Origin of the sequence: Paraburkholderia sp. BL18I3N2 (assembly GCF_003001875.1) — a bacterium.
GTDB lineage: Bacteria > Pseudomonadota > Gammaproteobacteria > Burkholderiales > Burkholderiaceae > Paraburkholderia > Paraburkholderia phytofirmans.
This window is the reverse complement of sequence record NZ_PVNC01000002.1, coordinates 1-113,485: the sequence shown is the minus strand read 5'-3', so window position 1 is coordinate 113,485 and position 113,485 is coordinate 1. Positions and strand designations below refer to the sequence as shown.

The following is a 113,485-nucleotide window of genomic DNA, read 5'->3' as shown; positions in this document are numbered from 1 at the left end:
GCTCCTGCAGTTCCTCGTAATCGGTCTTGTCGAGATACGACGAGTGCGGGTCGAGGCTCGACACCATGCCCTTGATGGCGGCGGTGAGAAGCTTTTTATCGTCGACCGGCTCGACGTATTCGTGCTTGATTTGCCCGAAGACTTCGGCAAAGAGCCTGAGTTGGTCCAGCGGCAGCGGAGCAACAGCGTTCGACGCTGCGCTGGCGGGTTGCTGGGCTGAAGCCGAGAGTTGCAGGGTGGCAAATACGCCGGTAGCAAGGCCCGCGGCAATCAGGCCGATATTTTTCAGGTTCTTTCGCATAGAGTCTGTTGCGGTCGGAAGCGCGTGGCAGCGTCGATAGAGATGGGGACGGACAAGTATAACTGCACACCCGCCAAGTCAGGGCGCGGCGCAGGCAATCGTGATTCGACAGCACGCGCCGGGCCTGGTTCGTTGGATTGCGCGCACAACGAGGAAGTAATGTGCCGTAACGGACGGATGGCGGCCAGAACGGCGCGCGCGAATGAAGCGAGCCGCGCTGCCCGGCACGTCCTGCCGGTCAGCGCGGCCCGTGGGCCGCCACGCCATGGCGCCGCATTTCTGACGGCAGCATGGCGGCAACATGGCAGATCAGCCAGCCTTGCCTTGTTTGGCAACGGCGGCCTGTGCCTTGGCGATCGCTTCCTGGTCGCCCAGATAGTAGTGCTTGATGGGCTTCAGGTCTTCGTCGAGTTCATAGACGAGCGGCACGCCGTTCGGAATGTTCAGGCCGACGATGTCGTCGTCCGAAATATTGTCGAGGTACTTCACCAGCGCGCGGATCGAGTTGCCGTGCGCGGCGATCACGACCTTGCGGCCCGATTTGATAGCCGGCGCGATCGACTCGTTCCACAGGGGCAGAACGCGCGCGACCGTGTCTTTCAGGCACTCGGTGAGCGGCAGTTGCTCGCGCGGCACCTTGGCGTAACGCGGATCGTTATAGGGCGCGCGGTCGTCCGTCGGCTCCAGCGCCGGCGGCGGCGTGTCGTAGCTGCGGCGCCAGACCAGCACCTGTTCGTCACCGAACTTGGCGGCGGTTTCCGCCTTGTTCAGACCCGACAACGCGCCGTAGTGGCGTTCGTTCAGACGCCACGAATGCACTACCGGCAGGTACATCAGATCCATTTTGTCCTGCACGTGCCACAAGGTGCGGATCGCGCGCTTGAGCACCGACGTGTAGGCGATGTCGAACGTGTAGCCCGATTCCTTCAGCAGCACGCCGGCTTGCTGGGCTTCGTTGTTGCCCTGCTCCGTGAGGTCGACGTCGACCCAGCCCGTGAAGCGGTTTTCCTTGTTCCACGTCGATTCGCCGTGGCGGATGAGAACGAGTTTGTACATGAGGTTGCCGGTCGGTAGTGAGGAAGCGGTAAAGCGCTGCGCGGGGTCCTCTGAAGGAGCGCCGCCATCGCGTCAGACGGTTATTTTATAATGGCTGGATTGCCCTTTTCGATTTCTCTCTTTTTCGGCGGATTTTCCGTGAAGTTTTTCACTGATTACACAAACCTTGTACTGATCGCGATCGTCCTCATCTCCGGTGGGTTGCTGCTGTGGCCGACGATCAGCCGGCGCGGCCGCGGCGGCCTGTCGGCCGCTGAAGCCACGCAACTGATCAACCGGCGCAATGCGGCGGTCATCGATCTGCGTCCGTCCGCCGACTACGCCAAAGGGCATTTGCCCGCGGCACGGCACCTTGAATTTGCAGAGTTGCAGGCGAAAGTCGCGCAACTCGTGAAGAACAAGAGCAACCCGGTGCTGCTGGTATGCCAGACCGGCCAGCAGTCGAACAAGGCAGCGCGTATCGTGCAGGATGCAGGTTACGCGGAAGTCCATGTTCTCGAAGGCGGTGTCGACGCCTGGCAGAAAGCCGGTATGCCGGTTGTGAAACAAGGAGCAGCCAAGTGAACAAAGTGATCATGTACAGCACCCAGGTGTGCCCGTATTGCCAGATGGCCGAACGTCTTTTAAAGTCGCGCGGCGTCGAGCACGTTGAAAAGGTACTGATCGACAAAGACCCGGCCCGTCGTGAGGAAATGATGACCCGGACCGGTCGCCGCACGGTGCCGCAAGTGTTCATCGGCGAGACGCATGTGGGCGGGTACGATGACCTCTCCGCGCTCGATCGCGCGGGCGGTTTGATGCCGCTGCTCGAAGCAACCGCCTGAATTCGCGCGCCCAGGGGCGCATGAACGCGGGTGAACCACAAGCCGGCGCTTCGCCCCCTCAGAGCGGGCGAAGCGCCGCAACGATCTGGCGGCCCATGCAGGCATGGGCCGCCGGTATGCATACCTATCAGGGAATCACTTCATCATGTCCGACGAGAATAACCAGCCGTTCTTCAACATCCAGCGCATCTATCTGAAGGACATGTCGCTCGAGCAGCCGAATTCGCCGGGCATCTTCCTCGAGCAGGAAATGCCCTCGGTCGAAGTCGAAGTCGACGTGAAGGCCGAGCGCCTCGCCGACACCGTGTTCGAGATCCTCGTCACGGGCACGGTCACGGCCAAGGTGTCGGACAAGGTGGCGTTCCTGATCGAAGCCAAGCAAGCCGGCATTTTCGACATCCGCAACATTCCGGCTGAGCAGATCGACCCGCTGGTCGGCATTGCCTGCCCGACCATCCTGTTCCCGTACCTGCGCTCGAACATCGCCGACGCGATCACCCGCGCCGGTTTCCCGCCGATCCACCTCGCCGAGATCAACTTCCAGGCGCTGTACGAGCAACGTCTCGCGCAGATGGGTGGCCAGGACGGCGCGGCGCAGAACGGCGTCACGCACTAAAGTGCCGCAGGCAGTGCCGGCTATGAAGGTTGCTGTCCTCGGCGCCGGCGCATGGGGCACAGCCCTCGCCGGCCATCTGGCCGTCAAGCACGACACGCTGTTGTGGGCGCGCGAGCCCGCGCTCGTTGCCGATCTCTCCGCTTCGCACGAAAACGCCCGCTACCTGGCGGGCGTTGCTTTGCCGCCTTCGCTTCGCTATGAAGCCGATCTCACCGCAGCGCTGAACCATGCGCTCGCCGACGACGCGTTATGCGTCGTGGCGACGCCCGTGGCCGGACTGCGCGGTCTGTTTCGGGCGATGCGCGACGCGGGCAAAGTGCCGGCGCATGTGGTGTGGTTGTGCAAAGGTTTCGAAGCCGATTCGCAGTTGATGCCGCATCAGGTGGTCGCGGCCGAACTGCCGGAACACAAGAGCAACGGTGTGCTCTCGGGTCCGAGCTTCGCGCGCGAAGTCGGCCAGGGGCTGCCGGTCGCGCTGACGATCGCGAGCGCGTCGGCGGCGTGCCGCGAGCGCACGGTCGCCGCGTTTCATCACGGCGCCATGCGCATCTATACCGGCGACGACGTCGTCGGCGTGGAAGTGGGTGGTGCGGTGAAAAACGTGCTCGCCATCGCAACGGGCATCGCCGACGGCCTCGGCCTCGGTCTCAACGCACGTGCGGCGCTGATCACGCGCGGTCTCGCCGAAATGTCGCGCCTCGGCGTGACGCTTGGCGGACGCGCGGAAACGTTCACCGGTTTGACCGGCTTGGGCGATCTGATTCTGACCGCAACCGGCGATCTGTCGCGCAATCGCACGGTGGGTCTGCAGCTTGCTGCGGGCCGCACGCTCGACGATATTCTCGGCGCCCTTGGTCACGTGGCCGAAGGCGTGCGTTGCGCGCAAGCCGTGCTCGCGATCGCTCGCGCGCACGCCATCGAGATGCCGATCACACAAGCGGTCTGCGCCGTGCTGTTCGACGGTGTGGCGCCGCGCGACGCCGTCAGCGCCCTGTTGCGGCGCGACTCCAAAGCTGAGTAAGCCTTTTCTTCAGCCGTTTAGCGCGTAAAAGCGCTGAACGGCTGCCCCCTCTCGCTGTCCACGTTTTATCGACGCTTCGGATCAGTGAGGTTCCCATGCTCAGATTCAATCGTTGCACGCTGGAAGCACGCGTGGTCGACATCACCACGCTCGCCGTGGATGCGATCGTCAACGCCGCGAACACGTCGTTGTTGGGCGGAGGCGGCGTGGACGGCGCGATTCATCGCGCGGCCGGCAAGGAGTTGGTGCGCGAGTGCGAGACGCTCGGCGGCTGCGCGACCGGCGACGCGAAGCTGACCGCCGGCTATCGTTTGCCGGCCAAACACGTGATTCACGCAGTTGGCCCGGTTTGGCGCGGCGGGGCGCATGGCGAGGCCGACTTGCTGGCCTCCTGCTATCAGCGCTCGCTCGAGGTGGCGCGCGAGGCGCAGTGCAAAAGCATTGCGTTTCCCGCGATCAGTTGCGGCATTTACCACTTCCCCGCTGATCAGGCCGTGAGGATTGCGGTCGGCACGGTGCTGGACACGCTGCCGCGCACGCCGCAAATCGAACAAGTGGTATTCGCCTGTTTCGACGACGCCATGTTCGCGCGCTACGAGGCCGAATTGAAACGCCGTCAGGCGCCGCCTTCGAAACCGGTCTGACGCCACGCTTCGAACACCACGATCGCGACGGTATTCGACAGATTCAGGCTGCGGTTGCCCGGCCGCATGGGCAGGCGCACGCGTTGCTGGTTGGCGAACTGGTCGAGCACCGAGTCGGGGAGGCCGCGCGTTTCGGCGCCGAACACGAACCAGTCGCCGGATTGAAACGTGTGCTCGTGAAAGCGGCCCGAGCCGCGCGTGGTGAAGGCGAACATGCGCGCCGGATCCGGCGACTCCTTGGCGATGAACGCCGCCCAATCGGCATGCACGTTCATTTGCGCATATTCGTGATAGTCGAGGCCCGCGCGGCGCAACTTGGCGTCGTCCAGCGGAAAGCCGAGCGGCTCGATCAGATGCAGCCGTGCGCCGGTGTTGGCGCATAGGCGGATCACGTTGCCGGTGTTCGGCGGGATTTCCGGTTCGACGAGGACGACATTGAACATGGTGAACTCAGGTGGAGACTAGTTTTTTGGTGTGCGTAGCGCGACGAAGTTGGTGACGCGCCGCGCACCCGCCGCCTTCAGCGCGCGCGCCAAGGCTTCGAGCGTGGCGCCGGTCGTCATCACATCGTCGACGATGCCGACGTGCAAGCCTCGGACAGACCCGGCGACCTTGAAGGCGCGACCTACATTCAGGCGGCGCGCATCGAGATCGAGTCGGGACTGCGGCGCGGTGTGAATCACCCGATCCAGCAGGGTTCCGTCGCTGCGTAACTTCAGCGCGCGAGCCAGCGGCCTGGCGATCTGCCAGGCCTGGTTATAGCCGCGCTCGGTGAGTCGTTTCCCGGCAAGCGGCACGGGCGCGATCACGTCCGGCCACTCGCCGCAGTCCTGCCAGGAATCTTGTGCAAGACGCGCGAGCCGCTGCGCGAACTCGCGCGCGAGCATCAGGCGGGCGCGAAATTTCAGGCCGACCGCGAGCGTGTCGAGCGGCGCACGGTAGTCGGCGAGGGCGAAGGTCGCGTCGAACGGTGGCGGTTTGCCGATGCAATCCGCGCAGCGGTATTGCATATGCGCAGCCCAGCGCGAACTGGACAGCGGCACCGCGCAGACGGTGCAGCGCATGCGGCTTTCGTTCCAGTAGGCGTCGCCGCAACCGGCGCACAGCGTCGTATGCGACAAATTGCCGCATAACGCGCAAAGATTAGGCAACGCGGCGTGCATCACGCGCGGCCAGGCCGAATGCAAGCCGCTCGCGAAACGCGCGAATCTGCCGGCGGAAAATGATGAAATGGGTCGGAATGGCACGGTGGAACCGCCCGCGAAGGCCTTTCACGCTGAATGGAAAGAAGCGAGCGAGTATACTTCCTGCTTCACGCCAGCACGACACCCATGTCCCCAACTTCCGCTCAAACAGGCCGTCCGGCCTATGATTCCCGGCGCCTCCGGCGGATCTTCGACCGTCGCGCCGCGACTTTCGACGACGTCGCGTTCCTGCCGCGCGAGATCGCGCAACGTATGCGCGAGCGTCTCGACTTCATCAAGGTCACGCCGGCGAGCGTGCTCGACGCCGGCTGCGGCGCGGGCGAAGACATTCCCGCTCTGCGCGAGCGCTTTCCCGAAGCGCCGGTGTTCGGCTCCGATCTGTCGCACGGCATGCTCACGCGCGCGCTGCAACACGATTCCGGCGACACGAGCTGGCGGCGCTTTCTGCCGGCGTCGCTCGGCAAGGCGCTCGGCGCCCGCGGTCCGCGCTTCGCGCAAGCTGACTTTTCGGCGCTGCCGTTCGCGGCGGGCGCCTTCGAATTCATCTGGTCCAATCTGGCGCTCCATTGGCACTCGCGGCCCGATCTCGTGTTTCCCGAGTGGCAGCGCGTGTTGAAAGTCAACGGCCTGCTGATGTTCAGCACGCTTGGCCCCGACTCGCTCAAGGAATTGCGCGGCGCCTACGCCGAAGTCGAGGCCGCCCACGGCGTCGCCTCGCGCAAGCATGTGATCGACTTCGTCGACATGCACGATCTCGGCGACATGTTGGTCGAAAGCGGCTTCGAGATCCCCGTGATGGACCAGGAAGTCCTCATCATTACTTATAAATCGCCGCAGTCTCTGCTCGCCGACGTGCGCCGCTGGGGCGCCTATCCGTTCGAGCGCGAAGCGTCGTCGGGCGCCGCGGCGCGCCGGCTGCACAAGGCTTTGCTCGCGGCCCTCGAAGCCCGCCGGCGCGCCGACGGTACGATCGCGCTGACCTTCGAAGTAATCTACGGACACGCATGGAAAGCCGTGCCGCGCACCACCGCCGAAGGTCACGGCATCGTGCGAATCGAGGACATCGGAAGAGGTTCGTCGAGGAATCGGTGAGGAATCGATGAGGAATCGCCGAGGCGGTAAAAGAGGACATCTGTTATGTCTGAAATTACCGCTTCAAAAGACGCGCAAAAGGTGCGTCAAAACGGCGCGGAGGCTTGTCGCGCCTGGCTTGTGGGCCAATTGAGGCTTGCTTGTGGATGCTATGGATCACGCCTATAATGCGTCAGTTTGTCGCCCGGAGTTCCCACATTTGGGGCGACAGGCCCGAGGCACAGGGCAGCAAGATAAGATAGCGCGGCGGTGATCGAACGGCCGGAATCATGGTCGCGAAGATTGACCGCTGGCGGCGATTGGAGACAATCGGCGGGAGGCAGCGATGGAAGCATCAGATCTGCTGGCGGATTCAGAACCGGTTCTGAAAGACTGGACGATGAAACGCAACTGTTCGATATCGCCGCGGCAGTTCGTGTATTTCTACGTGTCGCTTGCGTTGTTCTCGTTGGCAATTGCTTTCATGCTGGTTCTGGTCGGCGCCTGGCTGGTGTTGCCGTTCACCGGTATCGAATTGCTGGCGGTGGGCATCGCGTTTGCCATATATGCGCGTCATGCTGTGGATTACGAGCGCATCCGGTTGTTTCAGAACCGGCTCGTCATCGAGCAGGTCAGCGCCGAGCAGCTCACGCAGTTCGAGTTCAATCCGCGCTGGGTGCGGATCGAGGTGGGCGCAACACCGCGTGACCGGATCAAACTGGTCTCGCGCGGGCAGACGATCATGATCGGGCAACATCTCGCGCAGTATCGGCGCGCGCAGTTCGCAGGCGAACTGCGCATGTGGCTCACGCGTTGTTAGGCGTGTGAAGCCGCGCGGCGTTCACGGGGAGCGCGAGGCAACCTGCCAGCGGGGTCGAGGGTTTGAATGGAAAATTTGGGTAAGGAAGCTATGAAAACAATCAAGCGAGCCCTCATGGGCGTGCTGGCGATGAGCGGACTGCTTTTCGCCGGTGCGGCCCTGGCAGTGGGCGATGTTCCGGGCGGCCCTGCCGTCAACGAGATCAATCTCCAGCCGCCTGCGACCAAAATCGCTGAGGAGCTCTTCAGCCTCCACATGTTCATGCTGGTTCTTTGCCTGGTCATCTTCGTCGGCGTGTTCGGCGTGATGTTCTATTCGATCTTTGCTCACCGCAAATCGAAAGGCCACAAAGCTTCCAACTTCCACGAAAGCACTACCGTCGAAATCATCTGGACGATCGTGCCGTTCATCATCGTCGTGCTGATGGCGCTGCCCGCCACCAGGACGGTGGTCGCGATGAAAGACACCACGAACGCCGACGTCACCATCAAGGTCACCGGGTACCAGTGGAAATGGGGCTACGACTACGTGAAGGGCCCGGGCGAGGGCATCAACTTCCTGTCCACGCTGGCCACGCCGCGTGCGCAAACCGATGGCCGCGAGCCGATTTCCACCACGTATCTGCAGGAAGTCGACAATCCGCTGGTCGTCCCGGTCGACAAGAAAATCCGCATCATCACCACCGCGAACGACGTGGTTCACTCCTGGTACGTGCCGGCTTTCGGCGTGAAGCAGGACGCGATTCCCGGCTTCGTGCGCGACACGTGGTTCAAGGCTGACAAGGTTGGCACGTTCCGCGGCTTCTGTACCGAGCTGTGCGGCAAGGAGCACGCGTTCATGCCGGTGGTGGTCGAGGTGCTGTCCGCCGACGACTACGCGAAGTGGGTCGACACGCAGAAGAAGAAAATGGCCGCCGGCCAGGACGATCCGAACAAGACCTACACGATGGCCGAACTGATGGAGCGCGGCGGCAAGGTCTACGCAGCGAACTGCGCGGTCTGCCACCAGCCGACCGGCAAGGGCGCGGGCGCATTCCCGGCGCTCGACGGCAGCAAGATCGCCAACGGCGCAATCGCCGAGCACGTCAGCCTGGTGCTGAAGGGCAAGAATGCGATGCCGTCGTGGGCGCCTACGCTGAACGACGTCGAGATCGCTTCGGTGGTCACGTACGAACGTAACTCGTGGGGCAACCACACCGGCGACATTCTCCAGCCGAAGCAAGTGGCCGACGCCCGCAACGGCAAGTTGCCGGAAGGCGGCAACCACCTGGCCGACGCAGGCGCGGCCGCGAGCGGCGCGGCGGCGGCTTCGGGCGGGGCGGCAGCATCCGGCGCCTCGGGCGCGGAAGCGGCAACAGCGTCGGCGCCGGCAGCAGCCGGTTCGGACAGCGCGGCAACGCAAGCGGCACTGCCGGCCAGCATCTACTTCGACACCGGCAAGAGCACGCTGCCGGCCGACGCGAAAGCGGCAGTCGACGCAGCCGCCGCCTACGCAAAAGCACATCCGGACGCGAAATTCACGCTGTCGGGCTTCACCGACGCCACCGGCTCCGCCGACCTCAACGCGAAGCTCGCGAAGAGCCGCGCCGAAGCCGTGCGCGACGCGTTGAAAGCAGCCGGCATTGCCGAAGACCATATTATTTTAAAGAAGCCGGAAACGATCACGGGCGGCAGTGACGCGAAAGAAGCCCGGCGTGTTCAGATCAGCCTGGCTGCCTGACGTGTTCATGGTCAGCACCGCAGTATTCGCTTTAGGAGATTGTCATGTCTAGCATCGGACACGATGTAGTCGCAGGCCACGAACACGTGCACGGCGACCATGCCCACGAAACGCCGCATGGCTGGCGCCGTTGGCTGTTCGCAACCAATCACAAGGACATCGGTACGCTGTATCTGATCTTCTCGTTCACCATGTTCCTCTCCGGGGGCGTGATGGCGCTGATGATCCGTGCCGAACTGTTCGAACCGGGCCTGCAGATCATGCGTCCCGAGTTCTTCAACCAGTTGACCACCATGCACGGCCTGATCATGGTGTTCGGCGCGATCATGCCGGCCTTCGTCGGCTTCGCGAACTGGATGGTGCCGCTGCAGATCGGCGCATCGGACATGGCATTTGCCCGCATGAACAACTTCAGCTTCTGGCTTCTGCCGGTGGCGGCTGTCCTGCTGGTCGGTTCGTTCTTCTCGCCGGGCGGCGCGACCGCTGCGGGCTGGACGCTCTACGCGCCGCTGTCCACGCAGATGGGCCCGGGCATGGACTTCGCGATTTTCGCGGTCCACTTGATGGGTGCTTCGTCGATCATGGGCGGGATCAACATCGTCGTGACGATCCTGAACATGCGCGCACCCGGCCTCACGCTGATGAAGATGCCGATGTTCGTCTGGACGTGGCTGATCACCGCGTACCTGCTGATCGCCGTGATGCCGGTTCTGGCAGGCGCGATCACCATGGTGCTGTTCGACCGCCACTTCGGCACGTCGTTCTTCAACGCGGCAGGCGGCGGCGACCCGGTCATGTACCAGCACATCTTCTGGTTCTTCGGGCACCCCGAGGTGTACATCATGATCTTGCCGGCGTTCGGGATCGTGTCGCAGGTGATTCCGGCGTTCTCGCGCAAGCCGCTGTTCGGCTATAGCTCGATGGTCTACGCTACCTCGTCGATCGCGATTCTGTCGTTCATGGTCTGGGCGCACCACATGTTCGCAACCGGCATGCCGGTAACGGGGCAGCTGTTCTTCATGTACGCGACCATGCTGATCGCCGTGCCGACGGGTGTGAAAGTGTTCAACTGGGTCGCGACGATGTGGCGCGGTTCGCTGAGCTTCGAAACGCCGATGCTGTTTGCCGTGGGCTTCCTGCTGGTGTTCACGTTCGGCGGCTTGTCGGGTCTGATGCTGGCCATGGCGCCGCTCGACATCCAGTACCACGGTACTTACTTTGTGGTGGCTCACTTCCACTACGTGCTGGTGGCAGGTTCGCTGTTCGCGCTGTTCTCCGGGTGGTATTACTGGGCGCCGAAGTGGACCGGCTGGATGTACAACGAAACGCGCGGCAAGATCCACTTCTGGGCGTCGATGTTCTTCTTCAACCTTGCGTTCCTGCCGATGCACTTCGTCGGTCTCGCAGGCATGCCGCGTCGTTATGCTGACTACCCGGCACAGTTCACGGACTGGAACCAGGTCATCTCGATCGGCGCGTTCGGCTTCGGTCTGGCGCAGGTGTACTTCCTGTTCGCGGTTGCGCTGCCGGCCTATCGTGGCGGCGGCGAACTCGAAAAGGCTGGCGACAAGCCTTGGGACGGCGCAACGGGCCTCGAATGGACCGTGCCGAGCCCGGCTCCGTTCCACACGTTCGAAAACCCGCCGACCGTCGAGTAATCGGCGCACGGTGAGATTGCCGGCTCGGGCAGCACAGCAGTTCGTTACCTGAGCCGGCGGTCACGAAAGTCGTGGCGGCATCCGTAGTCACGAAAAGTATCCAGAAAGTCGAGCATGACGCGCAATCCTCAAGAAAGACGTACTCCCGAGCAGATTCGCGCGGACAACCGGCGGATCGGTTTGGTGATGTTCGTGATCGCCGCGATCTTTTTCGCGAGCGTCATCATTCATCAGAAGTGGTTTTCCTGACCAGGTGATTCGAGTCTGTGTGCAGGTTTGTTGAGGATTGAGATGTCGACGCAACCGCCGGCTCAGGCCGACCGCTCTTTCAACCGTTCGATGCTGATCAAGCTGTTCATCGTCGCGTTGATGATGTTCGGTTTCGGTTTCGCGCTGATACCGATGTACCGCGCGATCTGTCAGATCACCGGCATCAACAACCTCGTGCAGCGTGACGCTACGGTGCGCGAGGCGAAGAATACGCAGGTCGATATGAGCCGCACGATTTCGATCGAATTCGATGCGAACGCACGCGGCCCGCTGGGTTTCAAGCCGGAGCAGCGCAGTCTCGACGTGCATCCGGGCGAAGTGACGACGGTGATGTACGAGGTGAGCAACGAACAGGCGCGCACGATTCAGGCGCAAGCCATTCCGAGCTACGCGCCGAAGCAGGCCACCGAGTACTTCAAGAAGATCGAGTGTTTTTGCTTTACGCAGCAAACTTTGACGGCGAATCAGACGAAGCGGATGCCGGTGGTGTTCGTGGTCGATCCGAAGTTGCCGAAGGACGTGAAAACGATCACTTTGTCGTACACGTTCTTCGAGTTGAATACCCCGGCAGCGGCGACGGCCGGAAGCGCAGCGCCCACGGCCGATACGGTAACGGGCGCGGCTAAAAACGTGGCCGCCACGGCAGCCAATCCCGCCTGACGGCTCGCGCCGCGGGCGAAGGAAGAAGAAACGAGATGAGCGATAACGGCGGCAGCCCGCGCAAAAGCAGTTTCGGTCAGTCGATGCGTGCGGTGCTCTGGTCGTTTTTCGGCGTGCGCAAGCGTCGCGATCTGGAGGCGGACGCCACGCAGTTGAACCCGCTGCACGTGATAGCGGCAGCACTGATCTGCGCGGCCATTTTTATCGTGGCGCTGATTCTGATCGTGCGCGCCGTAGTAGGTTGAAGCGCCCGGCGCACGCGTAGAATCGGGCGAAGCAGCGCCCAGAAATTAGAGCGAAGCGGTGCGGTATCGACGCGCCGCCGAAGATACAGCCGGAGATTCCGGAACAACTGGACTGAAGTGGAGAATCAAGAATGAGCGGTCAAAACGAGAGCCCGTACTATTTCGTACCGCATCCGTCGCGGCATCCGATCAGCGCCGCTGCTGGGTTGCTGGTCATGCTCGGATCGCTTGCGGCCTGGATCAACGAACATGACTGGGCGCCGATCGGCGTCGTCGCCGGTTTGTTGTGGCTGCTCTTTACGCTGTGGCACTGGTTCGGCGACGCGATCGCCGAGTCGGAAGGCGGCATGTACGGCAAGAACGTCGACAAGTCGTACCGCTGGAGCATGAGCTGGTTCATCTTCTCCGAAGTGATGTTCTTCGGTGCGTTCTTCGGTGCGCTGTTCTATGCGCGTGAAATCGCGCTACATCAACTGGGCAGCCTCGATTACAAGCTGATCTGGCCGGATTTCTCGGCGGTGTGGCCGAACAACGGTCCGGCGGCGCTGGTCTCGACCTTCAAGTCGATGCAACCGTGGCCGGTGCCGACCATCAACACGGCGCTGCTGCTTTCCTCGGGCGCGACGCTGACGGTCTCGCACCATGCGCTGCGTGAAGATCATCGCAAGAAGGCGATCATCTGGCTGGCCGCAACGCTCGTGCTCGGCGTCTGCTTCCTGTTCCTGCAAGGCTTCGAATATTTCCACGCGTACAACGAGCTGAATCTGACGCTGTCGTCGGGCGTGTATGGTTCGACCTTCTTCCTGTTGACCGGCTTCCACGGCTTCCACGTGTTCCTCGGCGGTACGATGCTGGCAGTCGTGCTGGTGCGTATGATCCGCGGCCACTTCACGGCGGAGCATCACTTCGCGTTCGAAGGCGCGGCCTGGTATTGGCACTTTGTGGACGTCGTGTGGCTCGGGCTGTACGTCGTCGTGTACTGGCTGTAACGCAATCTGGCCTGCGCCGACCGACAACTCGGAATACGTGCAGGCCGTATGCGCCGGATCCTACCGGGCGCGGCGCACGAGCAACAACGCATGAGCAGTACGTAAGACTTAACGCAGCGCCGCCCTCGACCCTGTCAGGGCGGCGTTTTGTTTGGCGGCGTGGAGATTTTTCCGCAGGGCTTAGCGCCCGTAAGGAATACCAGTCGACTGAATCCAGCCCATCCAGTGAGCGAACAGGATGAACAGGAACAGCGAGATCGACAGGCCCACCCGCGTGGCGAGCGACCAGACCATCCGCTTGGTTTTGCCCTTGTCATGCATCATGAAGTACAGCGCCGACACCATGCTGGCGATGATCAGGACGAAGGCGATGGGAACGAGAATGTGCATGGAACCAGCTGAAACCAGGAAGCGCAGAGGCAAGATGTTTATTATCGCACCGCGCGCCTGCGTTTGCCGTGCGTTCCCCGTGACGCCGCGGGCGCCGTCGGAGCGTGCGCGATGAAGTTTCGCCTCGTTCCCGTGCTGCTGATTCTGCTGGTGATCGTGGTGACGGTGCGGCTGGGTTTCTGGCAGCGCGACCGAGCGCATCAGAAGGAAGCGCTCGAAGCGCAGATCACACAGTTCGAGAATGCGCCCGCGCAGCTGGTGAGCGGCGCGCCGGTTCAGTTGAAGGACATCGAGTTTCATCGCGTGAAGGCGCGTGGCAGTTTCGTCGCGGACAAGGTCGTCTACCTCGATAATCGTCCGTATAACGACCAGCCGGGCTTTTACGTCGTGATGCCTTTTAAACTGGCCGACGGCGGCTACGTGCTGGTCAATCGCGGCTGGTTGCCGCGCAATATGAACAATCGCGAAACCATCGCGCCGTACACGACGCCGCAAGGCGAAGTCGAAATCGAAGGTATTGCTCGTGCGGACGCTTCGCGCGCATACGAGTTGGGGCAGGGCGGCTCGGCCGAGCATCAACTGATCCGCCAGAATCTGGACGTCGCCGCGTACGCCGCCGAAACCGGTCTGCCGCTGCAATCGTTCGTGATTCAGCAGTTGAGCGACGACGGCGACAAGCTGGTGCGCGATTGGCCCGCGCCGACTGAAGGCGTCGAGCGCAACTACGGCTACATGTTCCAGTGGTGGGGCATGGCGGCCGCCGCGCTGGTCTTCGGTCTGTACGCCGCGCGGCGTGCGGCGAAGAAAGAGCACGCGCCGGGCGTGTAATGCAGCACATGCCGCTTGTGGCCCAGTTTCGAGCCACAGGCAGTGCAATCATTGAAAGAGGTCCGTAGTGTCGACGCAATCTCCCCGTTCGCCGCAAGCCGGCAAACCCGCAGCGCCTAAAGCCATGCCCGGCCAACCCAACGGTAAAGGTTCGTGGGAGCGCGGCCGCTGGATTCTGCTGCTGTTGGCAATCATCTGTGCCGCCCCGATCGTGGTGTCGTATTTCACGTACTACGTGATCAAACCGTCCGGCGGCAGCACGAGCTACGGCACGCTGGTCGAACCGCAACGACCGATTCCCGACTCGCTCGTCGTCACGGGCGAAGATGGCAAGCCCGTCAAATTCGCCACGCTGCGCGGCCGCTGGCTGATGATTTCCGTCGACAACAGCGCATGCGACAAAGCGTGCGTCACCAAGCTCTATTTCATGCGACAAATCCGCGCAGCTCAGGGCCCGGAACGCGAGCGCGTCGTCGAAGTCTGGCTGCGCACGGATGCGGGCAACGTCGCGGACGTGGTACAAAAGGCCTACCCCGACACCGACATGATGATCGCCGATCCGGCGCAGGTGTCCGCGTGGCTGCCCACGGCCGACGGCACCAAGGTTACCGACCACATCTACATGGTCGATCCGAACGGCAATCTGATGATGCGTTTCCCGAAAGATCCGAACCCCAGCAAGATCAAGGGTGACGTGACCAAGCTGCTCAAATGGTCGAGCATCGGTTGATGCCGCAACATAGGTAAGAGAGATGTTCGTACTGCAACTGGCCCTGATCGGCTTGTGTATCGCGTTGTTGCCGCTGTCCTACGTATGGGTCAAAGCCGACGACAACAAATTCCGCAAGCTGGTCTGGCTCACCACCTTCCTCACGCTCGATCTGGTGATGTTCGGCGGCTTCACGCGGCTAACCGATTCCGGGCTCGGCTGTCCGGACTGGCCGGGTTGTTACGGCACCTCGTCGCCGTTCATCGCGCATGCGGCGATCACGGCCGCTCATCAAGCGATGCCCACCGGGCCGGTCAGCATGACAAAGGCCTGGATCGAAATGATCCACCGTTACTTCGCGATGGCGATCGGCGTGCTGATCATCGCGCAGACGGTGATCGCGTGGACGGCGCGCATCAAGCGGCGTCCACTGCATGTATCGCCGTGGTGGCCGACCTCCTTGTTGCTGCTGATCCTGGTGCAAGGGGCGTTCGGCGCCTGGACCGTGACGATGAAGCTGCAACCGATCATCGTGACCACGCACTTGCTGCTCGGCCTCGCGCTATTGGGCACGCTCGGCTGGCTAGCCGCGCGACAAACGCCGTTGCCTGCCTACGAGCCCGAGGCCGCGCGCTGGCGCGCGGCGGCGATCGCGGGCCTGGTGCTGCTGATCGCGCAGATCGCGTTGGGCGGCTGGGTCAGCACCAACTACGCGGTGCTCGCGTGCACGGATTTCCCGACCTGCAACGGCCAATGGGTCCCGCCGATGGACTTCGCGCACGGCTTCCACCTGTGGCGCGCGCTCGGCATGACCGGCGACGGCGACATGATCACGCAGGATGCGCTGGTGGCAATTCATTGGACACACCGCACGTTCGCCGTCGTCGTGGTCGCGTATCTGGCGTGGTTCGCGCTGAAATTGCGCCGCTTCGAGTCGCTGCGGCGCCCCGCAAACGGCGTGCTGCTGGTGGTGCTGATCCAGTTCATCACCGGGCTGTCGAACATCGTTCTGCAATGGCCGTTACCCATTGCGGTCGCGCACAACGGTGGGGCAGCGATCCTGTTGCTCCTGCTCGTTATGTTAAACTTTCGAATCGCTTATAGCCGTCCCGGCCGCGCCGTGCTCCCTGCGCGCGAAGCCGCGCCAGCGTGACTCCACATGGACAGCACAACACTCTCCCAAACGCCCGGTAGCCGGGTCTCCCAGTACATCGCCCTGACGAAGCCGCGCGTCACGCAACTCGCCGTGTTCTGCGCCGTCATCGGCATGTTCCTGTCGACGCCCGGCATGGTGCCTTGGACTCCGCTGATCGGCGGCACCGTCGGCATCTGGTTGCTGGCCGGCGCGGCGTTCGCCATCAATTGCCTCGTCGAGCAGAAAATCGACGCCAAGATGCGCCGCACTTCGTGGCGGCCGTCCGCGCGCGGTGAAATCACCACCGCGCAGATTCTGTTGTTCTCGGCCGTGCTCGGCGGCCTTGGCATGTGGACGCTCTACACGTTCGCCAATCCGCTCACCATGTGGCTCACGCTGGCCACGTTCGTGGGCTACGCCGTCATCTATACGCTGCTGCTCAAGCCTGCCACGCCGCAGAACATCGTGATCGGCGGCGCCTCGGGCGCCATGCCGCCGGCGCTCGGCTGGGCTGCGGTCACCGGCCACGTGCCGGGCGACGCGTGGATCCTGGTGCTGATCATCTTCGTATGGACGCCGCCGCATTTCTGGGCGCTCGCGCTGTATCGCCGCAAAGATTACGAAAACGCCGGCCTGCCGATGCTGCCGAACACACACGGCGAGAAGTACACGCGCCTGCATATTCTGCTGTACACGGTGATCCTGTTCGCGGTCACCATGATGCCGTTCATCTCCGGCATGAGCGGCGTGGTGTATCTCGCGGCGGCCGTGCTGCTGGGTGCCGTGTTTCTTGCCTATGCGTGGAAGATCTATCGCGAGTACTCGGACGATCTGGCGCGCAAGACCTTCCGTTATTCGATCGTCTATCTCTCGCTGCTGTTTGCCGCGCTGCTGATCGACCACTATGCGCGCGTCCTGATCGGCGCGTAATACCATGCTCAATAACCGCTTCGCGCGCACGGCGCGTGCTGCTGTGATCGCTTGCGCGCTCGGTGGCGCGTTGCTGATTGCAGGCTGCGGCAAGCAGCCGCCGGCGTTCCAGAATCTCGACATCACCGGCAATACCCAGTTCGGCAGCGACTTCTCGCTGCCCGATACGGCCGGCCATGTCCGCACTCTGGCGGACTACAAGGGCAAGGTAGTGGTGCTGTTCTTTGGCTACACGCATTGCCCGGACGTTTGCCCGACCACGATGGCCGAGCTCTCGCAAGCGTTGCAGCAACTCGGCCCGCAAGACGCGAAGCGCGTGCAGGTGCTGTTCGTCACCGTCGATCCGGACCGCGATACCCCGGCTCTGCTTGCGCAATACGTGCCGGCGTTCAACCCGACATTCGTCGGCCTGCGTCCGGCCGATCAGGCGCAACTCACCAGGATCACGAAGGACTTCCGCGTCTACTACGCGAAGGTGCCGGGCAAGACGCCTGACAGCTACACGATGGACCACACGGCGGCGAGTTATGTGTTCGATACGGACGGCAAGCTGCGTCTGTTCGCGCGTGACGGCCAGGGCGCGACGCCGTGGGTGCACGACATCAAACTGCTGCTCGACTGATACGCGCAGCCGTAAGGGCGCGCGCCGTATCACGCGCCCGTTCTCAGATCTCCTCTCTTTCCAACGCTCAATCCGGCATCGGCAGATTCAATCCCGGCGCGAGCCGCGTCGCCTTGAATTCCGTCACCTCGTAACGCGCGAGCTGCTGCTGCGCGAAGGGGTCGCTGGCGAGAATCTCATCCAGCTTATCGCGCTCGATGCGCACCGCCAGAATGATGCCGCCGTCGCGCGGCACTTTCGGTCCGGCCGCCACGAACACGCCCGCCTCGAACTGTTGCGTCAGAAACGCGCGGTGCGCTTCCAGCGCGTCGTCGACGCGTTCGAGCGGTGCGGTGTAGATAAGGTCGATGACATACATGGGTTGTTCTCTCGAGCAAGGGAATGAGCCGCATCGAGCATGCGGCCGCAGTCTCGAATTATCGTGCAGAGACCGATTCGATGCGCGCATTCAATCCGCCTGCATGCCACGCGGCGCGTCCGCCGGCCTCCCGCTGCGTCTCTCAAGTTGCCCGTTTGTCATGCCGATATATCGATAGCAATCGTTTGCGCGCGAAATGCGATCGCGTGCTTGCGACTGCGAACGGAACACGAATCACACGAGAGAGACCACAACAATGAGCAGGATGAGTTTGAATCGCAAACTATGGCTGTCGCTCGTGCTCGTCTGGCTGGGGCTGCTGGGCGTCGGGCTGTGGAGCGCGGTCGAAACGCGCAGCACGATGCTGGCCGAGCGCAAGGCGGGCATGGTGAATCTGGTCGACGCCGCGCAAGGTGTCGTGAACGGCTATTACGCGCTCGCGCAGAGCGGCAAGCTGACCGAGGCCGACGCACAGCGCGAAGCGCTCGCCCGCCTCGCGACCATGCGCTACGGCGAATCGGGCTACCTGTTCGTGATGGATTCGAAGCCCGTCGTTCTGATGCATCCCACGCTGCCGCAAATGACCGGCAAGCCGGTCGGCGACTTCAAGGACCCGGACGGCAAGCTTCTATACGTGGCAATCGTCGACGCGGCCAAGGCAAGCGGCCGCGGTTTCGCGGAGTATCGCGGACGCCTGCCGCACAGCGAAACGGCCGTGCCGAAAATCAGCTACGTGGTGCGTTTTGCGCCGTGGGACTGGAACATCACGAGCGGCGTGTTCATCAAAGACATCGACACGGTGTACTACGAGACGCTGCTCGGTCACCTGGCGGTGGTGCTGGTGATCGGCGCGATCATCTCGTTGGCGATGCTGCTGATCATCCGCAACGTGCGCGCGAGTCTCGGCGGCGAGCCTGACCAGGCGGCGCGACTCGCGGCGAGTATCGCGCAAGGCGATCTGACGCAAGTGGTGGACGTTCGTCCGCAGGATAAGACCAGCATGATGGCGGCCATGCATGACATGCAGAACCGCTTGCAGCAGACCATCGGCGAGATTCGTCGCTCGGCGGAATCCATTGCGTCGGCAACGCAGCAGATCGCTGTCGGCAACGGCGATCTGTCGCAGCGCACCGAGCAGCAGGCGGCTTCGCTGCAGGAAACCGCCGCGAGCATGGAAGAGCTCACCGCGACGGTCAAGCAGAACGCCGACAACGCGCGGCAAGCGAGCGGCCTCGCGCATAACGCGTCCGAAATCGCGACGCGTGGCAACGACGTGGTGAGCCGCGTGATCGGCACGATGGGCGAGATCAACGACAGCTCTCGGCAGATCGCGGACATCATCGGCGTGATCGAAGGGATTGCGTTTCAGACCAACATCCTTGCGTTGAATGCAGCCGTGGAAGCGGCGCGCGCCGGTGAACAGGGTCGAGGTTTCGCGGTCGTCGCGGGCGAGGTGCGCAGCCTCGCGCAGCGCTCGGGAACGGCGGCCAAGGAGATCAAGCAGTTGATCAGCGCGTCGGTCGAACGCGTGCACAACGGTTCGACACTGGTGCAGCAGGCCGGCACGACGATGGGCGAGATTCTGCAAGCCGTGCAGCGTGTCACCGACATCATGGGCGAGATCGCGGCGGCATCCGAAGAGCAGAGCAGCGGCATTGCCCAGGTCGGCCGCGCCGTTACGCAAATGGACGAAGTGACGCAGCAGAACGCGGCGCTGGTCGAGCAGGCGGCGGCTGCGGCGGCTTCGTTGCAGGATCAGGCGGGGCGTTTGCGCGAGACGGTTAGCGCGTTTCGCGTGAATGGCGCTCAAGGTGGCGCGCCTGGTTCGGCGGTGGTCGCGGCGCGGAGAGTGGCTGCGACGGTAGCGACGGCCGAGGCGCCGCAAGTAGTTGCAGCGGCTACGGCAGCGGCAGCAGCAGCGGCAGCGCGCGAAATCGGCGCGGCATCGCACTCTGCGTCGGCATCGTCACGCGCGGAGCCTAAGCTGCCTGCACCCGTCAGGAGGTCCGCTGCGTCGGTCTCGGCATCGAACCGAGTTTCGGCTTCGTCCTCGCATGTTGCGAGCGCCAAGCCTGTCGCCACGACCACGTCTCGCGCATCAGCCGAGGCAGTAAGAGCCACCCCGCCAGACGACGACTGGACCACCTTCTGATTCTCCGCGGCACCGACTGCGTGCGTGTCACGTGCACGCGGTCCGCTGCCGTTCAAAGCGTATAACCATATGCGATCGTGATATTTCCCATCTCGCCGGGACTATGAGACCATTTCAGGCCCAGTTGACGGCGCATGGCCACAAGCCATGTTGCCGCCGGCTTCCACCCGAATCTGACACCGATCAGAAATCGATGCGCCATTAATCAAGTCATCGATCAAGTCGTCGATTAGAAACAAGCGAGAATCACATGCAGCGCAGAAACATCCTCAAAGCCCTCTCGGCAGTCATCGCCACTACGGCAATCTTCTCCAGCTTCGGCGCGCACGCCGACGACAAAGTCATCAAGGTCGGCACGATCGGCGGCCCGGACGCGCAAATCTGGGAAGTCGTCACCAAAGTAGCGAAGCGCGAAGGCCTGAACGTGAAGGTCGTCGAATTCAACGACTACGTGCAGCCGAACGCCGCGCTCGACGCAGGCGATCTCGACGCGAACAGCTTCCAGCACCAGCCGTACCTCGACAGCCAGATCAAGCAACGTGGCTACAAGATCGTCAACGCCGGCCTCACGTACATCTCGCCGCTCGGCATCTATTCGAAGAAGCTGAAGTCGCTGAAGGATCTGCCGCAAGGCGCGAAGGTCGCGGTGCCGAACGATCCGTCGAACGAAAACCGCGCGTTGCTGTTGCTGCAAACGCAAGGCGTGCTCAAGCTGAAGACCGGCGCGGGCACGAACGGCAATAACGCAACGCCGCTCGACGTCGCCGACAATCCCAAGAAGATCAAGCTGGTCGAACTCGACGCCGCGCAACTGCCGCGCTCGCTGTCGGACGTCGACGCCGCCGCGATCAACACGAACTTCGCGTTGGCCGCCGGCCTGCAGCCGACCAAAGATGCGATCGCGCTCGAAGACGTGCATAGCCCGTATGCGAACCTGATCGCCGTGCGCACGCAAGATAAGGACAAGCCGTGGGTCAAGAAGCTGGTTGCCGCTTACCAGTCGGAAGACGTGCGCCAGTTCATCAAGACGCAGTTCAAGGGTTCGGTGGTGCCGTCGTTCTAAGCAGCGACGTTTGCTACAAGCCTAATTCCCATCGCTCGATCGTCAGGTCCTTGCCGAAACGGCGCTCAGCCGCCGTGCCGGCAAGCCTGAACCCGGCGCGCTCGCACAGGCGCCGCGGTTGTTCGAGCGACGCGGCCGTTGTCAGCGTGAGCTTCGTATAGCCCGCGCGCTTCGCGAAACGCACGCATTCGCTCAGCAACTGCGTGCCGATGCCCAGCCGCTGCACATCCGGCTCGACCCACAGGAGCCGCACACCCGCCACCGTCGTCGACACGCCGACGATGCACACCGAGCCGACCACCATCCCTTGCTGATCGGCGACCCAGCACATCTCCCGCACCGGATCGTTGCGTTGCGTGTAATCGGCGACGACCCGCGCGAGCAATCCTTCGAACGACGGATCCCAGTCGTATTGCGCGGCGAACCATTGCGCCTGCCGATGCACGAGCCAGCCGCATTCGCCTGGGCGCGGCTGACGGAGCACTACGAGTTCGTGCTTGGGTGTGTCGCCGAGCAGCCGCTCGATGAGCTTCATCGCGGCGATCAGCTGATCCTGGGAGAGGGCCGTGAGGCCGGAAAGCAGGACCGACACTTCTTCGATCGCCGCCCTATCGAGCGGAGCGTACGCGGCGCGGCCGCTGTCCGTTAGCGCGATCAGCGACTGGCGCGCGTCCGTCTCGGACGGTCGGCGCGTGATCAGGTCGCGTCGTTCGAAGCTCGTCAGCAGACGGCTGAGATAACCGCTGTCGAGACCGAGGGAACGCCCGAGCACCGAGGCCGTTTGCGCGCGTTCGCGAGAGAGCTCGTGCAGTACGCGCACCTCTGTCAGTGAGAACGCGCTCTTCGCGAGATGCTCATGCAGTGCGCCAATGTGTCGGGTATAGAAGCGGTTGAAATGGCGGACGGCCTGAGCACGCCGCAGCGCCTCGGAATCTGTCAAATGCTGCTCCCGGGGAATTTTTATAGCTTGCTACCCAGCACTATATTGGAACGCACCCCTTTACAAAAGCCGCGCCGGCAAAGGGCTGATCGGCACTGGTATTAAAAAGGTATCGATCGCGTCCTGGTTGTCAGCCCATTGACATCCCATTTGGGCTGACTCGAAGGCGTCCTGAAGCCCAATACGGGTAAATCCTGGGCTTCAGAAAACCCTCTCCGGCGCCTCTGCGTGCCCTTCAAAGCCTTATTCAGCAAGGCTTTGCGCTTGGTTATACCAGCATGGAGCCAGTTAGTTGACTGGTATTATGTTGGTTATATAATGGGCTCTCATTTTTCGTAGGCCTACCTTTTCGCGAAGGCCGCCGGAGCCCCATGGAAACTCGCTGGTCCGCACTGATGCCTGACGCCCGCAACGTCACGCCGCTCTATTTGCAGCTCGCGCGCAATCTTGCGACGGCGATCCACTGCGGCGTGTGGTCGGCGGGTGAGGCGCTGCCCTCGGAGCGCACGCTCTCGGACGCGATCGGCGTGTCGCGCATCACGGCGCGCAAGGCGATCGAGCTGCTGGTCGAGCAAGGTTTGATCCGGCGCGCGCGCGGCGCGGGCAGCTTCATCACGCCGCGTGTCGAAGACCCGCTGTCGCGGCTCACCGGTTTCACGAAGAAGATGCAGCAGCGCGGTTTCCGGCCGGATTCGGTGTGGCTCGAGCGCGATATCCGCGCCGCCAACCGTGACGAACTGGTGCATCTCGGCCTGTCGCCCGGCGCGGCGGTGACGAGTCTGCGGCGCCTGCGGCGCGCCGACGGAATCGTCATGGCGGTCGAGCATTCGGCGCTGCCGGCGGCGATCGTACCCGACCCGCACGCCGTCGGCGACTCGCTTTACAGCTATCTCGAACAACGCGGCGCCGCCGTCGTGCGCGCGTTGCAACACTTTCGCGCGGTCAATGCTTCGAGCGAGATTGCTTCGTTGATGGATATCGAACCGCGCTCGGCGCTGCTGGTCATTACCCGTATCGGCTATAGCGCCGATCAGCGCGCAATCGAACTTACCGATACGTATTGCCGCGACGACTACTACGACTTTGTCGCTGAATTGCGCACCTGAGCTGACCGGCTGAGCCCGTACGCACAGCCAGCAAATTCAGGTGCGGCGCAGAAAAAGCGCCGTTCAGCCACGCCCCGTATCACGCCTCACCAGAGAGACTCATGCTGACCGGAAACATACTCACCACCGATGGGTGGATTCACGGCACGCTCGAATACGAAAACGGCCGCATCACGGCGCTCACCGGCGAACGCGTCGATCCGTCGACCAACGACGCGCCGTACATCCTGCCCGGCTTCATCGATCTGCACGTGCATGGCGGCGGCGGTTCCGACGTGATGGAAGGCGGCAGCGCGATCGAAACCATCACGCGCACGCATGCGCGTTACGGCACGACCAGCCTGCTCGCCACTACCATGACCGCGCCGCGCGACGAGCTGATGGCCGTCGTCGCGGAGCTGGGCAACAACGCGCGCATCCGCACGCCCGGCGGCGCGCGCGTGCTCGGCGTGCATCTGGAAGGGCCGTACATCAACCCCGGCAAGCTCGGCGCGCAGCCCGACGCAGCGGTCTCGGCGGTGATGGACGAAGTCCTGAAGTACCTGTCCATCGCGCCGATTCGCGTGGTCACGCTGGCGCCGGAAATTGCCGGCCATATGGAGATCATCTCCGAGATGGCGGCGCGCGGCGTACGCGTGCAACTGGGCCATTCGCTCGGCACTTACGACGACGCCGTCGCCGCGCTCAAGCATGGCGCCTGCGGCTTCACGCATCTGTTCAACGCCATGTCGCCGCTGCACCATCGCAATCCCGGCCTCGTCGGCGCGGCGCTCGCGCACGCCGAGTTCGCCGAAATCATTCCCGATCTGCTGCACGTCCATCCGGGGGCGATCCGCGCTGCATTGCGCGCGATTCCGCGTCTCTATGTGGTCACGGACAGCACCTCGGCCACCGGCATGCCCGACGGTGAATACCGCCTTGGCAGCCAGCACGTGACGAAGTGCCTCGGCGGCGTGCGTCTCGCCGACGGCACACTCGCCGGCAGCACACTGACCATGGATCAGGCGCTGCGCAATCTTGTGTCGATCGGCTTGCCGATCGCCGATGTATCGAACCGTTTGTCGCGCTACGCCGCCGACTACCTGGGCATTGAAGACCGCGGCCGCATCGCGCGCGGTGCATGGGCCGACGTGGTCGTGTTCGATCGTGAACTGGCGTTGAGCGCGACTTACGTCGAAGGAGAAGCAATTGTCGAATATGCTTAAAGAGGCGCTGGCGTCCGCTGAAACGGTCGCCGCGCAACTCTCGGATACCTCGCGCGTCGAGGCATTGGCGGCGAAGCTCGCACAGCAGCCGCGCCATGTCGCGCTGACCGTCGCACGCGGCAGCTCCGATCACGCGGCGAGCTACTTCGCCAGCCTGACGATGAGCCGCCTCGGCGTGCCGGTCGCCTCGCTGCCGATGTCGGTCGCCACGCTGCAACAGGCGCCGCTGCAGGTGCGCGATCAGCTCGCGCTGGCGTTCTCGCAATCGGGCAAGAGCCCGGACCTCGTCGGCACGATGGAAGCGCTGCGCAAAGCCGGCGCGTTGACCGTCGCCGCTGTGAACGTGTCGGGCTCACCCCTGGCCGACGCGTGCGAATTCGAGTTGCCGCTCGTCGCCGGTCCGGAACTCAGTGTCGCGGCCACCAAGAGCTATATCGCCATGCTGTCGATTTCCGCACAGCTCGTCGCGCATTGGCAGAAAGACGCTGAACTGCTTGCCGCGTTCAAAACGCTGCCTGAAGCGCTGCGTACCGCGGGAAAACTCGACTGGTCGGCGGCCGTGGAGGAATTGCGCGGTATCGAGCGCATGATCGTGATCGGCCGCGGTCTGGGCCTTGCCATCGCGCAGGAAGCCGCGTTGAAGCTGAAGGAAACCTCCGGCATTCAGGCCGAAGCGTTTTCGAGCGCGGAAGTGCGTCACGGTCCGATGGAACTGATCGATCGCGACTATCCGCTGCTGGTCTTCGCACCGCGCGGACCTGAGCAGGCCGGCTTGCTGCAACTCGCGCGCGACATGAAGGCGCGCGGCGCCCGCGTTCTGCTCGCGGCGTCGGCCGACGTGCCGGAAGCCACGCTGCCGCTCGCCACCACCGCTCATGCGGCGCTCGATCCGATCGCTGCAATCCTGTCCTTTTACGTGATGGCCGCCGGCCTTGCCGCCGCGCGCGGGCGCAATCCCGATGCGCCGCGCCATCTCAACAAAGTCACCGAAACTCACTGACGAGAAATCAGATGCGACGTGTCGAGGAGTCCCGCTTGATGAGCCATTCTGAAGGCCATATTGTTTTGCTCGCGCCCATGACCGGTCCGGTCGTGCCGCTCGCGAACGTGCCCGACCCTGTGTTTTCGGGCGGCATGTTCGGCGACGGTATCGGCGTCGATCCGCTCGAGGGCCGACTCGTCGCGCCGTGCGACGCTACTGTCACCCATCTCGCGCGCACCGGTCACGCCGTGACGCTGGCTACCGCAGAAGGCGCGGAAATTCTGCTGCATATCGGTATCGATACGGTCGAACTGAACGGCAAGGGTTTTGCGCCGATGGTCGCTCAAGGCGCTCATGTACGCGCCGGCGACGTGCTGATCGAGTTCGATCAGGATCAGGTCGCGTTGAATGCGCCGAGCCTCGTGTCGGTGATCGCGATTGCCAATTCGGATGCATTTGAGATCGTCGAACGTGTGCAGGGCGGCTTGCTGAAGGCGGGTGAGACGCCGCTGCTGGTGCTGCGCGCGCGCGGCGGTGCGGCGGCCGAGGCGTCGCGCCAGGTGAGCGCCATGAACGTGACGGAAGAAGCCCGTCAGCAAGTCACGCTGGTTCACGCAGGCGGTCTGCACGCGCGTCCGGCGGCACGCGCCCGTGAAGCGGCGCGTGGCTTCGATGCGCGCGTCGAGGTGCGTTACGAAGGACGCAAAGCGGCGATCGAAAGCGTGGTCGGTTTGCTCGGCCTCGGCGCTGGAGAAGGCGCGACCATCGAGTTGCTCGGAGTGGGTCCGCAAGCTGCAGCCGCTGTGGCTGCAATTGCTAACGAACTGACACGCGAAGCGCACGGCGAAGTCGAAGAGAAACCGCCGCGCCAAAGCTCGCCCGCGCCGCAAGCCGTCGCCCGTCCGGCGGGCGAGACGCTTGCGCCGAATACGCTCGCCGGCGTCTGCGCGGCGCCGGGCGTCGCGGTCGGCAAGCTGGTGCGCTGGGACGACGCGGACATCGATCCGCCCGAAAAGGCGAACGGCACGTCGGCTGCGGAAAGCCGTTTGCTCGATAAGGCGATTGCCACCGTCGATGCGGACCTCGACACGACGGTGCGTGACGCGTCGCAACGCGGCGCGGTCGGCGAAGCGGGTATTTTCTCGGTGCATCGTGTGCTGCTCGAAGATCCCACGCTGCTTGACGCGGCGCGCGATCTGATCAGCCTCGGCAAGAGCGCCGGCTTTGCGTGGCGCGAAGCGATCCGCGCACAGATCGCCATCCTGACGAATATCGAAGACGCGTTGCTCGCGGAACGTGCCGCCGATTTGCGCGACATCGAGAAGCGCGTGCTGCGCGCGCTGGGTTACGCGAACGCCGCAGCGCGCACGTTGCCGGAAGAAGCCGTGCTCGCGGCCGAAGAGTTCACGCCGTCCGATTTGTCGACGCTGGATCGCTCGCGTGTCACGGCATTAGTGATGGCACGCGGCGGTGCGACCTCGCACGCGGCGATTCTCGCGCGTCAGGCGGGCATTCCCGCGCTGGTGACAGTCGGCGACGCGCTGCACGCGATCCCCGAAGGCACGCAAGTGGTGGTGAACGCCACGACCGGTCGCCTCGAATTCGCACCGACTGGACTCGACGTCGAGCGCGCGCGTCTGGAGCGCACACGTTTGGCCGATGTGCGTGAAGCGAACCGCCGCACATCGCAGGAAGCGGCAGTCACGTCCGATGGCCGCGCGATCGAAGTGGCCGCGAACATCGCCACGCTCGACGACGCTAAAACCGCCGTCGAAAACGGCGCCGATTCCGTCGGCCTGCTGCGCACCGAACTGCTGTTCATTCACCGCGCCGCTGCGCCGACCACGGACGAACATCGTCAGAGCTACCAGGCAATTGTCGACGCGTTGAGCGGCCGCACCGCGATCATCCGCACGCTGGATGTCGGCGCGGACAAGGAAGTCGATTATCTGACGCTGCCGCCGGAACCGAATCCCGCGCTCGGCTTGCGCGGCATCCGCCTCGCGCAAGTGCGCCCGGATCTGCTCGACGATCAGTTGCGCGGCCTGCTGGCGGTGCAACCACTCGGCGCCGTGCGCATCCTGCTGCCGATGGTGACCGACGTCGGCGAGTTGATCCGCATCCGTAGGCGCATCGACGAATTCGCGCGCGAGTTGGGCCGCACGGAACCGATCGAAGTCGGCGTGATGATCGAAGTGCCGTCGGCGGCGTTGCTTGCCGATCAACTGGCGCAACACGCGGATTTCCTCTCGATCGGCACCAACGATCTGACGCAGTACACGCTCGCCATGGACCGTTGCCAGGCCGACCTCGCCGCCCAGGCGGACGGCTTGCATCCGGCTGTGCTGCGGTTGATTGCAGCCACCGTGCACGGCGCGGACAAGCACGGCAAATGGGTCGGCGTGTGCGGCGCGCTTGCGGGCGACCCGCTCGCCATGCCGTTGCTCGTCGGCCTCGGCGTGACCGAACTTTCCGTGGATCCGGTCTCGGTGCCGGGCATCAAGGCGCGGGTGCGCAACCTCGATTATCAGCTGTGCCGTCAACGCGCCCAGGATGCCCTGGCGCTCGAATCGGCGCAGGCGGTAAGAGCAGCAAGCCGCGAAACCTGGCCGTTGGACTGAACCTCACACGGTCCGTAGTCAGCTTCGCTCAATCATCACTCATAGCCACAAAACTCAATACGCCGTTCAAGAACGGCGTTCAACAAAGAGACAAGGATTGGAGGTATCAATGGATGGGAATCCGTTTCTAAAGATTCAGCGCCTGGGACGCGCGCTGATGCTGCCGATTGCGGTGCTGCCGGTTGCCGGCCTGCTGCTGCGCCTCGGTCAGCCCGATGTGTTCAACATCAAGATGATCGCCGACGCCGGCGGCGCGATCTTCGACAACCTGCCGCTGCTGTTCGCGATCGGCGTGGCGGTCGGTTTCGCGAAAGACAATAACGGCGTGGCGGGTCTGGCGGGTGCGATCGGCTATCTGATCGAAGTCGCGGTGATGAAGGACATCAACGACAAGCTCAACATGGGCGTGTTGTCCGGGATCGTGGCGGGTATCGTCGCGGGCTTGCTGTACAACCGATACAAAGACATCAAGCTGCCCGATTACCTCGCTTTCTTCGGAGGTAAACGCTTCGTGCCGATTGTCACGGGGGTGGTCTGTCTCGTGCTCGGCATAGCGTTCGGCTACGTGTGGCAGCCTGTGCAAGCCGTGATCGATACGGCGGGCCACTGGCTGACCACCGCGGGCGCGCTCGGCGCATTCGTGTTCGGCGTGCTGAACCGCTTGCTGCTCGTCACGGGTTTGCATCACATCCTCAATTCGCTGACGTGGTTCGTGTTCGGCACGTTCACGCCGCCGGGCGGCGCTGCCGTGACGGGCGACCTGCATCGTTTCTTCGCGGGCGACCCGACTGCGGGCACCTTCATGACGGGCTTCTTCCCGGTCATGATGTTCGGTCTGCCGGCTGCGTGTCTCGCGATGTTCCATGAAGCGCCGAAGGAGCGCCGCGCGGTTGTGGGCGGTTTGCTGTTCTCGATGGCGCTGACCTCGTTCCTGACGGGCGTGACCGAGCCGATCGAATTCAGCTTCATGTTTCTCGCACCCGTGCTGTACGTGATCCACGCGCTGTTGACGGGTATCTCGCTTGCCATCTGCTCGGCGCTCGGCATTCACCTCGGCTTCACGTTCTCCGCGGGCGCAATCGACTATGTGTTGAACTACGGTCTGTCGACTCGCGGCTGGTGGGCGATTCCGATCGGTCTCGTCTACATGGTGGTGTACTACGGTCTGTTCCGCTTCTTCATCCGCAAGTTCAATATGGCGACGCCGGGCCGCGAACCTGCCGCTGCCGATGAGCAAGTCGACTCGTTTGCTGCGGGTGGTTTCGTTTCGCCGGTCGCCGGTGCGGCTGTGCCGCGTGCGCAGCGTTATATCGCTGCGCTGGGCGGCGCGCCGAATCTGTCGGTGGTCGATGCTTGCACGACGCGTCTGCGTTTGTCGGTAGTCGATTCGAACAAGGTCTCCGAAAACGAACTGAAGACGATCGGCGCGCGCGGCGTGCTCAAGCGCGGCTCGACCAATGTGCAGGTGATCATCGGACCGGAAGCGGACATCATCGCGGACGAAATCCGTACGGTGATCGCGCAAGGTGGTGGTGATGCGGTGAAGCCGGTGGCTGCTGCTCCGGCTCAGGTCGTGGCGGCTGCGCCGGTTGCCGCTTCGGGCGTTCAAGGTAGCGGCCCGCTCGATCCGGATCCGCTGCGCTGGCTCGCCGTGTTCGGCGGTGCGGGCAACGTGGTGTCGCTGGATGCGATCGCGGCAACGCGTCTGCGTATCGTCGTGCGCGATCCGTCGGCGGTCGATCGTCAGCGTCTGGCAACGCTCGACACGGCATGGATTTCTGCTGACACGTTCCATATCGTCGTCGGCGATGCGGCGCAACGCTACGCTGAAAAGCTGGCGACGCGCACGACGCAAAGCGGCGGTGCAACGCCGCTGCCGGCATGACGCATCGTTGAACGAAGGAGCGGCTCGCGCCGCTTAACATTCGCTCATGCTGCATAAAAAAAGCGGGACCTTGAATCGTTCAAGGTCCCGCTTTTCCGTTTACCGGCCCATCTAAGCCGGCATGTGCGGTCCTAGCGTTTCTTCTGCGTGCCCATTGCCGATGACTGCCGCGACTCCAGCCACATCACGTTGATAATGCCGAACGCCAACGCCACGCCGATCCCGAGAATCCAACTGAAATACCACATCGCAAACTCCTGTTAAGCCTGTAGCCGGTCAATACATCGTATGGTGATTTTCTTCGAGCGCCGCGGCGGTTACCTTGCCGCGCATCACGCGATACACCCAGCTCGTGTAGATCAAAATGATCGGCAGGAAAATGATCACGGCGATCAACATGATCTGCAGCGTCATGCGGCTCGAGGTCGAATCCCACACGGTGAGGCTGCTGCGGCCATCGAGCGAGGACGGCATGATGAACGGAAACATCGAGAAGCCCGCCGTCAGGATCACGCCGATGATCATCAGCGAGGTCGACAGAAAGGCGCTCTTCTCGAAGCGCGAGCGTGCGAGCAGCGCGGCCAGCACGCCGCCCACGAGACCCGCTGCCGGCGCGCTGACCATCCACGGATAGTTCGCGTAGTTGGTCAGCCACAACCCCGGCGCGCCGATCACGTTCTTCGTCAACGGATTGGCGACTGTGTCGAGCGGCGGGGCGTCGATCACCTGATAGCCGCCGATCATCGTGGCGATCAGCGCGCCGGCAATCAGGAACAGCACCACGGTCGCGAATGACGCGATTCGAAGCGCCAGCGAAGCGCGTTCGGCGACAATGTCGTCCGCTTTCATCTTGACGAAGGCGGCGCCGTGGGCCGCCAGCATCGAGACGCTGACGAGGCCGCACAATACCGCGAACGGGTTGAGTAATTCGAAGAAGCCGCCGTGATAGGTGACGCGCAGATCGGTATCGAACGAGAACGGCACGCCTTGCAGCAGGTTGCCGAACGCGACGCCGAACACCAGTGCCGGCACGAAACCGCCGACGAACAACGCCCAGTCCCATGCCGTACGCCAGCGCGGGTCTTCGCGTTTGCCGCGATAGTCGAAGCCGACCGGCCGGAAGAATAGTGCGAACAGCACCAGCAGCATGGCGAAATAGAAGCCGGAGAACGACGCCGCGTACACCAGCGGCCACGCGGCGAACATTGCGCCGCCCGCCGTGATGAGCCAGACCTGATTGCCTTCCCACGTCGCGCCCACCGTGTTCACGACGATGCGCCGCTCGGCGTCGGTCTTGCCGATGAACGGCAGCAGAATCGCCGCGCCCATGTCGAAGCCGTCGGTGAGCGCGAAGCCGATCAGCAGCACGCCGATCAGCACCCACCAGATCAGTTTGAGGGTTGCGTAATCCATGATGATCTTTTCCCTTGAAACTCAGTGGCGGCGAATCAGGCGGCCGTCTTGGTCGGCAGCGGCTGATTCAGCGGCTGTTGTTCGTGGTGATAGCGGCCCGTGTGCAGCGACGAAGGCCCGAGCCGCGCGTACTTGAACATCAGCATGATTTCGATGATGAACAGCACCGTGTAGAACACCACGAAGCCCGCGATACTCAGATACAGGTCATTTGGCGTCAGGCTCGAAGCCGACAGGTTGGTCGGCAGAATGCCCGCGATGGTCCATGGCTGACGACCCACTTCAGCGACGATCCAGCCGAACTCCGCCGCGAGCCAAGGCAGCGGAATTGCCCACACGGCCCAGCGCAGGAACCAGCGGCGCTTCTCCAGCAACAGCGAGCGCTGCGCGCAGAACCAGAACGCCAGCACGAAGGTGGCGAGGAACAAGATGCCGAGGCCCACCATCAACCGGAACGAGAAGAACACGGGTGCTACAGGCGGGATTGTTTTCTTCGCGGCTTGAGCGATCTGATCCGGCGTGGCGTCGGTGACGTTCGCGGTGAACTGCTTGAGCATCAGGCCGTAGCCGAGATCCTGCTTGTGCGCGTCGAAGGCGGCTTTGGCTTCGTCGGTGACGTCGCCTTGCTTCAGCTTCTGCAGCGCGGCGTAGGCCAGCATGCCATTTTTGATGCGCACCTCGTTGTGCGCCATCAAATCCTTCAGACCGACCACGGGTTCATCGAGCGAACGGGTAGCGATAAGGCCGAGCGCGTACGGAATCCTGATAGCGTAATCGGTGCGCTCTTCCTTCTGATTCGGAATCCCGATGATCGTAAACGGAGCCGGCGCGGGCGCGGTTTCCCATTCGGACTCGATCGCGGCGAGTTTGACCTGTTGGACTTCGCCGGTGCGGTAGCCGGATTCGTCGCCGAGCACGATCACGCACAACGTGGATGCCAAACCAAAACCTGCGGCAATCGCGAACGAGCGCAACGCAAATTCAGTGTCGCGGCGCTTCAGCAAATACCACGACGACACGCCGAGCACGAACATCGACGCCGTCACATACCCGGCCGACACGGTATGCACGAACTTGACCTGCGCGACCGGATTGAACAGCACGGAAAAGATGCTGTCGAGCTCCATGCGCATGGTCTGGTAGTTGAAGGTGGCGCCGACCGGATTGTTCATCCAGCCGTTGGCCACCAGAATCCACAGCGCGGACAGGTTCGAGCCGAGCGCGACGAGAAACGTAACGAACACGTGCTGGACCTTCGAGAGCCGCTTCCAGCCAAAGAAGAACAATCCGACGAAGGTAGACTCGAGAAAGAATGCCATCAGGCCTTCCACCGCAAGCGGCACGCCGAAAATGTCGCCGACATAGTGCGAGTAGTACGACCAGTTGGTGCCGAACTGGAATTCCAGCGTGAGGCCGGTGGTCACACCCATCGCAAAGTTGATGCCGAAAAGCTTGCCCCAGAACTGGGTCATGTCCTTGTAGATCTGCTTGCCGGTCATCACATAGACCGACTCCATGATGACGAGCAACCAGGACAGGCCGAGCGTGAGCGGGACGAACAGAAAGTGGTAAAGCGCGGTGATGGCGAACTGGAGGCGCGACAGTTCTACGACTTCGCTAACGGGCATGTTGATCACCTTGGGACGGATGCGAGGCAGGCACGGACAACAGCGCCTGCGCGACTTGCTCAGGCGGGAGCGACATGTGCTCCGCCTGCGGATGATTGAAGAATGTATATTTGAGCGCCATCAGCAGTACGAATTTGATGGCGAGGACGATGGCGATATCCCGCGCCAGCGTCGGACCGCGCACCCAGCCGTGGAACCGTTGGCGCAGGCTCCGGCGGCGAGTGGTTTTGCGATTGAGGACTAGGGTCATGATCGGTAGAAGGCAACTTCACACCGGTGAATCCGGTTGGCGCCAGGCCGCCTGAGCGGTCTGACGAGTGCACCCCGATTCTAGGACTGGATCCTCGCGCGCAACCGCTCGGCGCTGCGGCATTGGGTCGCGAGACTTGCGCCGTTCAAGCAGTATTGCTATCTGGTTTGTGATACGTCAAGAAACGCGTTTGTCGCGCTCATGTTCTTGCGTCAATGCGCGTGTGCGTAAAAACGCCGCGGCGTGGGCGAAAAAAAACCCGCCGTCTTGCGAGGGCGGGTTTTGGCGGCTTTGCTGCCGCGCGAACCGGCATGCCGACAATCTTCAAGTGTTACGCGTATTCGGTGAGCGCACCGCGCATCTTCTTCATTGCGCTCGCCTCGATCTGGCGAATACGTTCGGCGGATACGCCGAACTCGTCGGCCAGTTCGTGCAGCGTGGAGCCGCCCGAACCGTCGTCTTCCACCTTCAGCCAGCGTGCCTCGATGATGCGGCGGCTGCGGGCATCAAGTGCGTCCAGCGCGCTCGCGATACCGTCGCTTTGCAGCTTGTCGCGCTGACGCGAAGCCAGCACGGCAGTCGGTTCGCTATGCGAGTCGGCCAGATAGGCGATCGGCGCGTACGCTTCTTCACCGTCTTCGACCTGACCTTCCAGCGCGATGTCGCCACCGGAGAGGCGCGTTTCCATTTCGGAGACTTCTTCGCGCTTCACGTTCAACTCTTTGGCCAGATCGTCGATCTGGTCCGGCGTGAACGCGCCCAGCCCTTGCTTATGGCTGCGCAGATTGAAGAACAGCTTGCGCTGCGCCTTGGTGGTGGCGACCTTCACCATCCGCCAGTTGCGCAGAATGTATTCGTGGATCTCAGCCTTGATCCAGTGCATGGCGTACGACACGAGGCGCACGTTCTGCTCCGGATCGAAGCGCTTCACGGCCTTCATCAGGCCGATGTTGCCTTCCTGGATCAGGTCGGCGTGCGGCAGTCCATAACCCAGATAGTTGCGCGCGATCGACACGACCAGCCGCAAATGCGACAGCACGAGACGGCGCGCGGACTCGAGGTTGTCCTGCTCGCGAAATTCGGTGGCGAACTGGCGTTCTTCCGCCGGCGTCAGCATCGGAATCCGATTAACGGCCTGGATGTAGGCGTCGATATTGCCCAGTTGACCGGGCAGCAGCGAGGAATGCGAGAGCGCCAGTGCACCTGCCGAAGCGGCCTTAGCCGACGACGGGCTCAAAGTACTCGGAAGGGTCATTGCATGGCTCACGTAGGAAACTCCTTTGGAATCAGACAAAAGCGTATTCAGGTAACGACTCCAGCGTTGGATGTTAGCACTCTGATTTGCCGAGTGCTAATACTTAGAGGACGTAGGGGCATCCGAGTTCCGTAAATTCCTATTGAAATTCACGTTTCAATAGCCATTAGACGCCTCCCTCGGTATTTTCAAGGGATGCGTACCATTTACCTGACGAATCCCCTTCATCGCCATAAATTCCCTACTTTTGCCAATTTTGAAGTGACTAATTGCGGAAAGTCAGCTTTCTTCATACGATCCATCAAATGGAGATTGACCTTAGAATACGCAAAACAGTTACAGATTGTTCAACGTTCGACGGAACTCGGGTGTTAGATGAACAACAAAAAGAATACTTTGCGTGGTCTGGCGCTAAAAATCACCGTTGGCGCCGTGCTGGTGGCAACTTCGGGATGGGCTTCGGCGGACCAGTTCGGCGTACAGGTGGCCGGTGGTCTCGGCGATCGCCACGTCAAGAAGCTGGATCTCGCATTCGTCTGGGATCCGGATCTAACCTGGTGGCAGATCGGCGACTGGCATTTCTCGCTGATCGGCGAAGCGCACGTGGCCTGGTGGCACACCAATGAAGGTAACGTGCACGACAACATCGGCGAAGTCGGCGTGACGCCGATTATCCGCTTCATCAAGGGATCGGGCTCGATCCGCCCATATGCCGAACTGGGCGCGGGCATCCGGTTGCTGTCGAGTCCCCGGATTTCTTCGACCTTCACACTGGGCACTGCGTTCCAGTTCGCCGACATGGCCGGCGTGGGCATGCAGTTCGGCAGCCACCAGCAGTACCAGGCGGGCTACCGCTTCCAGCATGTTTCCAATGGCGGTATCAAAGAGCCGAATCCTGGTATAAATTTCCACCAGCTATATCTGCAATACAACTTCTGACAACCGTGGCCACGTCGGCTCACCGGTGCGAGGGGCTGAGCGATGGCGGCAAAGATAATCGAAGCGGTTCGCGAACTCGAGCGAGAGCGCTTTCGTGCGATGGTCGACGGCGACGGGCCATCGCTCGATGCCCTGCTCGCGGACAACGTGAGCTACGTTCACACGAACGGCAAACGGGAGACGAAACGGCAGTTTATCGATGGGATTACCGCTGGCCGCCGCCGCTATCGGCAGATCGAGATCCAGTCGCAAGAGGTGCTGCCGGTCGGGCGCGAGACCTGCGTGGTGACCGGGCGCGCGCTGATCGAAATGGAGGCGAACAACGGAGCGCTGCTGTTTCCGATCGCGTACACGGCGATTCATACGCTGGAAGACGGCCGTTGGCGCCTGATTGCGTGGCAGGCCACGCGTTGCGCAATCGAGTGAGCCTTTTGAGCTCGCGCTGTCCGGGCCGGCCGCGCCTTGTGAGCGGACCGCTCCGGTTGACGCAAGCGCACGGGTAGCGCGCTTGTCCGTCGTGTTTGCGTCGGTTTTGCGTTATCTCGGCCTGATTCTCAGGCAGCGACGCTCTCCTGATCCACACCGCTCCATTCGCAACGATCCGCCGCGCCAAATTCGGCCGCTATGGGCTCTTGCGCCGCGACGCCTTGTCGCTCCGCGTTCGTCGCCTGCATCGCCGCCTCGCCCGCATACGGATGCCGCGGATGCACCGGCAACTGATTGCAGCGCTCCACCACGCACCGGACCGCCTCCATATCCGAGAAATCGAGCCCCGTATCGACGCCTTGCGCAGCCAGATTCATCGCCAGCGCGACGAGATCGACGTTGCCGGTGCGCTCGCCGTTGCCGAACAGGCAACCTTCGACGCGGTCCGCGCCCGCCAGCAGCGCCAGTTCCGCGGCGGCCACCGCAGTGCCGCGATCGTTATGCGGATGCACCGACAGCACGATGCTGTCGCGATAACCGAGATTGCGATGCATCCATTCGATCTGATCGGCGAAAACGTTCGGTGTCGCCGCTTCCACGCTCGCGGGCAGGTTGACGATCATTTTGTGATCGCGCGTGGGCCGCCACGTCTGCACGACCGCGTCGCACACCTCACGTGCAAACGGCAGTTCGGTGGTATTGAACGTTTCCGGCGAGTACTGGAAAGTCCAGTGCGTGCCGGGCCGCGCCTGCGCATGCTCCTTGATGATTTGCGTGCCTTGCACGGCCAGCGCCTTGATCTCGGCCTTCGACTGATTGAACACGATCCGCCGGAACGACGGGCAGATCGCGTTGTATAAGTGCACGATGGCGCGCGGCGCGCCTTCCAGCACCTCGAACGTGCGCGCAATCAGTTCCGCTCGCGACGGCATGAACACCTCGATGGTTACGTCGTCGGGAATGCGCTTTTCCTCGATCAGCTTGCGGACGAAATCGAAATCCGTTTGCGACGCCGACGGATAGCCGACCTCGATCTCCTTGAAACCGATCGCGACCAGCATCTCGAAGAACTCGAGCTTTTGCGCGGCGTTCATTGGCTCGATCAGCGCCTGATTGCCGTCGCGCAGGTCGGTGCTCATCCAGACCGGCGCCTGGTCGATCGTGCGGCTCGGCCATTTGCGGCCGGTCAGACGTACGGCGGGGAAGGGGCGGTATTTCTCAGCGGGGTTTTGCAACATGGTGAGCCTCGTTCGTTGTGTCGTCTGCGAAAGGTGTGGCCAGGAGCGGTTGGCGGACTGCCACGGATGCACGGTCCGCCAGCCGGTGGCTAGCGGCAACAACGAACGGGCGCGAACGAACGGCGTCACCGTGACGGCGAAAACGGACGTGGATAAAGCCCATGCGGCGTGCATTTGATCCTCGCGCTTCGTCCGCGCGGTAAACGGACGAATGCAAACGACTACAGGTTGTGAAGAACTACGCTTTGGGGGTGCAACGGGAACAGCGGAACTGCTGGAGAGACCGCGCTTTGAGCAACCTGAGCTGCCAAACGCGCGGCGCTACGCCTGACTTACGCTAGACGTAGCGATAGGGGCCGCGCTAGGCGGCCGGAGGTAATTCGGAGGGTGTTCGGAAGGGAACGCATGGGTCTAATGTATGACGCCGCGTCGCGGCGTGTCAACCCGCGCGGGTCGCGGCGAGCGACGGCAAGCGCGCCGCAGCGCCTGCGCCGTGGCCGTTACACGGGCATTCTTGCGACGTCCACGATCAGTTCGACCTGCCGTTCGATCGCGCTCGGCACCGGCGCTTCACCACGCAATACGGCGCTGATCCAGGCGGCCGTCGTAGGCGCGTCTTTGGCTTCGGGCAAATCCACTTCAGGCGCATCGGGTGAGGAGCGCTCGTGCGGCACGCGTGTTTCACAGACACCGTCGTGCAACCAGTCGACCTGCACCTGACGCCGCGTATCGGCCACCGCTTCGCCCTCGGTGCCGCGTGCAAGCAATGCGCCGCCGGCGGCCGCGTCCGGATGCGTGCTGAACAGTTGCGTCAGGCTGTCGCGATACGGCGGGTGCGTATAGTTCACGAGGCGCAAACCGGCGGGCGCGAACGGCTGCAGGATTTTCACCAGCGTGTGCGTCGAGTTGCGCACGCCCATGCGCCGGCGCAGTGCAAGCAGGCGTGCGAGCTTTGGCGCGAGCACTTCAATTGGAGCGAACGCAAGGCGGTGCTCAGCGAGACCGTCTTCGATATCGGCGTGCGATCGCGCGTGCGGAATCTGCAGATGCGTGAAGATTTCCGCGCTCGTCACGCGGCCCGGATCTTCGGTGACACCGTGCACCAGCACCGGTACGCCTTCGCGCGCCAGCAGCAGGGCGAGCAGCGGCACCAGGTTTGGCTGCTTGCGCGCGCCGTTGTAGCTCGGTATGGACACCGGCCGGAACGTTCCGTGCGGCAGATGAACCGGCTCGAACGACGCGTGCGCGCCGGCCAGCATCGCGGCGAGCTCGTCGGCGGTTTCGCCCTTCACGCGGTACGCGAGCAGGACCGCGCCGAGTTCCAGTTCGGCCACGCGGCCGTCGAGCATGGCGGTGTAGAGCGTGCGCGTATCGTCGGCGGTCAGCGCGCGGGCGCCGTTCGGGCCGCGGCCGATTTCCTTGATGAAGCGGGCGCAGGGGAAGGGATTGGGGGTATCGGCGGAGTCGGTCATCGGGCGCAGTGGGACGTGTCGGCGTGCCGCTTCAAAGCGGTTGGCCACGGAATTCAAGGGACGCTGTTGATTGTGAGTATCGCATCTATGGCGATCCCGCGAGACCCCGCGCCCGCGGCGCCGGCCTTGCCGGTCCATGCCGAACTGGTGCGCGTGGCGCTTTGTCGCGCGTTACACTCGACGTTTTATCGCCGCGCTGACGGCACACATCAAATAACGGAGAACGGGATGAGTTACGTATTTGCACCCGCACCGGTGGTCGCGGTGCCGGTCGTGGGGTCCAGCGAGCAGTTCGCGGTGCGTCGCATCTACTGTGTTGGCCGTAACTACGAGGCGCACGCGCGCGAGATGGGCCACGATCCCGACCGCGAACCGCCGTTCTTCTTCGCCAAGCCCGCCGATGCCGTGCTGTACGTCGCGCCCGGCGCCACCGGCGAGTTTCCGTATCCGTCGCTGTCGAAAAACGTCCACTTCGAGATGGAAATGGTGGCGGCGATCGGCAAGGGCGGCAAGAACATTCCGGTCGAGAGCGCGCTCGACCACGTGTACGGTTACGCGCTCGGTCTCGACATGACGCGCCGCGATCTGCAGGCCGAAGCCAAAAAGCTGGGCCGTCCCTGGGATACCGCGAAGGGCTTCGACCACTCGGCGCCGCTCGGCCCGATTCATCCGGCGGCGACGGTCGGCCATGTCGACAAGGGCGCGATCTGGTTGTCGGTGAACGGCGAGGAAAAGCAAAGCTCGGACGTGTCGCAACTGATCTGGTCGGTGGCCGAGACGATCGCTTATCTGTCGACGCTGTTCGAGCTGCAACCCGGCGACCTGATCTTCACCGGCACGCCGGAAGGCGTCGGCGCAGTGGTGCGGGGCGATCTGATGAAGGGTGGCGTGGACGGGCTCGGCGAGCTCAACGTGCGCGTCGTCTGACGGCCGGTTGGGGGAGACAGACAACATGAAGCTCTACAGCTATTTTCGCAGCTCGGCGTCTTATCGCGTGCGCATTGCGCTGAACGTGAAAAATCTGCCGTACGACTACGTGCCGGTGCATCTTGTGCGCGACGGTGGCGAGCAGTTGAAGCCTGAATACCGCAAGGTGAACGCGGACGGGATCGTGCCGACCTTCGTCGACGGCAATGACGTGATGCCGCAGTCGCTCGCGATCATCGAGTATCTGGAGGAGATGCATCCCGAGCCGGCGCTTTTGCCGAAGGCGCCGGCCGATCGCGCGTATGTGCGGGCGCTGGCGTTGCAGGTGGCGTGTGAGATTCACCCGCTGAACAACCTGCGCGTGCTGAAGTATCTGAAGCACACACTGGGCGTCGACGATTATGCCAAGGACGCCTGGTACCGGCACTGGGTGGAAGCCGGTTTCGCGACGTTCGAAACGCATCTGGCGGGCGATTCACGCACCGGCAAGCTGTGTTTCGGCGATACGCCGACCATTGCGGACACCTGTCTGATTCCGCAGGTGTTCAACGCGCAGCGCTTCAAGGTCGACACAGCGAAGTTTCCGACGATCCAGCGCATCTACGATCATGCGATGCAACTCGACGCGTTTGTGCGCGCGGCGCCGGGCGCGCAGCCGGACGCTGAGTAATTCGCGATCGTCCGGCAGCCGGGATGAAAAAAGGGCACTCCGAGGAGTGCCCTTTTTGCTGCCTAAGCCCGAGGCTTAAGCCGCGAAGCCGTGGCGCTCATCCGCCGAGCAACGCGTCGGAAAACTCTTCCGCGCTGAACGGCTGCAAATCTTCGACTTTCTCGCCGACGCCGATGAAATACACCGGAATCGGACGCTGCCTTGCGATCGCGGCGAGAATGCCGCCCTTCGCCGTGCCGTCGAGTTTGGTGACGATCAGGCCGGTGAGGCCGAGCGCGTCGTCGAACGCCTTGACCTGCGCGAGCGCGTTCTGGCCGGTGTTGGCGTCGATCACCAGCAGCACCTCATGCGGCGCGCCGTCTTGCGCCTTGCCGATCACGCGCTTTACCTTGCGTAGTTCTTCCATGAGATGCAGCTGGGTCGGCAGGCGGCCGGCCGTGTCCGCCATCATCACGTCGATTTTGCGCGCACGCGCGGCGCCGACCGCATCGAAGATCACCGCTGCCGGGTCGCCGCTTTCCTGCGAGACCACGGTCACGTTGTTGCGTTGACCCCAGATGGCCAGTTGCTCGCGCGCGGCGGCGCGGAACGTGTCGCCCGCGGCCAGCAGCACGGATTGATCGAAACTCTGCAGATGCTTCGCGAGCTTGCCGATGCTGGTGGTTTTGCCCGCGCCGTTGACGCCGGCGATCATCATCACGAGCGGCTGCGCGCGGCCGAGCATGAGCGATTTTTCCAGCGGCTTGAGCAGGTCGACCAGCAACGTGCGCAGCGCGGTTTTGACCTGCTGCGGATCGACGAGGCGTTCGGCGCGCACTTTTTCGCGCAGCGCTTCGAGCAGGAATTCTGTGGCATCGACGCCCGCGTCCGACATCAGCAGCGCGGTTTCGAGCTCTTCGTATAGGTCTTCGTCGATCTTCGTGCCGACGAAAATGCCGGTCAGGTTCGAACTCGTCTTCGACAAGCCGGTCTTCAAACGCGTCAGCCACGAACGCTTCGCGCCCGCGTCCGGCAGCGGCGGCGGGACGACTTCGACGGTTTCCTCGAGCGCGAATGTTTCAGGCTCGGGTTCAGGATCGATTGCTGACGGAGCGGCTACGGGCGGCGTGTCGACGCGAACCGGAGCCGCAGCCGGGCGCGGCGCGGCCGGCACGACGGGCGCAGGCGCCTGCACGGCGGCGGCTGCGCCCGTCGAATCCTCTTGCGCGGTTTGCGACTCTTCTGGCGCGTTATCGGACTCTTTCGAACCCTTGAATCGTTTGAAAAAGCTGAACATGATCTGGCGTGGTGAGAGCGCGCGCCGATGCGCGCAGCCGGCACAAGACCGGTGGGAGCGGCAGGCAGCGTTGCGATGCGGGATGCAAGGCGCTGGAAGCCGCACATTTTATCAGGCGCGCCGCCGGCCGTCGTATCGGCCGAACGGCCAGGCTAGACGCGGGGCGTCGCTGTGGTAACGTTGGCGCTCCGGCCCGCAATTTCGTCGTCGCGGGCGCTTCAATAACTGATCGAAACTGCATGCCCCGTTCCGCACCTTCACGCGCCCATGGCGCTTCGTCCAAAGGCGGCAAGCCGCACGCCATTCGTATCATCGGCGGCGACTGGAAGCGCACGCCTTTGCCCGTGCTCGATCTCGACGGCCTGCGCCCCACGCCCGATCGCGTGCGCGAGACGCTGTTCAACTGGCTCGGCCAGGACCTGGATGGCCAGCGCTGCCTCGATCTGTTCGCCGGCAGCGGCGCGCTGGGCTTCGAGGCGGCGTCGCGCGGCGCGGCACGGGTCCTGATGGTGGAGCGCAATGCGCGCGCCGCCGGCCAGTTGCGCTCGAACCAGGAACGCCTGTCGGCGCGCACGATCGAAATCGCTGAAGCAGACGGTTTGCGTCTTGCCGCGAGCCTCGCGCCCGGTTCGTTCGACGTCGTTTTTCTCGATCCGCCGTTTGGCGACGATCTGCTCGGCAAGGCGCTGACGCTGGCGGCGCCGCTCGTGAGCGCTGACGGATTTCTATATGTGGAAGCGGGCGAGGCGCTCGAACTCGCTGGGAACGAGGCACTCGCTGGTTGGGAAATCGTGCGGCAAGGTAAAGCGGGCGCTGTCCACTTTCATTTGCTGCAGCGCGAAAATAAGGAATAATGCGCGTTCCAAAACAAGCGCCGGGCGGTTTGCCGTCACGTGTGCGGTCGGTGCCAAATGCGTCGCGTGGACGCTTTGACGTGCCCCTTTGTCTGAAGAGAGGAGAAGTCTCATGGTAGTCGCCGTGTACCCGGGCACGTTCGACCCGCTGACGCGCGGTCACGAAGACCTCGTTCGGCGCGCGTCGAGCATTTTCGACACGCTGGTGGTCGGCGTTGCCGACAGCCGCAACAAGAAGCCATTTTTCACGCTCGAAGAGCGCCTCGACATCGCTCACGAAGTGCTCGGGCACTACCCGAACGTTCAGGTGATGAGCTTCAAGGGGCTATTGAAGGATTTCGTGCGCACCAACAACGCGCGCGTGATCGTACGCGGCCTGCGGGCCGTGTCGGACTTCGAATATGAGTTCCAGATGGCCGGCATGAATCGCTATTTGCTGCCCGACGTCGAAACCATGTTCATGACGCCGTCCGATCAGTACCAATTCATCTCGGGCACGATCGTGCGTGAAATCGCGCAACTCGGCGGCGATGTCAGCAAGTTCGTGTTCCCGTCGGTCGAGAAATGGTTGACGGAAAAGGTCGCCGCGATGGATCCGGCGAGCGGCGCGTCGGCGGGACAACCGTAACCGGCGTAAACTGTCGGTTCGACGGATAAAAGCCGGCTGCGGCCGGCGTGAAGTGAGAGAAGTATGGCCTTGATGATTACCGACGAGTGCATCAATTGCGACGTATGCGAGCCCGAGTGCCCGAACGACGCAATCTCGATGGGCCCGGAAATCTATGTAATCGACCCGAAGAAATGTACCGAGTGCGTTGGGCATTTCGACGAGCCGCAGTGTATTCAGGTGTGCCCGGTCGAGTGTATTCCGCGCGACCCCGACCATCTGGAGACGCCTGATGGCTTGATGGCCAAGTACCACGCGCTGCAGGCCGCGAAGGGCGCCTGAGGTACGAAATCTAAAAAAACGGCGAGGCTTTTGGGCCTCGCCGTTTTTTTGGGGCAGTGACGCTTTTGCGCGGTCCTATCCCACGTACGCGCTGAAGATCTCGCGCAACGCGTCCAGCAGAATGTCGCATTCGGCGTCGGTGCCGACCGAGATTCGCAGATGCTGGTCGATGCGCGGCGCTTTGAAATGGCGCACGAAAATCTCCTTTTCCCTCAGTCGCAGTACGAGCGTTGCGGCGTCGTAGCCCTCATGGCGAGCGAACAGCAGATTCGCCGCCGACGGCACCACCTTGAAGCCCAATGCCGTCAGCCCCGCGGCCAATCGCTCGCGGCTCGCCATGACTTTGGCGCAGGTGTCGCGAAACCACGCGTCGTCTTCGTACGCCGCCACGGCGGCGACCTGCGCGAGACGGTCCAGCGGATACGAATTGAAGCTGTCCTTCACACGGTTCAGCGCGCCGATCAACTCCGGGTTGCCGAACGCAAAGCCGACGCGCATTCCTGCCAGCGAACGCGACTTCGACACGGTTTGAACGACCAGCAGATTCGGATAGCGGTCGATCAGACAGATGGCCGATTCGGCGCCGAAATCCACGTAGGCTTCGTCGATCACCACGACGGAATCGGGATTGCTCACCACCAGGCGCTCGATATCGGCGAGCGGCAGCGGCCGGCCGGTCGGCGCATTCGGATTCGGGAACAGGATTCCGCCATTCGGCGACTTGTAGTCGTCGACGTTGATCGCAAAGCTGTCGTCGAGCGGGACGGTCCGGTAGTCGACCTCGAAAAGTCGCGCGTACGTCGGATAGAAGCTGTACGTGATGTCTGGAAACAGTAAAGGTTTCTCGTGCTTGAGCAAGGCCTGGAAAGTGAGTGCCAGCACTTCGTCCGAGCCGTTGCCGGCAAACACCTGTTCCGCGCGAATGCCGTGGTACGCGGCAACCGTTTCGCGGAGTTTTTGCGCCGTCGGATCGGGGTAGCGCCGCAGCGAATCGGCCGCGTCGCCCAGTTCCTGCCGGATCGCCTCGAGCACTCGCGGCGACGGTGGATACGGATTCTCGTTGGTATTCAGCTTGACCGGATGCGCGACCACGGGCTGTTCGCCCGGCACATACGGCGTTAGACGGTGAACGATGTCACTCCAATAGCGGCTCAAGCGATTCTCCTCCCAACAAGATAATTGCCGTCAATAGCGTTCCGGCAACCTGGGTTCGAGCTAGACAGTCTACGGATTGCGATGCAGTTGCATCATCGCGCGTTCCAGCTCGCCCTTGATGATTTGCGGCATGACGGCGAGCCCGCGCTCGATCGACGCATCGATCACGTCCTGCTCTTCCCGGCGCGGCGCTTTCAGCACGTAGTTGGCGACGTCGGGCTTGGCGCCGGCGCGCGCGCTCTCTGGAATCAGGTCCCGCGGATGGCCGATGCCGATCCGCAGCCGCCAATATTGCTGCGACGACAGATGCGCGGTGATGTCCTTCAGCCCGTTGTGGCCGCCGCTGCCGCCGCCGAGCTTCAGCTTGACGCTGCCGGGCGGCATGTCGAGCTCGTCGTGCGCGACCAGGATTTCGTCGGGGAGAATCTTGAAGAACTGCGCAACTGCCACGACCGATTGGCCCGAGCGGTTCATATACGTCTGCGGTTCCAGCAGATGGACTTCCTCGCCGTGAAGCCGCGCTTTGGCATAGAAGCCGTGGAAACGCCGCTCGTCGCGCAACGTGGTGCCTGCTTCGCGCGCCAGTTGATCGACCAGCCAGAAGCCGGCGTTGTGGCGCGTCGCGGTGTATTCGGCGCCCGGATTGCCGAGGCCGACGATCAGCTTGATCATGTTTGCGTAGGTCCGTCTGGCCTGGGAGCTGAACGCAGCCGGGCCGAAAAAAACCGAAAAAAAACCCGCCGGGGCGAACCTCGGCGGGTCACATCGACCGTTTCATTGAAACGGATCGAGAGGATTTCTTGCTCTTTGCCTGAGGCGCCCTTAAGCAGCCGGCGTTTCGCCTTCGCCTGCAGCAGCAGCGGCGTCGCCTTCAGCGATTGCGCCAGCCGGGATCGTTGCAGCAGCGACCACCGGGTTTTCTGCTTCGACGTGAGCAACCAGCGACACACCTGCCGGCAGCTTGATGTCTTTAGCGTGGACCGAGTGACCTGCTTCGATCGTCGCCAGATCAACTTCGAGGAATTCCGGCAGTGCCGACGGCAGGCACTCGATTTCGATTTCGTTGATGACGTGCGAGATCACCGCGCTCGACAGCTTCACTGCCGGGTTCGATTCCTGGTTCATGAAGTGCAGCGGCACCTTGGTGTGCAGCTTCTTCTTCGCGTCGACACGTTGGAAGTCCACGTGCAGCACGAGCTGACGGAACGGGTGGTATTGCACGTCGCGCAGCAGAACCTGTTGCGACTTGCCTGCCACTTCCAGATCGAGAATCGACGAGTGGAAAACTTCTTTCTTCAGCGCGTGCCACAGCGCGTTGTGGTCCAGTTCGACCAATTGCGTTTCAGCACCAGCGCCATATACGATGCCCGGGGTCTTGCCCGAGTTACGCAGGCGGCGGCTCGCACCCGTACCTTGCAAAGAACGCTCGAAAGCGACTACTTTCATTTTGAATCTCCAATGCACTGCCCGCGACCAGGCAGTAAAAACGGGGCCTCCAAGCCAGATGGCTGAGGCCCCAGAGCTGCGGCACGAACCTTCGTTCGTTCATGCCGATTGTGCAAAAGCGCAGTGTGCCGCGTAAAGCGGCGCGGCGCGCCTTCGCAAATACTTAACTTTCAGCGAACAGCGACATCACCGAATCGCCGCGGCGAATGCGCGAGAACGTTTCGGCAAGCAGGCCGGCACTGGTCAGCGAACGGATCTTCGCGCACGAGCGGGCTTCGTCACCGAGCGGGATCGTGTCCGTGACAACGAGTGCGTCGAGTGCGGAAGCGGCGATACGCTCGCCCGCGCCACCGGATAGCACCGGGTGCGTAGCGTACGCGAACACCTGCTTCGCGCCACGTTCCTTCAAAACTTGTGCTGCCTTGCAGAGCGTGCCGGCGGTGTCGACCATGTCGTCCATGATCACGCAGGTACGGCCTTCGACTTCACCGATGATGTTCATCACTTCGGCAACGTTCGCCTTCGGGCGGCGTTTGTCGATGATCGCGAGATCGCAATTCAGTTGCTTGGCCAAAGCCCGGGCCCGCACCACGCCGCCGACGTCCGGCGAAACGACCAGCAGGTTCTCGTAGTTCTGCTTGCGCAGATCGCCGAGCAGCACGGGCGTAGCGTAGATGTTGTCGACTGGAATGTCGAAGAAGCCTTGAATCTGGTCGGCGTGCAGATCCATGGTAATGATCCGCTCGACGCCGGCGATTTCCAGCATGTTCGCCACGATCTTTGCCGAGATGGCGACGCGCGCGGAACGCGGGCGACGATCCTGACGGGCATAACCGAAGTAGGGGATGGCTGCGGTGATCCGGCCGGCGGATGCGCGCTTGAGCGCATCGACCATGATCATCAGTTCCATCAGATTGTCGTTCGCCGGTGCGCACGTGGACTGCAGGACGAAGACATCCTTGCCACGCACGTTTTCCTGAATCTCGACTTGGATTTCACCGTCCGAGAAACGGCTAACCATTGCTTTGCCGAGGGGAATACCGAGGATTTTGACGACTTCCTGTGCAAGCGCGGGATTTGCGTTGCCAGTAAAAACCATCAGGCCGTCATGGCTGCTCATCGTGCACCTACTTCAGGCTGGGGGCGAGGGAAATGCGAGAATTTTTGGCAGGGGAGGAAGGAGTCGAACCTTCGAATGCCGGAATCAAAATCCGGTGCCTTAACCAACTTGGCGACTCCCCTACACTAACTTTGAGCCTCACCGAACGAGGAGCGTTCGACGATGCAAAACTTATGACGCGAAAGTAAAGAGTGGATGCTGATCGAGACTTGCAGTCACTGCGCTATTCCATTCGGCTGGCAGTTTGGCTTGCACCGCTTCTGCTTCAGCTTTACTACGAAATGCGGCAAAAACACTTGCACCTGATCCAGACATCCGCGCTGGCGCGACGTTTTCAAACCATCGCAACACTTGCGCTACTTCCGCGTATTTTCCTACGACAACCTGCTGCATGTCATTGCGGCCGAAACTTTCTGGCCATTCAGTGTTGCAGCTAAGTTCTGCAGGAAAGTCCGTAATTGTGAGGGGTTTTGAATCTCTTGTCAACGCTTTTTCAGAAAAAATCGCTGCAGTCGGAACATGAACCCTCGGCGTCACTACTAGGAAATGGCGCGGCGGCAATTGTACAACGTCTAAAGCTTCTCCGACACCCTGGGCGAACGCATTTTTTCCGAAAACAAAAAACGGCACATCGGCGCCAAGTTTCAAAGCCAGCGCCTGCAATTCGAGGCGCGGCAGATTGAGCTTCCACAAACGATTCAGCGCAAGCAGCGTCGTCGCAGCATCAGAGCTGCCGCCGCCAAGGCCGGCGCCCATCGGCAGACGCTTGTCGATTTCGATATCGACGCCCTCAGGCGAGCCCGTATGCGTTTTGAGCAGTGTCGCGGCGCGCACGGTCAGGTCGTGTTCCGGCGGCACGTCGGCGATTTCGGTGCTGCGCGTGATGAGTCCGTCGTCACGTCGCGTGAAGTGCAGCGTGTCGCCCCAGTCGAGCAACTGGAAGACCGTTTGCAGCGTGTGATAGCCATCCGGCCGGCGACCGGTAATGTGCAGGAAGAGGTTGAGTTTCGCTGGAGCGAGGCAATCGCGCAGCGAATCGGTCGTTTCAATCATGAGTCGAGGCTACATGCGCCAGATGGCGCCGAAGGAGCGGCAAGGTCGCGTGCGAAAAAGTGAGCTTGGCGGCGCGGGTTACTGGTCCAGCACGAGCTTGATGTCGAGCGGCGGTTCCGAGCGACTCAGGTTGACTCGCTTCACGCCGGTTGCCGGCGCGTCGGCATAAGCCAGATAGTCGATCGTCCAGCCGTCCTGTGTGATCTGCTTCAGCCGCGACGGTTGCTCGGGATCCTTCTCGGTCCTGGCGCGCGAAGTGGGCGCCGGCGACGGTTGCAGCCAATAGCGCAGCCCTTCGACCGGCAACGCGAAGCCGAGCGCATTCTGCATCAGCGTAGAGACGTTATCCGCGGTGAGCGGCTGGCGATTCGGCAGCTCCAGCGTTGCCGAAGCCGGCGACGACGTCACCACCGCCAGCGTCTGGCCGAGCGGGTTGCGCAACTGCAGGGTCACGGTGTCGCCGGTTTCCTGCCAGGTGAAGTTGCCGTAAGCGTTGCGCTGCTGGCCGTTCTGATCGTTGTACTGAACCGCGAAACGGCCCTGGTAAGCACGGCTCGTCTGCGCGGTGACGGAGGTCGCGGCATTCGACGTGGACGGCCCTTGCGGTTTGACCGATGCACAACCAGCCAAGGCGACCACCGCTGCCGCAGTGAAAGCGAGCGCCGCGCCACGCGGTGCCCGGGGAAAAGAAATCAGACGGGAAAGACGCATCAAAGATCGTTCACCTGAAGACGTTGGAGCGTTTTGACAAGCGTGTCGTTGTCCGGTTCGAGCTTGCGCGCATCGCGGAAAGCGGCGCGTGCCTGATCCTGATTACCGGTTTTCCACAATACTTCGCCGAGGTGCGCGCCGATTTCGGCGTTCGGCTGCATGTCGTACGCCTTGCGCAGCAGCTTGATTGCGTCGGAGGTATCGCCCATCCGGTATTTGACCCAGCCGACGCTGTCCATGATGAACGCGTCGTTCGGCGCCAATGAGGATGCCTTCTCGACCAGCTTGTCCGCTTCGGCGAGGCGCTGATTGCGATCAGCCAGCGAGTAGCCGAGCGCGTTGTACGCTTGGGGGTTGTCGGGCTGCGTCTGGATCAGCTTGCGCAACTGCGCTTCCATGACGTCGTAATGGCCGGTTTTTTCAGCGGACATCGCGTAGTCGTAGGTCAGATCGGGGTCGTCGGGAAATTGCGCCGTGGCTTGCTGCAGACGTGTCTCCGCCTCCGGGTAGCGCTTCGCGTCGAACAGGATCGCCGCGTCGGTGCGCATGATCAGCGCCTGGTCGCGCGGGTCCGGCGCCGGCAGGTTAGCCAGCAGCCTGCGTGCGTCGTCGGTCTTGCCCTGCTTGGCGAGCAATTGCGCGCGCGTGATCTGCGCCGGCACATACTGCTGGCTCGACGGCGAGATCTTGTTCAGCCAGTCGCTCGCGGCCGCGTCGTTCTTCTGTTCGAGAGACAGTTGTGCAAGGTAGATATACGCCTGGCCCGGATCGGCGCCCGGCGTTTTTTCGGCTTGCTGCGCGTACTGGGTCAGGTAGGCTTGCGCCTCGTTGAAATTCTTTTGCTGGATCTTGATCAGCGCGAGCGCCATGAGTGGCGTCAACTCGTTCGCGTTGTTCTTGTGCATGATCTCGAACTGCTTCTGCGCGTCGTCCAGACGGTCGCTCGCGAGATACATCTGCGCGAGCGCGAGACGCGCGTCATGCGATTTCGGATTCTGCTGCACGTACTTTTCGAGCGAAGCGATGCCTTCCTTGCGCTCTTCCGGGCCCATTTGCGCCAGCGTCAGCGCTGCCGGCAAATAGTCGGGCTTGAGCGCGAGTGCCTGTTCGAGCGATTTACGCGCGCCCGGCGCGTCGTCCGATACGAGTTGCTGACGTGCAATCGCCAGTTGCGCTTCCGGCCGGTTCATGTCGTTCTTGAGCAGATCCTGCAGCACGTGCAGGCCGCCGATCCGGTTCGGGCCACGCGAGAGCAGCAACTGCAGCGCCAGAATCGCGCTGCCGCGATTGTCGGCGGGCACCCGCGCGAGTTCGCGCGCGAGGATCGGCGCCGCGTCGTCAGGTTTGCCGGACAACACGAGCAGCGATGCGTCGAGTTGCGCGGCGCGTTCCGAGTTCGGCGCATACTGCTGCCACAATTGCGCGGCGGCCAAAGCGTCGGAGGGGCTCTGCGCGGCCAGCGCGATCTCGGTCGCGCGCTGCGCCATGCGCGGATCGTGCGTGTCGCGCGCGAGCGCAAGATAGGTCTGATAGGCGGGCGCCGGCTGGTCGCGCTGCAGCGCGACTTCGGCGGCGAGCACCTGGAATACGATCTGGCTCGTCAGCGCCACGCCGGGGAGGGACTTCTGGTCTTCCGCCGAGGCCGGGCCGAGCGGGTCCGGCATGGTGACAGAGGTGTCGTCCGAGTCCGGCGAGGGGTCCTGCGCGTGGGCGGGCACCGCAGCCAGCGCCCAGACCGCGAGCGCCGCCGCACCGAGCATCCGGCGAGCGGACACGGCGTGCGGTACGCGGAATGCGCTAGCCGGGCGCTTCAAAAACAGCTTCACGAAGGACAAGTTCATGGAAATCCGTTCAATGTTTCGGACGATTGTAACGCGCTCGCTACAATACGCGCACAACCACTCACGCAAGTTGCAGACCAGTTAGACATGCCAGAGTTGCCAGAAGTTGAGGTTACCCGACGGGGAATCGAACCGTATGTGTCCGGGCGCAAGGTTGAGCGCGTGGATGTGCGTACGCCCGCATTGCGCTGGCCGATTCCGGCCGACCTTGCGAAAACCTTGCGCGGCCACGTGGTGCGCAAGGTCGAGCGGCGCGGCAAGTATCTGTTGTTCGAGATCGACGCGGGCTGGTTCATCGTGCATCTTGGCATGACTGGGACGCTGCGGGTGCTGCGCCACGTGCCGCATCCGCCGGCCGCGGCGAAACACGATCACATCGACTGGATCTTCGACGAGTTCATTTTGCGCTATCGCGACCCGCGGCGCTTCGGCGCGGTGCTGTGGCATCCGCGCGAAGCCGGCGACGTGCTCGAGCATCCGCTGCTCGCGAGTCTCGGCGTCGAACCGTTTTCGCCCGCGTTCTCCGGCGCGCTGATGCACCGGCTCACGCGCGGGCGCAAAGTCTCGGTGAAGCAGGCGCTGCTGGCGGGTGAAATCGTGGTGGGCGTGGGCAATATCTACGCATCGGAGAGCCTGTTTCGCGCCGGCATCCGGCCGACCACCGCGGCGGGACGCGTCTCGCTCGTGCGCTACGAGCTGTTGGCGGACGCCGTGCGCGTGACGCTCGCCGCCGCTATCGAGAAGGGCGGCAGCACTTTGCGCGACTTCGTCGGCAGCAACGGCGAAAGCGGTTACTTCCAGCTCGACTATTTCGTCTATGATCGCGCCGGACTGCCATGCCGCGTGTGTGGAACGCCGATCAAACAGATCGTGCAAGGGCAGCGTTCAACGTATTTCTGTCCCACCTGCCAGCGCTAAATCGTCGATGCCTTCTCGCTTAACTCCGCGTTCCACTTCGTCCGCCGCGCCGCAAGCGGCTGCTTTTCCAGTCATGTCTGATTTTTCCGCGCGACTGATCGCGTGGCAGCGTCAGCATGGCCGGCATGATTTGCCGTGGCAGAACACGCGCGATCCGTATCGCATCTGGCTGTCGGAAATCATGCTGCAGCAGACGCAGGTGTCGACGGTGATTCCGTACTACGCGAAATTTCTCGCGCGTTTTCCGACCGTTGCCGCGCTCGCCGCCGCGCCGTCTGACGATGTGATGGCGTTGTGGGCCGGCCTTGGCTATTACACGCGAGCCCGCAATCTGCATCGCTGTGCGCAAGTCGTGATCGAGCAGCATGGTGGCGCGTTTCCGGCATCGGTCGAGGAACTGGCGGAATTGCCGGGCATCGGCCGCTCGACGGCGGCGGCGATCGCGTCCTTCGCGTTCGGGGCGCGCGCGACGATTCTCGACGGCAACGTGAAGCGTGTGCTGGCGCGCGTTTTCGGCGTCGAAGGTTTTCCCGGCGAAAAGAAAGTCGAGAACGCGATGTGGACGCTGGCGGAATCGCTGCTTCCGTCGAATGCATCGGATGCCGATGTCAGCGCGTACACGCAAGGCCTGATGGATCTCGGCGCGACGCTGTGCGTGCGCGGCAAGCCGGACTGCCTGCGCTGCCCGTTCGCCGCCGACTGCGTCGCCAACGTGACCGGACGTCAGCGCGTGCTGCCCACGGCGCGTCCGAAAAAGACCGTGCCGACGCGCCGCACATGGATGCTGGTGCTGCGCGACGGCAACGCGGTGATGTTGGAGAAGCGCCCGCCGTCGGGCATTTGGGGCGGCTTATGGAGCCTTCCCGAAGCTGCCGACGAAGCCGCGCTCGCCGAGCGTGCGCGCGCTTTCGGCGGCGACGGTGCGGTCTCGCCGCTCGCGCCGCTCACGCATGTGTTCACGCATTTCAAACTGGATATCGAGCCGCGGCTTGCGGAACTGGATCGTGGAGTCGGTGCTTTGGCCGCGCTGGGCGACGCCGACACCGCATGGGTCGCGCTCAGCGATCTCGATTCGTTCGGAGTGCCCGCGCCGGTGCGCAAACTGCTGGACGGGTTGCAGGGCTCGCTGATCTGATCAATCCGATAACAGCGCGGGCTTCCGCCTTTAAAGCAGTTGATGCTGCTGCATGTAGTGATGAACCACGTCGATTCGCGCGCCGGCGTCCTGCAATTCCATCAGTTTCTGGCGAGCACGCAGCGCGATCGGCAGCACTTCGGCAAGACGATTCGACACCCATGACGGATCTTCGAGCCTGAACGGTTCCGCGAACGGCAGGCTGTCCGGATCGCGCTCGCGAATCGTCGCGATGATCCGTTCGAGCACTTCCGCGCATGCGCCGAATTTGGCCAATTGCTCGTTGCCTTCGAGCGGCATGTCCTCGCCGAGCGGCTCCGCCATGCCGACCAGCAAACCGCTCGATTCGACGCGATGCGACAGCAGACGAAAACGCCGCGTGCCGCGCGCGCGAATCAGCAGCATGCCGAAGGCTTCGACATCGCACTCGTCGATTTCAGCGAGACAGCCGATTGCTTCGGGCACCGAAGGCTCTTCTGCACGCGCCACTTCCGCGCCGCTTTTCAGCAGGCACACGCCGAACGGCGTTTTTTCACGCAGGCAGTCGCGCGCCATGTCGAGGTAGCGCGCTTCGAAAATCTTCAGCGGCAGCAGTCCATCGGGAAACAGCACCGTATGCAGCGGAAACAGCGGCACATCGGCAAGCACAGTAGAAGTAGAAGACATGGCGCAACGCTTCGAGTTGAGGCCGCGCGATGCGGCCGGTTAAGCCACTAACTTCGATGATTCGCCGGCTTCGACCGGCGCATCGCGGTGCCGCACAATGACATTCGCCGACGATGCGAGACGCGCGGCGAGCGTCTCGGCAATGAACACCGAGCGGTGCTGGCCGCCCGTGCAACCGATTGCGACCGTCAGGTAACTGCGGTTGTCGTCGCGGAAATGCGGGAGCCATTTAACGAGAAATTTCTCGATGTCGTCGATCATTTCATGCACGACCGGCAGCGCATCGAGAAAATCGATCACCGGTTTGTCGAGGCCCGTGAGCGGCCTCAATTCATGATCGTAGTACGGGTTCGGCAAGGTGCGGACGTCGAACACGAAATCCGCGTCGAGCGGCACGCCGCGCTTGAAACCGAACGACTCGAACATCAGCACGAGTCCCGAATCTTTCTGCTCGATGAAGCGTTTGACCCACGCGCGCAGCACGTTCGCGCGCAGATTGCTGGTGTCGATCTGATGGCCGAATTCGGCCAGGCCCGCCACGAGTTCACGTTCGCGTTCGATCGCTTCGGCGAGCGAGGTGAGCAGGCCGACGTCGGCGTCGTGCGAAGTGGAGCCGGACAGCGGATGGCGCCGGCGCGTTTCGGAGAAGCGCTGAATCAGCGACTGCGTGCTCGCGTTCAGGAACAGCACGCGTACGTCGTGGGCACGCGAGAGGTCACGGATCATGGCGGGCATTTCGTCGAGCGAGGCGCTCGAGCGCGCGTCGATCGCGACCGCGAGGTGGTCTTGCCCGTCCTCGGCGAGATAGGAAGCCAGTTGCGGCAGGAAGCGCGGCGGCAAGTTGTCGACGCAGTAATAGCCTGCGTCTTCAAGCGCGTTCAGGGCAACTGATTTGCCGGAGCCGGATATACCGGTGATCAGGATTATGCGCATGGAGTCGTGAAAACCGTACAGTTCATCATAGCATCTGGTCCTCCTGCGCGTACCCGCGGCCTGCCGTCGGCTGCGGATACGGCATGGTCTTGCGGACTCAGATCAGTTTGCCGGGAAACTGGCTGTCGGGGTCTTGCATGGCGAGGCGCTGACGATCCATGAAGTCGCGCAGCGTGTCGATGCCGCGCAGTTGCAGAATCGTGTTGCGCACGGCGGCCTCGACCAGCACGGCGAGATTTCGGCCGGCCGCCACCTGAATCGTGACCTTGCTGATCGGCAGGCCGAGTACGTCGACTGTCTGACTTTCCAGCGGCAGGCGCTGGAATTCGCCATCGGGACGGCGGACCAGCTGCACGATCAGCTTGAGCTTCATTTTCCGGCGCACCGCGGTTTCACCGAAAATAGTCTTGATGTCGAGCAGGCCGAGGCCGCGCACTTCCAGCAGGTTTTGCAGCAGCGGCGGGCAGCGCCCTTCGACGAAGTCGGGACCGAGGCGCACGAAATCGACAGCGTCATCGGCAACGAGGCCGTGGCCGCGGCTGATCAGTTCCAGCCCGAGTTCGCTCTTGCCGAGGCCCGAGTCGCCGGTAAGCAGCACGCCCATGCCGAGGATGTCGAGAAACACGCCGTGCAGCGTGGCGCGCGGCGCGAGAATGCGCGACATGTAGAGGCGCAGGCTGTCGATCACCGCGGCGGCGGACATCGGCGTGGTGAATAGCGGCGTGGATGAACGCGTGCAGCGCAGGACCAGCTCCGGCGGCGCGGCGACGCCGCCCGCCACCACCAGAAACGGTGGTTCCAACGCGATCAGCTCGGCCATGTGGCGCGAGCGGTCTTCGTCGGTTTGGCGCTTGTAGTAGTCGATTTCGGCGTCGCCGAGCACCTGGATCCGGTTCGGGTGGATCAGGTTCAAGTGGCCGACGAGGTCGGCGCTCGACGTGGCATTGGCGACCGATTCCGAAGAAAAGCCGCGCTCCCAGCCTTCATGCCCCGTCAGCCAGCTGAGCTTCAGCATGGCGGCGTTATCGTCGAAAATGCTTTGGGCGTTGATGCTGGACGTATCCATGAGTCAGTGACTCCAGTGTGGGCCGCTTGCCGGACAAAGCAACGGCCGCGCTAGCGCGGGCCGCTTACCTTGTCAGACGGTATCCGCACGTGGGCGGATCACCGGCGTGCGGATAACCGCCGATGCATCAAGGTTGCCACTGAGTGAGCAGGCGATGCAATGATTCGCGGTCTTCTTCCGTATGCAGGCGCTCGCGGGCCTCGCGATCGGACAGCAACTGCGCGATTTCCGAAAGGATTTCGAGGTGCTGTTGAGTGGCCTGTTCGGGCACGAGCAGGAAGATGAGCAGCGAGACCGGCTGACCGTCGGGCGATTCGAAGGGAATGGGTTCGGCAAGACGGACGAACGCGGCGAGCGGCTGCTTCAAGCCTTTGATCCGGCCATGCGGAATCGCCACACCTTCACCAAGGCCAGTCGATCCGAGGCGCTCGCGCGCGAACAGATTGTCAGTGACCGTGCTACGGGCGATGCCGTTCTGGTTCTCGAAGATCAGGCCCGCTTGCTCGAACACACGTTTCTTGCTGGTGACCGATAGTCCGACGACGACGTTCTCGAGGGGAAGAAATTTGGCTAAACGATTCATGTTGACAGGCGAAAACGTGGCCTGGGTTCTCCTCGCTGGGGCGTTTGAGTGGCGTTCCATTCGTTTGATGCTCACGGCGACATGCGTTGGAGTCCGAAAGCGCAGGACTCCGGCACACCGATTTCCGCTTGAGCTTACCTGACCCCGATGGTAACCGGAACATTATAGAACAGGGTAGCCACGGATGGTGCGGCGCGCCATCAATGCGTATTGAGTTCTTTTGAAGCGTAGGTAGATGCTGCGACGCCGCGCGAGAAGCGGCTGCGGAAACAAAAAACCGCCCGGTTCCGGGCGGTTTCGCTGGCTAAGGGAAGTGAAGAACGCCTTCGCGTTTCCCTTATTGCGGCGGCACGTCTAGCAGCGGCGCCGGTTGATACTTGATCGCCTCATGCGCATGGCCTTGCAGACGATCCTTATGGCGAATGACTTGCCGGTCAAGCTTGTCGATCATCAGATCGATCGCAGCGTACAGGTCGCTGTCACAGCTCTCGACAAAGATGTCCTTGCCCTTGAGATGCAGGTTGATTTCAACCTTTTGACGCTTTTCCTTTTCCTTGTGGTTGTCGACCGAGAGGACCACACTGCCGTCGATGACCTGATCGAAATGTCTTAGCACCCTATCCAGTTTGGTGATCACGTATTCGCGCAACGCAGGCGTTACTTCGAGGTGGTGTCCACTGATCTGCAGATTCATAGTGCTTCTCCAAGCTAATGGCCGCTTGGTCCGCACGATGACGAAGGTCCGGTCGATCTGTCGGCTTGCCTGAGTCGTCCCCCGGTGACTGACTTCTGGCAGGTCGCATCGGCCGGCCTGTCCGCCAACTGCGGAGCGGCCGGTAAATGCCCGCCACGGAAGGCGACGGGCTACAGAGACTTGCGCAGGTTGACTGCCGGAATCTTGAGCGCTTCACGGTATTTCGCAACGGTGCGCCGTGCGACCACGAAGCCCTGTTCTGCCAGCAGTTCGGCTATGCGACTGTCCGAAAGAGGAGATTTCGGGTTTTCCGCTCCTATCAGTTGCTTGATGAGCGCGCGGATCGCCGTTGAAGACGCCGCGCCGCCCGTGTCAGTCGAAACGTGTGATCCGAAGAAGTACTTAAATTCAAGCGTCCCGAATGGGGTCAGCATGTATTTACCGGTTGTCACACGCGAGACAGTTGACTCGTGTAGGCCCAGCGTATCAGCAATTTCCCGCAAAACCAAGGGGCGCATGGCAATTTCGCCGTGGACAAAAAAGCTCTTCTGACGTTCCACAATTGCCTGCGCCACGCGCAGAATCGTCTCGAAACGCTGCTGGATATTTTTGATCAGCCAGCGCGCTTCCTGCAGTTGCTGGCGCAACGAACCGCTGCCCGGATCGCCCCGGTTATTGCGCAGAATATTCGCGTACAGATGGTTAATACGCAGCTTCGGCACCACTTCCGGATTCAGCTCGGCCTGCCAGCCCTGTGCTGTTTTGCGCACCATGATGTCCGGCACGACATAGTCCGCTTCGGCCTTGCCATAGGCGGCGCCGGGGAACGGTTCGAGCGAGCGGATCAGTACGTGCGCATCGCGCAGATCGTCGTCGTTGGCCTTCAGATGCTTGCGCAGACGCGTGAAATCGCGCGCCGCCAGCAGTTCCAGATGGTGGGCGACGATGTCCAGCGCGAGCGTGCGCGTAGGTGAGGCATCGAGTCGCAGCAATTGCAGCTTGAGACATTCCGACGCGGAGCGCGCACCGACCCCGGCCGGGTCGAAGCTATGCAGCAGCGCAAGCGCGGCGTTCATTTCGTCGAGGTCGACTTCGAGTTCTTCGGGCAGATCGGCCAGCACTTCTTCGAGCGTGGCGGCCAGGTAGCCGTCGTCGTCGAGCGATTCGATCAGAAAGGTGATCAGCGCCCGGTCGCGCTGGCCCGCCTGGGTGACGCGCAATTGCGCCATCAGGTGGTCGCGCAGCGAGGTGCTCGATTCATGGATTTGCAGCGGCGGCAGATCGTCGTCGTCCGAGGCGTTGCCGGAGCGGCCGTAGTCGTCGAGATTCCATTGCGACGCGTCGCCATTGCCGTCGCCCGCGAGGCCGTTGTATTCGTCGACGCCCTGCGGCTCGCCGTTCTCGGCGCGCTCGCTGCTGGACGAGGACGACGTATTGCCGCCCATCTGGTCCGGCGGCGCGGAAGAGTTGGGCGCCTGCGCGATCAGCGAGCCGTCGGCCGCTACGCGCAACGGGCTCGCGATCCAGTCGTCCTCGTTTTCGAGGAGCGGATTCTGCGAGATCGCCATTGCGACTTCTTGCTGCAATTCGAGCGTAGACAGCTGAAGCAGCCGGATGGACTGCTGCAGTTGCGGCGTCAGCGCAAGATGCTGCGATAGGCGGAGTTGGAGGCTGGCTTTCATGGCAAGTTGAGATTCATTGTAGAGAGTTTGCCACGACCGCGATACCTTGCGACATTCGCAATTACGCGTGCGCCTGTTTTAGGCGGCGACGGGCGCAAAACGGCCCGGGTCAAAAATGCGGATGTGCGGTTGCCGCATGGAGGGGCCGGCGGGTGCGCGCTGGCACTGCCGGTAATCCCTCATGCGCTTACATGCGGAAGTGCTCGCCCAGATAGACGCGCCGCACGCTTTCGTTTTCGATGATGTCGCTCGGCGCGCCGGCGGCCAGCACGCTGCCGTCGCTGATGATGTACGCGTGATCGCAGATGCCGAGCGTTTCACGCACGTTGTGGTCGGTGATCAGCACGCCGATATTGCGCTGCTTCAGAAATTTAACGATCTTCTGAATTTCCAGCACGGCGATCGGGTCGACGCCCGCGAACGGTTCGTCGAGCAGAATAAAGCTCGGATTGGTAGCCAGCGCCCGGGCGATTTCAACCCGGCGACGCTCGCCGCCCGACAACGATAGCGCCGGATTTTCGCGCAAGTGCGCGATCTGCAACTCGTCGAGCAAGGCTTCCGTGCGGTTCGTGATGGCGTCCTTGCTGAGCCGCTTGCCGTTGTCTTCGTGCTGCAATTCCAGCACCGCGCGAATGTTTTCTTCGACGCTCAGCTTGCGGAACACCGAAGCTTCCTGCGGCAGATACGACAAACCCAGCGAAGCGCGCTTATGAATCGGCAGCAGGCTGATCGACTTGCCGTCCAGATCGATCTCGCCCGCGTCGAGCGGCACGAGGCCGACGATCATATAAAACGAAGTGGTCTTGCCCGCGCCGTTGGGGCCGAGCAGACCGACCACTTCGCCGCTTTTCACGTCGAGCGACACGTCTTTGACGACCGTGCGCGAGCCGTAACGCTTCTTCAGGTTGCGCACCACCAGCGAACTGCTGGTGCCGGCCGGCTTGCGATTGGGGAGGGACGCTGACGTGCTCACTGGTTCGGGGCTCCCTGGATCGTCGTGGCCGGCGCGAGCGTGGCCGACGCGCCGTTCAGCGGCGCTGCGCCGCCGTTACGCGGCGACAGCATGGCGCGCACGCGGCCGGTCGGATTGCCCGGGCCGGCGACGTCCTTGCCTGCCTTCGCGGTATAGAAGTCGTTCTGGCCGTCATACGTAATGACGCTGCCGTGCACCTGGTCCATTACCGTGGAGAGGCCTTGCAGGCGTTTTACGGTGGCGTTGGTGGTAAGCGTGGTCAGATCCTGCTTGCCGTCGTAGTCGATCCGCACGGCCGTGCCTTCGATATATTCGTCGAGGCCCTCGCGCTTCTGGCGGAAATACGACAGATTGCCGCCACTCGAGGTGCCGGTGGCGTATTGATAGCCCTGCGGGTCTTGCGTCACTTCGACACGGTCGGCCTTGATCACGATCGTGCCTTTGGTGGCGACCACATGGCCGGTGAAGATGTTGACCTGCTTCAGGTCGTCGTAAGTCATGTTGTCCGCTTCGATGTTCAGCGGCTTGTCCTTGTCGGCACGGTCGGCATGCGCGAGCGGCGCGAAGCCGGCGAGCGGCAACGCGACGACGAGCGCAGCGAGTCCGGCGCGCCACGCGGACAGGGTGCGCGAGCGGCCGGTATCAAAACGGGGGAACGATTCGTTCATGCAGTCACGCCTGGAATGGATTACCCGGGTTGCTTGGGCGAGCTGCCGCCTGCTTCGGACGGGGCGATGTTGCCTTTCACGTTGCCGAACAGCTGCATCACCCGGGTGACGTTGTTGTAGTTCATGCCGCTGGCAGTCATCACCGACATGCCGCGCTGAAGTTTAACCGGCTTTTCAGTCTCGATCACATCGTCGTTGACCAGCACCCTAAAATGCTGCGAATCCGCTTGCATCTGCGGATCCCCGTAGCCGGGCGCCCGCACGATGCGCGCGTTGTCGTACAGATCGACGATCGACGCGTCGCCGTTCACCTTGCCGGTGTCCCCGGTTGCGGTGACGATCGGCTTGCCCGGCTGGAACGCGCGCATGGCCGGTTTGACCAGGTCGCTCAGTTCGTCGTCTTCGTAGTGGATCAGCGACTGGGCGGTCAGCCGGTACTGGGTCGAGCCCGACTGATCGAGTTCGGAAACCGAGAAGTTGTCGGCGAAGTAGTCCGGCGTGTGCTCCTTGGGGCGCACCACGCCTTCGTTCTGGCGGGGCAGGGTGGCTTGCAGCAGCCACCACGTGATACCGGCGAGCGCAGCCATGGCGACCAGCGGAATCAGGGACGTCAGGCGAAACTGGTTCATCCGACGAGGCCCCGCTGTTCGCCGCTACAGGCGGCCGCGAGCAGCGCTTCGTATTTGTGTTGCGCGCGCAGCAGCGTATCGACGACTTCACGCGCCGCGCCGTGGCCGCCGCGCGCCTCGCTGACCCAGTGGGCGCGCGCGATCACTTCAGGATGCGAGTTGGCCGGCGCGGCCGCGAAGCCGACCTTCAGCATCACGGCGAGATCGACCCAGTCGTCGCCCATGTAGCCGCATTCTTCGGCCGTCAGGCCGGTTTGCTGCAACAGGTCCGCGAACGCCTGAGGTTTGTCCTGCACGCCCTGATAGACGTGCGTGACGTTCATCTCCTTGGCCCGTACCGCGACGATGCCCGACTTGCGCCCGGTAATGATCGCCGTCTCGATGCCGGCTTCGCGCAGCAGCTTCATGCCGTGGCCGTCCATCGAATTGAAGCCCTTCATCGTGTCGCCTTCCGCCGTGAACAGCAGACCGCCGTCGGTCAGCACGCCGTCGACGTCGAAAATCATCAGCTTGACGCGGCTTGCGCGTTCGGTCGCGGTGGGCGGAGCAATGGCCATCAGATCACCTTCTTCGAGAACAGGTCGTGCATGTTGAGTGCGCCGATCAGCTTGCCTGCTTCGTCGACGACCAGCATCTGATTGATGCGGTAGCGCTCCATCAGTTCCACGGCTTCGACCGCGAGTTGATCCGGACCGATGGTGCGCGGGCCCGCCGTCATGACCGAGGCGATCGACAGTTCGCGGAAATCGCCGTCGCGTTCGAGCACGCGGCGCAAGTCGCCGTCGGTGAAGATGCCGGCGACGCGGTCCTCGTGATCGACGATCGCGGTCATGCCCATGCGCTTGGCGGTCAATTGAAACAGCGCGTCGCGCACGGTGGCGTCGGGCGTGACCTTCGGCACCTGGTCGCCGGTGCGCATCACGTCGCGCACATAAGTGAGCAGGCGCCGTCCGAGCGCGCCGCCCGGATGCGAGCGCGCGAAGTCGTCGCGGCCGAAGCCGCGCGCGTCGAGCACCGCGACCGCGAGCGCGTCGCCGAGCGCGAGCGCGGCGGTGGTGCTGGCGGTAGGCGCAAGATTCATCGGGCAGGCTTCTTTCGACACACCGGAATTCAGGTGCACGTCGGCCAGTTGTGCGAGACTCGATGACGGACGGCCCGTCATGGCAATCAGCTTCGCGCCGAGCCGCTTGATGAGCGGCAGGATCGCCACGAGTTCTTCGGTTTCACCGGAATTGGACAGCGCGAGGAACACGTCGTCGGCGGTGACCATGCCGAGGTCGCCGTGGCTGGCTTCAGCGGGATGCACGAAGAACGCCGGCGTGCCGGTGCTGGCGAGCGTGGCCGCGAGCTTGCGGGCCACGTGGCCGGATTTGCCGATGCCGGAAACGACAACGCGCCCGCGGCAACCCAGGATGAAGTCGACCGCCCCGACGAAACCATCGTCGAGTTGATCGCGAAGCGCGCGCACGGCGTCCGCTTCGATGTCGAGCACGTCGCGAGCGAGCGCGAGTGCCCGGTCGCCATTGATTTTCGCTATCATTCGCGAAGTATAGCAAAGGCGCCTGTTCGCCGCGCCGGGCCTGCTGTGCCAAGCCGCTGTCTCTCTCGCTGCCTTTAACGGCCCCTCAACCTTGTCGCACGGCGCTTTGCGTGCGCGGTTCCGCTGACGAACGAGGACGCTTTGCCGATGCGTTTTTGCCGATGATTTCCCCCCTCGAAATGACGCTGTTCCTGCTGCTCGCATCGGTGGCAGGCGTGGTGGTGTTTCGCTTTCTGAATCTTCCGCCGATGCTCGGCTATCTGACGGTGGGCATCGTCGTCGGTCCGCATGCGTTCGGTCTGATTCCCGACTCGGCGGGCGCGCAGAACCTCGCCGAGTTCGGCGTGGTGTTCCTGATGTTTTCGATCGGGCTGGAGTTCTCGCTCGCCAAGCTGCGCTCCATGCGCCGGCTCGTGTTCGGCCTCGGCCTGTTGCAGGTGATCGGCACGATCGCCGTGGCGGTCTCGCTCGGTTTCGCGCTGGAGCGCTGGGTGCACATTCGGTGGCAAGCGAGCGTGGCGCTGGGCGGCGCGCTCGCCATGTCGTCGACGGCGATCGTCAGCAAGATGCTGGCGGAGCGGCTCGAGATCGAGACCGAGCATGGCCGCAATATCTTCGGCGTGCTGCTGTTTCAGGATCTGGCAGTGGTGCCGCTCCTCATCATCATCGCGGCTCTGGGCGGCAACTCCGAAGATCTCGTCAGCTCGCTCGGCGTGGCGGCCATCAAGATCGTCGTGGCGTTGTCGCTGCTATTGATCGTGGGCCAGCGCTTCATGACGCGCTGGTTCAACGTGGTGGCGCGGCGCCGTTCGCAGGAACTGTTCATTCTCAATCTGTTGCTGGTGACGCTGGGTTGCGCGTTCATCACGGACAAGTTCGGTTTGTCGCTCGCGCTCGGCGCGTTCATCGCCGGTATGCTGATCGCCGAGACGCCGTACCGGCATCAGGTGGAAGAGGACATCAAGCCGTTTCGCGACGTGCTGCTCGGGCTCTTCTTCATCACCACCGGCATGCTGCTCAATCCGCGGGTGATCTGGGAGCATCCGCTGATCGTGCTCGGCTTTCTGGTCGGCCCGATTCTGCTGAAGGCGATCATGGTCACGGGCCTTTCGCGTCTGTTCGGCGCGTCGCCGGGCGTCGCGATGCGCACCGGTATCGGCCTCGCGCAAGCGGGCGAGTTCGGCTTCGTGCTGCTGAATCTGATTCTCGACAAACATCTCGTCGACGCCACCATGCTGCAGGCGATTCTCGCGGCTATGCTGCTGTCGATGCTGGCCGCGCCGTTCATGATCCAGAACGCGGACCGGATCGTGCTGCGGCTGTCGTCGACTGAATGGATGATGCAGTCGTTGCAGATGACGCGCATCGCCACGCAGAGCCTCAAACAAAGCGGCCACGTGATCATTTGCGGCTACGGCCGGGCCGGGCAGAATCTGGCGCGCATGCTGGAGCACGAAGGTTTGTCGTACGTCGCGCTCGACCTGGATCCCGATCGTGTCGCGGCGGCTGCGGCTGCGGGTGAATCGGTCGTGTTCGGCGATGCCGGACGGCGCGAGTCGCTGCTTGCAGCCGGTATCCATCGTGCGGCGACGATTGCGATCACCTATGCGAATACGCCGTCGGCATTGCGCGTGCTGCACAACATCCACGAACTGGAGCCGACGCTGCCGGTGATCGTTCGTACCGTGGATGACGCCGATCTGGAGAAGCTGCTGGCAGCGGGCGCGACCGAGGTGATTCCGGAAATCGTCGAAGGCAGTCTGATGCTCGCCTCGCACACGCTGGTGGTGATGGGCGTGCCGATGCGGCGCGTGGTGCGCCGCGTGGAAGAGATGCGCGATGAACGCTACGCGCTGCTGCGCGGCTATTTCCACGGCGCCGACGACGTGGACGACGACGACGGCCACGAACAGGTGCGGCTACAATCTGTGCCGGTCGACGAAAACGCGGACGCGGTGGGCCGTACGCTCGCGGAACTCGGTCTGTTCGACGTGGGCGTCGAAGTGACGGCGATTCGCCGGCACGGCATTCGCGGCGTCGAACCGGATCCGTCCACCAAGCTGCGCGCGAGCGACATCGTGGTGCTGCGCGGTCTGCCCGAACAGTTGGCGGAGGCCGAGGAACGGCTCTCGAAGCACCGGCGCGCGGGCGCCGCCGCGGCCTGAAATTTGCGCTCCATGCCTGGTCAGGCGAGCCTGCCGGGCCGCCGCTCCTTTAGTTTTTCATCGGACCTGTCGAGGTCCATCCGGAGACATCATGTCCAACGCGCTCGCGAGCGCGCCGCTCGATGCGGCCGATTACATCAAAAGCCACATTCGCACGGTGCCCGACTGGCCGCAGCCGGGCGTGCAGTTTCGCGATATCACGCCGCTTTTGCAGGAACCGAAGTCGCTGCGCGTGCTGATCGATCTGTTCGTGCAGCGTTATATCGACGCGAAGCTCGACTACATTGCCGGGCTGGATGCGCGCGGTTTCATCATCGGTCCGATTCTCGCGTATGAGCTGAACCTCGGCTTCATTCCGATCCGCAAGGCGGGCAAGCTGCCCTACAAGCGCGTCGCGCAATCGTATGAACTCGAATACGGCACCGCGACCGTCGAGATTCATGAGGACGCCTGCAAGCCCGGCGACCGCATTGTGATCATCGACGATCTGATCGCCACCGGCGGCACGATGATGGCCGGCAAGATTCTGATCGAGCGCCTCGGCGCGGTCGTGGTGGAAGGCGCCGCGATCATCGATCTGCCCGAACTCGGCGGCTCGAAGCTGCTGCGCGAGGGCGGCCTCGCGCTCTATACGGTCACTGGCTTCGACGGTCACTGATCACTCGCAGCCAATAAGCCGCTGCGAACTTCTTTCTGGTCACAAGAAGGTAAGAACGATGCCTAACTTCCTGCTGTTTCTCGCCACGTCGATTGCCATCACCATGGCGCCCGGGCCGGACAATCTGCAAGTGCTCGCGCGCGGTATCTCGCAGGGCCGCGCGGCAGGGCTCGTCGCGGCACTCGGCTTTGCGGCCGGCATCACGTTTCACACGACGCTCGCCGCGCTCGGGGTGGCCGCGTTACTGCGCTCGTCGCCGGTGGCCTTTGAAGTCATCAAACTGGCCGGCGCCGCGTATCTGATCTGGATCGGCATCAAGGCGCTGCGCAGCCAGGGTCTCGCAACCGCGCATGAACGCGCGCCGCAACCCTTGATGGCGGTGTTCCGCCAGAGCGTGCTCGGCAATCTGCTGAACCCGAAGGTGACGTTGTTCTTCGTGGTATTTCTGCCGCAGTTCGTGCAGCCGCATGGCGCGCAAAGCGTTACGCTGCAGATGCTCGAACTCGGCGTGCTGTTCATGCTTCAGACGGTGGTGGTGTTTTCGCTGTTCGGCGTGTGCGCGGGGATGATCGGCGGTTGGCTGAAACGCCGTCCGCGTGTCGGTGTGTGGCTCGATCGCCTGGCCGGCGCCACGTTCATCGCAATCGGGATTCGCGTTGCGTTGCGCGATTGATTAGTTTCGCCGACTTCCGCCGACAGTTAGTCTGGAGCTTCAAATGACTTTGCCTTGCATTACCGCCGCGCGCCGCTTCGACGCGCAGGCGCATGTGCCGTTCTGGATCGACGCCGAACAGGTCGGTTGGATCCGTATGAGCGATGTGCCATTGCTCGAGCGCTGGCCCGATGTGTTCGACATTGACAACGCCCGCGTGACGCTGGCGCCCGCATTCAATACCGTGGATTTACGCAGCGCCGCGCTCGGTTCCGTGATCGGCGCGCTCGCCGCCGAAGACCGCATTCCCGGCTGGCGCAACGAGACCTACGCGATCCGCAATGCATTCGATGCACCGCCGCTCGCGTATATCGAACGCGCGGCGTCGCGCTTCTTCGGCACGATGACCTACGCGGTGCATCTGAACGGCGTCGTAGAATACGCAGATCGCGGGGCGCCCCGCGGCGCGCCGCAATTGTGGATCGCGCGCCGCAGCGACACCAAGGCGACCGACCCGGGCATGCTCGACAATGTCGTGGCGGGCGGGATCGGCTGGGGCTTCGGCGTCGAGGAAACGATCGTCAAGGAATGCTGGGAAGAAGCCGGCATTCCCGAGGAGATCGCCGCGCGCGCCGTCGCGGGCCGCACCGCGCATGTGCTGCAATCGTTGCCGGAAGGCACGCAGGCCGAACAGATTTTCATCTACGACCTCGCGCTGCCGGCCGATTTCGCGCCGCGCAATCAGGACGGCGAAGTGGGTGAACACCGGCTCGCGCGCATCGACGAAGCGGCGCGCTGGATCGAGGAGGGCGCCATGACCGTCGATGCGAGCCTGGCCACGCTGGATTGCCTGCTGCGCCGCCGCTGGATCGATGAAGACGCGTGCGCGGGCATCGAGGCGTTGTTCGTGCCGCCGCTGGTCGCCTGAGCGCCGCATCGGTGCGCGCGCAACGACCATGCCGAAACACGCAGCATCGAGCCGGACACACCGAACAAACCACGCATTGAAGAAGGGAGTCACCCAGGTCATGTCGACCGATCACAGCTTTATCCTCAAACTGTCGTGCGCCGACCGGCCCGGCATCGTTCACGCCGTGTCGGGCTTTCTGTTCGAGCGTGGCAGCAATATTCTCGACTCCGCACAGTTCGGCGACAGCCGCACCGGCGAGTTCTTCATGCGCGTGCATTTTCAGCAGGTGGGCGGCGATCCGGGGCTGGAGGCGCTGCGCACGTCGTTCGCGACGCTCGCCGAGCAGTTCGGTATGCGTTGGGAGATGCACGACGCGTCGGTGAAGCCGCGCGTGGTGATCATGGTGTCGAAGATCGGCCATTGCCTGAACGATCTGCTGTTCCGCTACCGCACCGGCCAGTTGGGTATCGAGATTCCGGCGATCATCTCGAACCACAAGGAGTTCTATCAGCTCGCCGCGAGCTACGACATTCCGTTCCATCATTTCCCGCTGCTGGGCGCCACGCCCGACGCGAAGGCCGCGCAGGAAGCGCGCGTGCTCGAAGTGATCGACGAGCATCAAGCCGACCTGGTCGTGCTCGCGCGCTACATGCAAATTCTGTCGCCGAAGCTGTGCGAAGCGCTGGCGGGCCGCGCGATCAACATTCATCACTCGTTCCTGCCGAGCTTCAAGGGTGCGAAGCCGTATTACCAGGCGTTCGACCGCGGCGTGAAACTGATCGGTGCGACCGCCCATTACGTGACGACGGATCTCGACGAAGGTCCGATCATCGAACAGGAAGTGGAGCGGGTTGACCACAGCATGACGCCGGAGCAGCTGACGGCGATCGGCCGCGACGTCGAGTGCGTGACGCTGGCGCGTGCGGTGAAGTGGCACGTGGAGCATCGCGTCGTGTTGAACGGCAGCAAGACGGTGGTGTTTCGTTAAGAGCCGTTGCTAGCAGGCATGCGCGGTAGAAGGCGGCGGCTGGATGACTCCGGCGCCGCCTTTTTGTTTGCCCGCTATCAGGAGCGCGCCGCCGACCGACCCGCGTCACGCGCGAGATTGGCGTTTTGCGCCGAACGGCGGCGCGCGTTCAGCTTCTTCAACCAGATCAGCAGACCCGTCGCGCTCAGCGCGGCGACCGCGATGCCGACCGCGCTGATCAGAATCCGTCCGCCGAGACCCAGAATGCGTCCCGAATGCAAAGGGAATTGCACCTGCACGAAGATATCGCCCGCCGTGCCCTTGCCGGGGATCTGCGCGCCGAGCTGCTTGCCGGTGGCCGCGTCCCAATACATCCACGGATTGCCGAGGCCGAAATCGCCGTGATCGTTGCCGGTCGCGTAGAAACCGACGCCGTACGCATGGATGAATTCCGCGTAGTAGATGCCGCCCGGCGCGACGCTGAGTTTCTGCGCGCGGCCGGCCTGCTCGGCCAGCTGCACGATGCGTTCGCGGCTCAACACGGTGTCGCCCGGTTGCGGGGCGCGCAGGATTTCAGGGTTGTTAATCGGATCCGGCGTGAGCTTCGAGAACAGCGACACGATTGGGCGCACCACGGGCGCTGAGAGATTCATCGACACCGATGTCAGCGCAACGATCATCAGCAGGCCCCAGATCCACACGCCGCCTGAGCGGTGCAAATCGAAAGTGAACGTATAGCCGCCGCGCCCGAGGCGGAACGCGAACGACTTGCGCCACGCCTTGACGCTCGGAAACGACAGCCACAGCGCGATCACGCTGTCGAACAGCCAGATAATGCCGACGATCCCCATCACCCACGTGCCGATGTCGACGCCGCCCGTAAATGGCAGTTGCAACGTGTAGTGCAGCTTGTAGATGAACGGGATCAGGTTGAGCCGCGCGAGCGAGACGACGCCCCATTCGCGGCGTCCCTGGATCTCGCCAGTGACGGGGTCGACGGCAATCTGATTGAAGTCGAGCGGGTAGGGCTTCTGCGTGGCCGGGTTGGTTCGCGGCAGCACCATCATTTGCAACGTATGGCCGGGCTCGGCGGCCAGCGGCAGATACGTCACCTGAAGACGCGGATCGGCAGCTTCCACCCGGCGCGCGAGTTCAAGCCCCGACAGCGCCGGACCGGCGGTGCGGGCTTTGAAGAAAGATGGGTTCAACGCCGCATCCAGCTCATGGTCCCACGCGATGATCGCGCCAGTCAGGCCGGCGACGAACAGAAACAGCGCTGTGGCGACACCGAACCAGCGGTGCAGTCGGACGAGCTGGCGCCTCATGGGCGAGCCGTCGCGACGGAGCGGGATTTCGAAAGGGGTGTCACGACACGATTTTGCGAATGGGAATTGTTCGCATCTTACGGGAGTGTTGCCTTGGGCTGCAAGTTCTCCGTAAACCTGCGGCCCATGAAAAACGGCGCCGAAGCGCCGTTGTTTCTGTTCTGATGGACCGCTTGCTTCGGCCTCAAACCAACCGCAAGTAAATCAATTCCCGCTTGATATACGCATAAAAAATCGGCGCCGCGATCACGCCGGGAAGACCGAACGCGGCTTCCATGATGAGCATGGCGATCAGCAATTCCCACGCACGCGCCTCGATCTGCCCGCCGACGATGCGCGCGTTCAGGAAGTACTCGAGCTTGTGAATCAGGATCAGGAACACGAGCGACATGACCGCCGCCGGAAAGCTCACCGAGAGCGCCACCGCGACGATGATCGTGTTCGAGATCAGATTGCCGATCACCGGCAGCAAGCCGACGATGAAGGTGACCAGCACCAGCGTCTTCGACAACGGCAGCGTGTCGTGGAAGATCGGCAGAACCACCAGCAGGAAGATGCCGGTGAAGACCGCGTTGATCGCCGAAATCTTCACCTGAGCGAACACGATGCGGCGGAACGCATCGGCGAAACGTGTCACGCGTGTGACGAACGCCGTGGATAGCGGCAGCCGCTGCATATGCTTCTGCGCGCCGACCGCGATGATCGCGCCGATGATCATGCCGATCAGGATATGCGTGAACGCGCGCGCCGCCGTCTTGCCGCTTTGCTGCAGCATGTTGGCGTGCGTCTGCATGAGTTCCGCCGCCTTGGTTTTCATCTGTTCGGTATCGACCGGCAGATAGTTGGCGACGAACTGCGGAATCCGGCCGCGCGCCTGGTCGATCAGCTGCATGGCCTGGTCGAGCAGCTTCTGCACGCTCGGCACGTCGTTCTCGAAATGCTCGATGATGCCGAGCGTCAGCCCCGTCAGCGCGCCCACGATCACCGTGGCCAGAAACACCACCGCGAGCCAGCGGGCCCGCTTGCTCGACATGTGGCGCTCGATGCGCGGCGCGATCGTGTGAACCAGTTGGAACACCAGCAGCCCGGCGAGCAACGCGCCGAGCAGCCGAAGTTCGATCACTGCCCACATGCCGAACAGCGTCACGATATAACTGCCGATTTCGACCGCCGACAGCTTCGGCAGGCTCATGTCGCTCGTTAGCCTGACCGGGCGTGGGCGTAGGTCCTGCACTTGCCCGTCGTCGCGCGCCTGATTCCGCTTGGCCATGGCTTATTCCGTCTCCAACCGAGTTGTGCCGCGTTACTTACTTTTTACTGGCCGCGCGTTTCAGCAGAGGCGCCAGGTACTTGCCGGTAAAACTTGCCTTCGACTTGGCGACCTGCTCCGGCGTGCCCTGAGCGATGATCTGCCCGCCGCCGGCCCCGCCTTCCGGACCGAGATCGATGACCCAGTCCGCAGTCTTTATTACATCGAGATTATGCTCGATGATCACGACGGTATTACCCTGGTCGCGTAATCGATGAATCACTTCGAGCAACAACGCGATGTCATGAAAGTGCAAGCCGGTGGTCGGCTCGTCAAGTATGTATAGCGTGCGACCCGTGTCACGCTTGCTCAGTTCCAAAGATAGTTTGACGCGCTGTGCCTCGCCGCCCGACAGCGTGGTGGCCGACTGGCCCAGCCGGATATAGCCCAGACCCACGTCCAGCAAGGTTTTCAGCTTGCGCGCGACGACCGGCACCGGCTTGAAGAACTCGTAGGCGGTCTCCACCGTCATGTCGAGCACTTCGCTGATGTTCTTGCCCTTGTACTGCACGTCCAGTGTTTCGCGGTTGTAGCGCTTGCCGTGACAGACGTCGCACGGCACGTACACGTCCGGCAAAAAGTGCATCTCGACCTTCAGCACGCCGTCGCCCTGGCAGGATTCGCAGCGGCCGCCCTTCACGTTGAACGAGAAGCGGCCGGCTTCGTAGCCGCGTTCTTTGGCCGCGGGCACGCCCGCGAACAGTTCGCGGATCGGCGTGAAGAGGCCCGTGTAGGTGGCCGGGTTCGAACGCGGCGTGCGGCCGATCGGCGACTGGTCGACGTTGATGACCTTGTCGAAGTGCTCGAGGCCCTCGATCGATTCGTACGGCGCCGGCTCCGTGGCCGAGCCGTACAGGTGATGCGCGACCGCGTGGTACAGCGTGTCGTTGATGAGCGTGGACTTGCCCGAACCGGACACGCCGGTCACGCAGGTCAGCAAGCCGACCGGCAGATCCAGCGACACGTGCTGCAGATTGTTGCCGTACGCCTCGACGATCCGCAGACGCTTTTCGTCGGGCTCCTTGCGTTCGTCCGGGAACTCGATGTTGCGCGCGCCGGACATGTACTGCCCGGTCATCGACGCTGCGTTCGCTTGCACCTGTTTGGGCGTGCCCTCGGCGATCACCATGCCGCCGTGCTCACCCGCGCCCGGACCCATGTCGACCACGTAGTCGGCCATGCGGATCATGTCCTCGTCGTGTTCGACGACGATCACCGAGTTGCCGAGGTCGCGCAGATGCTTGAGCGTGGCGATCAGCCGGTCGTTATCGCGCTGATGCAGGCCGATGGACGGCTCGTCCAGCACGTACATCACGCCGGTCAGCCCCGAGCCGATTTGCGACGCGAGGCGAATGCGCTGCGCCTCGCCGCCGGACAGCGTTTCCGCGCTGCGCTCCAGCGACAGATAATCCAGCCCGACGTTGTTCAGGAACATCAGCCGCGCGACGATTTCCTTGACCACCTTGTCGGCGATCTCGCGCTTCGATCCTTCCAGACGAAGCGTCTGGAAATAGCCGAGCGCGTCGCGCAGCGGCCAGCCGCTGATCTCGAAGATGCCGCGCGCGTCGCCGTCCGCGCCGATCCGCACGAAGCGCGCTTCGCGGCGCAGACGCGTGCCGGCGCAGGCCGGGCAGGGCTGGTTGTTCTGATACTTGGCGAGTTCTTCGCGCACCGCGACCGAATCGGTCTCGCGGTAACGCCGCTCCAGATTCGGGATGATCCCTTCGAATACATGCTCGCGCACTGAAGTGCGGCCACGTTCGTTGATGTACGAGAACGGGATCTCCTGCTTGCCCGAACCGAACAGCAGGATCTTGCGGACTTTCTCCGGCAAGTCTTCGACGGCCGTGTCGATGTCGAATTCGTAGAACGCAGCGAGACTCTGCAGCATCTGGAAGTAAAACTGGTTGCGCCGGTCCCAGCCCTTCACCGCGCCCGCCGCGAGCGACAGCGACGGATGCGCGACCACCCGCTTCGGATCGAAGAAGGTGATCTGGCCGAGCCCGTCGCATTCCGGGCATGCGCCCATCGGATTGTTGAACGAGAAGAGGCGCGGCTCCAGTTCCTGCAGGGAGTACGAGCAGATCGGGCAGGCGAACTTCGAGCTGAACAGATGCTCCTTGTCCGTGTCCATTTCGAGCGCGATCGCGCGGCCGTCGGCGAGACGCAGTGCCGTTTCAAACGATTCGGCCAGACGCTGCTTCATATCGGGGCGCACTTTCAGGCGGTCCACGACCACGTCGATGGTGTGCTTGTCGTTCTTCTTCAGCTTCGGCAGCGAGTCGACTTCATAGATCTTCGCGACGCCTTCATTGGCGGTGCCGCCGCCCGAGCGCACGCGGAAGCGGATAAAGCCTTGCGCCTGCATCTCCTCGAACAGTTCGACGTGCTCGCCTTTGCGATTCGCCACGACGGGCGCGAGAATCATGAGCTTCGTTTCTTCCGGCAACGCGAGCGCGGCGTCGACCATCTGCGAGACGCTTTGCGCTTCCAGCGGAATTTCGTGGTCCGGACAGTAAGGCGTGCCGACCCGTGCGAACAGGAGCCGCAGATAGTCGTGAATCTCGGTGACGGTGCCGACCGTGGAACGCGGATTGTGCGAGGTCGCCTTCTGTTCGATCGAGATCGCCGGCGACAGGCCTTCGATCAGATCGACGTCGGGTTTCTCCATCAATTGCAGGAACTGGCGAGCGTAGGCGGAGAGACTTTCGACGTAGCGCCGTTGCCCTTCCGCATAAAGCGTGTCGAACGCCAGCGACGATTTGCCCGAGCCTGAAAGGCCCGTGATGACAACGAGCTTGTGACGGGGTAGATCGAGGTTGACGTTCTTCAGGTTGTGGGTGCGAGCCCCACGAATACGGATTTGTTCCACGGATTTATTCCATGAACTGGCGGAAAGAGGAAGAGGCTAAACCTGCTACTATAACGACTTTTCAAGACCGCCGTTACGGCTTCCTGACAGCCTGAAGAGGCGTTGAGGCGTGCTGTAAGGCAAGCGGTCCAGCGCCGCGGGAAGAGGTCTAACTGGGGCCGTTTTCCGCGAGTACAAGGCAACCGCGAGGCAACCGCGAGGCAACCGCGAGGCAACACGAGGCGCCGCGAGGCGCCGCGAGGCGCCAGCGGGAATGCAGAAAGGCCGTTGGCTCGAGCGCCGCGCCGCTGCCGGCCCGCCGTCTTGCGGCAAGCCGCGCGGTCGTGGCCGCTCCGCCGCTGTGCCCGTCCGCGGTGTGCCGCCCAGCTCAATCAACGAACGCTCCCGATGTCCAATCCGTCCGCCATCTCCTCACGCATGAGCGCGCCTGAACTGCGCGCGACCGTGTCGCTTGCCGCCATCTTCGCGCTGCGCATGCTCGGTCTCTTCATGATCATGCCGGTGTTCTCGATCTACGCGAAGACCATCCCCGGCGGCGACAACGTGCTGCTGGTGGGGATCGCGCTCGGCGCATACGGCGTGACGCAGTCCATGCTGTACATCTTCTACGGCTGGGTCTCCGACAAGGTCGGCCGCAAACCAGTCATTGCGACCGGTTTGCTGATCTTCGCGCTCGGCAGCTTCGTCGCGGCGGGCGCGCACGACATGACGTGGATCATCGTCGGGCGGGTGATTCAGGGCATGGGCGCGGTGTCGTCGGCGGTGATCGCGTTTATCGCCGACCTGACCGCCGAGGAACATCGCACCAAGGCGATGGCGATGGTGGGCGGCAGCATCGGCGTGTCGTTCGCGGTAGCGATTGTCGGTGCGCCGATCGTGTTCCAGTGGGTCGGCATGAGCGGGCTGTTTACGCTCGTCGGCATCTTCTCGATTCTGGCGATCGGCGTGGTGCTGTGGATCGTGCCCGATGCGCCGAAGCCGGTGCACGTGCGCGCGCCGTTCGCCGAAGTGCTGCACAACGTCGAACTGCTGCGTCTGAACTTCGGCGTGCTGGTGCTGCACGCCACGCAAACCGCATTGTTCCTCGTCGTGCCGCGCATTCTCGAAGCGGGCGGCTTGCCGGTTGCGTCGCACTGGAAGGTGTATTTGCCGGTCATGGGCCTTTCGTTCGTGATGATGGTGCCCGCGATCATCGCCGCCGAGAAGCGCGGAAAAATGAAAATCGTGCTGCTTTCTGCGATTGCTCTTATCCTGATCGGACAGTTGTTATTGGGCGTCGCTCCGCATACGATTCTGAGTGTGGCGGCGATCCTTTTTGTGTACTTTTTGGGCTTCAATATTCTTGAGGCTTCGCAGCCTTCGCTGGTGTCGAAACTGGCGCCGGGAACCCGCAAGGGCGCGGCGGCCGGTGTGTACAACACCACGCAATCGATCGGTCTTGCGCTGGGTGGCGTGGTCGGCGGTTGGCTGCTGAAAGCGGATGGTCAGAGCGCTGTCTTTTTTACGTGTTCGGGGCTCGTCTTGTGCTGGCTTATAATCGCCGCAAAGATGAAACAGCCGCCGCGCAAAGCGTAAACCGGCGCATCCCGAACTTACCCAGAACTCACCCGGCGGCGGGCAGAGGCGCAGTTCCGGTCTCGGGCCTGCCGGCCCTGAAACGCGAAACCGTGTATTGCCGCGCCGCCCGTAACGGAATCAACAGGAGAAACTCATGGCATCCGTGAACAAGGTCATTCTCGTCGGCAATCTCGGAGCCGATCCGGAAGTCCGTTATCTTCCGAGCGGCGACGCAGTGGCGAACATCCGCCTTGCAACGACGGATCGGTACAAGGACAAGGCGTCCGGCGAAATGAAGGAAGCGACCGAATGGCACCGCGTGTCGTTCTTCGGCCGCCTCGCGGAAATCGTCTCCGAATATCTGAAGAAGGGCTCGTCGGTGTACCTGGAAGGGCGCATCCGTACCCGTAAGTGGCAGGCGCAAGACGGCACCGACCGTTACTCGACGGAAATCGTCGCGGAACAGATGCAGATGCTGGGTGGCCGTGGCGGTTCGATGGGCGGCGGTGGCGACGAAGGCGGTTATAGCCGTGGTGAGCCGTCGGAGCGTAGCGGCGGCGGTGGTGGCGGCCGCGCAGTGTCGGGCGGCGGTGCGCGTGGCGGCAGCGGCGGTGGCGGTGGCGGCGCGAGCCGTCCGAGCGCGCCGGCTGGCGGCGGGTTTGATGAGATGGACGACGATATTCCGTTCTAAATCCGCACTCGCACCGAACAGATGCAAAGAACCCCGCTCAACCAGCGGGGTTTTTTTATTGGCGCCACGCTCAGTCAACTCAGACGTAAACCCGTCGCCTCCGCCCCTGACCGCCTGCCAGGGATAAACCTGATCACGAGCACCGGCGTGCCTTAGCGGCGCATTTGCGCCGGTTGTGCGCCGTCCGCTCGAATACCGCCTTGACATTCAACCCTCCAAAGACAATACTCGAATCACACTTTGTACGGACAAAGTAACAAAGACAAGCAAACTGGTCGAAACAGGAGACAGGCATGGAGTCCGACGTCGCAGTCAAAAATCGCATTCGCGCCAGCTACGGCCGCTACCTCGAAGATTTTCAGGTAGGCGACATCTACGAGCACCGGCCCGGGCGCACGATTACCGAAGCCGACAACATCCACTTCTCGCTGCTGACGATGAATTTCCATCCGATGCATTGCGACGCCGCCTACGCTGCCAAAAGCGAGTTCGGCCGCCTGCTCGTCAATAGCGGTCTGACGGTCGCCGTGGTGCTGGGTCTGTCGGTGAACGACGTCAGCGGCAAGGCCATCGCCAACCTGGGCTGGAAAGAGATTCGTCTGACCGGCCCGGTATTTTGCGGCGACACGATCTACGCGGAATCCGAAGTGCTCGAAAAGCGCGAATCGAAGTCGCGTCCGGGGCAGGGCATCGTCACCGTGCAAACCCGCGCGTTCAAGCAGGACGGCACGCCGATCATGGACTTCGTGCGCAGCGCGTTGGTGCCGGCACGCGGGCACGGCGTCGGCGATTGATCGACGCGTTCTCCGGCGAGAGCCGCCGCACGTTCGGGTCGAAGGCCCGCACAACCTGAGCACGACAAGCAACAAACAGCGCCCAGCTGCCACCAAGAGCAGCCTGCGCGCAGATTCCGGCGGCGTCCCAATCAGGCGTCGCGATGCGGCGAGCGCATGTCCAAACATTGCGCAGCCGCATGCACACCAAGGAGACAAAGGTGGCTATCGGTATCGTCAACTCGGGCGCGCGACTCGATCGCCTGCCCATCGCGTCCTTTCACCGGAAAATTCTCGGGCTCATCAGCGCGGGCGCCTTTCTCGACGCCTTCGACATCTATCTCGCCGCCGGCGCGCTCGGCGCGATGGTGAAAGCGGGCTTCTCGGATCTGAAGCTAAACGCGCTTTTCATCTCGGTGACCTTTCTCGGCATGCTGATCGGCGCGGGCTTTGCCGGCTATCTCGGCGACCGCTTCGGCCGCCGTTCGTCGTATCAGACGAACCTGCTGATCTTCGGCCTCGCGTCGATTGCCGCGTGTTTCGTGCCGAACATGATGTGGCTGATCGTATTACGGCTGATCATGGGCGTCGGCCTCGGCGCCGAACTGGTGGTCGCTGCCGGCACCTTGTGCGAATTCATCCCGCCGGCGTCACGCGGACGCTGGACCGCGTTGCTCGCGCTCATCATCAATTCCGGTTTGCTGGTGTCGACGGCGGTGGGCTACGTCGTGATTCCGCTTCTGGGCTGGCGCTATATGTTCGCGATCGCCGGCGTCGGCGCGATCATCGTGTGGGTGCTGCGGCACCGTATGCCGGAGTCGCCGCGCTGGCTCGAATCGGTCGGACGCAGTGAAGAAGCCGAGGCCACCGTCTCTGCCATCGAAAGCGAGGTGCAGCGTCAGAAAGGCCCATTGCCGCCAGTCGAGCGCACCGAAAGTCTCGAAGTACCGAAAGCGCCGTTCTCCGCATTGTTCTCACACGCCATGCTCGGCCGCACGCTGGTCGCGATTCTCACCGCGGTCGCCGTGAATATTTCGGTGTACGGCTTTGTCGCCTGGCTGCCGACCTTCTTCGTCAAGGAAGGCCTGACCATCGTGCAATCGCTGGGTTTCACGACGCTGATGGCGTTCGGCGCGCCAGGCGGCGCACTGGTCGGTTTCTTCTGCGCGGACCGCATCGGCCGGGCGCGTGGCCTTGTGATCTTCGCGATCGCCACGATCGTGGTCGGCTTCGTCTATCCGAACATGCATGCGGGCTGGGCGATCAGCAGCGTCGGCTTCGTGTTGATCACCTGCATCTATACCGTCACGACGTTGGGCTTGTTCGCCTACATCCCTGAACTCTTTCCGACTGAGCTGCGCTTGCGCGGCACCGGCACGGCCGGCGTATGCGGCCGCGCAGCCTCCATGAGCACGCCGTTTCTGGCGGTGCTGCTCTACAGCTCGTTCGGCGTGTCCGGCGTGCTGGCCATGGTGAGCAGCGTCCTCGCGTTGCTGGTGTTCGGGATTCTGCTGCTGCGTGTGGAAACCAACCAGCATGCACTCGAGCGGATCTCGCCGAGCCTCGACACCGACTCTGATTCGCTACCCGCTACCCAGCAAGGTTAAAGCCCATGACTTCACTCGATACCTCCGGCACCCTGTCCGACCAGTACGCACGCTTCGGCCTGAGCCTGCAATTGGGCGACGTACCGCGCGCGGTGCAGACGCGCGCGAAGCATCTGATTCTCGACGCTGTCGGCATTGCATTCGCGTCGCGTGGCTACCCCTATGCGGATGTCTCGCTCGCTGCCTTCTCAGAGTTAGGCAGCGGCGCTTCACCGGTAATCGGCTACGGCAGGCGACTCGCCTTGCGCGATTCCGCGACGATGAACGGCGTGCTGATTCACGGTCTCGACTTCGACGACACGCATTCACATGGCGTCATTCACTCGACCACCAGCGCATTACCCTGTGTGCTCGCGCTCGCCGACCGCGACGGTCTGAGCGGCGCGGACTTGCTGGCCGCGTACATCGTTGCCATGGAAGTGTCGACGCGCGTCGCATCGGCGGCGAAGGGCGGGTTTCACGACGCCGGGTTTCATCCGACGGGCCTGGTCGGTGCGTTCGGCTGCGCGGTCGCGGCATCGCGTCTGCTGCAACTCGACGAGACACGCATGGCGCACGCACAAGGCATCGTTCTGTCGATGGCGGCTGGCAGCCTCGAATTTCTCGAAGACGGCGCGTGGACCAAGCGCGCCCATCCGGGTTTCGCGGCGGCCTCGGCGATCACCGCCGCGACGCTTGCCAAACACGGCTTCACGGGTCCACGTTCGGCCTACGAAGGACGCTTCGGCCTGTACGCCAGCCACCTCGGCAAGCCGCTCGACACAGCCGAGCGTGAACTCGCCACCGAAGGCCTCGGCAGCACGTGGCAAATCGACGAAGTCGCGATCAAACCGCTACCGGCATGCCACTTCACGCATGCAGTCGCCGACGCGGCGATCGCACTAAATCGCGAACATCGCTTCTCGGCGAATTCGCTCGACTCGATTCGACGCGTGGTCGCCAAAGTACCGCGCGGCACGGTCGAAATCGTGTGCGAACCAGTCGACGCAAAGCGCAAGCCGGTCACCGCCTACGACGCGCAATTCAGCGTGCCGTACATCGTCGCGACGGCCTTGCTCAAAGGCCGCTTCACGCTCGACGAACTCGAACCCGCCGCGCTCGCCGATCCCGCAGTGCTGGCGCTCGCCGCAAAAGTCGATTACGAAATCGACCCCGACACGACCTTCCCGCGTCACTACACCGGCGAAGTCGTGGTGGAGCGCAGCGACGGTTCGCGCGTCGCGCATCGCGAGGCGATCAATCGCGGCTGCGCGGACCGGCCCGTCAGCAACGACGACATCGTCGCCAAGTTCTACGCGAACGCGCAGCGCAGCGTCTCGCGCAGCGCCGCCGAACAGATCGCCCAAGCCGTATTGCAACTCGACGAACAGCCGGCCCGCTCGCTCGCCGACACGCTTGCCGGACACACCGCATCCTAAGGACGTCATCATGACTGCAACGGAACTCGACACGCTGGAAAACGATCAACTGATTCTCGACATGCTGGACCGCTTTCTCGAAACCGAGGTACGTCCTTACGTTCACAAGTTCGATCACGACGATATCTACCCGGCTGAGATCGTCGAGAAGATGAAAGAGATGGGCCTGTTCGGCTGCATCATCGATCCCGAGTATGGCGGGCTGGGTCTGTCGACGCGGACCTACGCGCAGATCATCGCGCGCATCTCGCGGGTATGGATGTCGGTGAGCGGCATCATCAACTCGCATCTGATTCTCGCGATGCTGGTGCAACGCAACGGCACGCCCGAACAGAAGAGCAAATACCTGCCGAAGTTCGCCACTGGCGAATGGCGCGGCGGCATCGGCCTCACCGAGCCGGATTGCGGCACCGATCTGCAGGCGATCCGCACGACGGCCAGACGCGTCGGTGACGAATACATCGTGAACGGCAACAAGACGTGGATCACCAACAGCAAGCACGGCAACACACTGGCGCTGCTGGTGAAGACGGATACGACGGCGCAGCCGCGTCATCGTGGGATGAGTTTGTTGCTGGTGCAGAAAGGGCCGGGGTTCGAGGTCAGCCGGCAACTCGAAAAGCTCGGCTATAAAGGCATCGATACGTGCGAGTTGTCGTTCAACGATTATCACGTGTCCACCGATGCATTGATTGGCGGCGTGGAAGGAAAGGGCCTGCAACAGATACTTGGCGGCCTCGAACTCGGCCGTATCAATGTCGCGGCGCGCGGCGTCGGTGTCGCGCAAGCCGCGCTCGACGAATCGGTCAGCTATTCGCAGCAGCGCAAAACCTTCGGCAAGCCGATCTGCGAACATCAGGCAATTCAGTTGAAGCTCGGCGAAATGGCGACGCGTGTCGAAGCAGGGCGTCTGCTCGTCGACGCCGCCGCGAAGAAGTACGACCGCGGCGAGCGCTGCGACATGGAAGCGGGCATGGCGAAATACTTCGCCACTGAAGCCGCGCTGGAAAACAGCATCGAGGCCATGCGCATTCACGGCGCGTATGGCTATTCGAAGGAGTACAACGTCGAGCGCCTGTATCGCGATGCGCCGCTACTTACGATCGGTGAAGGCACCAACGAGATGCAACGCATCATCATCGCCAAGCAGTTGATCGAACGGAGCCCGATATGAGTCTGCCTCTTTCCGGTGTGCGCGTGCTCGCCATCGAACAATACGGCGCCGGTCCTTTCGCCACTCAACATCTCGCGGACCTCGGCGCGGAGATCATCAAGATCGAGCATCCGAGCAATGGCGGCGACGTCGGCCGCGCGGTCGGCCCGTACTTCTTCGGCGAAGGCGATAGTCACTTCTTCGAAGCGTTCAATCGCAACAAATGCAGTCTCACACTCGACCTGAAGAAGCCCGAAGCGCGGGCAGTGCTGCTGGATCTCGTCGCGAAGAGCGACGCCGTGTTCAACAATCTGCGCGGCGATCTGCCGGCGAAACTCGGGCTCACTTACGCGCAACTTTGCGAGGCGAATCCGAAGATCGTGTGCGGGCATCTGTCCGCCTATGGACGAACTGGCAGCCGCGCGGCATGGCCGGGCTACGACTATCTGATGCAAGCCGAGGCGGGCTATCTGTCGGTCACCGGCGAGCCTGACAGTCCACCGGCGCGCTTTGGCCTGTCGATCATCGATCTGATGACCGGCACGACCGCGGCGATGGCGCTGCTCGCCGGCCTCGTCGACGCGAAGACTTCGGGCAAAGGGCGCGATATCGACGTGAGCCTCTTCGACGTAGCGTTGCATAACCTCGCCTATGTCGCGACGTGGTATCTGAACGGCGGTGTGGTGACGGGGCGCGAGAACCGCTCGTCGCATCCGTCGCTCACGCCGAGCCAGTTGTACAAGACGCAGGACGGCTGGATCTTCCTGATGTGCAACAAGGAGAAGTTCTGGGGCGTGCTCGCCGAAGTGATCGACAAACCGTCGTGGGTGACCGATCCGCGCTTTTGCAACTTCCAGGCGCGTCTCGCGAATCGCGAGCTGGTGCAGACCGAACTCGACGCAGTGCTCTCGACCGCCACCACGGCGCAATGGCTCGAACGCTTCGGCGGACGCGTGCCCGCTGCGCCGGTGTTCAACGTCAAGGAGGCGCTGGAGAATCCCTTCGTCGCCGAACGTGAATGTGTGGTGGACGCGGAGCATCCGCGCTTCGGCAAGGTGCGCGGCGTGGCCGCGCCAGTGCGGATCGACGAGCCGCTGCCGACGCGCGCCGCGCCGGATCTCGGGCAGGACACGCAGCGTCTGCTCGACGAACTGGGCTACGGCGCGGAAAGGATCGCTTTGCTGAGGGAGGCGGGTGTGGTGCAATAAGGCCGGGCGGGCAACCGTCCGCTCTTCCACTTTTTTGCACATCCAGATGGCCACGACAGTCCTTGGGCAACAGCCGCGCTACATGCAACTGGCACAGACGCTTCTGAACGAGATTCAGGGCGGGCAGTTTCCCATCGGCACGTTGCTGCCGACCGAGTTCGAACTGTGCGAGCAGTTTGGCGCCAGCCGCTTCACGGTGCGGCAGGCGATCAAGCAACTCGAGCAGCGCGGCCTGGTGGACCGGCGGCCCGGCATCGGCACCCGCGTGAAAGCCACGCAAAGCGAGACCGCGTACCGTCAGGTGATGGAGCGCCTGAGCGATCTGCACCGTTATACGACCGATACGGAGTTGGAGATCGCGTCGACGCAGACTGTCGAGATCGACGATCCGGACTTGATCGAACGGCTCGGCGCAAAGCCGGGCGAAACCTGGCTGCTGGCTGAGGGCATTCGCCTGTCGCCGGAGAGTGTTGAGCCGATCTGCCACACCGAGGTGTATATCCACCCCGCGTTTCGCTCGTTGACGGGCCTGAGCGGCCGGACGCACGTGCCGATCTACACGATGATCGAAAAGCAGTTCGGCGAGCAGATCACCGAAGTGCAGCAGGAAATCCGCGCGGTCGCGCTGCCGGCGAAGCTGGCGCAACGTTTGAACGCGAAGCCGCGTTCGCCCGCGCTGTGGTTGTGCCGCCGCTATCTGAACCGGCGCGCGCAGGTGGTCGAGTTGACGATCAGCGTGCATCCGGCGGATCGCTACAGTTATTCCGAAACGTTTCAACGCGACTGGCACGCGAACTAGCAATCTTGCGCCGCGTGCCGTTCAGGAGAACAGCATGGACGCACGCAGCTATCTTTTCGTGCCGGGCGATCGCCCCGAGCGCTTCGCCAAGGCGCTCGACACAGGCGCCGACGCGGTGGTGATCGATCTCGAAGATGCGGTCGCGCCCGCGGCGAAACAAGCTGCGCGCGAGGGCCTGCAACGCTGGCTATCGACGGCGGACGTTACGCGGCTGATTGTCCGCGTAAATGCGGTGGGCACGCCGTGGCATCTCGATGACGTGGACATGGTGAGCGCGTCCGGCCTTTCCACGATGATGCTGCCGAAGTCGGACAGCGCACGGCAACTCGCCGATGTCGCCGAGCGGCTGCCGTCGCAGATGCGAATCGTGGCGCTGATCGAAACCGTGGCGGGCGTGGTGGCGATGCGGGAAATTGCCAGTGCGCCGTCGGTCATGCGGCTTGCTTTCGGCACGGTGGATTTTTGCGGCGATGCCGGCATCGAAGGGCTCGGCGTCGAACTGGATTACGTGCGTTCGCAGATGGTGATCGAATCGCGCTATGCGGGTCTGCCCGCGCCGATCGACGGTGTGACACTGGAACTCGACGATCTCGCGCGTCTGACTGAACATGTCGCCACTGCAAGGCGGTTCGGCTTCGGCGGCAAGCTGTGCATTCACCCGCGACAGGTGGACCCGGTCAACAGCGGCTTTGCACCCAGCGATGACGAGCGACGCTGGGCGTCGCGCGTTCTGGCGGCTTCCCGCGAGCATCCGGAAGGCGCGTTCGCGGTGGACGGCAAACTGGTCGACCGGCCGGTGATCGAACGGGCGCGGCGGATTGCGGAGTTCGATGCGCTCCTCCCGTGACGCACGCGCGGCCTTCACCGCCTCAAATGATCCAGCGCATCTCTCATCGGCGAACTGGAGATAACGATCGGCCCCGTAAACGGCGTATCCAGATCCACAATCACATAGATCGCCGAAGCAATCGACACCGCGCCCAGCGAAATCGTGACCAGCGCCAGCGCATTGCGCGGCGCGATCAAGCCGAAACTCAGAAAGATCACGCCCAGCCAGAACGTCAATGTCGTGAGGAACGGTCGGGAAATCGAACTGTGCGCTTCCTCGATGAGCTTCCACCGGGCATCCACGACGCGGCGGTATTGCTTCAGTGCATCGTCGAGCGCGCGCTGTTGTAGCGGATCGCCCGTCCGCAACGTTCGCAACTCCCGGCCCACGGCGGTCAGCATGTCGCCCAGCCGCACGCTCTCCAGTTTCTGCGAGTTGTCCTGCGATCCTATGTTTTTCGGATAGTCGCCAGTGGGCGGTGTTTCGGCAGGCCACGTCGATGCGAGCGCCGCCGCGGTGTACTGGCGCAATAACTGTCTGGCCGGCTCGGTATCCGTGCCGTACTCGCGCAGAGTGGTGTCGAACTCGATCAGATCCGCCGCGTAGGTGCGCAAATCATTCGAGGAGGTGTCGAAGCTGGATTTCGCGGACGCGGTCATCAAGCCCAGTACCAGCGCGGCGAACGTCACCAGCATGCCGATCACCAGTTGGATCAGCTGCACCGTCTCGTGCGCCTTGTGCTCCTCGGGCAGGATGGGGCGCACCCACACACCGATTCCGGTCACGGCGAGCAGGAGAAAGAAAACCACCAGTGCCGAGCCTATTTCCGACATCGCCATGCTCCGTAGATACATTCCCGCCACTTTCTATCAAGCGCCGCTCGCCGAGAACCCGGGTAGTCCCGCAACGTCCAGTGCGAATTGCCCTTCATATGCGCCTGTATCTTGATGTATCGCAAGCCCATGCGCCATCCACCATAAAGTTTTTCGTGATTGAGCCGTAGTCCTTATATGTGGCGTTCGCTTAAATTTAGACAAGAGTTGCGGACCTGGCCGACTTGGCTTGGGCGCAGCACGCGTGGCCGAGGCACTTACTGAACATTCGGTCAGGCAGCCCAACGGAGACAAGCCCGATGTTGAAAAATCTGTCGATTCGCACCTGCCTCACCCTGATGATCGTGTTCTTCGGCGTCGTGCTGCTGTTCGGCGCCGCCGCCGGCTTGCTGTCGCTGCGCTCGAGCAACGCCTCGCTGCAGCAGATGTACACCGTCGATACGCCGGCCGTCGCCGACCTCGAAGGCAGCGCCGGACAGCTGCTGCGCCTGCGTCTCGCACTGGCGACGTACGCATCGCTCGTCGACCTGAACGATCAGGACGGCGCGAATGCCGTGCTCAAGCGTTTTGATCAGTACCAGAAAGCTTCCAACGACCGTCTTGCCCACTATGTGAGCCGTGCGAGCACGGACGCCGATGAACAGCGCCTGATCAAGGATATGCAGGACAAGCGTGACACCTTCCTGCGCGAAGGCGTCGAACCTGCTCTCGCCGCGCTCAAGGCGGGCGACAAGACGGCGTTCCAGCAAGTGCAGGCACACAAGCTGCCGTCGCTCTACAGCGCGTACGAAAAGGCGATGCTCACGCTCGAACAGTTGCAACTCGATCACGGCGCGCAGCGCTACCAGGACGCGCAGGATCTGTTCTATGCGATTTGTATCGCGGTGGCGATCGGCATGGTCGCGTCGTTGCTGGGTTCGTGGATCGGCCGCGCGGTGCTGGTGCGTGCGATCGTCCGTCCGGTCGACGCCACCATCGCGCAGTTTCAGCGCATCGCCAACGGCGACCTGACCGGCCAGATCGTCGTGACCAGCAATAACGAAATGGGCCGTCTCGCGGCCGCGCTGCGCAAGATGCAGGAGTCGCTGATCGCGACGGTGAACTCGGTGCGTCAAGGCACGGAATCCATCGACACCGGCGTGAGCGAGATTGCCGCGGGCAACACCGATCTGTCGCAACGTACCGAGGAACAGGCCGCGTCGCTCGAAGAAACGGCGGCGAGCATCGAACAGCTCACCTCGACGGTCAAGCAGACAGCGGACAACGCGAAGCAGGCGAGTTCGCTTGCGCAGGGCGCATCCACGCTGGCCGCGCAAGGCGGCGATCTGACGGAGCAGGTGGTGGGCACGATGCATGGCATCGTCGACGATTCGCGGCGGATTGCCGACATTGTCGGCGTGATCGAAGGGATCGCGTTTCAGACCAATATTCTGGCGCTGAACGCCGCAGTTGAGGCTGCGCGCGCAGGCGAGCAGGGACGCGGCTTCGCGGTGGTGGCGAGCGAGGTGCGCTCGCTCGCGCAGCGTAGCGCGGCGGCAGCGAAGGAGATCAAGGGCTTGATCGATGAATCGACGGCTCGCGTGCAGGCCGGCTCGCAACTGGTTGAGCGCTCCGGCTCGACGATGACCGAGATCGTCGACGCGATTGCGCGCGTGAGTTCGATCATGGGCGAGATCGCCTCAGCCGCGCTCGAGCAGAGTACCGGCATCGATCAGGTCAATCTCGCAGTCGCGCAGATGGACGAGGTGACGCAGCAGAATGCCGCGCTGGTAGAGCAGGCTGCGGCTGCCGCGAGTTCGCTGGAAGAGCAGGCGCGGCGATTGACGTCGGCTGTGTCGGTGTTTCAGACAGGCAGCGGTGCGGCGTCTTTGGCTTCGTTTGCCGGGCGGCGTGGCGGTTCGGCTGCTACGCCGAAGACGGCCGATGCAGGCGAGTTCGCGACGGCTTAGTATCAGCGGTTGTTTTGCGCGACGGCGTGCTGAGCCGTGGCGACAAACCACGTCGCGCGAACAAAGCGGCTGCTACTGCATAGCCGCATAGTATTTCGCCACGCTATCAATTTCGGCAGGCGTCATTTGCCGTGCCACATTGCGCATCTGTTCATTGATGTCGTTATGTCGCGCGCCGGAAGCAAACGCGCGCATCTGCGCGGCGAGATAGATCGACGATTGTCCGCCCAGCCACGGCGCCGCGCCTTTGCGGTCGAGCTGTCCGTGACATGCGGCGCAAGGCGCGATATTGCGCTGCGGATCGCCCTGCATGGCAAGCTTCACCGCGTTCGCATCCAGTCCTGCGCCAGTCGGCAGCGTTTCTGCCGCAGGCGCTCTCGGCAGCGACGCGTAGTAAGCCGCCAGATCGTGCAGATCCTGATCGCTGCGCGCGGCGATGATCGGCTGCATGATCGCGTTCTGGCGCACGCCGTTCTGGTAGTCGCGCAACTCTTTGTAGACCACATCGGCATATTGACCGGCCAACGCTGGCGCGGTGACCTGCACCGTGCCGAGTACGCCGTGGCACATCGAGCAATTTTGCGTCGCGATCGTCGCGCCGCGACCGATCGAATTGGCGTCTGCGCGCGCGCGCCGCAACGGCGGCAAGACCACGACATCGCTAGGCGCCGGGCCGGCGAGATTGGCGCCGCCGTACCAGCTCGACGGCGCCCCCGCCGCGCTGCAGATCGTCGCCCAAAGGCCGCGGTCGCCGAACGCGTTACTCGCCGAAGGCAGCCAGATAAAGCCGATCAGTATCCCGACGACGGCAATCGCAATCGTGCCGCCCACGCTCACTGTGAACCATGGGTTGCGCAAGCTGAAGACGCGTTCCTCATTCATCGCTGTGCTCCGACGACGACTGCCGGCACGGAGGTCTGCGGCAATCTGAGCAACTGCACGATCGGCACACTGTAGTTGACGACCGTGAGCCCGATCATCAGCGCGACCCACAAGCCGAAGCTATTGAGCGCAGCCGGCACGCGGTCCACCGGTTGCGCCGCGCTCGCAAAGCGGAAGCTTTGCTGCTGAGCCAGCGGCCCGAATTGCGACTTCACGAGGATGTAGATGAACAGCACGCCGGACGCCACTAGGATCAATCCGCCCACCGCCGACAAGCCGACCCAGAACGCCTGAGACTGCAAGCCGAGAGCGTTGTAATCGTAATAGGCCATGCGGCGCGGCGCACCGAGCAGGCCGACGTAATGCCACGGCAGCGTCACCACCATCATGCCGATGAACCACAGCCACAACTGCGTGCGCACCAGCTTCACCGACGCGATCGCGCGGCCGGTCAGTTGCGGCCACAGCTCATAGGCAATCGCGAAGTACATGATGACGATCGCACCGCCGAAGATCAGATGGAAGTGCCCGGTCACCCACTGCGTGTTGTGCACGGTCGAGTTCAACTGGTAGCTCATGTTGATCAGCCCGCCCGCGCCGCCGAGACCCAGCATCACGAACGAAAACGCGATCACGAGCATCATCGGGTTTTGCCAGGGTAAGGCGGTCAACCAGCCGAACGCGCCCTTGCCGCCGCGCAGTCTGCCGGCGATTTCGACCGACGCGCAGATCGTGAACACCGTCAGCAGCGTCGGCACCGACACCATGCCGGTGAACACGGCGTGCAGGAATTTGAAGCCGGAGCCGACCTGCGGATCGGCGAACAGATGGTGGATGCCGATCGGCATCGCGAAGACAAGGAACAGGATGAACGACACGCGCGCCATCGAATCGCTGTAGAGTCGTCCACCGATCGCGCGCGGCACCAGCGTGTAGTAGGCGATATAAGCGGGAATCAGCCAGAAGTAGACGATCGCGTGCAGCGTCCACGAGAACAGGATGCGTGAGAGGCCGGCGTCGATCGTGTTGGTGAGGCCGAATGCGACCGGCAGGATCTGGAACAGGATCTCCAGCGCCGCGCCGACGGCGGTCCACGCCCACAGATACGCGCCCGCCACGTTGGCGAACATCGCGAGCGGCACTGGTTTGCCGGGGTTGGCGCGCTTCCAGACGCGCAGGTTCACATGCATCAGCGCAACCCAGATCCACGAACCGACCACCACCAGCACCACGCCCAGATAATAGAACGGACTGCCGATCATCGGCGGATAGAAGGTGTAGAGCACGGAGGCCCGGCCAAGCGCCACGGGCACCGACGCCATCACGGCGCCGACCGCCAGCATGATGAACGCGGCCCACGCCCATTTGAGACCGACGAGACGCTGCGCGAGCGCGAGTTCGACGATCGCGTAGCCGAAGCCCATCGACACGAGTGTGGGCATGACGTACGCCATGACCGTGCCGTGCGCGGTCACCGAGCGATAGTAGAGCTCGGGGTCGCCGACCCACGGCATGAGCGGGCTGCGCACCAGCATCTGCCAGGCGCCGAGCAGCAGCGCGATCAGAAACGCAATGAAGGCGAGCCAGAAATGCGCGAGAACGAGTCGCTTAGCGTGAAACACAGCTCAGCCTCCGGGATTGTCGGGCCTGCTCGAAGAAGGTGGCTTTATCGATGACTTTCACGTGTGCCCACATGGCCTGATGGCCGAAGCCGCAGAACTCGTGGCACGGCATGGTGTGATCGGCGGGCGCGTCGAAACGCGTGTTGAGCGTCGCGACATACCCGGGCACGACCATCGTGTTGATGTTGGTGTCGGTGACGAGCAGGCCGTGCACGACATCGGCGCTGGTGGTGCGCATCGTGATCGGCGTGTCGGCGGGCACCAGCAGGCATTGCGGCGTGAACGAATACTGCTGCGCGATGAAGCGCACGACCACCGAGCCGTCCGGCTCGACCGCGCTGCCGAGATTGTCTTCGACGAATTCGCCGGACAGTTGCAGGCGCGACGGGTCGATCGTCTCGACGCGCGAGGGCGGCATCATCGCCCAATGCAGCCCGGAGAACACGATGACGGCCAGCATCAGCACGATCAATGCGACGGCGAAGATGGCCCAGCGCCGTTCGGCGCGTAGGGCGACCGCGTGGCCGCCGCCGGGTTGATGATTGGAATCGGTCGACATGATCAGTGAACGACCCCGCGCGGCAGAAACACGACGAAGTAGAAGCCGAACCAGATCGCCATCACGATCAGCGCGGCGACCCCGGCCACGGCGATCGCGCCATGCGGGCCGGCCGCGACGACGTGTTCCACTTCGTCATCGGTAGGCGGCGCGCTGCGGGTATCGTTCGCTTCCATCTAAAGTTTCTCCAGTGCAGCGCTTCAATGCAGCGGCGCGTTGCGCAACTCGTTGACCTCGCGGGACGTCACGGGCTGGCCGTGATTGCCCCACGCAGTGCGGATATAGGTGACCACGGCAGCGGCGTCGGTGTCGTTCAGTTCCTGACCGAACGGCGGCATGCCGTACGGTTCCGGATTACGCTTCGTGCCCGGCGGGAATCCGCCGTTCAGCACAATGCGGATCGGATTGACCGCGGAGTCCATTTCGATCGACTGGTTGCCCGCGAGCGGCGGGTAATGCTGCAACTTTCCTTCGCCTTTCTCGCCGTGGCAGAGCGCGCATTTGTCGGCGTAGATTTTTTCGCCGAGCGCGAACACGTTGGTATTCGTGGCCGCCGACGGCCCGGACTTGCGGCCGCTCTTGTCCGGCAAGGTCTTCAGATAAACGGCCATCGCCTTGACGTCTTCTTCCGTCATGTACTGAAGGCTGTGGTACGTGACTTCGGCCATTGGCCCGTACACGGCGCCGCGATCGGAAATGCCCGCTTGCAGCAGATCGACGATGTCCTTGATGCTCCAGTCGCCGAGGCCGCCGTCCTTGTCCGAAGTCAGCGACGGCGCGTACCAGTTCTGCACCGGAATCAGTCCACCCGCGAACTGCTCGCTTTGCGACGATCCGCCGAGCATGTTGATCTTGGTGTGGCACATCGTGCAGTGCCCGAGTCCCTCGACCAGATACGCGCCGCGGTTCCATTCGACTGATTTCGTCGGATCGGGCTGGAACTCACCCTCGCGGAAATAGAGCGTGCGCCAGCCGTACAGCAGGTTGCGCTGATTGAACGGGAAGCGCAGCGTGTGCTTGTGATTCGGCTCGCGGACCGGCGCGACCGTCTTCAGATACGCGTAGATCGCGTCCGAGTCTTCACGCGTGACCTTGGTGTATTGCGCGATCGGCATGGCCGGGTAGATCAACGTGCCGTCCGGCTTGCGGCCGGTTCGCATCATCTTGAAGAACGCCTCCTGACTCCAGGTGCCGATGCCGTACTGCGCGTCCGACGTGATGTTCGGCGAGTACAACGTGCCGAACGGCGTTTCCATCGCGAGGCCGCCGGCGAACAGTTTGCCGCGCGGCGCCGTGTGGCAGGCGACGCAGTCGCCGGCGCGCGCCAGATATTCGCCGCGTCTGACGATGTCGGGCCGCGTGTCGGCGCCTGACGTGGACGCTGCGTTGGTCTCGGCGGCGCGTGCTTCGGCGATCAGCACAGGCGTAGGCCATGCACGCAGAAGCGCGGCGCTGCCGGCCACGAGCAGGCCGCCAACCAGCAGACCTGACACGAGCGATGCCGGTCCGCGACGGCGCTTCATCATGGTGACCAAAGCGCGGATCGGCAGGACGCGGCTGGCGCGCAAGCCAGCTCGATACCGCGGTGATGTCTTTGTCGGTCAGCTTGACGGCGATCGAATGCATGCAGTCCGGCGCGAGCGCGTGGCGCGTGCCCGAGCGCCAGGTGCCCATCTGTCCGGCGATATAACTCGCGTGCAGACCGAGCAGGCCGGGAATGCCGGGTTGCGTGCCGGTCATGCGCGCGCCATGGCACGCAATGCATGCGGGTATCTTGCGTGCCGGGTCGCCCTGCGTGACGAGGCGCTGTCCGGCGGCGAGCACGGCAGGCGCGACCTTGCTTTGATCGGCGTTGGGGTAGGGCGGCTGCAGATCGGCGAAATACTGGCTGATCTTGCGCAGATAGTCGTCGGGCAGGAAGGCGAGCAGATAGCCCATGGGCGGATAGGTACGGCCGCCGTCACGGAACGCGGTCAACTGATTGAACAGATAGTCGGCCGGTTTGCCGGCAATGCGCGGAAAGTAGTCGTTGTTCAGGCCTTGCCCTTGCACGCCATGACACGAGGTGCAGGCGCGCACGCGTTCGTCCATGGCCGAGGGCATGGCGCCGGACGCGTCGGCGGCGAGCGCCACGCCGCTCCATATGACATAAAGCACAAACAGAACCGACGATCCGATAGTTCGACGATGCACGCCAGGCCTCGATGGTGGAACGTTCTATGTTCTCGATTATCTTTCACGCGTTCGCACGTGGATTCGCTAGTGAAACCGACGGCTGACGCAGGTCAACTTTTGTCGATATTTTTCTTGTATAGCGACTGCAAGAACAGCAAATCGAAACGGACTTATTCTGGACGGCGAACGGTGATTCGCTACGGCGATGCGATTGCTTTATATAAACAACGATCTGCCTGAATGCGCCGGTGGGTGGCGGCTTCGGGCTGCGGGAATTAACGCTTGAAAACGTTCAGCAGCGTGTACGAGGTTGCAGGAATTCAGTCGAAGCGTCAATAGCAAACAAGCTCATTCGACGGGACACCTGATCATCATAGGCGTCGCTTAAGGGGCTTTCAACATTTCCAGTGTGAATCGTCTCGCGCCCGACGTTATCGCGCGAATGTGATTGTTTGATGATGAGCCGCGCGCTTCGGCAAGACGGCGTGAGCCCATCATCGATGAGTCAACTGAAAAGGGCCATCAAGGCGGTGCGGGCGTTGCTGACGAGTTCGGTTTCGCCGATTCGCCCAGGCAACAGATGAAACTCGACGGCGGGCAACGCGGGCAAGCCCACGCTCGCCGGACAGGCCACGACGCCACCGCCAATCGACGATTCGTTCAGGCAGGAAATGCCGAGCCCGGCCTTCAGCGCGAGTTGCAAACCGGCCACGCCTGATGCGGAGTGCGACACCACGTACGGCACCTTGTGCTCGTCCAGCAGCTTCACGACGAAGCGCTGCAACTGGCAGCTCGACGGCAGCAACACGAGCGAATAGGGCGTGGCTGGTCGCGTGCCCGAATCGGCCGCGCTGACCCACAGCAGTTTCTCGCGCCGCACAACGGTGCTTTGCGCGCCGGTGCGCCGGCCCGCGGCGCGCGTGTTGTCCGTGACGAGCCGCAACGAGAGCCCGATATCGAACGACGCATCGTCGCCCGCATTGCTGTCGATCACCGCGCTCGGCAGCACCGTGACATGCAGCTTCAGGCGCGGGTGCTGTTCCGAGAACGTTTTGAGAATGCGCGCGATGTCGTGCGGGCGGTAGTAGTCCGTGATGGCGATGCGCAATTCGCCGTCGAGCGAGCGGCCTTGCAAATCTTCGAACGCGGCTTCGCTCATTGCGATGATGCGCCGTGCGTGGTCGAGCAGCCGGCTGCCGGCCGGCGTGGCGCTCACGCCCTGCTTGCTGCGCACGAACAGCGGCTGGCCGGCGCGCTCCTCCAGTTTTTTCAACTGCTCGCTCACGGAGGACTGCGACAGGAACACCCGCTCCGCGCCCGCCGAAACGCTGCCCGATTCGGCCACGGCGACAAAGGTCCGCAACTGCGTCAGGTCAAATCCACGTTGGGTCATGATTCGGTATGTCCGATGGAAGTCATCTGAAATTCCGCCTTTTCCGATGGAAGCCTCAGCCGTAGGATACCCCCAGATTCTTTGCGGAGGGCGTCATGGGAAGCGAAACAATTGCGGGCTTGGGTTTGTCCGGCGGGCGAACGGCAAGTCATCGATGGAAGGTGCTGGGAGTCGGATTCGCCGCGAACGCGAGTTTTTCGGCAGCGTTCTCGGGAATTCCGACGACAGCGGTTTTCTTGCGCTCGGGGTATCACCTGGGCAATGACGGCCTGGGCCTCGTGCTCGGCATGCTCGGCCTCGGCATCGCGGTCAGCGAATTGCCGTGGGGGATGCTGACCGACCGTTGGGGCGACCGGCGCGTCCTGCTGCTCGGACTGCTTTCGACCGCAGCCGCGCTGGCCGGCCTCGCGCTGTTCGTCGTGCCGTCCGGTGCGCATGTGCCGAGCGTGACGATGCTCGCGCTCGGGCTGTTGCTGGTCGGACTGCTCGGCGGCAGCGTCAACGGTTCGAGCGGCCGCGCGGTGATGGCGTGGTTTCGCGAGGGTGAGCGCGGCCTGGCCATGAGTATCCGCCAGACGGCGGTGCCCGCGGGCGGCGGCTTGGGCGCATTGCTGCTGCCGGTGCTCGCGTCACGCTTCGGTTTCGCGAGCGCCTATAGCGTGCTGGCGTTCGCCTGCGCGATCACGGCGGCGTTCGCGTGGCGCTGGTTGCACGAACCTTCTCATGCCGATGCGGACGGCGCGCGTGAAGTCCGCGACACGGCAGCGGCGAGCGGCGTGCCGGCCAGGGTCTCGCCGTTGCGCGACATCGGCATCTGGCGCGTGGCGCTCGGCGCCGGCGCGCTGTGCGTGCCGCAACTCGCTGTGGTGACGTTCGGCACGGTGTTTCTTCACGATTTCAGCCGCGCCGGCGTGCTTGCGATCAGCGTAACGATGGCCGCGGTGCAAACGGGCGCTGCGATCGCACGGGTCTGGAGCGGCGGTTGGACCGACCGGCGCGGCAACCGGCGGGCCTACATGCGTGCCTGTAGTCTGCTGACCGCGGTGCTGTTCGCCTCGCTCGCGCTGCTGACGGGCCTCGCCGGCATGCATCGCATGGCGATGACGGCGGTATTCGCAGTAATGGTCGTGCTGGGCGGTGTAAGCGCGTCGGCATGGCACGGCGTGGCCTTCACGGAACTCGCAACGCTGGCAGGGACAAGCCGTGCGGGCACCGCGCTCGCGATCGGCAACACCTGTGTGTTTCTTACGCTGTTCCTGACGCCGCTGGCGATTCCGCCGCTGTTGTCGATCGGTTCGTGGCCGATGGTGTGGGCCGTGACCAGCATATGCGCATTGATCGCGTTGCCGGTGTTTCCGCGCGCGGCGCGTGAAACCAAAGTGGGGACGGCGCGCGCTTGCGACGCAACTTGATGAACCGCAGCGCCCGTCGTTGGCATTGCCGAGGGCGGGCGCGGAGGTCCCTCAATTGGTTGGGCGAGACGGCGCGTCGGAATTCCATAGCGCATGATCGAGTCGCCAGGTTTACATGGAAATTGCGCCACTTAAAAAATAGAAATATTCATTTTGGGTATTTAGGTTTTCCTTTTTTCGGATAGATCCGCAATGGACTATTAGTTTCTCCGCAGGATTCAGAACGCTCCGATTTTCTTGGGGTTGTGGCGATGATTTTATGGCCGCCTTGGCGCGCTATGCGTTCCGAGGGGCCGTTAAAGCAGGCGCAGAGTCGTTAAGATTTTTCTGCGTATGCGCATTCACTCCTACAACAAACGAGAGAAAATCCTGGTGAATCTTCGAATTATCCTGGCGGACGATCATCCATTCGTAATCCTTGGCGTCCGCGCCGCGCTGGAAATGCAGGCCGGCGTCATCGTCGTCGATCAGGCGACGGATCCTGTTTCGCTGATCGAATGCCTGCGGAGCACGCCCTGCGATGTGCTCGTCACCGATCTCTCCATGCCGGATCATTCATTCGCCGTCGACGACGGCCTCGATCTCGTGCGACGAATCCGCAGTGGCTGGCCGCAATTGCGCATCGTGGTGATGACGACTCTGACAAACCCCGCGATCCTTCGTGCCATTGTGTCGGACGGCGCCGTGAGCATGGTCGGCAAAGCTGAGTCGATGGACGAGCTTCGACAAGCGGTCGTGGCGGCTCGAGATGGTCACGCGTACCTCGGCCGTTCCATCGTCGAAGCACTGGCGCGTCCGCAGGATCCCGAGTGCGAACGACCGCCGGCGCCGCGTTTGACGGGCAAGCAGGCCGAAGTTGTCAGGCTGCTGGTAAGTGGCCAGTCGATCTCCGACATTGCCGCTGCGCTCGGTTGCGATCGCCGCACGGTCACGCGGCAAAAACGCGAGGCAATGGCAAAACTAGGCGTCACCAATGATCCCGGTCTTTTCTCTTACGTGCGTGCTTATGGAATTCTTAATTTTTAATCGCATATCTAAGCAGTTTATTTTGTGAATTAAGTGAGGTTGTTTCGGAGCGATCTTATGGTTATTCTCGGTGAAGTATTTAATGATCGCGAGAAGAGCCGTTTTGTTCATAGAGAGGCGGAAGTTAATTTGGGACGGAGGAGAAATAAAAGATGCGCGACACCGCCGAGGTAAGCACACCCGTTCGCGCGATCATCGCGGACGATCACCCATTGGTGCTGTTGGCGATTGAAAACCTGATGAACAGCTATCCGAATATGGAAATCGTCGGTCGTGCAGCCGACGCCACCGAACTCTTCGCGGAAATCGATCGCCGTTCATGCGACCTTGTGCTCATGGACCTCTACATGCCGGGCGGTTCGGATGGCAGCGGACTGGAAGCCGTCAGGCAATTCAAGACACGGTACCCGGACATCGCGCTCGTCGTGCTCACCATGGAAACCGAGGCGGCCGAACTTCAAAAGGTGATTTCACTCGGCGTCGAGGGACTGGTGAGCAAGCGCGACCGGATCGACCTGATTCACGTGGCCGTCATCACGGCGCTGGCGCGCGAGTGCTATGTCGGGCCCGCGGTGCGCGCATTGATCGCGGACGCAACGGCGATCCAGCGGCTCGACTATGTCCGGAAGATTCTCTCGCGCCGCGAACTCGAAGTGTTCACCCAATATGCGTCGGGGTACGGCGTGACTGAGATCGCCGTGCGTTTGGAGCGCAGCGTCAAAACGATCAGCGCGCAGAAGTGCACTGCCATGCGCAAGCTCGCCCTGCGCAGCGACGCAGAACTGTTTCGTTTCGCGGTCGAGTACGGTGTGATTCCCGAGGAGCGCATCCCGAAGCGGCGATGAGCCGGTGGTGAGTCAGTGACGTGTCGCGCCGTCGCGCGACGAATAGAAGATGTATTGGCAACGCCCGGGGAAGCACACTGCGTGCAGGGCGTGCCAATCGATAAGACAACAGAAAATGAGACAAAAGATCCGCGTCATCATCGCAGACGATCACGACTGCGTTCGCGTCGGCGTCAAGCGCGTGCTGCAAGCCGCGCCGCACATCGAATGTGTCGGCGAAGCGGCCGATACAGACGGGCTGGCGGAGTTGCTCGACGCCCGCGCGTGCGACGTCGTCGTTTCCGATATCAGCATGCCGGGCATTCATGGCGGCAGCAACGCGGTGTCGTTTTTGCGCCGCCTGCTGCGGGGCCAGTCGCATCCTTGCGTCGTGGTCCTCACCATGATCTGCCATGCGCACATGCTGTCCGGACTTTTGCATATCGGCGTGGGCGGAATCGTCGACAAACGCGAGACTGTCACCGCATTGATCGACGCGATCGAGGCCGCTTTTGCCGGGCGCATCTATCTGTCGGAACACGCGCGGGTCGCGATTGACGCGGCCGACGCGCCGCCGCAACTGCGCGCCGGCATGCTGAGCGCACGCGAGTGGGAAGTATTCCAACTTTATGTGCAAGGTCTTGCCGTCCATGAGATCGCGGTGCGACTGCAGCGCAGCGGCAAGACCATCAGTACGCAAAAACGTAGCGCGATGCGCAAGCTTGGGCTGGAAACGGAAGCCGACTTGATCGATTATGCGCGGCAGATTGGATTGACCTGATCTGACATCCGGCGGGCACATCGCATTGCGCCGTCAGAAAATAAATTTGGAGAACCAATAATTTAGGAGTCTTCTGATTGGTTGCCGGACGTTGCCGTCTCATAGTTCTCAATTCATTGCGGCTTTATTCCGTGCTCATCTGATGAAGCAGTTGTTTCACCAAGCTGACCGATGCCCGGGCCGTGAGAATACAGGCAGATTTGTGACGGCAATCGTGTAACACCGTCTGCCTGGCGGACAGAACCAGGAGGCGGCATGGATGCGTTAGGTAAGCGGTTGTTAGTCGAGGGTGTCGGAACAGCGTGGCTGGTGTTCGTCGGCTGCGGCAGCATCGTGTTGAACGTCGGTGCGATCCAGCAGGCAGGCGGTGTGCTGGAAGTCGCGCTGGCATTCGGCCTCGCCCTCGCTACGGCCACCTATTGCTTCGGCGGCGTGTCCGGCGGTCATTTCAATCCCGCTGTCACCGTAGGCTTCACGGTCGCGCAACGTTTTCCGGTCAGGGATCTGCTCCCCTATATTGCGTCGCAGGTTCTCGGTGCGATCGTTGCCGCCGCGCTGCTGCTTTATGTGGCGGGCGGGCGTCCAGGGTTCGATCTGGCCGCGAGCGAATTCGCGGCAAACGGCTTCGGCGACCATTCTCCTGCCGACTATCAACTGCATTCGGCGGTGGCCGTCGAGTTCGTGCTGGCCTTCGGTTTCATCATGGCAAGCCTGTTGATCGCCCACAGGCGAGACATGGCGCCGATCGCGCCGCTGGTCATCGGCGCCTGCCTGGTCCTGGTCTATCTGGTGTCGATTCCGGTGACCAACGGCTCGGTCAATCCCGCCCGCTCCACGGCCCAGGCGCTGTTCGTCGGCGACTGGGCGCTGGATCAGCTTTGGCTGTTCTGGGCCGCGCCGCTGTCGGGCGGTGTCATGGCCGGGGCGCTCTTCTCGTTTGTGCACGGCAAGGCAGACCTCGCCGCCGCCACGCTCGCCGACGGGCGCGGCGAAGTTGCCTGAGTGTTGCCAAGTGCCATCATCGTGCCTGCCGTCAATTTCGTGCCGGGCGTTGCAATGAGGCGTGTGCTTGCACGCATCTCGCTGTGTCTGTTCGCATGGCTCTCATTGGTCGCCGCGCAAACAACAGCCGTTGCCCAATCGTTCGACAATCGCTCGAACACTCAGGTTGTCGCCAATTTTCCCGCGAAACTGACCGTCGGCGTTCTCGCTAACAGCTGGCTGCCGTTCGACGCCCTGCAAGACGGCCAACTCACTGGCATGAGCGTCGACTATCTGCGCGCCCTTGTCGGGCCGAACGTGGTGATCGAAGCCAAGGCGTTTCCGGACCTGCCGCAATTGCTTGCCGCCGCTTGCGCCGGACAGGTCGATCTGCTGACGAGCCTTGCCCGCACCCCCGAGCGCGAGCGGTGCCTGAGTTTTACCGCGCCTTATTTCCGCTCTTCCTCGTCGGTCGTGGTGCGCCGGGACAGTAACAGTTATGGAAATCCCGCCCAGTTAGCGGGAGCGCGCATCGCGCTAGAAAAAGGTTTTGCGATCGAGCGTGTGACGCGGGAGCGCTTCCCACGCGCCCAGATCATCACGTTCGCGGCGACGCGCGACGCACTCGCCGCCGTGAACCGGGGCGACGCCGATGTCTATCTCGGCTTCACTGCGGCCGTGCAATATGCATTGTCCACCGACGAGTTTCGTGGCCTGCGAGTGGCCTTCGAGGAGAACGCCAAAACTTCCAATTTGCGCTTCGCAGTGCCTCGGAACCAGACTGCGTTGCGGGACCAGCTCGATCGGGCGCTCGCGTCGATGAACCCGGCCGACGAGGCGGCGATCCGCATGCGCTGGTTATCCGGCAACTTCGACGCGAAGCCTGTGCCCGCCACGCCGCGTCTCGCGCTGACGCCGCAAGAGCAGGACTGGCTTCGTTCTCTGCCGCCGTTGCAGGTTGGTTTCGATAACAGCTGGGCGCCCTTCAGTTACGTCGACGGTTCCGGCCGGCCCGCAGGCATTGCCGCCGACTATCTGACGTATTTGAGCCGCACGCTCGGCGTCGTATTCAATCGCGCCAGCACGGCTGACTGGCCCGCCGCGATCAAATCATTTCAGCGCGGTGAACTCGCGATCCTCGCCACTGCTTCGAGTCATGATCCACGCCTTACGAAGGCGCGGCACACCAGCGCGTACGAGAGCTACCCACTGGTGCTCGTCGGGCGCGAGGACGAACCGGCGGCTCGCTCGCTGAACGATTTTGCGTCACGCCGCATTGTCGTTTCGTCGCATGTCGCCGGGTCGCTTGCGCTGGCATTCCAGCGAATTCCGGCGGACCACGTCGTGGTCGCGCCCAGTCTCGACGACGCGCTCAAGATGGTTGAGTCCGGCGAGGCGGACGTTCTGGTGGGCAACGTGGCCGCCGCCGATATCCTGCTCAAGCAACAGTACGGCGGCGTCCTCAAGATCCTTGGCACGGTTGGCGATTCCGACGCGCTCGACTTTGCCGTACGCCCGGACCTGAGCCCACTCGCTGGGTTGATCGACCGCGCATTGCTGGCTATGCCGGCTGCGGAAAAGCAGCGCATCCGGCAGAAGTGGGTCACGGGCAATGCACCGGGGGCCGGCACGTGGAGCGTGACCGCGGTGCGTCTGCTGCCGGTGCTGATCGGCGTCTGCGTCGTGCTGCTGATCACCCTGCGTGCCTATCTGTTGCTGCAGCGTGAAGTCCGGCTGCGCAAGAAAACGGAGCGGGAGCTGGAACTGCAACTGAACTTCCAGGAAACGTTGATGAAGACGGTGCCCTATCCGCTCGTCGCCAAGGATCTCAACGGCCGTTATCTCGCAGTCAACGAAGCCTATGAGCAAGCCTGCGGGTTGAGCCGCGAGGCGGTCGTCGGACGAACCAGCTTGCAGGTGCAAACGTGGGGCGAGGCCAATAGCCGCATCCTGGACGAGATGACCCGCGAGATGCTGAACGGCGGCGAGACTGCGCAGGTGGAGTTGCAGTTCGAGCGCGGCGCGGGCAACGTGCGGCATGGGCTTTTCTGGACCCGAATCTGTCGCGGCAGTGACGGGCAACCGGCTTGCGTGCTCGGCACGATGGTCGATATCACCGATATCCGGCGCGCTGAAATGCGTGCGCGCGAAACCGAGCGGCGCCTCTTCGACGTGACGCGCTCGCTGCCGGCCGTCGTGTTTCAACTGCGTCGCACGGCGGATGGAGCGTATACGTTTCCGTATATCAGCGGCGACGCGCGTCATCTCCTAGGTGGGCGAGGCAGTTTGCAGAACGTCAGCGATCAGGTCGATTTCCAACGGGTGTGCGAGGAGGATCGGGCGTTCGTGCTGGCTGAACTCGAGCGTTCGGCGCACAGCGAAAGGCCGGTCAACATGGAGTTCCGTTTCGCCGGCGACCAGGACATCAAATGGGCGCGAGCCGAACTGGTACCGCGCCGCGAATCGGATGGAAGCGTCGTCTGGAGCGGTTACTGGGTGGACGCCAGCTTGGAGCACGCGCGCTCCGACGAGCTTGCGCGAGCGCGCGATCTGGCCGAAGCGGCCTCCCGTGCCAAAGACGATTTCTTCGCCATGATGAGCCATGAAATCCGCACGCCGATGAATGGCGTGCTCGGGCTCGTGGAAGTGCTCGAGCGCACGCCGCTCAACGCGGACCAGGGCGAAATGCTGGGCATGATCCATGAGTCGGCGGGCGCGCTGCTGCAGATTCTCGACGACTTGCTCGACTATTCGAAAATCGAAGCGGGGCGGCTGACCATCGAGGCCGAATCCATCGACATACGTGAACTGGTGGACAACGCTGTCGGCCTGTTGGCTGGCCGCGCCCATGAAAAGGGCCTGAAAGTTCGCGTGGATATCGGGCCGGACGTCGCCGCCACGCTGCGCGGCGATAGCGTCCGACTGCGGCAGATTCTCTTCAACTTGCTAGGCAATGCCATCAAGTTCACGCCGCAGGGCGAGGTCGACGTGCGCGTGTCGGTCGTCGCGCAAGACGACGGCATTCAGACGCTCGAAATGGTCGTCGAGGACACCGGCATCGGCATTGCGCCAGAAGTGCAGGCCAAGCTGTTCGAGCCGTTCGTGCAGGCGGAATCGTCCACCACACGCCGTTTCGGCGGCACGGGCCTCGGTTTGACGATCTGCCGCAAGCTGATCGACCTCATGAGCGGTTCGCTCACGTTGCGCAGCGAACCGGGAAACGGCACGCGCATGACCGTGCGGCTCGCCATGCCTGTCGAGACACAGCGCTATTCGGTCAACGGCTTGCGCGGCAAACGCGGAATCGTGGCAACCGGCGACGCGCGCATCGCGCAGGCGCTGTTGCACTTTGGCGAGGCGCTTGGACTCAAGTTGCGCTACATCTCGCCTGATGCACCGGAACTGCGCGATCGCGCTGCACTCGCCGAAATCGATCTACTGTTCGTAAGTGAAGATGTGATCTTGCCGGCGGACATCAGGCCGCGCACGCGATTCATCTGTCTGACCGAGAAGCCGAAGCCGACGGGTTACCGCATTCTCGACGACAACGTGCGCGTCAGCATCAATCCCATTTCGTGGCGCGGCCTGGGCGCCGCGTGCGCCGCTGCGATGACGGGGCTGCCGTCGGCGGGGCCTCGATCGGCGGGCATGCCGCGCACGTCGGAATTCGGCGCTTCGCCTCCGGATCGGGAGCGGGCCATTGCCAGTGGGCGGCTGATCCTCGTCGCAGAAGATCATCCGGTCAATCAGGAGTTGATTCGTCATCAGCTCGCCTTGCTCGGTTTTGCCTGCGACGTGGCGAACGACGGCGCCGAGGCGCTGGCCGCGCTTGAACATACGAATTACGGCTGTCTGATCACGGATTGCCACATGCCGAACGTGTCCGGTTACGAACTCACGCGCCGTATTCGTGAAAGTGAGCAGGACGGCGCTTATCGCCTGCCCATTCTGGGTATCACGGCGAACACCGCGCCCGAAGACCTGAATCTTTGCCGCGACGCGGGCATGGACGATAGCCTCGTGAAGCCGACCCGGCTCGCCACGCTGCGTGATTATCTGAGCCGCTGGTTTGGCACTGACAGCGCGTGGCAAGCCGCGCCTTCGGAAGCAGTCAGCACACCGGCGGTTGCGGTGCCGGATGTGCATGGCGGCGCGGAACCGTTCGTGCCGGTCGACCTCGGTCACATGACCCAACTATGGGGCAGCGAATCGACCGTCAAGGCTTTGCTCGACTCGTTCGTGTCGTCCGTGCGTGAAGACGTGCAGTCGTTGTCGCCGTTGCTCGAGCGCGGGGAGTCCGAACGTATCGAGGTGGAACGTGTGCGCGAGTGGCTCCATCGCGTGGCGGGGGCAGCGAGCGTTCTGCAATATCCGCCGCTGCTCAAGGCGCTTGAAGACTATCGCCGTGAAATCACCGTCAAACCGCCGGAACGTGTGCGTGACGACGGGATGCTGTTAATCGACAAGTGCAATGCGATGCTCGACGGAATCGAACAGCAGGCCGCCTTGCTCGTATAGAGTACCGCTCCTGCGAATGTAATCGCTTTGAAGCGGCGGCGCCTCTGTCGACAAGGGCGCGACAAATACGCCAAGCAGGTCAAACAGACGAAAAAAAACGCGGCCGAAGCCGCGTTAAAGATTTGGAGACTTCCCTCGATGAAGGAGTCACTTCTCGCAAGCAGAAGCATAACCGGGATATTGCAGTTCATTCATTACAAAATCCGCAATTAACTGTTTGAGGAAATCGATGAAAACGTCGCCCGGACGCGTTCGGATCAATATCACGTGCACGTACGTGTGTCTGAAACGCCCTAGGAATCGCTACGGACACCTACAAACTCGCCACGTGTTTCAATGCGCCTGAAAGCGACTGCACTAAACGAAATCTGACTAAAAAACGCGCGACGCCACGCGCGCTCCAGCACAAACAGATTTGACGGATTTGCACTAGTATGTGGTGGCTTCGCGCGCGGCCGAGTGTCGGTGCGGCGGTGCATCAAGTCCGGAGAAGACCATGATTGCGCTTCGAAAAGTGAATCTTGCAGTGGTGTTGTGGGCGTTGGCGTCGGGCGTCGCCTTCGCGGATACGGTGGCGCTGAAGGCGGATCTCGAGCCTTCGAGCGAAGTGCCGCCTCGCGTGAGCCACGGGCACGGCATGTTGGACGCCACCTTCGACACGTCGACGAAATCCCTGCGATGGACGGTCACCTATGAAGGCTTGAGCGGCCCGGCAACCGCCGCGCATTTCCACGGACCCGCGCCGGTCGGCCAGAACGCCAAGGTTCAGGTGCCCATCGACAAGGGCGCGCTCGCCAGCCCGATCAAAGGCTCGGCGGCGCTGACCGAACAGCAGGTGACGGACCTGATGGCGGGCCAGTGGTACTTCAACGTTCATACCGCGCAGAACCCGATGGGTGAAATCCGTGGGCAGGTTTTGCCGGCGAACTAGGCGAGCGGAAGGCCTTACCCGGCGCTGCGGGCGTTTTTCAAGATTAGAAGCCGCCATCCACCGGCGCAGCCGCGAACGCACGTAACATGGCAGGACACAATCGAAGGAGCGTGTCCGATGAGTTGGCAAAGCGCACTCGCGTGCTGGTATCTGCGCCGGCAGTTTCGACCGGAAACCCTCAAGCCGCGCATCGATGTCGAAAGGGCGCGCGCGCTGACCGCCAAGCGCGCCTGGTCGCCGCGGGTGCCGAGCGGCTGGCTTCTGCGTGAGCTTTACAGTCTGAACGATGCGCCGTTGCGCGGCGAGTGGATCGAGCGCACCGACCGCGCGTCAGCGGCAAACGCCGGACCGACCGTGCTGTATTGCCACGGCGGCGGCTACTACTTCTGTTCCCCGCGTACCCATCGCTCGATCGTGTTCGGTCTGGCGACGCGCGCCGATGCACCGGTTTTTTCCCTCGACTACCGTCTCGCGCCGGAGCATCGTTTCCCGGCGGCGCTCGATGACGCGACCGCGGCCTACCGTCAGTTGATCGCCGACGGCATCGCGCCGGAGTCGATCGTAATCGCGGGCGATTCAGCGGGCGGCGGCCTTGCGCTCGCCACACTGGTGGCGCTGCGCGACGCGGGCGACCCTATGCCCGCAGGCGGCCTGCTGTTCTCGCCGTGGACCGATCTGGCCGCGACCGGCGCCAGCATCCGCAGCAACGACAATCTCGATCCCATGTTCAGCGGCTCCGCGATCGAGCGGGCCGGGAAGATCTATCTCGGCGACTCGCCGGCCACGCATCCCTACGCGTCGCCGGTCTATGCCGACCTGCATGGCTTGCCGCCGCTCTTCATCATGGCAGGCAGCACGGAGGTATTGCTCGACGACTCGCGGCGCGTGGCCGACAATGCGCGCGCGGCAGGCGTCGATTGTGAACTCGAAGTGTGGAACAAGATGCCGCACGTCTGGCCGATCTTCGCGCCGTTCATCCCCGAGGCAAATCGCGCGCTCGATCGCGCCGCCGCCTTCGTGCGGCGCGTGACGAGCCGCGCGGCTCAGCCGTCGAGCGCGATGTCGATCGTCTGATAGGCGGCCTCGACCGTCGCCTGGCCGTAATGCCGTTCCAGCCGACGCACGGTGAAGTGACCGTGCGCGACCTGCTGGAAGTGGTCGATGAACACCGTATTGACCATCGCGCCGAGCACCGCGCCGATCGCTGGAATCGACTTCGCGGCGATCTGCTCGCTCACCTGCACGGAGAAACGTGCGGCGATCGTGTTGAGCAGGCGCAGCAAGGCCGCCGAACCATGCGTGGTGAAGCCCTTGGTGGCGATTTCGGATGACGCCTTCGACACCGCCTGCGCGAGCGCGCCGCGCATGATGAAGTAGCCGAAGTCGGCGTCGTCGTCGGCTTTCGACGTGCCGCCCATGCCGAGCACCGTCAGACATTGCAGCTGCGTGTCGATCGACGTCAGATCCTCGCCCTCGCTGCGCGCGATATCGCAGATCGAGCGGAACATCAGCGTGGTCGTGACGGGCAGTTCGACGGGCAGCGCGAACAGTCCGAATGCGCCGCCAGCCGCGCCGGTGGTCGCCACGGCAAACTTGTGCAGCAAGTTGCTCGGCTTGTCGGGCACCGCCAGCGGCGTCGCGCCGTCCTGCCGCCCGAGCGTGCGCAGCGCGATCGCCAGGCACTTGCGTAGCGCCAGCTCCGTCGCGTCGGTGACCTTTTCGTTGGCAAACGCCGGCATGCGCGAGAGCAGTTTCTCCAGCGGCGCGCCGACTATACTCGCCAGCTTCATCGCCAGAGCGGGGCTCTCCAGTTCGTGTTTGGCGCGCCGCAGCGCCTTCAGGTCGTCGTCCGATAACGATTGTGTTGCGAGCGAACTCGGCTCCATGTGCCTCCCTGGCGTCATGTGATTTTCGTTCTTCCGTCGATTGCCGACGCGGCTAACCGCAGCGGCTTGTCCCGCTTAGAGCGTCGCAGCGTGGTATGATTCCCAATCGTTTGACAAGTCAACTGTTGCGCTATCAAAAATGGCTGTCCATACCGCGGCCCATCACTCGAGTGGGCAAGTTTTACCGTTCCGTGAATCGCTGCTGGCGATGCTCGGCATCTCCTTCGTCACGATGCTGGTCGCGCTCGACCAGACCGTGGTCGGCACCGCGCTACCCACGATCGTCGCCGAACTCAAAGGTTTTGAGCTGTACGCGTGGGTCGCCACGTCGTATCTGCTGACCTCGGTGATCACCGTGCCGATTTTCGGCCGGCTCGGCGATTATTACGGGCGCAAGCCCTTCGTGATTGCGTCGATCGTCGTGTTCACTGCCGCTTCGGTGCTGTGCGGCGCGGCCAACAACATGCTGTTCCTCGTGCTCGCGCGCGGCCTGCAAGGAATCGGCGGCGGCATGCTGGTCGGCACCGCGTTCGCCTGCATTCCCGATCTGTTTCCCGACTCGGTCGTGCGTCTGCGCTGGCAAGTACTGATGAGCTCGGCGTTTGGCATCGCGAACGCAGTGGGGCCATCGCTCGGCGGGTTCCTCACACAGTATTACGGCTGGCGCTCGGTTTTCTACGTGAATCTGCCGGTCGGCCTGCTGTCGCTGTTTTTTGTCTGGCGCTTCCTGCCGCATCTGCGTCATGTCGAACACGAAGGCAAGATGCGTCTCGATTGGCCCGGCGCTGTGTTGATCGCCGTGGCGCTCGGCTCGCTGCAGCTGTTCGTCGAGTTGCTGCCGAAGCATGGCGTGACTTTGGGCGCGATCGCCTTGCTGGTGCTGAGCGTCGCGTCGGCTTACGCGTTGTGGCAGTGGGAAAAGCGTTGCCCGACGGCGATCCTGCCGGTCGACATGTTCCGCAACCGCAGTCTCGCCGCGCTCTTCACGCTCGCCGTGCTGGGCGGCTTTTCGATGTTCTCGCTGCTGTTCTACGCACCGTTGCTGTTCCAGGGCGGCTTCGGCATGTCGCCGAAAGAAGCGGGTCTCGTCATCACGCCGCTGGTCGTGTTCATCACGATCGGCAGCATCGCCAATGGGCGCATCGTCTCGCGCGTGCGCAATCCGAATCTGATGCTGTATGTCGGCTTTACCCTGCTCGCGCTCGCGTGCCTCGGTGTGGTCGTTGCAACGCGCGCCATGCCGCAGTGGCTCTTGATGTCGTTCATGATCGTCGGCGGATTGGGGCTCGGTTTCGTCATGCCGAACCTGACGATCTTCGCGCAGCAAACGGCCGGCCGCGAACACCTCGGTATCGCAACGGCGCTGCTGCAGTCGCTGCGGATGATCGGCGGGATGATCGGCACGGCGCTGACCGGCACGCTGGTCAGCCATATGTACGCGAGCGGCGTGCGCAGCGCGTTGGACAACGATCACGCGTCGCAATGGTTCGCGGACCTCGGCGACCCGCAGATCCTCATCAATCGCGACGCGCAAACTACTTTGCTCAGTCAGTTGACGCATGCGGGCCATAACGGCGCGATGCTGCTCGAGACCGCGCGCGAAGCGCTCGTGTCGGCGATTCATCTGGGGCTCGCCATGGCGGCGATCATCGCCGTGGTGTCGGTGTGGCAGAGCCGCAGAGTGCCGCCGGTCAAGCTCCAACGCAAGCTCGAGCCCGTGATTCACGCGGACTGATTTTTTAGACTTACCGTTTTACTGACAGATCATGGAAGAACAGGACCGCGTCGCCGTCATGCAGCAATTCGGCCGCACATATCGGGCGTTCATGTCGGCTTTCGAGGCGCACGTCGGCCATCCGTTGCCGCGCTGGCGCATTCTGCTCGCGCTGCACGACCAGGGCGGCGAGTCGTCGCAGAAGCGGCTGGTGGAGCGCCTGCGCGTCGATCCGGGCGCGCTGACCCGGCAACTGAAAACGCTGGAAGGTTTGGGCTGGATTGCTCGCAGCATGGATACGCGCGACAACCGCGTGACCAATGTGCGCCTGACTGACGCGGGGCAGTCGGCCACTAAAGCCAGCTTGCCGCGCCGCAATGCGTTTCTGCACGACACGATCGCCGTGTTGCCGGACGAGGCGCTGAACGCGCTGTCGGGTGCGTTGAAGATGCTCGAGGCGAGGATCGGCGAAGTAGCGGCGACGGCGAATGCAGCCGGAGCAGGCGAGGCTGCCGCTCAGGCGCCCGAGACAGTGGGGAGTGAAGCGCCACGTCAGCCTTGATTCACCAGAAGGACGGGCGCGATTAAACATATCGGTTCGGCGCGGCGGCGCGAAAAATCACGCGTTCCGCGACACCCCGAAAGGCGCGCCTCGTTGCCCGAGAACGCGCCCTTCGCGAGCCACATCAGAAGAACGTTTCGATCACTTCCGTCACGCGATACGCCGGATCGACCACCAACACCTGACGCCACTTGTCGAACGTCAGACACGGATGCGAAATGTCGAACGCGATCATGTCGCCCACTTTCAGGTCAGCGCCTGCCGGAATCCGCAGATATGCGTGCTGATCCATCAAACCGAAAATCTCCCAGCCTTCACCTGCAGCAATATCGCGCGGCGCTTCATTGCCCGGACGATAGTGGCGCGCCGGTTCCGGCATGCCGGCGTCGAACGCGGAATCGCGCTTGCCGAGACCGATGATCGCGCGATCCGGCTCGGGAATCGACTGCACATAGGCCCACAATTGCAGCGCGGGAAGCAGCCCTTCGCCCATTTTTTTCGCAACCGGATTGCGCTTGAAAATGTCCGTCTGCGCTTTGCGATAGATGCCGACGTCGTGCGTCAGATAGCAGCCGGGGCGCAGCACGACCTCGACCTTGCCGGTCTCCGACGCCTTCACGAATTCTTCCGCGACCACGTCGTACCAGGCCGAGCCCGCGCCTGACAACACAGCCGGCGTACGCGCAAAACGGCCCTGCTCGACGAGTTCGCGCGTAACCGCAACCGCGCTTTGCAGGAACTCGCGCACTTCGTGTTCTTCCTTGAGCACGCCTTCATACAACTCGACGCCGGCGAGCTTCAGCGTGTCGGGATAGCGTGCAATCGCATCGAGCACGGCATTGCGCTGCGCCGCGTCGCGCACGCCCGTGCGGCCGCCCGGCACGCCGAGTTCGAGCAGCACCTGCAACTGCTTGTTCACCGACTTGAAAAACTCGCCCAACTGCTCGACGCCTTCGACCGAATCGACAAGACAGAAGAATTCGAAATCCGGATCGCTCAGCAACTCGGCGACCATCATCATGTTGTGACGGCCGACCAGCTGGTTGGCCATGAGAATACGCGAGACGCCGCCGTGATAAGCCGCGCGCACCTGATGCGCGGTGGCGAGGGTGATGCCCCACGCGCCGTTTTCGAGCTGACGGCGAAACAGCTGCGGCGCCATCGTCGTCTTGCCGTGCGGCGCGAGTTTGACGCCGTATTCCGCGACGAATGCCTGCATCCACTTGAGGTTGTGCTCCACCCGGTCCGCATACAGCACGGCAGCCGGCAGGCTCACGTCTTCGTTCAGCAGATTCCACTCGAGGCGCTTGGCATCCGTGAGTTGAATGCTGGTGCCCGGAACCATGCCCAAGCCCTTGCTATAAGGATCAATCGTTGCGCCCTGATAGTTTGTAACTTTCATGTCTCCTTGCTCCATCGTCCGGTTAAATTGAATGGAAGTTGACTTTACCATGTTACCGAAAGTACGATGGATGGAGAAATGTTATTTAGTACCACGGCTTGCCGCAAGGCGCGAGATTGATGCCCCGCTCAGCCTTTCGCGCAGCCTCCCATATCTGCAATGAACCTAACCGCCGAACCGCTGGCTTTCGACATCGTCGCGCGCATTGCCGAATGCGCGCCGGAACTGCGCTCGGCTGAACGCAAGGTCGCCGCGCTGATTCTCGACGATCTGACGGGCGCCTCGCGCGCCAGCATCGGCGCGCTCGCGCAGCAGGCCGAGGTGAGCGTCGCGACCGTGACGCGCTTTGCCAAGGCGGTGGGCTGCCGCGATGTGCGTGAGCTGAAGCTGCGGCTCGCGCAGGCCGCCGCCGTGGGGCAGCGCTTTCTGCAGGCCGGCGGCCCGAGCGACGCGCCCGAGCCGATCGCGACTCGCGTGTTCGATGAATTGCAGACCGCGCTCGCGCATAACCACCAATTGCTGCGCCAGGCGCCGCTGGGCGATGCGGCCGCCGCTTTGCGCGGCGCGCGCATGATCTACGTGTTCGGCATGGGCGGCGGCTCGACCGCGCTCGCCGACGAGATGCGCTTCCGGCTCGTGCGCCTGGGCCGGCCTGTCGCGACGTATCAGGACGGCTTGCTGCAACGCATGGTGGCCAGCACCGTGTCGCGCGAATGCGTGGTGATCGCGCTCTCTACTACCGGGCGCGTGCCCGAGATGGTCGAGAACTGCAAGATCGCGCGCAGCTATGGCGCGACCGTGATCGCGCTGACCGCGCCGGCTTCGCCGCTCGCGCGGCTCGCCGATTGGGTGATCCCGATCGTCGCCTTTGAGACCGATTTCATTTACAAGCCGTCGTCGTCGCGTTACGCGATGATGATGGCGCTCGATGTGCTCGTCACCGAACTTGCCGTCAGTCAGGGTGACGAGAGCCGCGAATTGCTGCGCCGCATGAAGCATGCACTCGACACGCACCGCGGCGGCGGCGATCGACAACCGTTAGGAGACTGATCCATGCACTCGCATCCCGAAGCCGCTGATACGCTGATCGTCGGCGCGCAACTGTATGACGGCACGGGCGCGCCGCCTGTCGAACGCGATGTCGCGGTTCGCGACGGCCGCATCGTCGCGATCGGCAATCTGTCGAACTGGCTCGCCGAAGAGGTGATCGAGGCCGAAGGCCGCGCGTTGGCGCCGGGTTTCATCGACGTTCACACGCACGACGACACGCACGTGATCCGCTCGCCGCAAATGCTGCCGAAGATCACGCAAGGCGTGACGACGGTGATCGTGGGCAATTGCGGCATCAGCGCGTCGCCGGTTGCGCTGAAAGGCGACCCGCCTGATCCGATGAATCTGCTCGGTGAGCGCGACGCATTCCAGTATCCGACCTTCGCCGCGTATGTCGAAGCGGTGAACGCGGCGCGGCCGGCGGTGAATGTCGGCGCGCTGATCGGCCATACGGCGTTGCGCAGCAACCAGATGGACCGGCTCGACCGTGCGGCGACGCCGCAGGAAATCGACGGCATGCGCGCGCAACTCGAAGAAGCGTTGGCCAACGGTGCGTTGGGTCTGAGCTCTGGTCTCGCATACGGCTCGGCATTCTCAGCGCCGACCGAAGAAGTGATGGCGTTGGCCGAACCACTTGCCGCGGCCGGCGCGTTGTACACCACGCACATGCGTACCGAATTCGACGCGATTCTCGATGCCATGGACGAGGCGTATCGCGTGGGCCGTCACGCGCACGTGCCGGTGGTGATTTCGCATCTGAAGTGCGCGGGTCCGTCGAACTGGGGACGCAGCGAAGAAGTGCTGAAGTCGCTCGAAGGCGCGAGCCGCCTGCAGCCGATCGGTTGCGATTGCTATCCGTACAACCGCAGTTCGTCGACGCTCGATGTGAAGCAGGTGACGGGCGATATCGACATCACGATTACGTGGTCGGAGCCGCATCCGGAGATGGCGGGCAAGCTCGTGAAAGAGATTGCGGCGGAGTGGGGCGTTTCGCAGCAGGAAGCCGGCAAGCGCCTGCAACCGGCGGGCGCGGTGTATCACAACATGTCCGAAGACGACGTGCGGCGCATTCTTTCGCATCCCGCGACCATGGTCGGCTCGGATGGATTGCCGAACGATCCGCTGCCGCATCCGCGCTTGTGGGGTGCGTTTCCGCGCGTGCTCGGCCACTATGCGCGCGACGCGGGCTTGCTGCCGCTCGAAGAGGCGGTGCGCAAGATGACCAGTTTGTCGGCGCGTCGCTATGGGCTCACGCAGCGCGGCGAGGTGCATATCGGTTACCACGCCGATCTGGTTTTATTCGACCCGGCCAAGGTGCGCGACGTGGCGACGTTCGAAAACCCGCAACAGGCCGCCGACGGCATCGACGCGGTGTGGGTGAACGGCGTGTTGACGTATCGCGATGGTGAAGTGACCGGCGAACGCGCGGGTCACTTCGTGGCGCGCGGTGCGGCGTCGAAGGGCGATGCGCACGGCGCGTTCTGATTGTTTGTTCGACCGATTGATTAATTGAGTGATCGATTGCGGCGCGCGCGGCGATTCTGCTGAACGCGTGCCGGACTTTTTAAGGAGTGTGATGATGAAACGATATGGTGTTGAAGGCGGCAAGGGAACGGGCGGTCAGCATATGCCGTTTGCGCGTGCGGTCGAAGCGGACGGCTGGCTGTTCGTATCAGGACAGACGCCGATGGAAAACGGCGAAGTGATCAACGGCGGCATCGTCGAGCAATCGCACAAGGCGATTCAGAACGTGTTCGCGATCCTGAAGGAAGCCGGCTATGGCGCGGAACACGTGGTCCGCTGCGGCGTGTGGCTGGATGACCCGCGTGACTTCGCGTCGTTCAACAAGGTGTTCCGCGAGTACTTCGGCGAGAATCCGCCGGCGCGCGCGTGTGTCGTTTCTTCGATGGTGATCGATTGCCGGGTTGAAGTGGATTGTGTGGCTTATAAGAAGCCCACGGCTTAACCCTGAATGAAGATTTAGCCGGTTTCGTTCGCCGCGGATTCGCGATCAAATTGCCGCGGCGAACAACCCACTTATTATTGCCGCGCCAACCGCATATTGTCCGGCATCGGCAAGTTGTAATTAGTGCGGAACGGATTGATGTCCAACCCGCCGCGTCGCGTATAACGCGCATACACGGCGAGCTTCACCGGCTTGCAGGCCTTTAGCACATCGAGAAAAATCTTCTCGACACACTGCTCGTGAAAACCGGTGTGATTCCGATACGAGATGATGTAGCGCAGCAAGCCTGCGTGATCGATCTGCGGGCCCACGTAATGAATCTGCACGCTGCCCCAATCCGGCTGCCCCGTCACCGGGCAATTCGACTTCAGCAGGTTGGAGACCAAAGTCTCCTCGACGGGCGCTTCATCAAGCGCAGCCGTCAGCAATGAGGCATCGGGATGATAAACATCCGTATCGAGGTCCAACCGATCCAGCGATAAACCTTCAAACTCTTCCATCTGCAATTTGCCGAACTCATACGGCGCGGCCAGATGAACCGACACGGTCGCGCCGCACGACGCGGACACATCACGCTTGATCGTATCGCGCACCACGTCCATCGACTCGAACGCGGTCTGCGCGAACGAGCCGAGGTAGAGCTTGAACGACTTCGACTCGACGATATTCGGCGAATCCGCCGGCACGAAGAACGTTGCTACCGCGATCTGCGGCTTGCCGCGCGCATTCAGCCACGACAACTCATACGCATTCCAGATGTCCGTGCCGAAGAACGGCAACTGCGCGCCGATGCCGATCGCCTCGCGCGCATTTTTTCGCGCGATCGGAAACAGCAGCGACGCGTCGTATTGTTCGGTGTAAGCGGAGGGCTTGCCCAGCGGTGATTGTTCGGGTGTCATGATGCGTTCACGATGCCACTCAGCACGTGCCCCGTCGCCGTCACGACGCGGGCCGATTCGCAGTGGCCAATTTGGTCGTCGAAGAAAAAGTCCGGCTCGAACTCGCGCAAAAAAGCGCTCTTGTCGAGGCCGCCGAGGAACATCGCTTCGTCGATTTCGATGTTCCACGCCATCAAGGTGCGGATCGCGCGTTCGTGCGCGGGCGCCGAACGCGCCGTGACCAATGCCGTACGAATATGCATCGGCGCGGCTTCGTCCGCGAGTTTTTGCAGCCGGTGCAGCGCTTCGAGCAACGGCTTCAACGGACCGTCCGCGAGCGGCAGATCCTTATTGTGAATCTCGTGGCCGACAAAGGCGCGCAGGCCATCCTTCTGGAACACGCGCTCGGCTTCGTCGGAAAACAGCACGGCGTCGCCGTCGAAGGCGATGCGGATTTCGTCCGGATACTTGCTCGCCATTTTCGCCGATTCGGGCAAGACGCGCGCGGCGGGAAATCCGGCGGCCAGCGCGTCGCGCACGTCCTGCTGATTCGCGGACAGAAACAGCGACGCGTTCAACGGCTTCAGATAGCCGAACGGCGCGCGTCCTCGCGTGAATACGCCACGCTCGATGGCAAGTCCATGTTCCCGGCACGAATGAAACGCACGCAGTCCGCTGATCGGATCGCTGCGCGAGAGGATCACCACTTCGACGCGATGGCCGCCGGTGTTCAAAGCCAGCAGCTTGCGGATCAGCGGAAACGCCACGCCCGGTTTGGCGGGCACGGTCAGGCGGTCGCGCTGCAACGCTTCATAGGCTTGCAGATCGCCTTCCTCGTACACGCGGTTCTCTTCCTCGAAGTCGAACAGCGCGCGCGACGAGATTGCCACCACCAGTTTGTCGACGAGCGAAAGAGCCATCTGCGGATTGCGGTCCTAAGTAATCAAGCGAGGAACAGTCGATACACCGGGTTCTGCGTCTCTTCCCAGTTCGGATAGCCGAGCGTGGCGAGAAACTGGTTGAACGCCTCGTTCTCGCTGTCCGGCACCTGGATGCCGACCAGAATCGAGCTGTAGTCCGCGCCCTGGTTGCGGTAGTGGAACAGGCTGATAT

General features: G+C 62.9%; 108 protein-coding genes, 1 tRNA gene and 3 pseudogenes (1 of these 112 cut by a window edge). 62 read left to right on the top strand and 50 right to left on the bottom strand.

Annotated elements, in window-relative coordinates; all coding sequences use genetic code 11:
• Positions 1-301: the start of a S41 family peptidase gene (locus B0G75_RS06455; protein ID WP_106302202.1), read on the bottom strand. 1,268 nt of this gene lie to the left of the window's left edge; only the first 301 of its 1,569 coding nucleotides appear in the window; its start codon is at positions 299-301; its stop codon lies off the left edge, out of view.
• 309 nt (positions 302-610) lie between these two features.
• On the bottom strand, positions 611-1,357 hold the full coding sequence (gene gpmA, locus B0G75_RS06450) for a 2,3-diphosphoglycerate-dependent phosphoglycerate mutase (protein WP_012431600.1): 747 nt from the start codon (positions 1,355-1,357) through the stop codon (positions 611-613).
• Between the two features lie 138 nt (positions 1,358-1,495).
• On the opposite strand from gpmA, the gene B0G75_RS06445 reads away from it, so the two are divergent.
• From B0G75_RS06445 to B0G75_RS06425, 5 genes are all read left to right on the top strand, one after another.
• Complete coding sequence (locus B0G75_RS06445) at positions 1,496-1,921, top strand: rhodanese-like domain-containing protein (RefSeq protein ID WP_012431601.1); 426 nt, start codon at positions 1,496-1,498, stop codon at positions 1,919-1,921.
• Positions 1,918-2,181 carry a glutaredoxin 3 gene (gene grxC, locus B0G75_RS06440; protein WP_007179466.1) on the top strand — a complete coding sequence of 88 codons (264 nt, stop codon included), beginning with the start codon at positions 1,918-1,920 and terminating at the stop codon, positions 2,179-2,181. Before B0G75_RS06445 ends, grxC begins: the two co-directional genes overlap by 4 nt.
• 145 nt (positions 2,182-2,326) lie before the next feature.
• Complete coding sequence (gene secB, locus B0G75_RS06435) at positions 2,327-2,797, top strand: protein-export chaperone SecB (protein WP_007179465.1); 471 nt, start codon at positions 2,327-2,329, stop codon at positions 2,795-2,797.
• 22 nt (positions 2,798-2,819) lie between these two features.
• On the top strand, positions 2,820-3,818 hold the full coding sequence (locus B0G75_RS06430; protein ID WP_106302199.1) for an NAD(P)H-dependent glycerol-3-phosphate dehydrogenase: 999 nt from the start codon (positions 2,820-2,822) through the stop codon (positions 3,816-3,818).
• A gap of 95 nt (positions 3,819-3,913) precedes the next feature.
• Positions 3,914-4,462 (top strand): O-acetyl-ADP-ribose deacetylase, encoded by a 549-nt coding sequence (locus tag B0G75_RS06425; protein WP_106302196.1) that lies wholly within the window; start codon positions 3,914-3,916, stop codon positions 4,460-4,462.
• Here the strand turns inward: B0G75_RS06425 and trmL are convergent.
• Together trmL and B0G75_RS06415 are read right to left on the bottom strand one after the other, a co-directional pair.
• Positions 4,435-4,905, bottom strand: coding sequence for a tRNA (uridine(34)/cytosine(34)/5-carboxymethylaminomethyluridine(34)-2'-O)-methyltransferase TrmL (trmL, locus tag B0G75_RS06420; RefSeq protein WP_106302194.1), 471 nt, complete (start codon positions 4,903-4,905; stop codon positions 4,435-4,437). The genes B0G75_RS06425 and trmL overlap by 28 nt on opposite strands.
• A gap of 18 nt (positions 4,906-4,923) precedes the next feature.
• Positions 4,924-5,625, bottom strand: coding sequence for a ComF family protein (locus tag B0G75_RS06415; RefSeq protein WP_106303612.1), 702 nt, complete (start codon positions 5,623-5,625; stop codon positions 4,924-4,926).
• 168 nt (positions 5,626-5,793) lie between these two features.
• Here B0G75_RS06415 and B0G75_RS06410 point away from each other — a divergent pair, with 168 nt between their 5' ends.
• The 8 genes from B0G75_RS06410 (at position 5,794) to B0G75_RS06380 (ending at position 13,099) form a co-directional block, all read left to right on the top strand.
• A complete protein-coding gene (locus B0G75_RS06410) occupies positions 5,794-6,759 on the top strand; it encodes a methyltransferase domain-containing protein (protein ID WP_106302191.1) in 966 nt (321 codons plus the stop codon).
• A 325-nt stretch (positions 6,760-7,084) separates the two neighbouring features.
• Positions 7,085-7,558 carry a DUF2244 domain-containing protein gene (locus B0G75_RS06405; RefSeq protein ID WP_106302188.1) on the top strand — a complete coding sequence of 158 codons (474 nt, stop codon included), beginning with the start codon at positions 7,085-7,087 and terminating at the stop codon, positions 7,556-7,558.
• A gap of 66 nt (positions 7,559-7,624) precedes the next feature.
• Entirely contained in the window at positions 7,625-9,277 is a 1,653-nt protein-coding gene (gene coxB / locus B0G75_RS06400) for a cytochrome c oxidase subunit II (protein WP_106302185.1), read from the top strand.
• 44 nt (positions 9,278-9,321) lie between these two features.
• Positions 9,322-10,935 carry a cytochrome c oxidase subunit I gene (ctaD, locus tag B0G75_RS06395; protein ID WP_091796860.1) on the top strand — a complete coding sequence of 538 codons (1,614 nt, stop codon included), beginning with the start codon at positions 9,322-9,324 and terminating at the stop codon, positions 10,933-10,935.
• A 114-nt stretch (positions 10,936-11,049) separates the two neighbouring features.
• The gene (locus B0G75_RS41020; protein ID WP_219908267.1) at positions 11,050-11,184 is read left to right on the top strand and encodes a cytochrome oxidase small assembly protein; all 135 of its coding nucleotides are present in this window, start codon (positions 11,050-11,052) and stop codon (positions 11,182-11,184) included.
• 42 nt (positions 11,185-11,226) lie between these two features.
• Entirely contained in the window at positions 11,227-11,865 is a 639-nt protein-coding gene (locus B0G75_RS06390; protein ID WP_106302182.1) for a cytochrome c oxidase assembly protein, read from the top strand.
• Positions 11,866-11,900: 35 nt separating this feature from the next.
• Positions 11,901-12,110, top strand: coding sequence for a DUF2970 domain-containing protein (locus tag B0G75_RS06385; RefSeq protein ID WP_012431612.1), 210 nt, complete (start codon positions 11,901-11,903; stop codon positions 12,108-12,110).
• Between the two features lie 131 nt (positions 12,111-12,241).
• A complete protein-coding gene (locus B0G75_RS06380) occupies positions 12,242-13,099 on the top strand; it encodes a cytochrome c oxidase subunit 3 (RefSeq protein WP_012431613.1) in 858 nt (285 codons plus the stop codon).
• A 180-nt stretch (positions 13,100-13,279) separates the two neighbouring features.
• On the opposite strand, the gene B0G75_RS06375 is transcribed toward B0G75_RS06380, so the two are convergent.
• Complete coding sequence (locus B0G75_RS06375) at positions 13,280-13,489, bottom strand: twin transmembrane helix small protein (RefSeq protein ID WP_007179452.1); 210 nt, start codon at positions 13,487-13,489, stop codon at positions 13,280-13,282.
• 111 nt (positions 13,490-13,600) lie between these two features.
• Here B0G75_RS06375 and B0G75_RS06370 point away from each other — a divergent pair, with 111 nt between their 5' ends.
• From B0G75_RS06370 to B0G75_RS06350, 5 genes are all read left to right on the top strand, one after another.
• Positions 13,601-14,317, top strand: a complete 717-nt coding sequence (locus B0G75_RS06370) for an SURF1 family protein (protein ID WP_106302179.1) — start codon at positions 13,601-13,603, stop codon at positions 14,315-14,317.
• Positions 14,318-14,384: 67 nt separating this feature from the next.
• Positions 14,385-15,047 carry a cytochrome C oxidase subunit I gene (locus B0G75_RS06365; RefSeq protein WP_106302175.1) on the top strand — a complete coding sequence of 221 codons (663 nt, stop codon included), beginning with the start codon at positions 14,385-14,387 and terminating at the stop codon, positions 15,045-15,047.
• A gap of 22 nt (positions 15,048-15,069) precedes the next feature.
• Positions 15,070-16,179, top strand: coding sequence for a heme A synthase (locus B0G75_RS06360; protein WP_106302172.1), 1,110 nt, complete (start codon positions 15,070-15,072; stop codon positions 16,177-16,179).
• Positions 16,180-16,185: 6 nt separating this feature from the next.
• A complete protein-coding gene (gene cyoE, locus B0G75_RS06355) occupies positions 16,186-17,091 on the top strand; it encodes a heme o synthase (protein WP_007179448.1) in 906 nt (301 codons plus the stop codon).
• Positions 17,092-17,095: 4 nt separating this feature from the next.
• A complete protein-coding gene (locus B0G75_RS06350) occupies positions 17,096-17,713 on the top strand; it encodes an SCO family protein (protein WP_106302169.1) in 618 nt (205 codons plus the stop codon).
• A gap of 67 nt (positions 17,714-17,780) precedes the next feature.
• Here the strand turns inward: B0G75_RS06350 and B0G75_RS06345 are convergent, their stop codons facing one another.
• A complete protein-coding gene (locus tag B0G75_RS06345) occupies positions 17,781-18,071 on the bottom strand; it encodes a YciI family protein (protein WP_106302166.1) in 291 nt (96 codons plus the stop codon).
• A gap of 256 nt (positions 18,072-18,327) precedes the next feature.
• Here B0G75_RS06345 and B0G75_RS06340 point away from each other — a divergent pair, with 256 nt between their 5' ends.
• A complete protein-coding gene (locus B0G75_RS06340) occupies positions 18,328-20,223 on the top strand; it encodes a methyl-accepting chemotaxis protein (protein WP_106302163.1) in 1,896 nt (631 codons plus the stop codon).
• A gap of 250 nt (positions 20,224-20,473) precedes the next feature.
• A complete protein-coding gene (locus B0G75_RS06335) occupies positions 20,474-21,286 on the top strand; it encodes a MetQ/NlpA family ABC transporter substrate-binding protein (RefSeq protein ID WP_106302160.1) in 813 nt (270 codons plus the stop codon).
• Between the two features lie 13 nt (positions 21,287-21,299).
• Here B0G75_RS06335 and B0G75_RS06330 read toward each other — a convergent pair whose 3' ends face one another.
• Entirely contained in the window at positions 21,300-22,226 is a 927-nt protein-coding gene (locus B0G75_RS06330) for a bifunctional helix-turn-helix transcriptional regulator/GNAT family N-acetyltransferase (RefSeq protein WP_106302157.1), read from the bottom strand.
• Between the two features lie 371 nt (positions 22,227-22,597).
• Here B0G75_RS06330 and B0G75_RS06325 point away from each other — a divergent pair, with 371 nt between their 5' ends.
• The 5 genes from B0G75_RS06325 to nagE all read left to right on the top strand — a co-directional run bounded on the left by B0G75_RS06325 (position 22,598) and on the right by nagE (position 30,025).
• Positions 22,598-23,332, top strand: a complete 735-nt coding sequence (locus tag B0G75_RS06325) for a GntR family transcriptional regulator (protein ID WP_012431623.1) — start codon at positions 22,598-22,600, stop codon at positions 23,330-23,332.
• Positions 23,333-23,433: 101 nt separating this feature from the next.
• Positions 23,434-24,537: an N-acetylglucosamine-6-phosphate deacetylase gene (gene nagA, locus B0G75_RS06320; protein WP_106302154.1), complete on the top strand. Its 1,104-nt coding sequence runs from the start codon at positions 23,434-23,436 to the stop codon at positions 24,535-24,537.
• On the top strand, positions 24,530-25,537 hold the full coding sequence (locus B0G75_RS06315; RefSeq protein ID WP_106302151.1) for an SIS domain-containing protein: 1,008 nt from the start codon (positions 24,530-24,532) through the stop codon (positions 25,535-25,537). The genes nagA and B0G75_RS06315 overlap by 8 nt, the downstream gene beginning before the upstream one ends.
• A 38-nt stretch (positions 25,538-25,575) precedes the next feature.
• Positions 25,576-28,140: a phosphoenolpyruvate--protein phosphotransferase gene (ptsP, locus tag B0G75_RS06310; protein WP_181309185.1), complete on the top strand. Its 2,565-nt coding sequence runs from the start codon at positions 25,576-25,578 to the stop codon at positions 28,138-28,140.
• Positions 28,141-28,249: 109 nt separating this feature from the next.
• Positions 28,250-30,025, top strand: a complete 1,776-nt coding sequence (nagE, locus tag B0G75_RS06305; protein ID WP_106302144.1) for an N-acetylglucosamine-specific PTS transporter subunit IIBC — start codon at positions 28,250-28,252, stop codon at positions 30,023-30,025.
• A gap of 131 nt (positions 30,026-30,156) precedes the next feature.
• Here nagE and cydX read toward each other — a convergent pair whose 3' ends face one another.
• The 5 genes from cydX to rpoH form a co-directional block, all read right to left on the bottom strand.
• Positions 30,157-30,273: a cytochrome bd-I oxidase subunit CydX gene (gene cydX / locus B0G75_RS06300; protein WP_106302141.1), complete on the bottom strand. Its 117-nt coding sequence runs from the start codon at positions 30,271-30,273 to the stop codon at positions 30,157-30,159.
• Positions 30,274-30,301: 28 nt separating this feature from the next.
• Entirely contained in the window at positions 30,302-31,438 is a 1,137-nt protein-coding gene (gene cydB / locus B0G75_RS06295; RefSeq protein ID WP_106302138.1) for a cytochrome d ubiquinol oxidase subunit II, read from the bottom strand.
• Positions 31,439-31,473: 35 nt separating this feature from the next.
• On the bottom strand, positions 31,474-33,066 hold the full coding sequence (locus B0G75_RS06290) for a cytochrome ubiquinol oxidase subunit I (protein WP_106302135.1): 1,593 nt from the start codon (positions 33,064-33,066) through the stop codon (positions 31,474-31,476).
• Complete coding sequence (cydP, locus tag B0G75_RS06285; protein WP_012431632.1) at positions 33,056-33,316, bottom strand: cytochrome oxidase putative small subunit CydP; 261 nt, start codon at positions 33,314-33,316, stop codon at positions 33,056-33,058. The genes B0G75_RS06290 and cydP overlap by 11 nt, the downstream gene beginning before the upstream one ends.
• A 331-nt stretch (positions 33,317-33,647) precedes the next feature.
• Entirely contained in the window at positions 33,648-34,583 is a 936-nt protein-coding gene (gene rpoH / locus B0G75_RS06280) for an RNA polymerase sigma factor RpoH (RefSeq protein ID WP_106282149.1), read from the bottom strand.
• A 363-nt stretch (positions 34,584-34,946) separates the two neighbouring features.
• Here rpoH and B0G75_RS06275 point away from each other — a divergent pair, with 363 nt between their 5' ends.
• Positions 34,947-35,510, top strand: coding sequence for an acyloxyacyl hydrolase (locus tag B0G75_RS06275; RefSeq protein ID WP_106302132.1), 564 nt, complete (start codon positions 34,947-34,949; stop codon positions 35,508-35,510).
• Between the two features lie 42 nt (positions 35,511-35,552).
• Positions 35,553-35,936: a nuclear transport factor 2 family protein gene (locus B0G75_RS06270; protein WP_106302129.1), complete on the top strand. Its 384-nt coding sequence runs from the start codon at positions 35,553-35,555 to the stop codon at positions 35,934-35,936.
• A gap of 194 nt (positions 35,937-36,130) precedes the next feature.
• Here the strand turns inward: B0G75_RS06270 and B0G75_RS06265 are convergent.
• Both B0G75_RS06265 and ybiB read right to left on the bottom strand, forming a co-directional pair.
• Positions 36,131-37,174, bottom strand: a pseudogene (locus tag B0G75_RS06265) (2-isopropylmalate synthase); the annotation flags it as partial.
• Positions 37,175-37,674: 500 nt separating this feature from the next.
• A complete protein-coding gene (gene ybiB, locus B0G75_RS06260; RefSeq protein WP_106302123.1) occupies positions 37,675-38,646 on the bottom strand; it encodes a DNA-binding protein YbiB in 972 nt (323 codons plus the stop codon).
• Positions 38,647-38,874: 228 nt separating this feature from the next.
• On the opposite strand from ybiB, the gene B0G75_RS06255 reads away from it, so the two are divergent.
• Positions 38,875-39,573 (top strand): fumarylacetoacetate hydrolase family protein, encoded by a 699-nt coding sequence (locus tag B0G75_RS06255; RefSeq protein ID WP_106302120.1) that lies wholly within the window; start codon positions 38,875-38,877, stop codon positions 39,571-39,573.
• A gap of 25 nt (positions 39,574-39,598) precedes the next feature.
• Positions 39,599-40,243 carry a maleylacetoacetate isomerase gene (gene maiA / locus B0G75_RS06250; protein ID WP_106302117.1) on the top strand — a complete coding sequence of 215 codons (645 nt, stop codon included), beginning with the start codon at positions 39,599-39,601 and terminating at the stop codon, positions 40,241-40,243.
• Between the two features lie 97 nt (positions 40,244-40,340).
• On the opposite strand, the gene ftsY is transcribed toward maiA, so the two are convergent.
• Positions 40,341-41,519, bottom strand: a complete 1,179-nt coding sequence (ftsY, locus tag B0G75_RS06245; protein ID WP_106302114.1) for a signal recognition particle-docking protein FtsY — start codon at positions 41,517-41,519, stop codon at positions 40,341-40,343.
• Between the two features lie 239 nt (positions 41,520-41,758).
• On the opposite strand from ftsY, the gene rsmD reads away from it, so the two are divergent.
• The 3 genes from rsmD to B0G75_RS06230 all read left to right on the top strand — a co-directional run bounded on the left by rsmD (position 41,759) and on the right by B0G75_RS06230 (position 43,322).
• Positions 41,759-42,373 (top strand): 16S rRNA (guanine(966)-N(2))-methyltransferase RsmD, encoded by a 615-nt coding sequence (rsmD, locus tag B0G75_RS06240; RefSeq protein ID WP_106302111.1) that lies wholly within the window; start codon positions 41,759-41,761, stop codon positions 42,371-42,373.
• 112 nt (positions 42,374-42,485) lie between these two features.
• A complete protein-coding gene (gene coaD, locus B0G75_RS06235; protein ID WP_012431643.1) occupies positions 42,486-43,001 on the top strand; it encodes a pantetheine-phosphate adenylyltransferase in 516 nt (171 codons plus the stop codon).
• 63 nt (positions 43,002-43,064) lie between these two features.
• Positions 43,065-43,322, top strand: coding sequence for a YfhL family 4Fe-4S dicluster ferredoxin (locus tag B0G75_RS06230; protein WP_012431644.1), 258 nt, complete (start codon positions 43,065-43,067; stop codon positions 43,320-43,322).
• A 75-nt stretch (positions 43,323-43,397) separates the two neighbouring features.
• Here B0G75_RS06230 and hisC read toward each other — a convergent pair whose 3' ends face one another.
• The 8 genes from hisC to B0G75_RS06190 all read right to left on the bottom strand — a co-directional run bounded on the left by hisC (position 43,398) and on the right by B0G75_RS06190 (position 50,648).
• Positions 43,398-44,477 (bottom strand): histidinol-phosphate transaminase, encoded by a 1,080-nt coding sequence (gene hisC, locus B0G75_RS06225; protein ID WP_106302106.1) that lies wholly within the window; start codon positions 44,475-44,477, stop codon positions 43,398-43,400.
• 69 nt (positions 44,478-44,546) lie between these two features.
• Positions 44,547-45,149: an aminoacyl-tRNA hydrolase gene (pth, locus tag B0G75_RS06220; protein ID WP_106302103.1), complete on the bottom strand. Its 603-nt coding sequence runs from the start codon at positions 45,147-45,149 to the stop codon at positions 44,547-44,549.
• Positions 45,150-45,299: 150 nt separating this feature from the next.
• A complete protein-coding gene (locus B0G75_RS06215; protein ID WP_106302100.1) occupies positions 45,300-45,923 on the bottom strand; it encodes a 50S ribosomal protein L25/general stress protein Ctc in 624 nt (207 codons plus the stop codon).
• 163 nt (positions 45,924-46,086) lie between these two features.
• Positions 46,087-47,043, bottom strand: a complete 957-nt coding sequence (locus tag B0G75_RS06210; protein ID WP_012431648.1) for a ribose-phosphate pyrophosphokinase — start codon at positions 47,041-47,043, stop codon at positions 46,087-46,089.
• 45 nt (positions 47,044-47,088) lie between these two features.
• A tRNA-Gln gene (locus tag B0G75_RS06205) sits at positions 47,089-47,165 on the bottom strand.
• A 49-nt stretch (positions 47,166-47,214) separates the two neighbouring features.
• Positions 47,215-48,096, bottom strand: a complete 882-nt coding sequence (ispE, locus tag B0G75_RS06200; RefSeq protein WP_106302097.1) for a 4-(cytidine 5'-diphospho)-2-C-methyl-D-erythritol kinase — start codon at positions 48,094-48,096, stop codon at positions 47,215-47,217.
• 78 nt (positions 48,097-48,174) lie between these two features.
• Positions 48,175-48,807: a lipoprotein insertase outer membrane protein LolB gene (gene lolB, locus B0G75_RS06195; protein ID WP_106302093.1), complete on the bottom strand. Its 633-nt coding sequence runs from the start codon at positions 48,805-48,807 to the stop codon at positions 48,175-48,177.
• Positions 48,807-50,648, bottom strand: a complete 1,842-nt coding sequence (locus B0G75_RS06190; RefSeq protein ID WP_106302091.1) for a tetratricopeptide repeat protein — start codon at positions 50,646-50,648, stop codon at positions 48,807-48,809. Before B0G75_RS06190 ends, lolB begins: the two co-directional genes overlap by 1 nt.
• 87 nt (positions 50,649-50,735) lie before the next feature.
• Here B0G75_RS06190 and mutM point away from each other — a divergent pair, with 87 nt between their 5' ends.
• Positions 50,736-51,566 carry a bifunctional DNA-formamidopyrimidine glycosylase/DNA-(apurinic or apyrimidinic site) lyase gene (mutM, locus tag B0G75_RS06185; protein WP_012431652.1) on the top strand — a complete coding sequence of 277 codons (831 nt, stop codon included), beginning with the start codon at positions 50,736-50,738 and terminating at the stop codon, positions 51,564-51,566.
• Positions 51,567-51,573: 7 nt separating this feature from the next.
• On the top strand, positions 51,574-52,701 hold the full coding sequence (gene mutY, locus B0G75_RS06180) for an A/G-specific adenine glycosylase (RefSeq protein WP_181309184.1): 1,128 nt from the start codon (positions 51,574-51,576) through the stop codon (positions 52,699-52,701).
• Positions 52,702-52,731: 30 nt separating this feature from the next.
• Here the strand turns inward: mutY and B0G75_RS06175 are convergent, their stop codons facing one another.
• The 11 genes from B0G75_RS06175 to kdsD all read right to left on the bottom strand — a co-directional run bounded on the left by B0G75_RS06175 (position 52,732) and on the right by kdsD (position 62,135).
• Positions 52,732-53,367, bottom strand: a complete 636-nt coding sequence (locus B0G75_RS06175) for an LON peptidase substrate-binding domain-containing protein (RefSeq protein WP_012431654.1) — start codon at positions 53,365-53,367, stop codon at positions 52,732-52,734.
• A gap of 39 nt (positions 53,368-53,406) precedes the next feature.
• A complete protein-coding gene (gene rapZ, locus B0G75_RS06170; RefSeq protein ID WP_106302085.1) occupies positions 53,407-54,300 on the bottom strand; it encodes an RNase adapter RapZ in 894 nt (297 codons plus the stop codon).
• Between the two features lie 97 nt (positions 54,301-54,397).
• A complete protein-coding gene (gene hprK, locus B0G75_RS06165; RefSeq protein WP_012431656.1) occupies positions 54,398-55,366 on the bottom strand; it encodes an HPr(Ser) kinase/phosphatase in 969 nt (322 codons plus the stop codon).
• A gap of 127 nt (positions 55,367-55,493) precedes the next feature.
• Positions 55,494-56,009 carry a PTS sugar transporter subunit IIA gene (locus tag B0G75_RS06160; RefSeq protein ID WP_012431657.1) on the bottom strand — a complete coding sequence of 172 codons (516 nt, stop codon included), beginning with the start codon at positions 56,007-56,009 and terminating at the stop codon, positions 55,494-55,496.
• Positions 56,010-56,286: 277 nt separating this feature from the next.
• Complete coding sequence (hpf, locus tag B0G75_RS06155) at positions 56,287-56,643, bottom strand: ribosome hibernation-promoting factor, HPF/YfiA family (RefSeq protein WP_073429416.1); 357 nt, start codon at positions 56,641-56,643, stop codon at positions 56,287-56,289.
• A gap of 170 nt (positions 56,644-56,813) precedes the next feature.
• Positions 56,814-58,325, bottom strand: coding sequence for an RNA polymerase factor sigma-54 (locus B0G75_RS06150; protein ID WP_106302082.1), 1,512 nt, complete (start codon positions 58,323-58,325; stop codon positions 56,814-56,816).
• A gap of 187 nt (positions 58,326-58,512) precedes the next feature.
• Positions 58,513-59,298 carry an LPS export ABC transporter ATP-binding protein gene (gene lptB / locus B0G75_RS06145; protein ID WP_106302079.1) on the bottom strand — a complete coding sequence of 262 codons (786 nt, stop codon included), beginning with the start codon at positions 59,296-59,298 and terminating at the stop codon, positions 58,513-58,515.
• On the bottom strand, positions 59,295-59,966 hold the full coding sequence (gene lptA / locus B0G75_RS06140; protein WP_106302076.1) for a lipopolysaccharide transport periplasmic protein LptA: 672 nt from the start codon (positions 59,964-59,966) through the stop codon (positions 59,295-59,297). Before lptA ends, lptB begins: the two co-directional genes overlap by 4 nt.
• A 20-nt stretch (positions 59,967-59,986) precedes the next feature.
• Positions 59,987-60,595: an LPS export ABC transporter periplasmic protein LptC gene (gene lptC / locus B0G75_RS06135; RefSeq protein WP_012431662.1), complete on the bottom strand. Its 609-nt coding sequence runs from the start codon at positions 60,593-60,595 to the stop codon at positions 59,987-59,989.
• Entirely contained in the window at positions 60,592-61,152 is a 561-nt protein-coding gene (locus tag B0G75_RS06130; RefSeq protein WP_106302073.1) for an HAD family hydrolase, read from the bottom strand. The genes lptC and B0G75_RS06130 overlap by 4 nt, the downstream gene beginning before the upstream one ends.
• Positions 61,152-62,135, bottom strand: a complete 984-nt coding sequence (kdsD, locus tag B0G75_RS06125) for an arabinose 5-phosphate isomerase KdsD (protein WP_106302069.1) — start codon at positions 62,133-62,135, stop codon at positions 61,152-61,154. Before kdsD ends, B0G75_RS06130 begins: the two co-directional genes overlap by 1 nt.
• Positions 62,136-62,296: 161 nt before the next feature.
• Between kdsD and B0G75_RS06120 the strand changes: the two genes are divergently transcribed.
• The 5 genes from B0G75_RS06120 to purU all read left to right on the top strand — a co-directional run bounded on the left by B0G75_RS06120 (position 62,297) and on the right by purU (position 67,508).
• The gene (locus B0G75_RS06120) at positions 62,297-64,300 is read left to right on the top strand and encodes a monovalent cation:proton antiporter family protein (protein WP_106303609.1); all 2,004 of its coding nucleotides are present in this window, start codon (positions 62,297-62,299) and stop codon (positions 64,298-64,300) included.
• 91 nt (positions 64,301-64,391) lie between these two features.
• Positions 64,392-64,958, top strand: coding sequence for an adenine phosphoribosyltransferase (locus B0G75_RS06115; protein WP_106302066.1), 567 nt, complete (start codon positions 64,392-64,394; stop codon positions 64,956-64,958).
• Positions 64,959-65,016: 58 nt separating this feature from the next.
• Positions 65,017-65,631, top strand: coding sequence for a LysE family translocator (locus B0G75_RS06110; protein WP_106302063.1), 615 nt, complete (start codon positions 65,017-65,019; stop codon positions 65,629-65,631).
• Between the two features lie 43 nt (positions 65,632-65,674).
• Positions 65,675-66,538 carry a DUF4743 domain-containing protein gene (locus B0G75_RS06105; protein ID WP_106302061.1) on the top strand — a complete coding sequence of 288 codons (864 nt, stop codon included), beginning with the start codon at positions 65,675-65,677 and terminating at the stop codon, positions 66,536-66,538.
• 100 nt (positions 66,539-66,638) lie between these two features.
• The gene (purU, locus tag B0G75_RS06100) at positions 66,639-67,508 is read left to right on the top strand and encodes a formyltetrahydrofolate deformylase (protein WP_012431669.1); all 870 of its coding nucleotides are present in this window, start codon (positions 66,639-66,641) and stop codon (positions 67,506-67,508) included.
• A 77-nt stretch (positions 67,509-67,585) separates the two neighbouring features.
• On the opposite strand, the gene B0G75_RS06095 is transcribed toward purU, so the two are convergent.
• The 3 genes from B0G75_RS06095 to uvrA all read right to left on the bottom strand — a co-directional run bounded on the left by B0G75_RS06095 (position 67,586) and on the right by uvrA (position 72,993).
• Positions 67,586-68,812: a PepSY domain-containing protein gene (locus tag B0G75_RS06095; RefSeq protein ID WP_106302058.1), complete on the bottom strand. Its 1,227-nt coding sequence runs from the start codon at positions 68,810-68,812 to the stop codon at positions 67,586-67,588.
• Positions 68,813-68,996: 184 nt separating this feature from the next.
• Positions 68,997-70,082 (bottom strand): AI-2E family transporter, encoded by a 1,086-nt coding sequence (locus B0G75_RS06090; protein WP_106302055.1) that lies wholly within the window; start codon positions 70,080-70,082, stop codon positions 68,997-68,999.
• A gap of 37 nt (positions 70,083-70,119) precedes the next feature.
• The gene (gene uvrA / locus B0G75_RS06085) at positions 70,120-72,993 is read right to left on the bottom strand and encodes an excinuclease ABC subunit UvrA (protein WP_106302052.1); all 2,874 of its coding nucleotides are present in this window, start codon (positions 72,991-72,993) and stop codon (positions 70,120-70,122) included.
• 387 nt (positions 72,994-73,380) lie between these two features.
• Between uvrA and B0G75_RS06080 the strand changes: the two genes are divergently transcribed.
• The 9 genes from B0G75_RS06080 (at position 73,381) to B0G75_RS06040 (ending at position 83,046) form a co-directional block, all read left to right on the top strand.
• Positions 73,381-74,568, top strand: coding sequence for an MFS transporter (locus tag B0G75_RS06080; RefSeq protein WP_181309183.1), 1,188 nt, complete (start codon positions 73,381-73,383; stop codon positions 74,566-74,568).
• 136 nt (positions 74,569-74,704) lie between these two features.
• A complete protein-coding gene (locus tag B0G75_RS06075; RefSeq protein ID WP_106282086.1) occupies positions 74,705-75,241 on the top strand; it encodes a single-stranded DNA-binding protein in 537 nt (178 codons plus the stop codon).
• Positions 75,242-75,534: 293 nt separating this feature from the next.
• Complete coding sequence (locus B0G75_RS06070) at positions 75,535-76,035, top strand: MaoC family dehydratase (RefSeq protein ID WP_012431675.1); 501 nt, start codon at positions 75,535-75,537, stop codon at positions 76,033-76,035.
• 179 nt (positions 76,036-76,214) lie between these two features.
• Positions 76,215-77,621, top strand: a complete 1,407-nt coding sequence (locus tag B0G75_RS06065) for an MFS transporter (protein ID WP_106302049.1) — start codon at positions 76,215-76,217, stop codon at positions 77,619-77,621.
• A gap of 5 nt (positions 77,622-77,626) precedes the next feature.
• Complete coding sequence (locus tag B0G75_RS06060) at positions 77,627-79,039, top strand: MmgE/PrpD family protein (protein ID WP_106302046.1); 1,413 nt, start codon at positions 77,627-77,629, stop codon at positions 79,037-79,039.
• 10 nt (positions 79,040-79,049) lie between these two features.
• Complete coding sequence (locus B0G75_RS06055) at positions 79,050-80,213, top strand: acyl-CoA dehydrogenase family protein (protein ID WP_106302043.1); 1,164 nt, start codon at positions 79,050-79,052, stop codon at positions 80,211-80,213.
• Positions 80,210-81,400, top strand: a complete 1,191-nt coding sequence (locus B0G75_RS06050) for a CaiB/BaiF CoA-transferase family protein (protein WP_106302040.1) — start codon at positions 80,210-80,212, stop codon at positions 81,398-81,400. Before B0G75_RS06055 ends, B0G75_RS06050 begins: the two co-directional genes overlap by 4 nt.
• 46 nt (positions 81,401-81,446) lie before the next feature.
• Positions 81,447-82,199 carry a GntR family transcriptional regulator gene (locus B0G75_RS06045; RefSeq protein WP_106302037.1) on the top strand — a complete coding sequence of 251 codons (753 nt, stop codon included), beginning with the start codon at positions 81,447-81,449 and terminating at the stop codon, positions 82,197-82,199.
• 34 nt (positions 82,200-82,233) lie between these two features.
• Positions 82,234-83,046 carry a CoA ester lyase gene (locus B0G75_RS06040; RefSeq protein WP_106302034.1) on the top strand — a complete coding sequence of 271 codons (813 nt, stop codon included), beginning with the start codon at positions 82,234-82,236 and terminating at the stop codon, positions 83,044-83,046.
• A 14-nt stretch (positions 83,047-83,060) separates the two neighbouring features.
• Here the strand turns inward: B0G75_RS06040 and B0G75_RS06035 are convergent, their stop codons facing one another.
• On the bottom strand, positions 83,061-83,861 hold the full coding sequence (locus B0G75_RS06035) for a hypothetical protein (protein ID WP_106302031.1): 801 nt from the start codon (positions 83,859-83,861) through the stop codon (positions 83,061-83,063).
• A gap of 299 nt (positions 83,862-84,160) precedes the next feature.
• Between B0G75_RS06035 and B0G75_RS06030 the strand changes: the two genes are divergently transcribed.
• Positions 84,161-85,810, top strand: coding sequence for a methyl-accepting chemotaxis protein (locus B0G75_RS06030; protein ID WP_106302028.1), 1,650 nt, complete (start codon positions 84,161-84,163; stop codon positions 85,808-85,810).
• A gap of 72 nt (positions 85,811-85,882) precedes the next feature.
• Here the strand turns inward: B0G75_RS06030 and B0G75_RS06025 are convergent, their stop codons facing one another.
• From B0G75_RS06025 to B0G75_RS06000, 7 genes and pseudogenes are all read right to left on the bottom strand, one after another.
• Positions 85,883-86,692 carry a c-type cytochrome gene (locus B0G75_RS06025; RefSeq protein WP_106302025.1) on the bottom strand — a complete coding sequence of 270 codons (810 nt, stop codon included), beginning with the start codon at positions 86,690-86,692 and terminating at the stop codon, positions 85,883-85,885.
• Entirely contained in the window at positions 86,689-88,314 is a 1,626-nt protein-coding gene (locus B0G75_RS06020; RefSeq protein WP_106302022.1) for a b(o/a)3-type cytochrome-c oxidase subunit 1, read from the bottom strand. Before B0G75_RS06020 ends, B0G75_RS06025 begins: the two co-directional genes overlap by 4 nt.
• Positions 88,301-88,873: a cytochrome C oxidase subunit II gene (locus B0G75_RS06015; RefSeq protein ID WP_106302018.1), complete on the bottom strand. Its 573-nt coding sequence runs from the start codon at positions 88,871-88,873 to the stop codon at positions 88,301-88,303. The genes B0G75_RS06020 and B0G75_RS06015 overlap by 14 nt, the downstream gene beginning before the upstream one ends.
• 2 nt (positions 88,874-88,875) lie before the next feature.
• The gene (locus B0G75_RS40535; protein ID WP_181309182.1) at positions 88,876-89,049 is read right to left on the bottom strand and encodes a hypothetical protein; all 174 of its coding nucleotides are present in this window, start codon (positions 89,047-89,049) and stop codon (positions 88,876-88,878) included.
• A gap of 24 nt (positions 89,050-89,073) precedes the next feature.
• Positions 89,074-90,399: a cytochrome c gene (locus B0G75_RS06010; RefSeq protein ID WP_106303603.1), complete on the bottom strand. Its 1,326-nt coding sequence runs from the start codon at positions 90,397-90,399 to the stop codon at positions 89,074-89,076.
• A 10-nt stretch (positions 90,400-90,409) separates the two neighbouring features.
• Positions 90,410-91,066 (bottom strand): annotated as a pseudogene (locus tag B0G75_RS06005) (c-type cytochrome); the annotation flags it as partial.
• Between the two features lie 487 nt (positions 91,067-91,553).
• On the bottom strand, positions 91,554-92,441 hold the full coding sequence (locus B0G75_RS06000) for a LysR family transcriptional regulator (protein WP_106302015.1): 888 nt from the start codon (positions 92,439-92,441) through the stop codon (positions 91,554-91,556).
• A 95-nt stretch (positions 92,442-92,536) separates the two neighbouring features.
• Here B0G75_RS06000 and B0G75_RS05995 point away from each other — a divergent pair, with 95 nt between their 5' ends.
• From B0G75_RS05995 to B0G75_RS05960, 8 genes are all read left to right on the top strand, one after another.
• On the top strand, positions 92,537-93,853 hold the full coding sequence (locus B0G75_RS05995) for an MFS transporter (protein ID WP_106302012.1): 1,317 nt from the start codon (positions 92,537-92,539) through the stop codon (positions 93,851-93,853).
• A 333-nt stretch (positions 93,854-94,186) separates the two neighbouring features.
• Positions 94,187-94,879 carry a response regulator transcription factor gene (locus B0G75_RS05990; RefSeq protein WP_181309181.1) on the top strand — a complete coding sequence of 231 codons (693 nt, stop codon included), beginning with the start codon at positions 94,187-94,189 and terminating at the stop codon, positions 94,877-94,879.
• Positions 94,880-95,031: 152 nt separating this feature from the next.
• Positions 95,032-95,724 carry a response regulator transcription factor gene (locus tag B0G75_RS05985; protein ID WP_106302009.1) on the top strand — a complete coding sequence of 231 codons (693 nt, stop codon included), beginning with the start codon at positions 95,032-95,034 and terminating at the stop codon, positions 95,722-95,724.
• A gap of 115 nt (positions 95,725-95,839) precedes the next feature.
• Positions 95,840-96,484 carry a response regulator transcription factor gene (locus B0G75_RS05980; protein WP_106302006.1) on the top strand — a complete coding sequence of 215 codons (645 nt, stop codon included), beginning with the start codon at positions 95,840-95,842 and terminating at the stop codon, positions 96,482-96,484.
• A gap of 255 nt (positions 96,485-96,739) precedes the next feature.
• A complete protein-coding gene (gene aqpZ / locus B0G75_RS05975; RefSeq protein WP_106302003.1) occupies positions 96,740-97,486 on the top strand; it encodes an aquaporin Z in 747 nt (248 codons plus the stop codon).
• 54 nt (positions 97,487-97,540) lie between these two features.
• Positions 97,541-101,983: an ATP-binding protein gene (locus B0G75_RS05970; RefSeq protein ID WP_258194288.1), complete on the top strand. Its 4,443-nt coding sequence runs from the start codon at positions 97,541-97,543 to the stop codon at positions 101,981-101,983.
• Between the two features lie 496 nt (positions 101,984-102,479).
• On the top strand, positions 102,480-102,914 hold the full coding sequence (locus tag B0G75_RS05965) for a CHRD domain-containing protein (protein WP_106302000.1): 435 nt from the start codon (positions 102,480-102,482) through the stop codon (positions 102,912-102,914).
• Between the two features lie 117 nt (positions 102,915-103,031).
• A complete protein-coding gene (locus B0G75_RS05960; RefSeq protein ID WP_106301997.1) occupies positions 103,032-103,988 on the top strand; it encodes an alpha/beta hydrolase in 957 nt (318 codons plus the stop codon).
• On the opposite strand, the gene B0G75_RS05955 is transcribed toward B0G75_RS05960, so the two are convergent.
• On the bottom strand, positions 103,958-104,800 hold the full coding sequence (locus tag B0G75_RS05955) for an EcsC family protein (protein ID WP_106301994.1): 843 nt from the start codon (positions 104,798-104,800) through the stop codon (positions 103,958-103,960). The two genes, B0G75_RS05960 and B0G75_RS05955, sit on opposite strands and share 31 nt — an antisense overlap.
• Positions 104,801-104,939: 139 nt before the next feature.
• Between B0G75_RS05955 and B0G75_RS05950 the strand changes: the two genes are divergently transcribed.
• Positions 104,940-106,535 carry an MDR family MFS transporter gene (locus B0G75_RS05950; RefSeq protein WP_106301991.1) on the top strand — a complete coding sequence of 532 codons (1,596 nt, stop codon included), beginning with the start codon at positions 104,940-104,942 and terminating at the stop codon, positions 106,533-106,535.
• Positions 106,536-106,566: 31 nt separating this feature from the next.
• Positions 106,567-107,076, top strand: a complete 510-nt coding sequence (locus tag B0G75_RS05945) for a MarR family winged helix-turn-helix transcriptional regulator (RefSeq protein WP_106301988.1) — start codon at positions 106,567-106,569, stop codon at positions 107,074-107,076.
• A gap of 124 nt (positions 107,077-107,200) precedes the next feature.
• Here B0G75_RS05945 and B0G75_RS05940 read toward each other — a convergent pair whose 3' ends face one another.
• Positions 107,201-108,478, bottom strand: coding sequence for an amino acid deaminase (locus B0G75_RS05940; protein ID WP_106301985.1), 1,278 nt, complete (start codon positions 108,476-108,478; stop codon positions 107,201-107,203).
• 159 nt (positions 108,479-108,637) lie between these two features.
• Between B0G75_RS05940 and B0G75_RS05935 the strand changes: the two genes are divergently transcribed.
• From B0G75_RS05935 to B0G75_RS05925, 3 genes are all read left to right on the top strand, one after another.
• Complete coding sequence (locus B0G75_RS05935; RefSeq protein ID WP_106301982.1) at positions 108,638-109,528, top strand: MurR/RpiR family transcriptional regulator; 891 nt, start codon at positions 108,638-108,640, stop codon at positions 109,526-109,528.
• Between the two features lie 3 nt (positions 109,529-109,531).
• Positions 109,532-111,013 (top strand): amidohydrolase family protein, encoded by a 1,482-nt coding sequence (locus tag B0G75_RS05930; protein WP_106301979.1) that lies wholly within the window; start codon positions 109,532-109,534, stop codon positions 111,011-111,013.
• Between the two features lie 94 nt (positions 111,014-111,107).
• Positions 111,108-111,494, top strand: a complete 387-nt coding sequence (locus tag B0G75_RS05925; RefSeq protein ID WP_007179354.1) for a RidA family protein — start codon at positions 111,108-111,110, stop codon at positions 111,492-111,494.
• A 74-nt stretch (positions 111,495-111,568) separates the two neighbouring features.
• Here the strand turns inward: B0G75_RS05925 and queF are convergent, their stop codons facing one another.
• The 3 genes and pseudogenes from queF to B0G75_RS05910 form a co-directional block, all read right to left on the bottom strand.
• Complete coding sequence (gene queF, locus B0G75_RS05920) at positions 111,569-112,393, bottom strand: NADPH-dependent 7-cyano-7-deazaguanine reductase QueF (RefSeq protein ID WP_106301976.1); 825 nt, start codon at positions 112,391-112,393, stop codon at positions 111,569-111,571.
• Positions 112,390-113,292 carry a 5'-nucleotidase gene (locus B0G75_RS05915; protein WP_012431706.1) on the bottom strand — a complete coding sequence of 301 codons (903 nt, stop codon included), beginning with the start codon at positions 113,290-113,292 and terminating at the stop codon, positions 112,390-112,392. Before B0G75_RS05915 ends, queF begins: the two co-directional genes overlap by 4 nt.
• Positions 113,293-113,315: 23 nt before the next feature.
• A pseudogene (locus B0G75_RS05910) lies at positions 113,316-113,485 on the bottom strand (threonine ammonia-lyase, biosynthetic); the annotation flags it as partial.

Coding starts and splice junctions, on each gene's coding strand:
- secB (WP_007179465.1), top strand. CDS start 2,327: ATGTCCGACGAGAATAACCAGCCGTTCTTCAACATCCAGCGCATCTAT.
- B0G75_RS05950 (WP_106301991.1), top strand. CDS start 104,940: ATGGCTGTCCATACCGCGGCCCATCACTCGAGTGGGCAAGTTTTACCG.
- mutY (WP_181309184.1), top strand. CDS start 51,574: ATGCCTTCTCGCTTAACTCCGCGTTCCACTTCGTCCGCCGCGCCGCAA.
- B0G75_RS05930 (WP_106301979.1), top strand. CDS start 109,532: ATGCACTCGCATCCCGAAGCCGCTGATACGCTGATCGTCGGCGCGCAA.
- ftsY (WP_106302114.1), bottom strand. CDS start 41,519: ATGTTCAGCTTTTTCAAACGATTCAAGGGTTCGAAAGAGTCCGATAAC.
- rapZ (WP_106302085.1), bottom strand. CDS start 54,300: ATGCGCATAATCCTGATCACCGGTATATCCGGCTCCGGCAAATCAGTT.
- B0G75_RS06025 (WP_106302025.1), bottom strand. CDS start 86,692: ATGAATGAGGAACGCGTCTTCAGCTTGCGCAACCCATGGTTCACAGTG.
- B0G75_RS06290 (WP_106302135.1), bottom strand. CDS start 33,066: ATGCCCGTTAGCGAAGTCGTAGAACTGTCGCGCCTCCAGTTCGCCATC.
- B0G75_RS06410 (WP_106302191.1), top strand. CDS start 5,794: ATGTCCCCAACTTCCGCTCAAACAGGCCGTCCGGCCTATGATTCCCGG.
- lptA (WP_106302076.1), bottom strand. CDS start 59,966: ATGAACGAATCGTTCCCCCGTTTTGATACCGGCCGCTCGCGCACCCTG.
- B0G75_RS06000 (WP_106302015.1), bottom strand. CDS start 92,441: ATGACCCAACGTGGATTTGACCTGACGCAGTTGCGGACCTTTGTCGCC.
- B0G75_RS06325 (WP_012431623.1), top strand. CDS start 22,598: ATGGAAACTCGCTGGTCCGCACTGATGCCTGACGCCCGCAACGTCACG.
- B0G75_RS06045 (WP_106302037.1), top strand. CDS start 81,447: ATGGCCACGACAGTCCTTGGGCAACAGCCGCGCTACATGCAACTGGCA.
- lptC (WP_012431662.1), bottom strand. CDS start 60,595: ATGAACCAGTTTCGCCTGACGTCCCTGATTCCGCTGGTCGCCATGGCT.
- B0G75_RS06090 (WP_106302055.1), bottom strand. CDS start 70,082: ATGGCCAAGCGGAATCAGGCGCGCGACGACGGGCAAGTGCAGGACCTA.
- B0G75_RS06055 (WP_106302043.1), top strand. CDS start 79,050: ATGACTGCAACGGAACTCGACACGCTGGAAAACGATCAACTGATTCTC.
- B0G75_RS06210 (WP_012431648.1), bottom strand. CDS start 47,043: ATGAGCAGCCATGACGGCCTGATGGTTTTTACTGGCAACGCAAATCCC.
- cydX (WP_106302141.1), bottom strand. CDS start 30,273: ATGTGGTATTTCAGTTGGATTCTCGGGATCGGCGTGGCGTTGGCGTTC.
- ptsP (WP_181309185.1), top strand. CDS start 25,576: ATGAGCCATTCTGAAGGCCATATTGTTTTGCTCGCGCCCATGACCGGT.
- purU (WP_012431669.1), top strand. CDS start 66,639: ATGTCGACCGATCACAGCTTTATCCTCAAACTGTCGTGCGCCGACCGG.
- cydP (WP_012431632.1), bottom strand. CDS start 33,316: ATGACCCTAGTCCTCAATCGCAAAACCACTCGCCGCCGGAGCCTGCGC.
- B0G75_RS06335 (WP_106302160.1), top strand. CDS start 20,474: ATGCAGCGCAGAAACATCCTCAAAGCCCTCTCGGCAGTCATCGCCACT.
- B0G75_RS06095 (WP_106302058.1), bottom strand. CDS start 68,812: ATGAGGCGCCAGCTCGTCCGACTGCACCGCTGGTTCGGTGTCGCCACA.
- B0G75_RS06345 (WP_106302166.1), bottom strand. CDS start 18,071: ATGTATGTCATCGACCTTATCTACACCGCACCGCTCGAACGCGTCGAC.
- B0G75_RS06270 (WP_106302129.1), top strand. CDS start 35,553: ATGGCGGCAAAGATAATCGAAGCGGTTCGCGAACTCGAGCGAGAGCGC.
- B0G75_RS06190 (WP_106302091.1), bottom strand. CDS start 50,648: ATGAACTTGTCCTTCGTGAAGCTGTTTTTGAAGCGCCCGGCTAGCGCA.
- B0G75_RS06340 (WP_106302163.1), top strand. CDS start 18,328: ATGAGCAGGATGAGTTTGAATCGCAAACTATGGCTGTCGCTCGTGCTC.
- B0G75_RS06080 (WP_181309183.1), top strand. CDS start 73,381: ATGTCCAATCCGTCCGCCATCTCCTCACGCATGAGCGCGCCTGAACTG.
- B0G75_RS05985 (WP_106302009.1), top strand. CDS start 95,032: ATGCGCGACACCGCCGAGGTAAGCACACCCGTTCGCGCGATCATCGCG.
- lolB (WP_106302093.1), bottom strand. CDS start 48,807: ATGCGTCTTTCCCGTCTGATTTCTTTTCCCCGGGCACCGCGTGGCGCG.
- B0G75_RS06060 (WP_106302046.1), top strand. CDS start 77,627: ATGACTTCACTCGATACCTCCGGCACCCTGTCCGACCAGTACGCACGC.
- hprK (WP_012431656.1), bottom strand. CDS start 55,366: ATGGATACGTCCAGCATCAACGCCCAAAGCATTTTCGACGATAACGCC.
- B0G75_RS06035 (WP_106302031.1), bottom strand. CDS start 83,861: ATGTCGGAAATAGGCTCGGCACTGGTGGTTTTCTTTCTCCTGCTCGCC.
- maiA (WP_106302117.1), top strand. CDS start 39,599: ATGAAGCTCTACAGCTATTTTCGCAGCTCGGCGTCTTATCGCGTGCGC.
- ybiB (WP_106302123.1), bottom strand. CDS start 38,646: ATGACCGACTCCGCCGATACCCCCAATCCCTTCCCCTGCGCCCGCTTC.
- B0G75_RS06120 (WP_106303609.1), top strand. CDS start 62,297: ATGATTTCCCCCCTCGAAATGACGCTGTTCCTGCTGCTCGCATCGGTG.
- B0G75_RS06015 (WP_106302018.1), bottom strand. CDS start 88,873: ATGTCGACCGATTCCAATCATCAACCCGGCGGCGGCCACGCGGTCGCC.
- cydB (WP_106302138.1), bottom strand. CDS start 31,438: ATGGATTACGCAACCCTCAAACTGATCTGGTGGGTGCTGATCGGCGTG.
- B0G75_RS06415 (WP_106303612.1), bottom strand. CDS start 5,625: ATGCACGCCGCGTTGCCTAATCTTTGCGCGTTATGCGGCAATTTGTCG.
- B0G75_RS05980 (WP_106302006.1), top strand. CDS start 95,840: ATGAGACAAAAGATCCGCGTCATCATCGCAGACGATCACGACTGCGTT.
- B0G75_RS05925 (WP_007179354.1), top strand. CDS start 111,108: ATGAAACGATATGGTGTTGAAGGCGGCAAGGGAACGGGCGGTCAGCAT.
- B0G75_RS06380 (WP_012431613.1), top strand. CDS start 12,242: ATGAGCGGTCAAAACGAGAGCCCGTACTATTTCGTACCGCATCCGTCG.
- B0G75_RS06230 (WP_012431644.1), top strand. CDS start 43,065: ATGGCCTTGATGATTACCGACGAGTGCATCAATTGCGACGTATGCGAG.
- B0G75_RS05960 (WP_106301997.1), top strand. CDS start 103,032: ATGAGTTGGCAAAGCGCACTCGCGTGCTGGTATCTGCGCCGGCAGTTT.
- B0G75_RS05970 (WP_258194288.1), top strand. CDS start 97,541: ATGAGGCGTGTGCTTGCACGCATCTCGCTGTGTCTGTTCGCATGGCTC.
- B0G75_RS06075 (WP_106282086.1), top strand. CDS start 74,705: ATGGCATCCGTGAACAAGGTCATTCTCGTCGGCAATCTCGGAGCCGAT.
- nagE (WP_106302144.1), top strand. CDS start 28,250: ATGGATGGGAATCCGTTTCTAAAGATTCAGCGCCTGGGACGCGCGCTG.
- mutM (WP_012431652.1), top strand. CDS start 50,736: ATGCCAGAGTTGCCAGAAGTTGAGGTTACCCGACGGGGAATCGAACCG.
- B0G75_RS06040 (WP_106302034.1), top strand. CDS start 82,234: ATGGACGCACGCAGCTATCTTTTCGTGCCGGGCGATCGCCCCGAGCGC.
- B0G75_RS06350 (WP_106302169.1), top strand. CDS start 17,096: ATGCTCAATAACCGCTTCGCGCGCACGGCGCGTGCTGCTGTGATCGCT.
- B0G75_RS06070 (WP_012431675.1), top strand. CDS start 75,535: ATGGAGTCCGACGTCGCAGTCAAAAATCGCATTCGCGCCAGCTACGGC.
- cyoE (WP_007179448.1), top strand. CDS start 16,186: ATGGACAGCACAACACTCTCCCAAACGCCCGGTAGCCGGGTCTCCCAG.
- B0G75_RS06130 (WP_106302073.1), bottom strand. CDS start 61,152: ATGGCCATTGCTCCGCCCACCGCGACCGAACGCGCAAGCCGCGTCAAG.
- B0G75_RS06110 (WP_106302063.1), top strand. CDS start 65,017: ATGCCTAACTTCCTGCTGTTTCTCGCCACGTCGATTGCCATCACCATG.
- pth (WP_106302103.1), bottom strand. CDS start 45,149: ATGATCAAGCTGATCGTCGGCCTCGGCAATCCGGGCGCCGAATACACC.
- B0G75_RS05955 (WP_106301994.1), bottom strand. CDS start 104,800: ATGGAGCCGAGTTCGCTCGCAACACAATCGTTATCGGACGACGACCTG.
- B0G75_RS06175 (WP_012431654.1), bottom strand. CDS start 53,367: ATGTCTTCTACTTCTACTGTGCTTGCCGATGTGCCGCTGTTTCCGCTG.
- B0G75_RS05940 (WP_106301985.1), bottom strand. CDS start 108,478: ATGAAAGTTACAAACTATCAGGGCGCAACGATTGATCCTTATAGCAAG.
- B0G75_RS06405 (WP_106302188.1), top strand. CDS start 7,085: ATGGAAGCATCAGATCTGCTGGCGGATTCAGAACCGGTTCTGAAAGAC.
- B0G75_RS41020 (WP_219908267.1), top strand. CDS start 11,050: ATGACGCGCAATCCTCAAGAAAGACGTACTCCCGAGCAGATTCGCGCG.
- kdsD (WP_106302069.1), bottom strand. CDS start 62,135: ATGATAGCGAAAATCAATGGCGACCGGGCACTCGCGCTCGCTCGCGAC.
- B0G75_RS06030 (WP_106302028.1), top strand. CDS start 84,161: ATGTTGAAAAATCTGTCGATTCGCACCTGCCTCACCCTGATGATCGTG.
- B0G75_RS06375 (WP_007179452.1), bottom strand. CDS start 13,489: ATGCACATTCTCGTTCCCATCGCCTTCGTCCTGATCATCGCCAGCATG.
- B0G75_RS05935 (WP_106301982.1), top strand. CDS start 108,638: ATGAACCTAACCGCCGAACCGCTGGCTTTCGACATCGTCGCGCGCATT.
- aqpZ (WP_106302003.1), top strand. CDS start 96,740: ATGGATGCGTTAGGTAAGCGGTTGTTAGTCGAGGGTGTCGGAACAGCG.
- B0G75_RS06255 (WP_106302120.1), top strand. CDS start 38,875: ATGAGTTACGTATTTGCACCCGCACCGGTGGTCGCGGTGCCGGTCGTG.
- B0G75_RS06010 (WP_106303603.1), bottom strand. CDS start 90,399: ATGATGAAGCGCCGTCGCGGACCGGCATCGCTCGTGTCAGGTCTGCTG.
- B0G75_RS05945 (WP_106301988.1), top strand. CDS start 106,567: ATGGAAGAACAGGACCGCGTCGCCGTCATGCAGCAATTCGGCCGCACA.
- B0G75_RS05990 (WP_181309181.1), top strand. CDS start 94,187: ATGCGCATTCACTCCTACAACAAACGAGAGAAAATCCTGGTGAATCTT.
- rsmD (WP_106302111.1), top strand. CDS start 41,759: ATGCCCCGTTCCGCACCTTCACGCGCCCATGGCGCTTCGTCCAAAGGC.
- B0G75_RS06315 (WP_106302151.1), top strand. CDS start 24,530: ATGCTTAAAGAGGCGCTGGCGTCCGCTGAAACGGTCGCCGCGCAACTC.
- B0G75_RS06360 (WP_106302172.1), top strand. CDS start 15,070: ATGTTCGTACTGCAACTGGCCCTGATCGGCTTGTGTATCGCGTTGTTG.
- ispE (WP_106302097.1), bottom strand. CDS start 48,096: ATGATTGAAACGACCGATTCGCTGCGCGATTGCCTCGCTCCAGCGAAA.
- B0G75_RS06115 (WP_106302066.1), top strand. CDS start 64,392: ATGTCCAACGCGCTCGCGAGCGCGCCGCTCGATGCGGCCGATTACATC.
- hpf (WP_073429416.1), bottom strand. CDS start 56,643: ATGAATCTGCAGATCAGTGGACACCACCTCGAAGTAACGCCTGCGTTG.
- B0G75_RS05995 (WP_106302012.1), top strand. CDS start 92,537: ATGGGAAGCGAAACAATTGCGGGCTTGGGTTTGTCCGGCGGGCGAACG.
- gpmA (WP_012431600.1), bottom strand. CDS start 1,357: ATGTACAAACTCGTTCTCATCCGCCACGGCGAATCGACGTGGAACAAG.
- B0G75_RS06050 (WP_106302040.1), top strand. CDS start 80,210: ATGAGTCTGCCTCTTTCCGGTGTGCGCGTGCTCGCCATCGAACAATAC.
- B0G75_RS06425 (WP_106302196.1), top strand. CDS start 3,914: ATGCTCAGATTCAATCGTTGCACGCTGGAAGCACGCGTGGTCGACATC.
- B0G75_RS06385 (WP_012431612.1), top strand. CDS start 11,901: ATGAGCGATAACGGCGGCAGCCCGCGCAAAAGCAGTTTCGGTCAGTCG.
- B0G75_RS06390 (WP_106302182.1), top strand. CDS start 11,227: ATGTCGACGCAACCGCCGGCTCAGGCCGACCGCTCTTTCAACCGTTCG.
- B0G75_RS06065 (WP_106302049.1), top strand. CDS start 76,215: ATGCACACCAAGGAGACAAAGGTGGCTATCGGTATCGTCAACTCGGGC.
- B0G75_RS40535 (WP_181309182.1), bottom strand. CDS start 89,049: ATGGAAGCGAACGATACCCGCAGCGCGCCGCCTACCGATGACGAAGTG.
- B0G75_RS06215 (WP_106302100.1), bottom strand. CDS start 45,923: ATGAAAGTAGTCGCTTTCGAGCGTTCTTTGCAAGGTACGGGTGCGAGC.
- coxB (WP_106302185.1), top strand. CDS start 7,625: ATGGAAAATTTGGGTAAGGAAGCTATGAAAACAATCAAGCGAGCCCTC.
- B0G75_RS06160 (WP_012431657.1), bottom strand. CDS start 56,009: ATGGAACGCCACTCAAACGCCCCAGCGAGGAGAACCCAGGCCACGTTT.
- B0G75_RS06275 (WP_106302132.1), top strand. CDS start 34,947: ATGAACAACAAAAAGAATACTTTGCGTGGTCTGGCGCTAAAAATCACC.
- queF (WP_106301976.1), bottom strand. CDS start 112,393: ATGACACCCGAACAATCACCGCTGGGCAAGCCCTCCGCTTACACCGAA.
- B0G75_RS06370 (WP_106302179.1), top strand. CDS start 13,601: ATGAAGTTTCGCCTCGTTCCCGTGCTGCTGATTCTGCTGGTGATCGTG.
- nagA (WP_106302154.1), top strand. CDS start 23,434: ATGCTGACCGGAAACATACTCACCACCGATGGGTGGATTCACGGCACG.
- B0G75_RS06150 (WP_106302082.1), bottom strand. CDS start 58,325: ATGAAAGCCAGCCTCCAACTCCGCCTATCGCAGCATCTTGCGCTGACG.
- B0G75_RS06430 (WP_106302199.1), top strand. CDS start 2,820: ATGAAGGTTGCTGTCCTCGGCGCCGGCGCATGGGGCACAGCCCTCGCC.
- ctaD (WP_091796860.1), top strand. CDS start 9,322: ATGTCTAGCATCGGACACGATGTAGTCGCAGGCCACGAACACGTGCAC.
- B0G75_RS05965 (WP_106302000.1), top strand. CDS start 102,480: ATGATTGCGCTTCGAAAAGTGAATCTTGCAGTGGTGTTGTGGGCGTTG.
- B0G75_RS06105 (WP_106302061.1), top strand. CDS start 65,675: ATGACTTTGCCTTGCATTACCGCCGCGCGCCGCTTCGACGCGCAGGCG.
- B0G75_RS05915 (WP_012431706.1), bottom strand. CDS start 113,292: ATGGCTCTTTCGCTCGTCGACAAACTGGTGGTGGCAATCTCGTCGCGC.
- coaD (WP_012431643.1), top strand. CDS start 42,486: ATGGTAGTCGCCGTGTACCCGGGCACGTTCGACCCGCTGACGCGCGGT.
- trmL (WP_106302194.1), bottom strand. CDS start 4,905: ATGTTCAATGTCGTCCTCGTCGAACCGGAAATCCCGCCGAACACCGGC.